Genomic DNA, 110,984 nt, shown 5'->3' with positions numbered 1-110,984 from the left:
GGTGACGCCGGGGTTGGTGAACACCCATCACCATCTGTACCAGACCCTGACCCGGGCGGTGCCCGGCGGGCAGGATGCGCTGCTGTTCGGCTGGCTGCAGACGCTCTACCCGATCTGGGCACGGTTCGGGCCGGAGGAGATGTTCGTATCGGCGCAGGTCGGCTTGGCCGAGCTTGCGCTGACCGGGTGCAGCCTGTCGTCTGACCATCTGTATCTGTACCCTAATGGCGCGCGGCTGGAAGATACGATCGAGGCCGCCGCCACGGTTGGCCTGCGATTCCACCCCACACGCGGCGCGATGAGCATTGGCGAGTCGGATGGCGGCCTGCCGCCCGATGCGCTGGTGGAGCGGGAGGGGGCCATTCTGGAGGATATGATCCGGGTGGTGGATGCGTTTCACGACCCCGCCGAGGGCAGCATGTGCCGGGTGGGGCTGGCACCGTGCTCGCCGTTTTCGGTTTCCCGCGACCTGATGCGCGAGGCGGCGTTGCTCGCGCGCGACAAGGGGGTGATGCTGCACACCCATCTGGCTGAGAATGACGAGGATATCGCCTATTCGCTGGCAAAATTCGGCATGCGGCCCGGGCAATATGCCGAAGATCTGGGCTGGACGGGCCCTGATGTCTGGCATGCGCATTGCGTAAAGCTGGATGCGGGAGAAATTGATCTGTTTGCGCGCACCCGCACGGGTGTGGCGCATTGCCCCTGCTCGAACTGCCGTTTGGGATCGGGGATTGCGCCGGTGCGGGTGATGCGCGATGCCGGGGTGCCGGTGGGGCTTGGCGTGGACGGGTCGGCCAGCAATGATGCGGGCAACCTGATGGGCGAGGTGCGGCAGGCGCTTCTGTTGCAACGTGTCGCAGGCGGGGCCGATGCGATGAGCGCACGTGAGGTGCTGGAAATTGCCACGCTGGGCGGGGCGCAGGTGCTGGGGCGACCCGATTGCGGCTCTTTGCAGCCCGGCAAGCGGGCGGATGTGGTACTCTGGGATGTGAGCGGGATCGGGGCGGCGGGGTCTTGGGACCCGGTGGCGGCGCTGGTGCTGTGCGGGCCGGGGCGGGTGCGCGATCTGTTTGTCGAAGGGCGCAGGGTGGTTGCGGGCGGGCAGGTGGTTACGGTAGACGTGGCAGCAATCGTCGGGCGGCAGAACGCTTTGGCGCGCAAGCTGAGGGACTGACATGTCACATGATTTTGAGGCGCAGAAGCGCGAGACCTTCGACAGTTTCGCCGAGATGAAAAAGGGCGGCTCGACCCTGCCGCAGATGTCGGTGGTGGAGTTCTATCTGCTGGCCGAAAGCGATGAGGCGAACTGGAAGGTCTGCGAAAAAGCCTTGCAGGCCAAAGGCTTTGCCACCGAGCGGGACAAGGAAGGCGAGACGCTGATCGTCACCACCAAGGCCCCCCTGCGGATCACCCCTGACTCGATCTGGGAAGAGGAACGCAAGGTGAGCGAGATCGGCGTGGCCTATGACTTCCTGCCCGATGGCTGGGAATTCGGCTTCGACTGAGCGGTTGCGGGCCCCGGGTTTTCCGGGGCCCGCCCGGTATCAGGCCCCGTGAACACAGACCCCTGCTACCCATGTGGCGCGGATGGCGCGGTCGTCGCCCATCATGATGGTGGGGAACAGCGCCTGCCAGAGATCATCCGCGCGGCGGGTGGCTTGTTCAATGGCCGGGGTCGAGGCGAGGTCTACCACCACCAGATCGGCCTCCATCCCCGGGGCGATGTTGCCGATGAGGTGATCTGCATGCAGCGCGCGGGCAGAGCCTTGCGTGGCCAGCCACCACAGTTCCGCCGGGTGCAGGGCGCGACCGGCGAGCTGGCCCACCTCATACGCCGCGGCCATGGTGCGCAGCATGGAGAAGGATGATCCGCCGCCGGTATCGGTGGCAAGGCCGATGCGCTGGCCTGCGGCCTTCAGTCCGCCCATGTCGAACAGGCCGGAGCCGATGAAGGTGTTCGAGGTCGGGCAATGGATCAGGCTGGCCCCGGCCTCCTTGAGCCGGGATTTCTCGCGGTCTGTCAGGTGGATGGCGTGGCCGTAGATCGCGCCTTCGCGCAGCAGGCCCTGCGCTTCGTAGGTATCAAGATAATCGCGCGACTGGGGGAACAGATCCTGCACCCAGGCGATTTCGTCGGTCTGTTCCGACAGGTGGGTCTGCATCAGGCAATCCGGGTGTTCCTTCCACAGGGTGCCGAGGGCGTGGAGTTGTTCGGGCGTCGAGGTGGGGGAAAAGCGCGGAGTGATGACGTAGGACGCGCGCCCCAGCCCGTGCCATGTGTTGAGCAACGCTTTGCTGTCGTCATAGGCTGATTGCGGGGTATCGCGCAGACCTTCGGGCGCGTTGCGGTCCATGCAGGTCTTGCCGGCCCAGACCCGCTGATTGCGGGTTTGGGCTGCCGTGAAGAAGGCATCAACGCTTTCGGGGTGGATGGTGCAATAGGAACAGACCGAGGTGGTTCCGTTCGAAACTGTCAGGTCGAAGTAGCGGTTCGCCACCTCCTGCGCGTAAGAAAGGTTCGAAAAGCGCATTTCTTCCGGGAAGGTATAGCTGTTGAGCCAGTCGATCAGCCGCTTGCCCCAGGAGGCGATGATGGCAGTTTGCGGGTAATGCACATGGGCATCGACAAAGCCGGCGCTGATCAGGCTGTTGCCGTAATCGGTCACCCGGGCCTGCGGATGCTGGCGGCGCAGGGCGTCGGCGGGGCCCGTGGCGGTGATTTTGCCATGCTCGATCACCAGCGCCTGATCGACGCGGGCGGCGGAAAGGCCCTGGTCAAACGGATCGGCGGTAAAATGCAGCACCTGGCCCAGCAACAGATCGGTCATTGATATCCCCTTGTGATGGCTGCAGCCTATCGTCTTTCTGCCTTTGGGTAAATTTGCGAGGTGCCCCCTGTTTGCCGGAAACAGCTTTCGCTAGTGTTGGGGTAATCGAGTGGGGTGGTTATGGCAGATGACGCGCGCAAGGATGACGAGGATGGGCTGGACACGCGCCGCGTGGCCGCGATTCTGGACGCGGTAGAGGCAGGCAATACGGCAGCGCTGTCGCGCCTGCTGGCCCGGATGCACCCTGCCGATGTGGCCGATTTGCTGGAACAGATCAGCGGTGAGCAGCGCCGGAGACTGCTGGCGATGTGGTCGGGGGAGATTGACGGCGACATTCTGTCGGAAATTTCGGATTCGATCCGCGAAGAGGTGATCGAATCGTTGCCGGCTTCGGTGGTGGCCGAGGCGATGCGCGATCTGGATACCGACGATATGGTCGATATCCTTGAGGATCTGGAAGAGCCCGCGCAAGAGGCCATTCTTTCTACGCTGGACAAGGCCGACAGGCTGGCGGTGGAACAGGCGCTGGCCTACCCGGAATATTCCGCGGGCCGTCTGATGCAGCGCGAGGTGGTGACCGCGCCGGAACACTGGACGGTGGGCGAGATGATTGACCATATGCGGTCGGTCGACTGGCTGCCGGACCAGTTTTACCACATCATTCTGGTCGATCCGCGGATGAAGCCGGTATCTTATGTCACACTGGGGCGGTTGCTGTCGGCGCGGCGCGAGGTGGGACTGAAGGATATTGTCGAAGAGAGTTTCCGCACGATCAAGGCGTCCGATGCCGAGGCGGATGTGGCCTATCTGTTCAACCAGTACCACCTGATTTCCTGCCCGGTGGTGGATGCGCATGGGCGGCTGGTGGGTGTGATCACGATTGATGACGCGATGAACGTGCTGGATGAGGAGCACCAGGAAGACATGCTGCGTCTGGCGGGCGTGAATGACGAATCCAGCGTGTCGGACGGGGCTTTGGAAACCGCGCGGCGGCGTTTGCCCTGGCTGATGGTGAACCTTGTAACAGCCTCATTGTCGGCGCTGGTGATTTCGCGCTTCGAGGCGACGATCGAGGCGATTGTGGTGCTGGCTGCTTTGATGCCGATCGTGGCATCGACCGGCGGCATTGCGGGCACGCAGTCGCTGGCGGTGGCGGTGCGCGCGCTGGCGACCCGCGATCTGACCCAAGCCAACGCCCGCCGGGTGGTGATGCGCGAGCTTGGTGCCGGGTTGCTGAACGGGATCGGGCTGGCGCTGGTGCTGGGTCTGGCCGGCACGTTGCTGTTTGGCGATGTGGGGCTGGGGTTGGTGCTGGCCTGTGCGATGATGGCAAATCAGGTGGTGGCGGCGCTGGGGGGCGTACTGGTGCCGTTGACGCTGAACCGGATGGGGCTGGACCCGGCGCTTGCCTCGGGAACCTTTGTCACGACATTGACCGATGTAATGGGCTTTTTCGCCTTTCTGGGGCTGGCGACATTGGTGTTGCTGTGACCGATCAGGCCAGCGTTAAAGCGGCGGCGCGGCAGGCGGCCTTTGCCGCGCGCAAGGCGGCTTTTGCCGCAGGCCAAGGGCAGGCGGCGGAGCTGCTGGCCGATGTGCTGGCTGCGTATCGCGGCGCTGTGCTGTCGGGCTATATGCCGATGCGGACCGAGATTGACCCGCTGCCCGCGATGGCGGCCCATCAGGGGCCGGTGGGGGTGCCGGTCATTATCGGCCCGGCACAGCCGCTGCGGTTCCGCGAATGGTCGCCGGGCAGTGCCATGTTGGCGGGCGACTTTGGCGCGCTGATCCCGGCGGAGGGCGGCTGGCTGGAGCCTGCGGTGCTGATCGTGCCGCTGCTGGCTTTTGACGCGCGCGGCTACCGGCTGGGCTATGGCGGTGGATTTTACGACCGCACGCTGGAGGGGCTGCGGGCGCGCGGCCCGGTGCTGGCGGTGGGCTTTGCCTTTGCGGCGCAGGAGGTGGCAGCGGTGCCGATTGATGCAACGGATCAGCGGCTGGACATGATCGTGACCGATCAGGGGGTGCGGCGGTTCTAAGCCGCGCCCGCGTTTCTTAGCAAAAACACGATGGGGACGAATTTTCTGCGAAAATTCTGGGGCAAGGGATCTTTCACAGAAAAATTGTTACTTTGCGATCGTCTCGTCGCGCACGAACATGTTGCCCCAGGCGCGGTCAATCAGATCGGGGCGCATCTGGTAGGGGATACCTTCGAAGTCACAAATCGCAATCATCTGGTCGATCAGGAAAGTCGGCTGATAATTGGCGAAATTGTTCTGGATTGTCGGGTACTTGGTTTTCAGCATGTGCAGCAGCGTCGCTTCATCCAGCGGCATCTTTTTCTTGCGCGCCACCATGGCAAAGATCTTGAGGAACATTTCCTGACTGGGGCCATCTATCTTGATCTTGAAGAAGATCCGGCGCAGGGCGGCGCCGTCGAAAATCTCGTTCGGGTGGAAGTTGGTGGAAAAGATCACCAGCGTGTCAAACGGCACGGTGAATTTCTCGCCCGATTGCAGCGACAGGATATCGCGCGCCTCTTCCAGCGGCACGATCCAGCGGTTGACCAGCTTTTGCGGTGGTTCCGCCTGACGGCCAAGGTCGTCGACGATGAAGATGCCACCCGAGGCCTTGAGCTGCAGCGGGGCCTGATAGGTGCGGGCGACGGGGTTGTATTTCAGATCCAGCATGTCGAGCGTCAGCTCGCCCCCGGTGATCACGGTCGGGCGTTCGCAATAGACATAGCGGGTATCGAACCGGCCCGAACTGCGGCGCAGCGCGTTGGGGTCATCGACCGATTCCTCGGCCGCGGAATGCACGATGGGGTCATAAACGGTGATGACCTGACCGGAATATTCAATGGCGCGCGGAATGTAGATCTTGTCGCCCATGGCGGCACGGATGCCGTTGGAGATCGAGGATTTGCCGTTGCCGGGCGGGCCGTACAGCAGGACAGAGCGGCCCGAGGTGATGGCCGGGCCAAGGTTGCTGAGCAGATCGGGCGGCAGGATCAGGTGGCCCATGGCCGCCATCAGCTGATCGCGGGTCAGGCGGATATCGCGCACCGACTGGCGTTTCATCTGTTCGGCATAGGTGGCCAGCGGCACCGGCAAGGCCCCGTAATATTCTGACTGCGACAGCGCATCCAGCGCACGGGCCTTGCCACTGTCGGTCAGCTGATAGCCCATTTCATTGCCCGAGGTGGCGTGCAATGTGCCCGTCGCCTCAAGCAGCTTCTGGGCGCGGGTGATATCAACCAGTTCCTGCGTCAGCGGCGGCGACAGCGCGATGACGCGGCTGATGTCGGACACCAGGTCGATGTTCATCCGAAAGATGGTCTTGAGCAGAATGTCACGCATCATCACCAGCGACAGCCCGGTCTGGGCCAGCGTTTTGGGCGTTGGCGGGGCGGTCACATTCGGCGTGATCGGCATGTTCATGCGCAGGCACTCGGGTTCAAGGGACAGGGAAGGGGCGGTTTGCGTGGCAAGCCGCCCCTGGCCGAAGCCTGTCTTAGAATGCGCCCGGAATTGTGAGCAAAATGTGGAAAATCAGTGTTCCGGCAAGGGCCAGACCCATGGGAAAGTCCCTGCTGGTCCAGCTGATCCAGTCAGGGGTGGCGCGGCGGACAAAGCCGATGCGGCGGATGATCCGGTGCACGATGAAGGCCCCGATCAGGCAACTGGCGGCAAGGATGAACACATAACGCCAGTCGGCCCCGACAAAGAACGGGGCCATGGCGGTGGCGAATTTGGCATCGCCGCCGCCGACAAGCCGCAGGGCATTGGCCAGAAAGCCGATCACCAGCGTGATGGCGGCCAGCACCCAGCCCCAGGCCCAGGATTGCAACGCAAACCCGGTCAGAAACACCGCCGCCAGGCCCACCACCAGCCAGACCGCCAGCAACGCGATCATGGTTTTGTTGGGGATTTTCATCAGCTTCATGTCAGACCAGGCCACCCAGCCGCCGATGAACAGGGCAAAGGGCAGAAAGGCGATGGCGGCACCTGATGTCAGCGGGGCGAGGGTCGGAAGCTCCATCCCTTATGCCTCAAGCGCTGCCAGCGCGCGGGCGGCGGTCTCGAAATGCTGTGGATGGGTTTCGACCGCCTGGCGCAGCAACTGCCGCCCGGTGCTGACATCGCCTTGCTTGATCGCAGTCAGCGCCATGGTGTAGAGCAGTTCGGCTTTTTCGGACTGGCTCATCTTCACCACGGGCAGTTCGTATTTGCGCTGCGCGCCGCGGGCCAGAACCAGATTGTTCTTGGTGGTAAAGGTGTTCGGATCATAGGTCAGCGCCTGCACGAACAGCCGTTCGGCCCCCGGCGCATCGCCCCGGGTCAGCTTGGAAAAGCCCCAGTTGTTCAGCACACCCGACGGCTTGGTCGTCAGTCCGGCGGCGATTTCGTAAAAGCTGTCGGCCTTGGACCAGTTTTTCTTGCTGTCGGCGATCATCGCTTCCAGCCGGTAGCGTTCAAAGGTTTCATGCGTGGGGGGCACCTTGTTCAGCTCTGCCTCGGCGGCGGGCCATTCATTGGCGCGGATCAGGGCGTCGGCCAGCGACACGCGGTCCTCATTGGTGACCTGTGGGTGGGCGGTAACTGTGCGCCAGACGGTGGCAGCCTCGGCCGGGCGCCCAGCACGGACCAGCGATTTGCCAAGGCCGCGCTTCAGGTCGATCCGGTCGGGGTTCTGTTCGGCGGTGCGCTGGAAGTAGGACACCGCTTCTTCGGGGTCGCCCACGGTGAGCATGATATCGGAGAGGTTCGACTCGTCGATGACGTTCACGTCTTTCAACGCGCGCTGGACTTCGGCATCGGGGGATCTCTGGCATGCACTCAGGGCGACCGCGCCCGAAAGGCACAGTGCCACAACGATCGGTCGGCGCATTTATGCGTCCTCTTTGACTGCTCCGGCCCTTGGCCCGCGTTACAGTTCGGACAGCAGCTCATAGGTGCTGTATCCGCGCCGAACGAGGGTGAACCGTGATGTTTCCTCGGGCTCAACATACACGGCATCTTCGCTTTTTGCGATGGCACGCATCAGGTTTTCGCGGATCATGTCCGTTTGGCCACTATCTGCAGCAAAGGCGCGCTGGAAGAACAGACGCGCTTCGCCGAAATTGCCACGCTCCATCAACACGACGCCCAGGTTGTTGAGCGCGGGCACAAAATCCGGGTCTTCGACCACGGCCTTGCGCAGCAGGTCTTCGGATTGGTTCAACCGGCCAAGGTGCAGGTTGGCAGATCCAAGGGCAGACAGAACATCGGCGGTAAAGCCCTGTTCGCCGGCCGCCCGCAGATAGGCCTTGAGCGCCAGATCATATTCGGAAGCCGCCATCAGGCGGTGGCCGACGATCAGCCCGTCGACCGAGTCTTCATTCGGATTGACGCCGTAGCCCCCATCGCGCGCAGCAAAAAGCCCGCCGCCGCCGGTCGTGCCACAGGCGGCGAGAACAAGGGTCAGCGCCAGTACGTTACTGGCAAGAAAGCAGCTGCGCGAAATATCACCCTCCACCCCCCATCTTGCCGGCAAAGCCTGCCAAGGATGGCCCGATCAGGATAACCAGAAGCGGCGGCAGGGTGAAGAGCATTGTTCCAAGCGTCAGCTTGGTGGGGATGGTGTTCGCCTTTTCTTCGGCCCGCATGATGCGTTTGTCACGCATTTCCGACGAATAGACCCGCAGCGCGTCGGCAATCGAGGTGCCGAAGCTGGCGGACTGGATCAGTGTGGTCACGAAAGAGGTGATGTCGGGCAGGCCGACGCGTTCGGACATGTCGCGCAGAACCATCACCCGTTCCTTGCCGGCCTTGACCTCTTGCGCCACGGTCTCAAACTCTTCGGCCAGCGCGGGGTAACCGTTGCGGGCTTCGTTGCCCACGCGGATGATCGACTGGTCCAACGACTGCCCGGCCTCGACGCAGACCAGCATCATATCCAGCGCGTCGGGGAAGCCCTCGGTGATCTGCTGCTGACGTTCCCCGATGCGGCGGGTGACCCAGTAGACCGGGGCGTAATAGCCGATGGCCGCGGGCAGGATGGTATACAGCACCATCGACTGGGTCGACAGATCAGTCTGGGTCGATTTCAGCAGGCTGTACAGCACACCCAGCACCAGAACCCCCAGACCAAGCGCCATCTGGGAAAAGTGGAACAGCCGCACCGCCCCTTTGCCGCGATAGCCGGCCCGCAGCAGTTTCAGGCGGGTGGCGGTCAGTTCTTCGGCGCTTTGCGGTTCAAGATAGGTGGCGAAGCGTTCCAGCTTGTCAGCCTTGGACGGCCCGCCTCGCCGCAGCTTTTCGACCGTCACCACCTTGCCGGTGCGCAGGGCGCGGATGCCGTCCAGCGGGTCTTTCTTCTTTTGCAGCATCGTCGGCAGCGTCACGATGATCAGCAACAGCCCCAGCCCGCCAAGCGCCAGCAGCGGGCCCATTGGGCCCAGAAGATCGGTCAGCAAAGTGTTGATTTGGGTGAAGATCTGCATGGCCTGCCCTTAGACTTTGATCGTTGTCATGATTCTCATGTAGAAAATATTGATGGTCAGCATCACGCCGACAAAGATACCCGCAGGCACAAAGGCCGGGGTATCTTTCACATCGGTGTAGTAATTCGGGTCGAGCATGTTGATCGCCACCAGTGCCACCAGTGGAAAGCCGGACAGGAACATGCCGGACCACTTCGCCTCGGCGGTGATGGCCGCAACGCGGCGGAACAGTTTGTAGCGGGCGCGCACCACCTTGCCCAGACCTTCCAGAATTTCCGCCAGGTTGCCGCCCGATTGCTGCTGGATCGCGACCGCAACCGCCAGAAAGCGCAGATCCTGATTGTCCATGCGTTCGGCAAAGGCCTTGAGGCTGTCGGCGATGTTGCGGCCATAGGCGGCCTCGTCCGCGATCATGCCAAACTCGGTGCCCAGCGGATCGGGGACTTCCTTCGCCACAATGCCGATGGCCGAAGCAAACGGATGGCCGACACGCAGGGATCGGACCATCAGCTCGATCGCCTCAGCCAGTTGCTCCTCCATCTTCTTGACGCGCGTCTTGGCCTTTTTGTTGACCCAGAAATACACGCCGCCCACGCCCATGATCACGGCGATGGCGATGCGGATCGGGGTATCGACGCTGGTGCCGACGGTCAGGCCGACGAAGGCAAAAACCGTGACCAGCGCCATGATGCCGACCAACTGCTTTGGGGAAAAGGCGATATTGGCCTTTTGCGCCTTGTCGGCCAGCAGGGAATACAGCGGAATCCCGCGCGAGGCCATGTGCTGGCTCATCTCCTTGCGGAGCTGTTCCAGAACCTGTTCGCGGTTGCCGTTTTTCTGCATCAGCGCCAGACGGCGGCTGACCCGGCTGTCCATGCTGATGGATTTGCCGAACACGGTCAGATACAGGCCTTCGACCAGAACCACGACCGCGACGAAAATCAGAATGTAGATCAGCGGTGCTGCTGAAATTTCCATGGTGCGGGCCCTTACACGATCGGTTCGTAGATAGCTGCGGGCAGATCATAGCCCCACTGGCGGAAGCGGTCGGAATAGGCCGAGCGGATGCCGGTGGCGTTGAAACGCCCGATGATCTTGCCGTTGGATTCGGTGCCAAGACGTTCGTAGCGGAAGATTTCCTGCATCGAGATCACTTCGCCCTCCATCCCGGTGATTTCGGTGATCGAGGTCATCCGGCGCGAGCCGTCCTGCAACCGGCTGGCCTGCACGATCAGGTTCACAGCCGAAGAGATCTGGCTGCGCATTGCCTTGGTCGGCATCTCGATGCCGGACATGGCGATCATGTTTTCCAACCGGCTGATGCCGTCGCGCGCAGAGTTGGCGTGGATGGTGGTCATCGATCCGTCATGGCCGGTGTTCATGGCCTGCAGCATGTCGATCACCTCTTCACCGCGCGTTTCCCCCACGATGATCCGGTCCGGCCGCATCCGCAGCGCGTTGCGCAGGCAGTCCCGCTGGGTGACGGCACCCTTGCCCTCAACGTTGGGCGGGCGGCTTTCCATGCGGCCGACGTGCACCTGTTGCAGCTGCAATTCGGCGGTGTCTTCGATGGTCAGAATCCGTTCGTCATTGGCAATGAACGATGACAGCGCGTTCAGCGTGGTGGTCTTGCCCGACCCCGTACCGCCCGAGACGATCACATTCAGCCGGGTGGCGACAGCGGCCTGCAGATAGGCGGCCATTTCCTCGGTAAAGGCCCCGAAGCGCACCAGATCGGGGATGCCCAGCTTGTCTTTCTTGAATTTCCGGATCGACACCAGTGAACCGTCGACCGCCACCGGCGGCACCATGCAGTTGAAGCGCGAGCCATCGGCAAGCCGGGCATCGCAATAGGGGTTCGATTCGTCCACCCGGCGACCCACGGCAGACACGATCTTGTCGATGATCCGCAAGAGATGCCGTTCATCCTTGAAGGTGATGTCGGTCAGCGTCAGCTTGCCTGCGCGTTCAACAAAGATGCGCTTGGGGCCGTTGACCAGAATATCGTTGACGGTGTCATCCTTCAGCAGCGCTTCCAGCGGGCCAAGGCCCATCACCTCGTCGTACAACTCCTGATGCAGGATCTGACGGTCCTGCGCGTTCAGGGCAACGCCCATTTCGTCCAGCGCTTCGGCGGCGATCGAGGCAATTTCCAGCTTGAGGCTGGCCTCGGACGCCTTTTCCAGCGCCGACAGATTCAGGTTATCAAGCAGGCGCTTGTGCAGCTCGACCTTGAGCTCCATCAGCTTGTCTTTGCGCTTCTTTTCCTTGTCCACCGCCATGGCTTCGGCGGCGGTCTTTGGCAATGGGGCAGCGGGGGCCGGGCGTGAGCTGACGGCAGTGGGCCTGGGCGCAGCCGCCGGGGCCACCGGGGCGGGGGATGCGACGGGCCGCAACCCGGTGGGTGCCGGGCCGGAGTCGGGCTTTTTGAATCGCGAAAACATCGGTATGCCCCCTTGGCCCGATCAGGCCTTGCCAGACTCCACGCCCTTGTTCAGGTCGTGCAGCGATCTGGCGAGTTTCTGGATTTCCTTGCGCAGCGGATTCTTTGCGGCGGTTTCGGCAAGTGGCAGGCCGTGGTCGTTGGCCTGCGTGACCTGCACACTGCCATCGGGCAATTGCAGCTCGATGGTGATATCAAGGCTTTCGGCCATGCGTTTGACCCGGCTCTTGCCCGACAGATCGGTGAATTTGGGCGCACGGTTCAGCACATAGCGCAGCTTTTCATGCGGCAGGGCTTCGGCCTTCAGCGCGCGGATCAGGCGCAACACGTTCTGGGCCGAGCGCAGGTCCAGTTCCAGCAGCGCAAAATAGACATGCGCGCGGGACAGGATCGCTTCGGTCCAGACCACGATGGTTTTCGGCATGTCGATGATGACATAATCGAAGTTGGCCGCCGCCATATCGACGATCCGGCCAATGTCTTCCGGCCCGATGATGTCGAGCGGCAGCATGTCGGCTGGCGCGGTAAAGACGTGCAGGCGGTCGTTGAAGGTCAGCATGGATTGCAGGAAGGTGTCGCTGTCGATGCTGGCAGTGTCAGACAGCACCTCGAACACGATTTCCTTGCGTGGCAGATCCAGATAGGTCGCTGCCGAGCCATACTGGAAATCAAAGTCCAGCAAGCAGACGCGCGGCGCGTCGGTTTTCGACAGGGTCGCCAGTTCCCACGCCAGATTGACGGCAAAGGTAGAGGCTCCGGTGCCCCCGGCAAGGCCGTGGACCGGCAGGACCACGCCTTCGCGGTCGCCCTTGGCCTTGAATTTCGGTGTCGCGACGACCTCGGGGTCCGGGTCGGGAACCAGCGCGATCGTCGGGGCGGCAGCGGTTGCCACCGGGGCAGGCTGGCGCAGACGTTCGATGGCGTCGTGCAGTGCGCCGTCGGGCAGGGGGTAGGGCACAAAATCATCTGCCCCCAGCCGCAGCAGCTGATGCAGGATGACCGGGCTGAGCTGATCGGCGATCAGCACCACCTTTATGTCCCGCGCCTTGGCGGCGCGCACGACTTCAGAGATCAGGGGCAGGTCCGCCTCGTCTTCGGCATCGACAGCGATGGCAACGAATTCAAGGGTTTCGGCTTCGGGCTGGCCCATGAACTGCACGGCATCCTCAAACGACAGATCGCCCCAGCTTTCGCCAAGGGCAATTTCCATGTCGTCGATCAGCAGCTCGAAATTCTGCACATCCCGCGAAATGGTGCAGGCCTTGATCGGTGCGGGTTCTGGTTGAAGGGTTGCCACGCTCGTCATCTCGCCTCTTGTCCTTCCAGAAGACGGAATCGAAGGCAGGAGGTTTGCGCAGGTGCGACGTTTCCCAGATCTGCCCCGGACCCGTGCGGGGCCTTACCCGCGACTGTTTCCATTGGCCTAAGCAATGGTGGAAAATGGTGGCAGGAATGGGGCCAAAAGATCGTAATTCTTTGGTCATTCGCAGGTTCAGCCGTGCTAAGGGCGGCATGACGTGAGGTTAAGAAAAAGGGGGCACTGTTGGCGCCCCCTTTTTTTGACTGTCTCGCCCTTTGCAACAATGCCGGAGCCGCGTGCCTGCGGCCGTTTAGCCGCCCGGATTGAGCTCTGTCCGCACGCGCGTGGGTTCAGGGATGGGCCGGGTGGCGCTTTCGACATATTCGCGGAAAATCACTTCGGCATATTTGCCGTTCAGCGGCGCGCTCTGGCGTTTGTGGAAGCCGGCCACTTCGGTCACGGTGCGGCGGTTCGCCTCTTCCGGGCCTTGGGTTGCGACCACCGGACGGGTCTTGCCATAAGAGACCAAAGCCTCCAGCCGATGGGTGCTGATGCCCTGGCTGGCGAAGAAGGCCACCACAGCCTGGGCGCGGCGTTTGCCAAGCGTCTGGTTATAGCTGTTGGAGCCGACCAGATCGGTATGGCCATAGACCGAGAACCGCAGTTCGGGGAACTGGCGGATCCAGTCGGCCTGACGGGCAAGCACCTGCCGCGCCTCGGGTGTCAGCTGGGCGCTGTTGAAGGAAAAGGTGACCGTGCTGGGCACTTCCGCCCGGAACCGCACGTTCAGCTGCTGGGTGGCGTTGATTTCACCCGACATGATGGCGGTGTTGTTGCGGGTGACAGAGCCATAGCCGCCTTCGTCAATCTCATGCCCCAGTTGCTTGTCAAACCCGGGCTGGGCGGTACAGGCAGCCAGTGCGGTGGTCAGCAGAATGGTCAGGGCTGTGGAGAGTATGCGCATCGGTCTTACTCCATCACATAGCCGTAGGAGGTGCTGAAATCCTGCCGCGCCACTTCGCCTGCGGCCCCGCGCTGGGACCCGACAACAGACCCGTTCAGGAAGAACTCCCGCTCGGTCGGCAGGCGGACGCGGTCGGTTGGCAGGGCATAGACATCGCCGCGGGTCGGCGTGACCAGATGCGGGGTGATGATGATCACCAGTTCCGACTGGTTGCGCTGATAATCCGAGCTGCGGAACAGCGCCCCCAGAATCGGCACATCGCCGATCCATGGCAGCTGGTTGTTCAGGTTGCGGAAATCGTCCTGCAACAAGCCGGCGATGGCAAAACTTTCGCCATCGCGCATCTCCACCGTGGTCGAAGTTTCGCGCCGCCGGAAGGCGTTGATCGAGAAGCCGCCGGCCTCAATGGTCACAGTGTTGTCAATTGACGAGACGGCGGCGTTGAGCTGCAGGTTGATGATATCGCCATCCACCACCGTGGGGGTAAAGCTCAGCTCGACGCCGAACGGTTTATACTGAATCGTCACGCCATCGGAGCTGGAGACCGGAACCGGGTATTCACCACCGCCCAGAAAACGCGCCTCTTGCCCCGACAGGGCGGTAAGGTTCGGTTCGGCCAGTGTGCGCACGACGCCTTTGGTTTCCAGCGCTTCCAGCAGCACGGCGAACTGCACCGATCCGGCGGTAAACCCAAGGCCGAGCGCGCCGCGGTTGCCGGTGGCCGAATTGATCGGATTGCCAGAGTTTCCAGCCAGCATAGAGCCGGTCTGGGCGCCAATGGTGTTTCTGCCGCCGCCCTGCGCACCAAGCGATACGCCGAGGTTCTTTGAAACCGACCTTTGCATTTCGGCAAAGCGGACCTTGAGCATCACCTGCTGGGTGCCGCCCACGCTCATCAGATTGGACACGCGTTCGGGGGCATAGCGGTTGGCCAGATCCAGCGCGCGGTCGAGTTTGGCGGTGGACGACACCACACCCGACAGCACGATGCCGTCATTGGCGGTGCGCACCTCGATCGGCTCGCCGGGCAGAATCTGCTGCAGGCGTTCCTTGAACTCGGCGATATCGGGGGTGACATGCACATCAACGTTGGAAATCAGCCGCCCGTCCGGGGCCAGCAGCGTCAGCGTGGTACGGCCCGGCGTCTTGCCCAGCACATAGATTGACCGGTCCGACAGGGTGGAGATATCGGCAATCCCGGGGTTGGCGATGGACAGCTCGGCAAAGGGCGTGTCACTTTCGACCACCACCGCGCGGTTCATCGGAACCTGAAGCGGAGCGGAAACAGACCCGCGCATCACCCGCAGCGTTTCGGCCGAAACTGCGCCCGACAGCGCCGTCGTGGCCAGGGCCGCAGCCATCAGGCCGGCCTTCAGAAGGATGTTCATGCTCATGTGACCTGCCCTTTCGATCACGCCTCTTTCCGGGTCTTTTTGCCCGTATTTGAAATGAAGATGCCTGCAAAGCCGTTTTTTTGCAAGAATCAAACGCTTATTCGGCAAAGCTTATGTGGATAAGGTGCAACAACCCGCAACAGATCGGGTAAAATGAAAAGGCGGCTACCAGATAAGGTGCCGCCCTTGCCGTTGGTCCGGGTCAGTTCGTGCAGGGGATCGGCACTTCAACGCGTTCGCTGCCGTTGCGCTGGATGATGGTACAGACCTTTGCGGCCTCGACCTGCACCACTTCCTTCCTCTGAATGTCCAGCAATTCGCGGCTGTTTATCTCGATGGTTTCACTGATGCTGTCATCACCAGACCCGACAAGCGACAGGGCCAGACGGCCCGTGGCTTGCGCCTGCGCCAGGCGGGCGACCTGTGATGGGGTGGCCAATACGGTGACCGTCCGGGCGACGGTGGCACCGGCGTTGGCGTCGGCTTGCTGGTCCACCGCGATGATCCGGGTGGAACTTTCGATCAACCGGGTGATTTCGCCTCCGGTGCCGTCAACGGCACCGGTCCAGTAGACATCGACGCGGTCGCCGGGCTGCACAAAGCCTGACACGCCCGATGCAACGTCGACTTTAATGGCAAAGGCCCGCATGCCCTTGGCAATCTGGCCCGTCAGGCCGGCCCCCTGACCCGGTTCGGTAACCTTGGAGGTCAGGATGGGTTCAAACCTGTCCATCGGGCGCAGGATGTAGCGGCGCTCCTTGACCCCGGCGGGGAAAAGCTTTGCCTCTTCGCTGAACACGCCTTTAGGCAGTGAATTTTGTGGCCAGTAAACCAGTTGCACATCTTCAGCGGTCAGTTCTTCGCCGAAATTCTTGGTCTTGGTGGCGACGTAAACCTGAACAATCGGGCCGACCTTGGCCCGCAAGGCGCGTTCCTGTTCAAGCTGCGTTTGCGTCTGGCCGATATAGCCCTTTGCCAAATAGACTGCACTGCCCGCGAGGGCGACACCGGCCACAAGCACCAGTCCGAACATGCCGCGCATTCAAATACCCTTTCCAGCGAAGAGCGGGGGCGCATGTTGCGCTGCCACTCATTAATTCTTATGCCTTACGGCTGTCCCATAGCCCCATTGATCGCGGCAATTGCCGCCGCGAACACTTCGGGGGTAAAGATGGTGAAGACCATCAGCACCAGGCCAACCACGGCGGCGGTCAGGACCACCCAGTCGACGGTGACGGCACCACAGTCGTCGTTCCAGAATTGGTCGAGTGGCCGGTGGCTGGTCGCGTTTGGGAGTAACGTCATGAAACTGTTCCCGTTTCAAGTGATCAGTGCTGTGTGATCAGCCACTCTAGCCGCCCCGCCTTGCGGTGATGGTTCCTGTGGTGAACGCTCGTCTGCGCCAAATTCCTTGGGTAGCCTCTTGTACATGCGTTTGACGATTGGGCAGCATCACAGATGGGAAAGGGCGCAGACCGGGAGACCGGTCCGCGCCCTGAGGCTTAACCGGACAACAGAAGGTTGTCCTCGCCTGATATCAAGTACCAGGAGTAGGGGTAGGAGCAGGAGTTTCAGTGGTATTGCCCGTGATCGAATTGGCGATTGTTCCGCCGGCGGTCGTGATCGCCCCGCCAACCTGGCTGATCACCAGCAGGGCCAGGCCCACAACAGCGGCGGTCAGGACGACCCAGTCAACGGTCACAGCGCCGGATTCGTCGTTCTTGAAGTTTTTGATCATGTTCAGCATGGTATATCTCTCTTTCACGTGTTGCTTTGGTTGGTTGCACCGCGCGGCGTCTTTGTCGGTCTGGCCTCTGTTCCGTTCCGTCTTCCGTTCGGTATGCAGTTGTTTTCCCCTGTAACGGTGGCAACATCTGGGCGCGGAGCAGGTGTTTTCCGGAATTTTACCGATTTCCGGAAATTCCATGTCAAGCATCTGAAATAGAACAATTTTATTTTTTGATTTTGGCCCGCGACACGCCGCCTGTTTGCCAATTGCGGCAAATTCGCCAGATTTGGCGGTCGATTTTCGCGGATGGATGGTCTGAAAGCGCAGGTCGTGCCAGACTGACATCAAGAAAAACAACAGACAGGCATCGAGCAGCGATGCGATTCATGGCAGGACTTCTGGCCGCAGGACTGGCTGCCGCGCCCCTTGCGGGCGTGGCGCAAGGCCTGAGCGGCGAACGCGACTTCTCGTTCAAGCGGGTGAAGGTCGGCGAAGCGGTGGGCAAGGCCCGGATCGTGCAGATCGACCCGGTCGAACAGGCGCGGCTGCTGGCCCTCGCGCCGAAGGTAAAGCCGCGTGACCCGACGCCAGAGCCGGATGCGGTGACAGCGGTGGCGGGGGCTGCCGCGCTGGCCCCGCCCGGCGCGCTGACGCAGGTGCCGCCGCGTACCGCAAGCTATGACTGGTTCTGGCAGACCGTGCCCACCAGCCGGGGGGCTGTGGCAGACCGGTTCCCGCTGGCGATGGCGACCCTGTCCAAAGGGCCCAGGGGCAGCGGCGTGACGGCCCCGCGCCTGCAGCACATGCAGGGCATTGCCGAGAAATACGGCAAACACATCCTGTTGGCCACCATCGGCACCGATGTATCCCCTGCGCTGGTGCTGGCGGTGATTGGCGTGGAAAGCGCCGGGCGCGCCGATGCGGTGTCATCGGCCGGGGCGCAGGGGCTGATGCAGCTGATCCCCGCCACTGCCACGCGGTTCGGTGTGACGGATTCGACCGATCCGGCGCAGAATATCAAGGGCGGGGTGGCCTATCTTGACTGGCTGCTGAAAGAGTTCAACCGCGACCCGCTGATGGTGCTGGCCGCCTATAACGCAGGCGAGGGGGCGGTGCGGGCCAATGATGGCGTGCCGCCGTACGCTGAGACGCGGGACTATGTGCCAAAGGTGCTTGCGGCCTGGCAGGTCTCACAAGGGCTGTGCCTGACGCCGCCGGAGCTGGTGACGGACCCTTGTGTGTTCAAGGTGATCTCTGCGGGCGGCTGAGGGCGCGTTTGGGGCTGGTGTTGCAAAGGGGGGCTTCCGCCCCCCTCGTCGCTTCGCTCCTCACCCCCGGAGGATATTTTTGAACAGATGAAGGCGGTCAGGTTGCGAAGGCATCGGCCCATTCGGGGTGTTTGCGGCGCTGTGCGTTCACAAAGGGGCAGAGCGGCACGATCTTTATGCCGCGCGTCCGGGCATCGGTCACCATGAATGCGACCAGCGCCACCCCCACGCCGGTGCCGCGCAGGGCATCGGGCACGCTGGTGTGGTCGGCGATGATCAGGGTGGGGGTTGTGACCGAGAAGGTAATCTCGGCCTCTACCCCGTTCCGGGTCAGGACGTATCGGCCTTTGGTGGCGTGATCTTCACGCTGCGGGGGGCGGTCAGTTGACAAGCGTGGCCTCTGTCGCGGCGCGCAGATCGGCCTCGGTCACGCCATCGGCCAGTTCCACCAGTTTCAGCCCGCCGGGGACGACATCGAGCACGCCAAGGTTGGTGATGATACGATCCACCACCGCCTTGCCAGTCAGCGGAAGGGTGCAGGATTTCAACACCTTGGACTCGCCATGTTTGCTGGTGTGGTCCATCACCACCACCACGCGGCCCACCCCGGCCACCAGATCCATCGCGCCGCCCATGCCCTTGACCAGCTTGCCCGGGATCATCCAGTTCGCCAGATCACCGTTTTCAGCCACCTCCATCGCGCCGAGGATCGCCATGGCGATCTTGCCGCCGCGGATCATCGCAAAGCTCTGGGCAGAGTCGAAAAACGCGGTCTGCGGCAGCTCGGTGATGGTCTGCTTGCCGGCGTTGATCAGGTCGGCATCTTCTTCGCCTTCAAACGGGAAGGGGCCCATGCCCAGCATGCCGTTTTCCGATTGCAGGGTGACATTGACGCCCGGCGGAATGTAGTTGGACACCAGCGTCGGGATGCCGATGCCAAGGTTGACGTACCAGCCGTCCTGCAGTTCGCGCGCCGCGCGGGCGGCCATCTGGTTGCGGTCCCACATTACACGGATTCCTTTTTACGAACAGTGCGTTGCTCGATGCGTTTTTCGTGCTGGCCTTGGATGATGCGGTGCACATAGATGCCGGGCAGGTGGATGGTGTCGGGGTCAAGTGCGCCGAGCGGCACGATTTCTTCGACTTCCACGACGCAGATCTTGCCGCAGGTGGCGGCGGGCGGGTTGAAGTTGCGAGCGGTCTTGCGGAAGATCAGGTTGCCCGACGGGTCCGCCTTCCATGCCTTGACGATGGACAGGTCGGCGACGATGCCGCGTTCCATGATGTAGTCCTGACCGTCAAAATTCATCACCGGCTTGCCTTCGGCAATCACCGTGCCAACGCCGGTTTTGGTGTAGAAACCGGGGATGCCGGCCCCGCCTGCGCGCATACGTTCGGCCAGCGTGCCTTGGGGGTTGAACTCCAGCTCCAGCTCGCCGCTCAGATATTGTCGCATGAATTCAGCGTTTTCGCCGACGTAGGACGAGATCATCTTCTTCACCTGACGCGTTTCCAGCAGGACGCCGAGGCCAAAGCCGTCAACGCCTGCGTTGTTCGAGGCGACCGTCAGGTCTTTCGTCCCCGCGTCGCGGATCGCGGCGATCAGCAGTTCGGGAATGCCGCACAGGCCAAAGCCCCCCGCCGCGATAAGCATCCCGTCAAACAGCACCCCGTCGAGTGCCGATCTGGCATCCGGATAGACCTTTTTCATGCTGACCCTTCCCGCAAAATCCTGAGCTTCATAAAGCGGAGGAACCGGGGCGGTGTCAATTGCCGCAGGGCAGCATAAAACCTGAAGCGGTGTGACGACGCGGGTTTCGCGCTGCCCCCCCTTTTCCCCGCCGCCCGCTTCGCTATGCTGGCGCTGCGCTGCCCGCGTGGTGAAATGGTAGACACATGAGACTTAAAATCTCCCGATCGCAAGGTCGTGCCGGTTCGAGTCCGGCCGCGGGCACCAGTTTTTCAGGGCAGCGGAGGCGGGCCGGGGGGCTGAGGGTGGAAATCGTCGCAAGGCGCTGAAATTGCGGGAAATTCCGGGTATGATTTACGTCTGATTCACGTCTGGTTTGCGTATGGTTTACGTCATGACGTTTGTGCGGTGATGCCGGGGCCTTGCGGGTCTGATCCGGGGGTCGCGGGCACTGTCAGATCGGGCCCTCTTTGACCGATTCCATCGCCACATAGGTTGAGGTGTTTGCCACATGCGGCAGGGCCGAGATGCGTTCGGCCAGCACGCGGCGATAGGCCTGAATATCCGCCGTGCGCACTTTGAGCAGATAGTCGAAGCGGCTGGCGATCATGTGGCATTGCTCGACCTCGGGCACGGTCATTACCGCCTTGTTGAAGGCCTGCAGCGCGGCTTCGCGGGTGTCGGACAGCTTGACCTCGACAAAGGCCACATGGGCCTGACCCATTTTGATTGGGTCGAGGCCCGCGCGGTAGCCGGTGATGACGCCCAGCTCCTCCAGCCGTTTCATGCGGGCTTGCGTCGGGCTTTTTGACAGCCCGATGCGGCGCGCGAGTTCGACGGCACTGATCCGGCCTTCGGAGGACAGGATGCGCAGGATGGCGTGGTCAAAGCGGTCCAGATCGGGTGGGGCAGAGTGCATGGCATTTTCCCTGATTTGCGGGCGGAATGGCTGTGAGAGTGATCATAATCGGGACAACAGCCTTTTGATAGCGCGGTATGATGGGACAAAAAGGAGATGCCAGATGCCGCGCGATTCCCACGCCTCCCCCCTTGAGATCATCCGGAATGAGGCGCTGCGCGATGAGGCAGCCCTTGTCGGTGCGCTGATTGCCGAGGCGGATCTGGCCCCGCAGGCGCGGGCCGCGATATCGGCCGATGGGGCCGATCTGGTGACCCGTATCCGCAAGAGCGCCAAGCCGGGGCTGATGGAGGTGTTTCTGGCGGAATACGGCCTGTCTACCGATGAGGGAATCGCGCTGATGTGTCTGGCCGAGGCGCTGTTGCGGGTGCCCGATGCCGACACGATGGATGCGCTGATCGAGGACAAGATCGCGCCGAGCGATTGGGGGCGGCATCTGGGGCGGTCGGCCTCCAGTCTGGTGAATGCGTCGACATGGGCCTTGATGCTGACCGGCAAGGTGCTGGAAGAGCGCGAGCCGGGGGTGGCGGGGCATCTGCGCGCGGCGGTCAAGCGGTTGGGCGAGCCGGTGATCAGGCGCGCGGTGGCGCAGGCGATGAAGGAGATGGGCCGCAACTTCGTGCTGGGCGAGACGATTGATCGGGCGATGGACCGGGCGCGCGAGCTGGAGGGCAAAGGCTATACCTACAGCTATGATATGCTTGGGGAGGCTGCGCGCACCGAAGGTGATGCGCGGCGCTATCATCTGGCCTATTCGCGCGCGATTTCGGCGATTGCCGGGGCGGCCAAGGGCAATGACATCCGCGCCAATCCCGGCATCTCGGTCAAGCTGTCGGCGCTGCATCCTCGGTACGAGGTGGCGAAACGCGCCCGGGTGATGGCGGAACTGGTGCCGCGGGTGCGCGCACTGGCCGGGCTGGCGCGGGCGGCGGGCTTGGGGTTCAACATTGATGCTGAGGAAGCGGACCGGCTGGAGCTGTCTTTGGAGGTGATCGAGGCCGTGCTGGAGGATACGTCCTTGGCCGGATGGGACGGGTTTGGCGTGGTGGTGCAGGCTTATGGGCGGCGGGCTGGCGCGGTGATCGACTGGCTGCACGATCTGGCGCAGCGGCTGGACCGCAAGCTGATGGTGCGGCTGGTCAAGGGCGCCTATTGGGACGCCGAGGTGAAGCGGGGGCAGGTGCTGGGGCTGGAGTCGTTTCCGGTGTTCACCCGGAAAGAGGCGACGGATGTGTCCTATATCGCCAATGCGCGCAAACTGCTGGGGATGACCGGGCGGATTTACCCGCAGTTCGCCACCCACAACGCCCATACGGTTGCGGCGGTACTGCATATGGCAGGGGAAATGGGCGTCGATGCGATGGCGTATGAATTCCAGCGGCTGCATGGCATGGGCGAGCGGCTGCATGACATTGTGCTGACCGGGCGGGGCACGCGCTGCCGGATTTACGCGCCGGTGGGGGCGCATCGGGATTTGCTGGCTTACCTCGTGCGGCGGCTGTTGGAGAACGGGGCGAATTCCAGCTTTGTGAACCAGATCGTCGATGAAGATGTGCCGCCCGCGCGGGTGGTGGCTTGCCCGCTGACGGCGGTTGAGGGGTTGAGCTTGCCCAACAAGGCGCTGCTGACCGGGCCTGAACTGTTCGGCACCCGGCGCAATGCGCGCGGGTTTGATCTGACGGCGGCCCCGGATCTGGCGGCTGTGGAGGCGGCACGGGCACCGTATAAGGATGAGGTGTTCGAGGCGGGGCCGATGCTGGCCGGTCGCGTGGCGGGCGGGTTGCGGCATGAGGTGCGTGACCCGGCGACAGGCGCGCGGGTGGGGTTTGTCACCGATGCGGGGGCACCGGATGTGGATTGCGCGCTGCGGCTGGCCGAGCCTTGGGCGGCAGAGGCCGGGGTGCGCGCCGAGGTGCTGAGGCGCGCGGCGGATCTGTATGAGGCGGAGTTCGGTACGGTCTTTGCGCTGCTGGCGCGGGAGGCGGGGAAGACGCAAGGTGATGCGGTGGCGGAACTGCGTGAGGCGGTGGATTTCCTGCGGTATTATGCCGATGGGGCGGGGGCCCTGGCGCATGGCGCGCGGGGCGTGTTTGCCTGCATCAGCCCGTGGAACTTTCCTTTGGCGATTTTCACCGGGCAGATCGCGGCGGCGCTGGCTGCAGGCAATGCGGTGCTGGCCAAGCCGGCAGAGCAGACGCCGCTGATTGCCGGGTTTGCGGTGGGGCTGATGCACAAGGCGGGGGTGCCCGTGAGTGCGCTGCAGCTGTTGCCGGGGGATGGCGCGGTGGGCGCGATGCTGACGGCGGATGCGCGGGTGGCGGGGGTGGCCTTTACCGGCGGCACCGATACGGCGTTGAAGATCCGCGCCAGCATGGCCGATCATCTGGACCCGGGCGCGCCGCTGATCGCCGAGACGGGGGGCTTGAATGCGATGGTGGTGGACTCGACGGCCCTGCCGGAGCAGGCGGTGCGGGACATTCTGGCGTCGTCGTTTCAGTCGGCGGGGCAGAGGTGTTCGGCGCTGCGGTGCCTGTATGTGCAGGAGGATATCGCCGATACCGTGCTGGAGATGCTGTTTGGCGCGATGGATGATCTGGCGCTGGGCGACCCGTGGGATCTGGCAACCGATGTCGGGCCGGTGATTGATCGGCAGGCGCAGGCGGGGATTGTGGAGTATGTGGCACAGGCGCGGGCCGGGGGGCGGGTGCTGAAGGAGATTGCGGCACCGAAGGCGGGCACCTTCGTCGGGCCGGTGGTGATCAGGGTGCCGGGGATTGCCGCCATGCCGCGCGAGATCTTTGGCCCGGTGCTGCATGTGGCGACCTTCCGCGCGGCGGATCTGGAGCGGGTGACCGGGGCGGTGAATGCCACGGGGTACGGGCTGACCTTCGGCTTGCACACGCGGATCGACGACCGGGTGCAGCAGATTGTCGGCGCGCTGCGGGTGGGCAACATCTATGTCAACCGCAACCAGATCGGCGCGGTGGTGGGCAGCCAGCCCTTTGGCGGCGAAGGGCTGTCGGGCACCGGGCCAAAGGCGGGGGGGCCGCATTACCTGCACCGCTTTACCGCAGAACCTGCGCCGCTGGCGGGGGATGACGGGGCGGCAGTGTCCACAAGTGCCACGCAACTGCGCGCGGCGCTGAGCGCGCCACAGGCCGTGCCCAAGCCTGTGACCATCGACCTGCCGGGGCCGACCGGCGAGTCGAACCGGCTGACGCGCGTGGCGCGGGCGCCGGTGCTGTGCCTTGGACCATCGGCTGCACAGGCGATGGCGCAGGCCACTGCCGTGCGCACCCTGGGCGGTGTGGCGGTCGAGGTGCCGGGGCTGGACCCGGCGGCGCTGACCGGGGCGGAGGGGTTTTCGGCCGTGATCTGGTGGGGCGATGCGGGTGTGGCCCGCGCCTGCGCGCAGGCGCTGGCAGCCCGGCCCGGCCCGATCCTGCCGTTGATCACGGGTATGCCGGACGTGGCCCATGTGGTGCTGGAACGCCATGCCTGTATCGACACCACGGCGTCGGGCGGCAATGCGCAACTGCTGGCCGAAGTCGCGGGCTGAGGCGGCGGATCTGACGGAGCGGCTGCGCCGCATTGTTTTTGCCTCGTCGCGCGCGTGCCGCGCGTCTCCTCAGGCGTGCGCGCTCCGCGCGGGAGTATTTGGGTCAAGATGAAAGCCGGGAGGTCTTTCTTCGTGATTTCATCTTGACTGAAGTACTCCGGGGTTTGCTGCCGGTTTTGCCACCGGTTCAAGAAACCGGCGGCATGGGGGGCTGGCCCCCGGGGGTGACGCTGGTGCGAGGGCCGTAGGGTTGGGCACCTGTGCAGGGCTTGACGGGGGCGGGGTGATGGGAAAAGTTGGCGCCTATGTTTCCCATTCGCGATCATAACCCGTCAGGGCGCTGGCCCTTTGTCACCTATGCGCTGATCGCCGCGAATGTGGCGGTATTTGCGCTGTTCAATCTGAGCTTGGGCGAGCGGGATCTGACGTATTTCTTTTACGACTGGGGATTTGTGTCGCGGTTCGTGACGGAAGGCTTAGGCCTGCACGGCATTGTCACCCATATGTTCCTGCATGGCGGCTGGATGCATCTGCTGGGCAATATGCTGTTTTTGTTCATCTTCGGTGACAATCTGGAAGATGAGATGGGGCATGTGGGTTTTGCGCTGTTCTATCTTCTGTCCGGGCTGGCGGCGGTGGCGCTGCAATACGGATCTGATCCGGTTTCGGATATTCCCATGGTGGGCGCATCGGGGGCGATTGCCGGGGTGATGGGCGGGTATCTGTTGCTGTTTCCCAAGGCGCGGGTGGATGTGCTGATCATCATCGTGATCTTTTTCCGCATCTTCCCGATTCCGGCCTGGCTGGTGCTGGGGATCTGGTTCGGGTTGCAGCTGTTCAACGGCGCGATGACGCCGCTTGCCGGTGGCGGGGTGGCCTATTGGGCGCATGTCGGCGGCTTTGTCGCGGGGGCTTTGATGACGGTTCCTATCTGGCTGCGGCGTGGCGGTTTCGGGTTCTGGAACCGCACGCATGGCGTGCCGCCGCATCCGGAGGCGCGCTATCAGCTGTCGCGGTCGCGGGTGCCACAGGTGCCCCGGCGACCGCGATAGTCGCCGGAGTTTTGCGGTCAGGCGTCGTTGCGGATGATCTTGCGGAACGATTCGAACAGCGCCTCGTTCCCGGCAATCAGGCTGCCGTCTTCGAGCGGGTCCTGGGTTTCGCGGATGCCGGTGACCATGCCGCCGGCCTCTTTCACCAGCAGGATGCCGCCGGCCACGTCCCATGAGTTCAGCTCGCGTTCCCAATAGCCGTCAAAGCGCCCTGCGGCGACATAGGCCAGATCGAGGGCGGCAGAGCCCCAGCGGCGCACGCCGGCGCAGACCGGCATCAGCCGGGCCAGATCCTGCAGGGTCGCGGGCAGGGTTTTCTTGGCCCCGAAGGGCACGCCGGTGGCGAACACCGCCTCGGACATCGTGCGGCGGCCCGAGACGCGGATGCGGCGGCTGTCGTTCAACCAGGCACCCGAGCCTTTTTCGGCCCAGAACATTTCATCCTTGGCGGCGTCGTAAACCACCGAGGACACGATCTCGCCCTTGTGTTCCAGCCCGATGGAGACTGACCAATGCGGCATGCCGTGCAGAAAATTGGTGGTGCCGTCCAGCGGATCGACGATCCAGCGGCGGGTGGGGTCGGCCCCGGCGCTGGCCCCGGTTTCTTCGCCCAGCCAGCCATAGGTCGGGCGGCCGCCCATCAGGTCTTCGCGGATCATCCGCTCGGCCTCGCGGTCGGCCTTGGACACAAAGTCGCCGGGGCCTTTGGTGGAGACCTGAAGGTTTTCAACCTCGCGGAAGTCTTTCACCAGAGAGCGGCCCGCGCGGCGCGCGGCCTTGATCATCAGGTTCAGGTTGGCGCTGCCTTGCATCTTGGACTCCGTTCGGTTCAAGCGCCCGCGTATAGGGCGGACAGGCCCGCAAGGGAAGGGGGGATGGGTGATTGCGCGCCCCGTGGGTGAAACGGCGCGGCGGTGCCGGGGTCAGCCGCGTTGCAGTTTGACCGGCTCTGACCGGCCCAGTTTCAGGAAATGCGCCATGAAGGGTTTGGCGGCATCCTCGTCCCGGGTGGCGGCGAACAGGCGTTTGGTCACGGTTTGCGGCCCGAGCGGGCGGGTGACGTAATCGGCATTGCTTTTGATGTCGCGCAGCACCCAGTCGGGCAGGACCGAGACGCCGCGGTTGGAGCCGACCAGCATCAGGATCACCGCCGTCAGTTCCACCGGGCGCTGGCCGCGCGGTTCGACCTTGGCGGGGGTGAGGAGTTCGGTGAAGACATCGAGTTTGTCGCGGCCGACCGGGTAAGTGATCAGCACCTGATCGCGGAAATCCTCGGCGCTGATGAAGGGTTTGGCGGCGAGGGGGTTCTGGGCCGAGGCCAGAAACACCGGATGATAATCGAACAGCGGGTTGTAGGTGAGGCCGGGCAGCGGTTCGGGGTTGGAGGTGATCACCAGATCGACCTCTTCGCGCAGGAGCGCCGGAAAGCTGTCGAAGGCGAGGCCCGCGCGGATGTCGACATCGACCTCGGGCCAGGCCTGGCGGAACTGTTCGAGCACCGGGAACAGCCAGTCGAAACAGGCGTGGCACTGGATGGCGATGTGCAGCCGCCCGGACTTGCCCGAGCGCAGGGCGCGGAATTCCTCCTCCATCAGCTCGATTTCCGGCAGGATGCGGTCGGCGGCGCGCAGCATGCGGATGCCTGCCGCCGACAGGCGCATGGGTTTGGAGCGGCGCACGAACAGCTCCATCCCCGCCTGGTCTTCAAGGTTGGCGACCTGATGTGACAGCGCCGATTGCGTCATGTTCAGCAGGTCAGCGGCGCGGGCGAGGCCGCCTGCCTGATGGATGGCGCGGATGGTGCGCAGGTGGCGGAGTTCGATATACATGAGGTTCACCACAAGATGATCGTGAAGATTATGAATTTGTCTCACATCGACAAATCTGCGACAAGGGGGCATCACAAGGAGACGATCATGGCCACGCCGCGCATCTCGTTCGAGTTCTTCCCGCCCCAGACGCTGGACGCATCGTTCCGTCTTTGGGAAACCGTACAGGCGCTGGCCCCGATGCAGCCGGAGTTTGTGTCGGTCACCTATGGCGCGGGCGGCACCACCCGCAAGCTGACGCATGAGGCGGTGACGGCGATCGGCAAGAATTACGGGCTGAATGTGGCGGCGCATCTGACCTGCGTGGATGCGACGAAGGCGGAGACGCTGGAGATTGCGGCGGCCTATGCGGATGCGGGGGTGACCGAGATCGTGGCGCTGCGCGGCGATGCGCCCAAGGGGGCGGAGCGGTTCAGCGCGCATCCCGAGGGGTTTGCATCATCGGTGGAGCTGATCGAGGCGCTTGCCGCCACCGGCAAGTTCAAGCTGCGGGTCGGGGCCTATCCGGAGCCGCATCCGGATGCGGCGGACAGCCTCGCCGATGTGCGCTGGCTGAAGCGCAAGATCGATGCGGGGGCGAGCAGTGCGATCACCCAGTTTTTCTTTGATGCCGATACGTTTTTCCGCTTCCGCGACCTGTGCGTGAAAGAGGGCATCACCGCGCCGATCATTCCGGGGATTTTGCCGATCACCAGCTGGGCGGGCGCAAAGAAATTCGCGCTGCGCTGTGGCTCGGATGTGCCGGCGCGGCTGGATGACGCGTTCACCACCGCCGCGCGCGACGGGCGTGAGGAGCTGTATGCCTTGGCCCATTGCACGCAGCTTTGCGACAACCTGCTGCAAGGCGGGGTGGAGGATCTGCATTTCTATACTCTGAACCGCCCGCACCTGACCCGCGAAGTGGTGCGCGCTTTGGGAATTCAGCCCGAGCTGGTGCCCGAGCTGGTTCTGGAAAAGGTTGCCTGATCACAGGCTGACGGCGTCTCCCTGAGGCCCTTGCCACACGTGGCTTGGGCCTCTTTTTTTGGCGTGGAGCGCGCCCTGTTCGCCCATGCTGCCCAAGAGCAGCCTGTGCAAATGCGGGTTTCCTGCCGCGCTTCGCCCCGGTAGCATGATGCGAATTGCAAAGAGGACGCCATGGCAAACCCCATCTATATTCTGAACGGTCCCAACCTGAACCTGCTGGGGATGCGCCAGCCCGAGATTTACGGGCGTGAGACGCTGGAGGATGTGGCGGCGGCCTGCACGGCGCTGGCCGGGGAGATGGGGCTGGAGGTGCGGTTTCACCAGTCGAATCATGAGGGTGTGATCATCGACTGTATCCATGAAGCGCGGGTTGCCGGTTCGGGGGTGATCATCAACCCCGGCGCGTTCACCCATACCTCGGTCGCGATTCTGGATGCACTGAACGCGTTCGAGGGGCCGGTGCTGGAGGTCCATATCTCGAATGTGCACAAGCGCGAGGCGTTCCGGCATCATTCCTATGTGTCGCTGCGGGCAGATGGGGTGATCGCCGGGTTCGGGACCGAGGGGTATCTGCTGGCATTGCGGCGGATGCGGACGCTGGTGCTGTCCTGAGAACGGTCGCTTGGGGAGAGGGCGGATGCCTCCGGCGGGAGTATTTGGGAAAGCTGCAAATCCCCGGTTTGAGTGGCATCCGGCTGCGCGCCTGTTTGGCGCTGACGGGGGGGAGGTGTCGCATGGGGCCGCTTTCGCGCCCGAGGTGGCGGACCGGCCCGGGGGGACGGCGCTTGTGGCGGCTTTGGCGGGGCAGGGGGCCGGGTTTCGGATTGGCGGGGAGGGTGCTGTTGAAGCCGGGTCTGGCTGTTTTGAGACGCTGACCGGCGGGTCTTTGGGCGGGGCGCGGCGGGTGGTGCGGAGCCAAGGGTCGTGGCTGGCCAGTTTTGCGGTGAATGCGCGGCTGTTCGGGATCGGGCCGGGCGTGCGGGTGGCGGTGCCGGGGCGGTTGTCGCAATCGCTGGCGCTGTATGCGGCGCTGGAGGGGCTGGCGCTGGGGGCCTGCGTGCATCTGCTGGACGGGTTGCGGGTGGACCGGATGGCGCGGGCAGTGGCGGAGCGCGGGACCCATGTGATCTATGCGACCCCGGTGCATCTGGCGCAGATGGTGGCTTGCGGGGTGGTGTGGCCCGATCTGCGGTTGGTGCTGGTGGGCGGGGCCAAGCTGGAGGCGGGGCTGCGTGTGGCGCTGATGGCGGTGGCACCGGGGGCGGAGGTGCGCGAGTTTTATGGCGCGGCGGAGGCGAGTTTCATCACGCTTGCCGGACCGGGCGACGGGGCCGAGACGGTGGGGCGGCCCTATCCGGGGGTGGAGTTGCGGATCCGTGATGGTGAAGGCCGTGATCTGCCTGCGGGGGCGGTGGGGCAGGTCTGGCTGCGCAGCCCCTATGTGTTTCAGCGCTATGCTGGCGACGATCCGGGATCGGCGCGGTGGCATGAGGGGTGGTTGTGCGTGGGCGAGATCGGGGCGCTGACGCCGGCGGGGCTGGTGTTGCGCGGGCGGGCCGGGCGGATGGTGACGGTGGCCGGGCAGAATGTGTTTCCCGAGGAGATCGAGCGGTTTCTGGCGGGTTTGCCGGGGGTTGAGCGGGCGGCGGTGCTGGCGCGGGCCGACGGCTTGCGCGGGCATGTGCTGATGGCGGTGCTGACGGGCGACCGGGCGTGTGAGGGTGAGATCATGGCAGCGGCGCGGGCACGGCTGGGCGCGACGCTGGCCCCGCGTCGGGTGATCTGGCGGCAGGACTGGCCGGTGCTGGGGTCGGGCAAGACCGACCTTGGCGTGTTGCAGCGCGAGGTGGATGCATGGCGGTGATTCTGTCGGCGCGGCGGACGGGGGTTGTGCCCAAGGGCGGGGCTTTTGCGCGGTTGTCGCTGGAGGAGCTGGCGGTGCCGGTGCTGCGCGCTTGCCTTGCGGATGCGGGGCGCGTGGCGGTGGATGAGGTGATCTGCGCCAATGCCATCGGACCGGGGGGCAATCCGGCGCGGCGGATCGCGCTGGCGGCGGGATTGCCTGAGCGGGTGGCTGGACTGACGATTGACCGGCAATGCGCGGGAGGCCTTGATGCGCTGCTGCTGGCGGCGGCGCTGGTCGATGGGGGCTGCGCCGATTTTGTGCTGGCGGGCGGGGTGGAGAGCTTTTCGCGCCGGCCGTTGCGGTTTGTGACCGACCCGGAGGGTGGGGTGCCGGTGGAATATGACGAGGCGCCGTTCACGCCATGGCCTGCGCGCAATCCACGCATGGCAGAGGCGGCGGCGGCTTTGGCGGCGGTGTGTGGCTATGATCGCGCGGCGCAGGAAGCGTGGGCGGTGCAAAGCCATGCGAAAGCGTTGGCAGTTCAGGACTGGCCCGAGATTGTGCCGCTGGCGGGGGTGGTGCGTGACGCCTTTGCCCGACTTCTGACCCCGGCGCTGCTGGCGCGGGCGCCGGTGGTGGCGGGGTCGGTCACGCGGACCACGGCGGCGGTGGCGGCGGATGGCGCGGCGTTCTGTCTGGTGGCGGCGGATCGCTTTGCCTCGGCCGGGGCCTTGCGCATCCTGGGCGGGCGCACCTTGGGCGCGGACCCCGAGCAGCCGGGGCTGGCCCCGGTTCCCGCGATTGCGGCGGCGTTGCGGGGGCTGGGGCTGTCTGCGGCGGAGATCACGCGAAGTGAGATGATGGAGGCCTATGCGGCACAGGCGATGGCCTGTGTGGCGCGGGCGGGGCTGGATCCGGCGCGGGTGAATTGCCAAGGCGGCGCGCTGGCGCGGGGGCATCCGATCGGGGCATCGGGGGCGGTGCTGGCGGTGCGGCTGTTTCACAGCCTGCGCGCGGGCACTGGCCTTGCGGCCATTGCCTCGGCCGGGGGGATCGGCACGGCGCTGGTGGTGCAGCGATGATGGTCGTCAGGCTGGACGCGCGGGCCTGAACAGATTCAGGTTCAGGTTCAGGTTCAGGCGCGGGCCAGCAGGGCACCGGGGCGGGCGCGGGCGATGGATTGGGTGACCAGACCGGCCAGAACCGCCTTGATCACATCGCCGGGCAGGAAGGCGAGGCCCAGCAGCGCTGCCTCGGCCCATGTCTTGTTCAGCACGATGGCCATGCCGGTGATGCCGCAGACATACATCACGCCGATGCCGCCGATGACCCCGCCAGCAATTGCAGCCCAGAACGGCGGCAGGGTCGTGCGCTCCATGATCCAGCCCGCGACGAAGGCGGCGAGGGGGAAGCCGACCAGATACCCGGCGGAGGGGCCGACAAAGACGCCCAGACCGCCGCGCCCGCCGGACAGCAGGGGCAGACCAAGCGCGACCAGCAGCAGGAACAGCAGCACCGCAAGCGTGCCGCGCTTTGCCCCCAGCACGGTGCCGCACAGCATGACGCCCAGCGTTTGTGCGGTGACCGGCACGGCACCGGCCAGATAGAGTGGCGGCACCAGACCCAGCACGGCGATCAGGGCGGCGAACAGGGCGATATGGGTCAGGTTGCGTTCCATCGGGTCCTCCGGGGTTTTTCCGGGTCTTACCCTGTGCCGCCACGGGCGCGCAAGGCTTGCGCGACCTGTTCGGCATCATCGAGCGCGGCAAGGGCTGCCGGGGCGGCCAGCCGCCAGCCGGGCTTGCGGGGGGAACGGGCGCTGTAGGCCTGCGACAGCTGGCCCACGCGCTCGGACAGCACCGGAATGAAGCGGATCACCAGTGCTATGGCGAGCGCCAGCCTGCGGGGTGGCAGCAGGGGTGAGAGCGGGCGGGCGAGACGTTCCAGCACGCTGATCATGTCGGACAGGCGGGTGGTCATGGTGACCAGATTGGCCGCCGCCACGGCGGCGGTCATCCGCAGCAGAATGGCCGTGCCCGCCGTCAGGTCATCGCGCCACAGGTGCCACAGGGCGATCAGCGCCACAAAGGGCCAGAGCGGGCGCAGCATGCGCGCGCCGTGCCGGGCGAAGGGCATGCCGCCTGTCAGGTAGACAGCGATGATACCCAGCAGGGCAAGGCTTAGGGTCAGCGGTGTGGTGAGTTGAAAAAGGACAAGGGTGAAAACCGCCAGCGCGCCCAGCTTTACGCCCGCAGCCACGCGGTGCAGCGGCGTGTCAACCGGCGAGGTCAGTGTCAGCATCCATCCCCCCCAGCCGCTGCATCTCGGCGTCAAACTGTGGCAGCACTCTCGCCGGAGGGCCATCGGCAGCGACGGTGCCGCCGTCGAGCCAGACCACCCGGTCACAGCCTGACAGGCTGGCCGGGTCGTGGGTGATGGTGATCAGCCGTTGCGGCAGGGCGGCAAAGCTGCGGGCCAGCCGGGTTTGTGTGGGTTGGTCCAGCCCGGCGAGGGGTTCGTCGAGCAAAATCGTGCGCGGCTGCATCAGCAGCACCGCTTGCAGGCAGAGCCAGTGGCGCTGCCCTTGTGAAAGGGTTGCCACGGACGCGCCCAACCAGTGGCTGCGGCCATGCTGCGCCAGAAGCGCGATGACGCGGGACTGTGCCTCGGCTTTTGGCACCCCCATCTGGATCAGCCCGAAGGCCAGTTCTTCATCGACCGTGGGGAACAGGATCTGGTGATCGGGGTTTTGGAACAGGATGCCCAGATGGGCCAGCATCGCCTTGCGGTCATGGGCGGGGTCGCAGCCTTCGACCCGCACGGTGCCATGGTCAGGCGCGATCAGCCCTGCCATCAGCCGCAGCAGGGTGGATTTGCCCGAGCCGTTGCGCCCGATGATGCCGATGCGCTGCTGGGACAGGTGCAGCGACACCCCGTGCAGGACCGGGCGGCCCGACAGGGTGACAGCGGCATCGGCGAGCAGGATACCATTATGGTCTGTCGGAGAGGGTTGGTGCATCGGGGGGCCCTGGCTGTGCGCGCCCCGGTCTTACCGGCTGTGGGGTGAAGTGGAAAGCCCGCAGCGGGGGGGCGATCGTTCAGGCCAGCATCGAAAAAGGCGGCACCGGGGTTCCGGTGCCGCCCATTCGTGTCCCGCTGCGGGATCAGGCCCGCAGTGTCAGATCAGCAGTGTCAGATCAGCAAGCGGCGATAAAGCGGTTGCCGTTCTGGTCGCGGTAGTAGCACTGGCCGCGCTGGGGGGCCGGGCCGATCAGGGTGGATGCGGCCACGCCGACAGCGGCACCGATCAGCGCGCCACGGGTGCTGTCTGTCGCGGCAGCGCCGACAGCAGCACCACCCAGAGCGCCAAGCGCAGCGTTTTGATCCGTGGTCTGGCAAGCGGTCAGCGACAGAGCGACGGCGGACATAAGGAAGAACTTTTTCATGGGGCAGCCTCGTTGAGTTATGGACGATCTCTAAATGATCTGTGTGCGGTATAACGCGCGGGATCGGGATCGGTTCCACACCAAGCTGTGATCACAGGAAAAGCGGCAAAGAACGGTCATTGTGGGGCTGGCGGGGCAGGGCTGTCAGTTTGTGCCGACCAGGGCGCTGTCGAGTTCCCGGTTCAGCTCATCGAGGGCCGGCAGCAGGTCCTGACGCACGGCGAGCGGCAGAGCCGGGCCGGACAGGGTGCAGATCTGGTTGCAAACCTCTTCCACCCGCTGCGCCTGAGCGCCAAGCCGGGAAAACCCGAAGCTTGCAGCGGTGCCGGCAATCTTGTGTGCGACCTTGCAGATTTCCTGAGCGACCGGCACCGGGTCATCGCCCGCCTCCAGCGCGCCACGCTCGATATCAATCTCGATCCGCCGCGATGCGGTCAGGTCCAGAAATTGCGGCAGCAGCGCCCGCGCCCATGCCTCTGCCGGTTGAGTCATCCTTGCGTGCCTTATCCTGCCAGAAACTGAAGCTGATAGGCCGACTGACCACGGACCGAGGCCCGGGCGCGGCCCAGCATGGTCTTGACCGCCGAGGTCGAGAACAGGCCCGAATGCACCGTGGCACCGACCCGCACTTCAAGCATCGGCAGGCCAAGGCTTTCATAGACCGCGTCATAGACCATCAGCTCGGCCGCCAGCTCATGTTCGATCTCGAAGGTGTCGACAGGTTGCTGGCGGTTCAGGATGCAGACAAATTCGCCACTGCCGGCATAGGCCAGCAGGAAGGACTGGCGCTTCATGCAGGCGGCGATGGCCGATCCGACATCGGCCATGCAGTCCAGAAATTCCATCCGGTTCAGGCGGCGGAACAGGCTGCTGCCGCCGACGACCTGAAAGGCAATCGCGGTATGGCTGTGCAGTTTCAGACGGCTGAGGGTCAGCAAATGGTTTTCCAGCGCAAGGTATTCGATCAGCGATCCACACTTCGGCAGGGCGACCGGCTCTTCGAAAGCAAAGCGCATTCCGGGAACGTCGTCCATCGATTCCATGGCGAATTGCAGCGACCGGGCCAGATTGTGTTCCTGCACCAGCCGATCCAGCATGCCCAGCCGGGCCTGCAGTTCAATGCGGTTGATCGGCTTGGTCAGATAGTCAGTGGCACCGACCGCAAAGGCCTGATCGACATAATCGCGCCCGACCATGGTTGTCACCATCATGATCGGCGTCGTGCTGTGATGGGCCATGGCGCGGATGTGCTGGCAGGCCTCGATCCCGTCCATTTCGGGCATCTGGATGTCCAGCAGGATCGCGTCAAACTGTTCGTGCGGATTGGACAGGCGGTTGAGCGCTTCGGCGGCAGAGGTGACGCAGACCGGGGGCTGGTAGCCAAGCTGGCACATCATTTTTGTCAGGACGAAATGAAACGCCGGATCATCATCAACTGCAATATAGCGCATATTGGCTGACATTCGTACCACCTTCGGTTGCTCCCCTCACCCTAAGCTGGTCTTTGAGGCATAAATTAGGCGGAATTTAAGTATTTGTTAATCATTACATCTTCGTCAGAGCCCGGGCGCAGGCCTACAAGGTCTCGATAGCGCGGCCCAGAAGGCGCAGAACGGTGCTGCGGAACACATCACTCTGGATGGGTTTCGGGATGACCGCATCGGCCTGATCGCCGACACCGGGGGTGCTGGCGTGATCGACGTCGGCGGTAAACTGGATCATCGGGGTCATGGTGTTGATGGTGCTTGCGGCCTTGAGATGGCGGATCACCCGGTCGCCGGAAATCAGCGGCATGTGGCGGTCAAAGATCATCAGATCAAAACGCTGCGAAATGGCAGTTTCCAGCGCCTGCTTGCCATCGGCGGCGATCCCCAGTTCGATGAAGGGAAATTCTGCCAGAAGGTGGCGGACGATCTGCTGATTGATCTCATCATCTTCGGCAAGCAGAACAACCGCAGGCAAAGGCCCGGCATGTGATGTCATCTGTGCAATACTCCCAGAACTCATACTCACACAAATCTCCTGACGAAGCAGTTACAGACTTAATGTCCGGGTAACCTATTCCATCAGATTGTGGCTGCACAATGGAAGTCTCGTGTCTAATCGGGGCAGATTTCACGGCGCGGGGGCTGGTGGGCAGGTCAGGTCAATCTGACGTTGCAGATTGCAAGCTGTGGTTGTGGCGCGTTCAGGCGCAGGTTGTTCTATGCCCGCGTCAACAGAATTGAAATCGCATGGATCAGCTCGGCCTGCCGGAAGGGCTTGGGGACATGCGAATCAAACCCGGCCATGATGTATTCCGACACCTGATGCGACATGGCATTGGCGGTGACCGCGATGGCCGGAACCTGCGATCCCGGCAGGCCGGTTCTGCGGATGGCCTGCAGCGCGCTGGTTCCATCCAGCACCGGCATCGCGATGTCGAGGACCAGCATGTCAAACGGCAAGCCCGAATACGACCGGGTGCGCCAGATTTCGACCGCTTCGGCCCCGTTGTTGGCCAGCACGATCTCGGCCCCGGTGTCTTTCAGCATTTCGGTGATCACGATCCGGTTGGTCGCTGAATCGTCGGCGATCAGCAAGGAAACCCCGGACAGGGACACCAGCCGGGTCTTTGCGGGCGTCTTGATGTCCTGCACCAATGCGGCCTCGACCGTTTCGGCCAGCGGCAGGGTGATCTTTACCCGGGTGCCACCCCCTGTCTCGCTGTCGACCTCGACCACGCCGTGCATCAGCTCGACCAGATTGCGGACGATCGGCATGCCAAGACCAGTGCCGCCAAACCGGCGCGTGGTGCCGCCTTCGGCCTGTTCAAAGTTGTCGAAAATCCGCCTGACCTGATCGGGGGACATGCCGATGCCGGAATCCCGGACCTCGATGGTCAGGGGCTTGCCGGGGCGGGCCGACATGGTCAGTGACACAGAGCCGCTTTCGGTGAATTTGATCGCGTTGCTGAGCAGGTTGTTCAGAATCTGCTGAATCCGGAAGGAATCGCCAAGCCGCGGCTTTTCAGAGCCGGAGTTGGTCAGCACCTGGAATTCCAGGCCCTTTTCCTCTGCCCGAAGCCCATGAAGCGGTTCGACCTGACGCGCGATCTCGGCTGGTATGAACGGGATCTGTTCAATGACCATCTTCCCTGCCTCAATTTTGGACATGTCCAGGACCTCATTCAGGACATTCAGGAGCAACTCACCCGAGCGGCGGATGGTTCCGATCATTTCTTTTTGACGCGGGTCCTTGATCAGCCCGTCCAGCAGCTCTGCCATACCCAGTACGCCGTTCAGCGGGGTGCGGATTTCATGGCTCATATTGGCAAGGAAGGTTGATTTGGACTGGCTGGCCGCCTGTGCCTCCACCAGAGCCTGTTCCAGCCGGGCGGCCTTGTTCAGCTCGTCGGTGATGTCGACAAAGGATGCGATGGTCAGCTTTTCGGAATTGGTCCGGTCAATACCATGATGCGGCACGGCATTGACCGACAGGATGCGCCGGGTGCCATCGGGCAGTTCGATCGCCATGCGCAGATCACGCACGATGGTGCCTTCGTCCTTGGCCCTGCCGCATGGCATGGCTTCGGGGGGCATCGGAAGGCCGTCGGTATCGGTGATGCGCCAGATCGGGTCGGTGAAGGTCATGCCTTCGATGGTGTTGCGGTCCCGGCCCAGAATGCGTTCCGCCTCGGCATTGGCATAGGTGATGCGGTCCTGAGTATCCATCACCACGATGGCGGAAATCGAGGTGTCCATCACCTCGGTCAGGAAGGATTGATTGGACAGCACCAGATCTTCCAGATTTTTACGTTCGGTGATGTCGAGGTGGATGCCGACAACACATTTGTGTCTGCCATCGGGCAAACGCTCGGTGACGGCAGAGCGCGACATGATCCACGCCCAGCCACCATCCTTGCGCCGCATGCGCAGCTGATGTTCGCGCACGATTTCGCGCCCGTCCGGCAATGGGGCAAAATCCTGCGCCTCGGTCCGGTCCAGATGCAGCAGGTCATCGGGGTGCACCAGTGACCGGAACATCTCATCCGACGGCTCACCCAGTTCTTCGGGGGTGTAGCCCAGCATCTGCGCATAGCGCCCGCCGATCCGCAGCGCCCCGGTTTCAACCTGCCAGTCCCAGGTGCCGACATCGGCGCTTTCGATGATCTGCGCCAGCGAATCGCGCGCCTCGGCCAAAGATCTGTGCGCCTCGTCCAGCGCCTGAAGCTGGCGGTGGCGTTCGGTGGTGTCGATCCGCACCGCAATGCGGCCGCCGTCGGGGGTGCGCAGGTCGACGCGCCGGATCCATCGACCCTCGGTTGCCATCACCTCGTCGATGTTGGGGTTCAGGTAGCGTTGCCATTGTTCGGCAACCCACGCGTCGACGCGGCCGACGGCGTCGAGAAAGATCCCCTTTTTGAGGCCAAGATCCAGCACCTCCTGCTGGTGGACACCCGGAAGCAGGATATCGGCCACTGCGGGATGCATCTGCTTGTAGGCCGAGTTGGCAAAGACCAGCCGTTCATCGGCATCCCAGATCAGCACGCCGTCGGGCAGTGTTTCAATGGCGTTGTGCAGCTGGGCCCGCATCCGGTCGGCCTCATCCGCCAGCTGTGCGGCCTGTGCCTCGCTTGTCTTCTGCGCGGTGACATCGGTTTCGATCGTCACATGGCCGGTCACGTTGCCGTCGCGGTCAAACAGCGGCAGGATGTTGAAATCGATCCAATACGCCGTGCCGTGCCGGTCGAAATTGATCGTCTCGCCGTGATAGGGCACGTTGCGCGCAATCGCATCGTCAACCCCTGCCTTGTTTTCCGGATCTTCGTGGGTGCCCCGCACCAGCGTGGCCAGATCCCGTCCCACCACTTCGGACACCGCCCATCCGGTCCGGCGTTCCCAGGCCTGGTTTGCCCAGGTGATCCGCTGTTCGGGGTCGACCACCACCACCAGGTTGGACATGTTTTCCACGACCCGGTTCAGACGGCTGAGGTCGTCGGATTTCTGCATGTCGCGGGTGACGTCGCGCACCACAAAGATCGCCGTCGGAGTTTGGTCGGGGTTTTCACCCATCTTCCGCGCGCCGGTGGTTTCATACCAGCGCATGCCCACGGGCGAATCCAGCCGGAAGCGGGTCGGTTCGCTGCGGCCGGTTTCCAGCGCCTCTGCCAGTGCCGCGCGGCTTTTGGCGGCGACATCGGGCGGCAAAATCTCTTCCAGCGTGCGGCCGGGCAGGCTGTCGCGCGCATCGCCCAGAAGCTCTGCCGGGCCGGCGATGAAATCGGTGTAGCGCCCGTCGGCGGTGATCTCGAACACCAGATTTGGCAAGGCGGCAAGAATGGCGGTCAGCCGGTCATAGGCGGCGATGGCGTTGTGCTCTTCTTCAGACGGCCTGGACCGCTCGGACGTCAGCCCGGTATAGCCCAGAAATGCGCCCGCCGCATCGTGCCGCGGGGTTCCGTTGCTGCGCAGACAGCGCAGGCTGCCGTCAGGCATTTTAAGCGCATGGACATGGTTGCGGATCGGCACCCTTTGCCGCATCCGCGCCTGCAGGCTGGACCAGTCTACCCCCGCCCAGTCGGCTGGTCGCAGAGGTTCTGCCTGCGCCGCTGCCTCTGTGCCATCGGGTGCGGGGGGGCACAGATAGGTCAGCGCGCCCTGCGCATCGGTTTCCCAGATCCACACACCGCACAGTGATGCAAGCTCGGCCAGACGGGTGGCATTGAGGCGCGAACACCAGCGGTCCAGCGCCATACGCAGTGTTGTGCGCAATGTGCCCAAGTCCGCTGTAAATTCGGGGGGCAGCGGCTTTTTGCCAAGCGTCAGGACCAGTGCCGCCGGTTGCCCGCAGATCTCGCCCAAGGCGAGCCTGCGCCGGGGGCCTTTGGTCAGGTCATCCGAGATGTTGCCCGCAGCCACCGCCGCCGACAGGTCCTGCAATGCCTGCGCGGGTTGGGCAAGACGCACGGCAGCTGTGGTGTCGGGCGGGCCGACCAGCAGCAGACCCGTTGACGCACCACTGCGCGCGATCACCCAAGCCAGAACAGTGTCGATCCTGTCCTGATCAGCGAAATCTTCAAGGGTCTCAGGAGGGACAGTAGTGAACGACATCAGGTGTGACAGTCTTCCGGTATCTGGGTTGCAGGCGCGCTGCGCAACCATCTACTACCCATTCGCGAGCAATTGTCACTGCTTTCTCAACCACAAGCGCATATTTGATGTCGTCCCGATGCGCTGTGGTCAGAATGCCGGGAGGGTGTCGCTGTGCTTGCCGTAGCGTCATGCAGGCGCTGCGCTTGTGCTTTGCGGTGTGCCGCCTGCCAGCACAAGGCTGACAGGCGGCACATATGCCCCCAAGGTCAGCCGTTGCGCGCAGCGGCGACCGAAGCTTCCAGAATGTCCAGCCCCTCAGTGAAATGCGCATCGGGAATGGTGATCGGCGCAAGAAAGCGCACGACATTGGCGTAAACGCCGCAGGTCAGCAGGATCAGCCCGCGCTTCTGCGCCTCGGCCCGGACGCGGGCGGTGAAGCCTGCGTCGGGTTCCTTGGTGCCGGGGTTGGCAAATTCCACCGCCACCATGAAACCGGGACCGCGGATATCAATGATTTCGGGCGCGGTGGCGCGGATCGATTCCAGCCGCTGCTTCAACCGGCTGCCCAGCTCATTGGCCCGGGCGCACAGGTCTTCATCCTCGATGACATCCAGCACCGCATTGGCGGCGGCAATGCCCAGCGGGTTGCCGGCATAGGTGCCGCCCAGGCCCCCGGGGTTGGCGGCATCCATCAGCTCGGCCTTGCCGGTGACAGCGGCCAGCGGCAGCCCGCCTGCCAGCCCCTTGGCCATCGTGGTGAGGTCGGCGCTTACGCCGTAAGCCTCCATCGCGAACAGATGGCCGGTGCGGGCAAAGCCGGTCTGCACCTCATCGGCGATCATCACGATGCCATGTTTGTCGCACAGCGCACGGATGGCTTTGACCAGATCGGCGGGGGCCGGGTAGAAGCCACCTTCGCCCTGCACAGGTTCAAAGATGATCGCAGCCACCCGCGCCGGGTCCAGATCGGATTTGAACAGCTTTTCAATCCCGGCCATTGCATCCTTGGTGGAAATGCCATGCGGCTCCATCGGGAAGGGCACGTGGAACACGTCGGGCATCATCGCGCCGAAGCCCTTTTTATAGGGTTCGACCTTGCCGGTCAGCGACATGCCCATGAAGGTGCGGCCATGAAAGCCGCCGCCAAAGGCGATCACCGCATTGCGCCCGGTGGCGATGCGGGCGATTTTCACCGCGTTTTCACAGGCCTCGGCCCCGGTGGTGACAAAGATGGTCTTTTTCTTGAAATCGCCCGGCACCTTTTCGTTCAGCCGTTCGGCCAGACGGATGTAATTCTCGTAAGGCATCACCTGATGGCAGGTGTGGGTAAAGCGGCCCAGCTGTTCGGTCACCGCCGCCATCACGCGCGGGTGGCAATGCCCGGTGTTGACCACGGCGATCCCGGCAGCAAAGTCGATATAGCGGTTGCCCTCGATATCCCAGACCTCGGCGTTCAGCGCGCGGTCGGCATAGATCTGGGTCATCATCCCGACCCCGCGCGAGATGGCATCTTCCCGGCGCAGGGCAACTTCGGCGTTCAACATGGCTTGGCGCTCCCATCTGGCCCGACATGGACCGTTGGTTGATATTTGATCAAACTTTTGCTGCGGCGTCTATCGTCTTCCCGACAGGTGGCGGCCTGTTTTCGTCGAGTTGCCTTAAAAACGCCTGCATGGGTTTTGCGATTCACCTGCTGTTAACCTTACCCGGTGCAGTCTGGCCCTGCGAATGAGGCGAGGCGGACATGGGACTGACATCCAAACCCACACCCCACCCCACACCCCTGGACGATGATCCTGTGGATTGCCTTCGTCTCATTCGTTCCCGACGGGTGGGGCCGGTCACCTGGCACCGGCTGCTGGCCGAACATGGTTCTGCGCGGGCGGCACTGGCCGCCCTGCCGGATGTGGCCCGCGCGGCGGGGGTGGAAAACTACGCCGTCTGCCCGGTCGAAGTGGCCCGCCACGAACTCGCACAGGGCCGCGCCGCCGGGGCGCAGCTGATTGTGTGGGGGGCCGGGGCCTATCCGCTGCCGCTGTGCGACCTGCCCGATGCGCCGCCGGTGCTTTGGATCATGGGCGATGCGGCGCTGCTGCACCGCCCGCTGGTGGCGCTGGTTGGGGCGCGCAACGCCTCTTCTCTGGGGCTGCGCATGGCGCGGCGTCTGGCCGATGGCGTGGCGCAGGCCGGGTTTGTCACCGTGTCCGGTCTGGCGCGCGGCATCGATACGGCGGTGCATGAGGCGACGTTGCTGACCGGCACCGTGGCGGTGCAGGCGGGCGGGGTTGATGTGGCCTACCCGGAAGAAAACGCCCGGCTGATGGCGCAGATCGCCGAACAGGGCTGCCTTGTGTCGGAACAGCCCATGGGCCTGCAACCGCAGGCGCGGCATTTCCCGCAACGCAACCGCATCGTGTCGGGCCTGTCGCGCGCCGTGGTGGTGGTCGAGGCGGCATCCCGCTCCGGCTCTCTCATCACCGCGAAAACTGCGCTGGATCAGGGGCGCGATGTGCTGGTGGTGCCGGGCCATCCGTTTGATGCCCGCGCGGCAGGCTGCAACATGCTGCTGCGCGACGGGGCCACGCTGATCCGCGGGCCTGCCGATGTGCTCGAATCAATCGGCGGCACCGTGGTCGACTTTCCGGCCCCCCCGCCCGAACCTGTGGCCGACCCGGTTCCCGGCCCCAGCCCGGCGCGGCGCCCGTTGCCCGAAATTGCGGCAGTGCACAGCCAGATCCTGTCGCGGCTGGGGCCAAGCCCGCTGGCCGAGGATCAGCTGATCCGCGACCTGTCGATGCCCCCCGCCACGGTGGCCCAGCATCTGCTGACGCTGGAACTCGATGGCCGCGTGCACCGCGCGCCCGGTGGGCTGCTCAGCCGCGTGGACTGACAGGGCGGGCTGACGGGCCGGAACGCCCCGCAGAGTGGTGCGCGGATTGTTGCGCGGATTGTTGCATTGACATTCACACCGCTTCGCCCACATCTTGCCGCGCCTCTCGGGGCTTTCGTGCAAAAAGGGAATTTCATGGCCGTCGTCGTAGTCGAATCTCCTGCCAAGGCCAAGACAATCAACAAATATCTTGGGTCCGACTATACGGTTCTGGCCTCTTACGGCCATGTCCGCGACCTGCCGCCAAAGGACGGGTCGGTCGATACCGAGCATGATTTCGCGATGAAATGGGAAGTGGCGGCGGACAGCAAAAAGCACATCCGCGCCATCACCGAAGCGCTGAAAACCGACGACACCCTGATCCTGGCAACCGACCCTGACCGCGAAGGTGAGGCGATTTCCTGGCACCTGCGTGAGGCGCTGGCGGGCAGCCTGAAGAAGGGCAAAACCGTGTCGCGCGTCACTTTCAACGCCATCACCAAGGATGCGGTGACGCTGGCGATGAAAAACCCGCGTGAGATCGACACGCCGCTGGTCGAGGCGTATCTGGCCCGGCGCGCGCTGGATTATCTGGTGGGCTTTACCCTGTCGCCCGTGCTGTGGCGCAAGCTGCCGGGGTCGAAATCGGCGGGCCGCGTGCAATCGGTCTGCCTGCGCCTGATCGTCGAGCGTGAGATGGAGGTGGAGGCATTCCGTGCCCGCGAATACTGGTCGGTGCGGGCGGTGCTGGTCACCCCGCGCGGGCAGGAGTTTGAGGCGCGGCTGACCGTGCTTGGCGGCAAGAAGTTGGACAAATTCGACATTACCACGTCGGAGGCGGCCGAACTGGCAGTGCAGGCTGTCACTTCCCGAACCTTGACCGTGCAGTCGGTGGAGGCCAAGCCCGCCACCCGCAACCCCTATCCGCCCTTCATGACCTCGACCCTGCAGCAAGAGGCCAGCCGCAAGCTGGGCATGGGGGCCAAGCAGTGCATGAGCACGGCGCAGCGGCTGTATGAGGCCGGGCACATCACCTATATGCGGACCGATGGCATCGACATGGCCCCCGAGGCGGTGACGCAGGCGCGTGAGGCGATCAAGGACCGCTTTGGCGCGGCCTATGTGCCGGACCAGCCACGGATCTACAAGAACAAGGCCAAGAACGCGCAGGAAGCCCACGAGTGTATCCGCCCGACCGAGATGGCGGCGGCACCGGAAAAGCTGCGCCTGTCGGAAAAGGATCAGGCGAACCTGTATGACCTGATCTGGAAGCGCACGATCGCCAGCCAGATGGCAGCGGCGCGGCTCGAACGCACCACGGTGGATGTCGGCAGTGCTGACGCGCAGGTGACGCTGCGCGCCACGGGGCAGGTGGTGCAATTCGACGGTTTCCTCAAGGTCTATGACGAAGGCCGCGATGACGAGGATGAAGAGGGTGGCCGCCTGCCGCAGATCATGCAAGGCGAGCCGGCGGAAAAGCGCGACATTTCGCCCGAACAGCATTTCACCCAGCCCCCCCCGCGCTATACCGAGGCGACGCTGGTCAAGCGCATGGAAGAACTGGGCATCGGGCGGCCATCGACCTATGCCTCGGTCCTGTCCACCATTCAGGACCGGGAATATGTCCGCAAGGACAAGAACCGGCTGATCCCGGAAGACAAGGGGCGGCTGGTCACGGCGTTTCTGACCAATTATTTCCGCCGCTATGTCGAGTATGATTTCACTGCCGATCTGGAAAACCAGCTTGATGACGTGTCTGCGGGCACGCTGGATTACAAGGATGTGCTGGAGCGGTTCTGGCGCGACTTCTCGGCCGCCGTGGCCGAAACCGCCGATCTGCGGATCGGCGAGGTGCTGGAAAAGATTGACGAATTCCTGTCGCCGCATCTGTATCCGCTGCGGGCTGATGGATCAGATCCGCGGATCTGCCCCACTTGTGGCACGGGTCGGCTGCATCTGAAAACCGCGCGCTCGGGGTCGGCGTTTATCGGCTGCGGCAACTATCCCGAATGCCGCTACACCCGCCCGATTTCGGGCGGCGAAGATGCGGGCGGGGCGGATGGCCGGATTCTTGGCAATGATGAAAACGGCCTGCCGATTTCGCTGCGGGCGGGCCGCTTTGGCCCTTACGTCCAGCGTGGCGAGGCGACGGAGGAACAGCCCAAACCCGACCGCGCCAGCCTGCCCAAGGGCTGGGGCGCGGAAAGCCTGACGCTGGAACGCGCGCTGGAATTGCTGTCCTTACCCCGGCTGATCGGGCAGCACCCCGAGGATGGTGAGCCGGTAGAGGCCGCGATCGGGCGCTACGGCCCATATGTCAAGCATGGCAAGGTCTATGCCAACATCCCCGATGTTGAAGAGGTCTTCACCATCGGCATGAACCGCGCGATGGAAGTGCTGGCGCAAAAGGCCAGCCGCGGGCGCGGGGCGAGCGCTCCGGCAGAGCCGATCAAGGCCTTGGGCGACCACCCCGATGGCGGGGCGATCACCGTGATGCCGGGGCGCTATGGTCCTTATATCAAATGGGAAAAGGTCAATGCGACCATTCCGAAAGAGATCGTGCCCGAGGACATCAATCTGGATCAGGCGCTGGAGCTGATTTCGGAAAAGCTGGCCAAATCGCCGGGCAAGAAGAAGGCGGCACCGAAAAAGGCAGCAGCCAAAAAGGCCGCGCCAGCAGCGGAAAAGGCTGCGAAGCCTGCGGCCAAGAAAGCGCCTGTTAAGAAGGTTCCGGCCAAGACTGCGGCGGCAAAACCGGCGGCTAAAAAGCCTGCGGCTAAAAAAGCCACGCCCAAGGCTGCCGAGTGATCACCCCGCCTTGATCACCCAGTTCGCGGGTTGATCAGCCGCCCCATCACGGCCCCGGCGCGCAGCACCCCGATGCGCGCGCCGTGCTCCTCCACCGCCATTTCGGCCACACCGTCGCGCATCGCGGCCATGATCTCGCGCACCGGGGTTTCCGGGCCAACCACATGGCTGGCATCGGTCTGCCCCGCCACCATCACATCGCGCGCGGTCAGCACTGACAGCGGGTTCATATGGGCGACGAAGTCCTGCACATAGGCGTCTACCGGGTTGGCGATGATGTCGCGCGCGGTGCCGGTCTGCACGATCCGCCCGCCCTCCATCAGCGCGATGCGGTTGCCGATCTTGAACGCCTCGTCCAGATCATGGCTGACGAAGATGATGGTGCGTTTCAGCTTGGCCTGCAGGTCCAGCAGCTCGTCCTGCAGTTTCGCCCGGATCAGCGGGTCCAGTGCCGAAAACGGCTCGTCCATCAGCAGGATCGGCGCTTCGGTGACAAAGGCGCGGGCAAGGCCGACGCGTTGCTGCATGCCGCCTGACAGCTCACCCACCTTGCGGTCGGCCCATTGTGTCAGGTTCACCAGCGCCAGCTGCTCATCGACGCGTGCCCGTCGCTGCGCTGCATTCTGCCCCGCAAGCTCCAGCCCCAGCCCGACATTTTCGCGCACCGTGCGCCAGGGCAGCAGGCCAAAAGCCTGAAACACCATGGCAATGCATTCGCGCCGCACCTTCAGCAATTCGGCGGGCGCGGCACTGGCGACATCGCAGCTCCAGTCGCCGTCACGCACCAGCACCCGTCCGCGCACCACAGGGTTCAGCCCGTTGACCGCCCGCAGCAGCGTAGATTTGCCCGATCCGGACAGTCCCATCAGCACCAGAATTTCACCGGTGGCCACGGTCAGGCTGCAATCATGCACGCCCAGCACCTGCCCGGTTTTTGCCTGTACTTCGGCCCGGCTCTGCCCCTGATCCATCAGCGGCAGGGCACGCTCCGGATGATCGCCAAAGACAATCGACACCCGGTCAAATTCAACGGCGTTCATGACCGCACCCTCAGCATCCGGTCCAGAATGATGGCCACCACCACGATGATGAAGCCCGATTCAAACCCCAGCGAGGTGTTGACCGAATTCAGCGCCCGTACCACCGGCACGCCCAACCCGTTGGCCCCAACCAAAGCCGCAATCACCACCATCGACAGCGACAGCATGATGGTCTGGTTCAGCCCCGCCATGATCTGCGGCAGCGCATAGGGCAGTTCCACCTTCCACAACCTCTGGCTGGGGGTGGCCCCAAAGGCGGTTGCCGCCTCCAGCAGCGGCGTGGGGGTGGAGGACACCCCCAGATGCGTCAGCCGGATCGGCGCGGGCAGGACGAAGATCACTGTGGCGATCAGCCCCGGCACCATGCCAAGGCCAAAGAACACGATGGCCGGGATCAGATAGACGAAGGTCGGCAGCGTCTGCATCAGGTCCAGCACCGGCGACATCGCGGCATACAGCCGGGGCCGGTGCGCGGTGGCGATGCCGATCGGCACGCCGATTCCCATGCAGACCACGCAGGCGGACAGAATCAGAGTCAGGCTTTCCATCGTGGCCATCCAATAGCCCTGATTGAGGATGAACAAAAATCCGATCAGCACCCCCAGCGCCACCGTCCAGCGCCGTTGCAGCGCCCATGTCAGGGCAACAAAAACCGCAACAATGATCAGAGGATGTGGCGTCGACAGGGCCCACAGGATGGCGGCAATCATCGCCTCCATCACATCGGAAATGGCGTCGAACACCCCGGCCATATTGTTGTTCAGCCAGTCAAACACCGCTTTCGCGGTCCTGCCGACGGGAATCTTGTGATCAGTCAGCCAATCCATGCAAATCCCGTGCCCATTCATCTTGACGAAAATACTCCGCGGGGGTCCGGGGGCGCGAAGCCCCCGGGATGTTCCGCCAGAGTGACGTTCAGTTCATGGTCACCGTCAGTTCAGCGCGGCAGCCACGGCGGCCTTTGCGTCGCCGCCATCCTTGGTGGTCACGCCGTCCAGCCAGGCCTCCCAGGCCGCCGGATTGGCGGCGAGCCAGGTCTTTGCCGCAGCCGCCGGGTCCTCGCCGTCATTCAGGATCGCCCCCATGATCTCATTCTCCATGGCCAGCGTAAAGGACAGGTTCTGCAACAGCTTGCCGGTATTCGGGCATTCCGCGACATAGCCCGCGCGGGTGTTGGTGGCCACCACGGCTCCGCCCAGATCGGGGCCGAAGTAATCATCGCCGCCGGTCAGATAGGTCAGATCAAAATTGGCGTTCATCGGGTGCGGTTCCCAGCCCAGAAACACGATCGGCTTGCCGTCACGGTCGGCCCGCGTCACCGCCGACAGCATCCCCTGTTCCGAGGATTCGACGATCTTGAACCCGTCCAGCCCGAAAGGCCCGCCCTCGATCATGTCGAGGATCAGCCGGTTGCCGTCATTGCCCGGCTCGATCCCGTAGATCTGGCCGCCGAGCGCGTCTTTATGCGGCGCGATGTCGTTGAAATCGGCGATGCCAAGGGCGGCCCCCGCGGCATTGGTCGCCAGCGTGTATTTCGCGCCTTCCAGATTGGTGCGCACCGTGTCGACCGTGCCTGCCTCACGATATGGGGCGATATCGGCCTCCATCGTCGGCATCCAGTTGCCGAGGAACACGTCGATGTCATTGCCCGCCATGCCGGTATAGGTCACCGGCACCGACAGCAGTTTGATTTCGGTCTGATAGCCCAAGGCGTCAAGAACCACCGTCGCGGCGGCGGTGGTGGCGGTGATGTCGGTCCAGCCGACGTCCGAGAAAATCACCTTGTCGCAACTGGCGGCAAAGGCGCTGCCGGCGAAAGCAAAGGTGACGGTGGTGGCCAGAAGGGTGGAACGGAGGGTCATGTGGCATTCCCTGTTTTTTGTTGATTGACGAGTCAATGAACTTCAAGCTTACTTGGTTTGGCAAGGAATTTCCACAAGGTCACACCAGAATGCCCAAACTCGGGATGGAGCCTATCCGAAAGGACGCGCTGGTCAAAGCCACGATCGCAGAGATCGGGCGGGCCGGCTCTCTGGACGTGACGGTCTCCCAGATCGCGCGGCGGGCGGGCATGTCACCCGCTTTGGCGCATCATTACTTTGGGTCCAAGGAAGAGATGTTTCTGGCCGCCATGCGCCACATCCTGTCTCTGTACGGGGCCGAGGTGCGGGGCGCGCTTGCCGCGACCCAAGGGCCAGAGGCGCGTCTGGGCGCGATTCTGCGCGCCAGTTTCAGTCCCGGCAACTTCCGGCGCGAGGCGGTGGGGGCCTGGCTGAATTTCTGGGTTCTGGCGCAGACCGTGCCACAGGCACGGCGGCTGCTGGCGATCTATCAGCGTCGGTTGCGGTCGAACCTGATGGCCTGCCTGCGCCCGCTGGCCGGGGACAAGGCTGCGGCTCTGGCCGATGGGCTGGGCGCGCTGATCGACGGGCTTTACTTGCGCGAGGTGCTGAAATCCGGCCCGCCCGATGGCGCGGCGGCGGTGGCCACCGCGCTCAACTATCTGAATTCACATCTTACGGGGGATGACGCATGAAAGCGCAACCAACCGCCAGCCATTTCATCGATGGGGCTTACGTCGAAGACACCGCAGGCGCGGCCATCGATGTGATCTATCCCGCCACCGGCGCGGTGATCGCCCGCCTGCATGAGGCGACACCGGCACTGATCGACCGTGCCCTGTCCTCGGCCACCCGCGCGCAGGCCGCATGGGCCGCCACCCGCCCGGTCGACCGTGCCCGCATCCTGCGCCGCGCCGCCGACATGATCCGCGACCGGGGCGAAGAGCTGGCGCAGCTGGAAACGCTTGACACCGGCAAACCCATTCAGGAAACCCGCTTTGCCGACTGGCCCTCGGGGGCCGATGCGCTGGAGTATTTCGCGGGACTTGCACCGACGGTGACGGGTGAGACGATCCCGCTGGGCAGTGATTTCGTCTACACCCTCCGCGAACCTTTGGGGGTTTGCGTCGGCATCGGAGCGTGGAATTACCCCAGCCAGATCGCCTGCTGGAAATCTGCGCCTGCTTTGGCGCTTGGCAATGCGATGGTGTTCAAACCGTCCGAGGTCACCCCGCTTGGCGCGCTGAAACTGGCGGAGATCTATATTGAGGCCGGTCTGCCAGCGGGCCTGTTCAATGTGCTGCAGGGCAGGGGCACCGTGGGGGGGGCGTTGGTAACGGATGGCCGCGTCGCCAAGGTCTCGCTTACCGGGTCGGTGCCCACCGGGCGCAAGGTCTATGCGGCGGCTGCCGGGGGGATGCGCCATGTCACGATGGAACTGGGCGGAAAATCGCCCCTGATCATCTTTGATGATGCCAGCCTTGAAGATGCCGTTGGCGCCGCGATGATGGCCAATTTCTATTCGGCCGGGCAGGTGTGCAGCAACGGCACACGGGTTTTCGTGCAAAAGGGCATCAAGGATGCCTTCCTGTCCCGCCTGAAAGCCCGGTCAGAGGTCATGGTTCTGGGCGATCCGCAGGATGATACGACGCAGATGGGGCCGTTGGTGTCTGACGCGCAGCTGACCAAGGTGATGGGCTATATTGACACCGCCAAAGCCGAAGGCGCGCGGCTGATCACCGGCGGCGGGCGTGCGGCGCTGAACACCGGCTATTATGTGCAGCCCACCGTTTTCGCCGATGTTACCGATGACATGACGATTGCGCGCGAAGAAGTCTTCGGCCCGGTGATGGCCGTGCTTGATTTCGACACCGAGGCAGAGGCGGTCACCCGCGCCAATGCCACCGAATTCGGGCTGGCGGCGGGTGTGTTCACCGCCGATCTGACCCGCGCCCACCGGGTCATCGGCCAGTTGCAGGCAGGTACCTGCTGGATCAACGCCTATAACCTGACGCCCGTGGAGGCACCGTTTGGCGGCATGAAAGCCTCGGGCGTGGGGCGGGAAAACGGCCATGCGGCGGTGCAGCACTATACCCAGATCAAATCGGTCTATGTCGGCATGGGCCCGGTCGATTCCCCTTACTGAAGTAAAGTCAAAGACATGCATGCGGATTACATCATCATCGGGGCAGGCTCTGCCGGTTGCGCCATGGCGTACCGGCTGGCCGAGGCAGGGCGGCGCGTCACGGTGATCGAGGCGGGCGGGTCGGATGCCGGCCCCTTCATCCAAATGCCCGCGGCCCTGTCCTACCCGATGAACATGGGCATCTACGACTGGGGTATGCAATCGGAACCCGAGCCGCATCTGGGCGGGCGGCGGCTGGCCACCCCGCGCGGCAAGGTGATTGGCGGGTCGAGCAGCATCAACGGCATGGTCTATGTGCGCGGCCATGCCCGCGACTATGACACATGGGCCGAGATGGGGGCCGATGGCTGGGGCTATGCCGATGTGCTGCCCTATTTCAAACGGATGGAGCAGTCGCACGGCGGGTCGGGGCCAGAGTATCGCGGCACCGACGGCCCGTTGCACATCACCCGTGGCCCACGCGACAACCCGCTGTTCAACGCTTTTATTACGGCGGGGGAGCAGGCGGGCTATCCGGTCACGCAAGATTACAACGGCCAGCAGCAAGAGGGCTTTGGCCCGATGGAGGCCACGATCTACAAAGGCCGCCGCTGGTCTGCCGCCAATGCCTACCTCAAACCCGCGATGGCGGGCGGCAATGTGCATCTGCTGCGTGCCAACGCGCGGCGGGTGGTGATTGAGAATGGCCGTGCGACGGGGGTGGAGGTCGATCAGGGCGGCGCGCCCTTTGTGGTGAAGGCGGGGCGTGAGGTGATCATCGCCGCCTCATCGCTCAACAGCCCGAAACTGCTGATGCTGTCCGGCATAGGCCCGGCGGCAGAGCTGGCGCGCCATGGCATCCCGCTGATCGCCGACCGCCCCGGCGTGGGGGCGAACCTGCAGGACCATCTGGAGATTTACTTCCAGTTTGCCGCCGCCCTGCCGATCACCCTCTACAAACACTGGAATATCTGGAGCAAAGCACTGATCGGGGCGCAATGGCTGTTCACCGGCAAGGGGCTGGGGGCCAGCAACCAGTTTGAGGCTTGCGCCTTCATCCGCTCCCGCGCGGGGATCGAGTATCCCGATATCCAGTACCACTTCCTGCCCATCGCGGTGCGCTATGACGGAAAGGTCGCGGCGGGGGGGCATGGCTTTCAGGCGCATGTCGGGCCGATGCGATCAAAATCGCGCGGCTCGGTCACATTGCGGTCTGCCAACCCTTCGGACAACCCGGTGATCCGTTTCAACTACATGTCGCATCCCGACGACTGGGCCGAGTTCCGCGCCGCGATCAGGCTGACGCGCGAGGTCTTTGCCCAGCCCGCCATGGCCCCTTTTGTCAAATCCGAGATCCAGCCGGGGCCGCAGGTCCAGAGTGATGACGAGATTGACGCTTTCCTGCGCGAACATGTCGAATCTGCCTACCACCCCTGCGGCACCGCCCGCATGGGGCGGCGCAGTGATCCGATGGCGGTGGTCGACCCTGAATGCCGGGTGATCGGAGTTGATGGCTTGCGTCTGGCCGACAGTTCGGTGTTCCCGCAGGTGACCAATGGCAATCTGAACGCGCCGTCAATCATGGTGGGGGAGAAGGCGGCGGATCACATTCTGGGCCGCACACCGCTGGCCCCGATGAACCTTGGCCCCTGGATGAACCCGGCCTGGCAGGTCGCGCAGCGGTGATGGCTTCGGGCAACAGGCTTAACGCACGTTAACCATTTGTTAACTTTTGCCTTGCGAAGCTGAGCGGATGGCCCGAACTCTGGGCCATGTTAACAATTCGTTCCGTTCTCGTTCTGCTGGCCCTGTCACTGGTCGCTCCCGCCGCCGCTGTCACCCGCGACGGTGCCGCGCGGGTGATCGACGGCGATACGCTTGACCTGCAAGGCCAGCGGGTGCGCCTGTTTGGCATCGACGCGCCGGAACGGGGGCAGAGCTGTGACCGCGCGGGGCAAAGCTGGGACTGTGGTGCATGGTCGGCCCAAATGCTGGCCCGCGCGATCGGCAACCGCAAAGTGACCTGCACGCGCGAAGATACCGACCGCTATGGCCGCATGGTCGCCACCTGCACGGCAGGCGGCAAGGATCTGTCCCGCACGATGGTGCAGACCGGGGCGGCGCAGGCCTACGCCCGCTATTCCAAGCGCTATGTCGCGGATCAGGTTGTCGCCAAAGCCGCCGGTGTGGGTCTCTGGTCCGGCCGCATGATCACCCCCGAAGCCCACCGCCAGACTGCGGCCCCCGCCGCACAGCCCGCCCCCGCAGGCTGTGCCATCAAGGGCAATATCGGCCAGTCAGGCCGCATTTACCACCGCCCCGGCCAGCGCGACTATGCCGCGACCCGGATCGACACCCGGAAGGGCGAGGCATGGTTCTGCACCGAGGCCGAAGCAAAGGCCGCAGGTTTCCGCCCCGCGCGGCGCTGATTTGATCAGGGTCAAGGCGCGCCCTGCGCCGCCTTGCTAAACTTCCCCTGACGCAATCAGCAGGAGGCGCAGATGTCCAACACCCCGCATGAACTGGCCGAAGAATTCCCCGGCCAGGCCGACAAGATCCACGCCCTGAAACTGGCAGACGCGCATTTCGCCGGGCTGTTGACCCAATACACCGAACTCAACCGCGCCGTGCACCGGGCCGAAACCCGCGTCGACACGCTGAGCGAAGAGGCCGAAACCGCCCTGCGCCGCCAGCGCACGCATCTGAAAGACCACATCGCGCATCATCTGGCGCATGGTGCCGACAGTCACGGCTGAGATCACCGGGGGCAGGGGGGGCGGTGCCCCCCCGCGCTTCGCGCCCCTTGAGTATTTCCGTCAAGATGAAAGCCGATCCTTGGCCCTGGATTGCAGCTTTCCCAAATACTCCCCGCGCGGAGCGCGCAGGCCAGCCACCGCGGTTTCCCGCTGGTCAGCCAAGGATTTCATAGGGCAGCACATCGCGGCGATCGGGGTTGACGCGCAACCGGCGTTCCAGCGGCGGGACAGAGCGTTGGTGGCATTCGGGGCGTTCGCAGATCCGGCAGGAAATGCCGATCGGCTCGAACCGGCCCTTCAGGTCCAGCCCGTCGGAATAGACAAGGGCACCCGCATGCTGCACCTCACACCCCAGCCCGATGGCATAGCGCCGGGTGGGGGCGTGGAACGCGCCGCCGGGCTTTGACACATCACGCGACAGGCACAGGTAGCGCACGCCATCGGGCGTCTCCGCCAGTTGGCGCAGAAAACGGCCCGGGGTTTCAAACGCCTGATGCACGTTCCACAGCGGGCAGGCCCCGCCAAAGCGCGCGAATTGCAGCCTTGTGGCCGAATGGCGCTTGGTGATGGTTCCGGCCTGATCGACCCGCACGAAAAAGAACGGAATGCCCTTGGCACCGGGGCGTTGCAGCGTCGACAGCCGGTGCGCCACCTGTTCGATGCTGGCCCCGAACAGATCGGCCAGCCGTTCCAGATCATGCCGGGTGCTGCCCGCCGCATCGAGAAACGCACGGTAGGGCAGCAGGGCCGCCCCGGCGAAGTAATTGGCCAGCCCGATCTTGGCGATTTCGCGCGCCTCTGGCGTGTGAAAGCGGGCCAGATCCAGCGTGGCGTCCAGCAGGTCATTCTGGGTGATCAGCGCCACCTGATGCAGCAGCTGAAACCGTTGTGTCGGCTCGGCGCTGCGGGCCGAGACATCCAGCCGTTTTGCCACCGGATCATAGCGCCGCATAGCACCCGTGTCGCTGAAATGCAGGCTGATGCCACGTTTGTCCAACGCATCGCGGGCGGCGGAAATCACATCGCGGCGGCCCTGCGGGCCGGTGACAAAATGTTCGGCGGCGCGGTCAACGGCATCAAGGTAATTGTCGCAATAATGAAAGAAATCGCGCACTTCTTCCCAAGGCGAGGGCCGTAATGCTGCATCTTCACGCCCCAGCGCCTCATCCAGCGAAGCCAGACGCTCGTGGGTCTGGCGGTAAGCGCGGTGCAGGTCGAGGAAGGTGCGGGCCAGCGCGGGCGCGTTCGAGGCCGCCAGCCGCAGATCGGCCAGCGGCGGGCTGGCACCCCCGAACACCGGATCGGCAAGCGCCTCTTTCATGTCGCTCACCAGCCGTTCGCTTTCGCCCACGGTCAGTTCGGTGACATCCAGCCCGAATTCCTGCGCCAGTGCCAGCACCACCCCGGCAGAGACCGGGCGGTGGTTGTTTTCCATCTGGTTGAGGTAAGGCAGCGAGACCGACAGCCGGTCGGCAAACAGCTTTTGCGTCAACGCAAGCCGCCCACGGATTTCGCGCAGCTTCGCTCCGGCATAGAGCTTCTGAGTGGCCATGCTGTTCCCCCGCTTTGCAAAGCCATTGTCGCCTTTGCAAAGCCCCCGTCAAGCGGTCACAGCGTCAGGCCGACAGCCCCAAGGCCCGCGCCCGCCGCATCACCCACAGGATCGACAACACCGCCCCGACCGATGAGGCCAGCATCAACAGGACAAGCGGCGTCTCGGACGCGCCCGGCCCCAGAAGCGCCCCGGCAGCGGCGGCCAGTGCAGCGCCCCCGCCGATCATGATCGCGCCGCCAAGGCCCGAAGCTGTGCCGGCCAGTTCGGGCTTTATCGAGAGCAGCCCGGCATTGGCATTGGGCAGGGTCATGCCATTGCCAAAGCCGACAAAAGTGGTGAAGCCAAAGAACACGAAAGCCGAATGCAGCCCCGCCAGTGTCAACGCAGCAAGGGTGGCCAGACCGCCCAGCGTGATCAGCGCGCCGATGAACACCATGCGGTTCATCCCGATCCGTACTGAGAACCGCCCGGCCACGAAATTGCCCGCCGCATAGCCCACCGCTGTCAACGCAAACAGCGCGCCCACGCCTGATGCGGACAGGCCGAACACCTCGGTCCCGACGTAAGGCGCGCCGCCCAGATAGGCGAAGAATGACCCCGACGAGAACGCCGCGCACAGCGCGTAGCCCCAGAACCGCTGCGACCGCAGCAGTTGCGGATATTGCCGCAGTTGCGCGCCCAGCGTCACCGGGCGCATTGCCGCCGTTTCCCCCAGATCGGCCCATGTCAGCCACAGCGTGAACAGACCCAGCACCAGCAGCAGCCCGAAATTCGCCTGCCAGCCAATCGCCTCTTCCAGCACGCCACCGATCACCGGGCCGATCATCGGCACGATGCTCATCCCCATGGTGACATAGCCGATCATGCTGGCGGCCTGCGCATCATCGGCCACCATGTCGCGCACCACGGCACGCGACAGGACCATGCCCGCCGCAATCACCGCCTGCGCCATGCGGAACACCAGAAACACGGTCGCATTCGGTGCCAGCAGCGTGCCGAGCGTCGCGATCAGGAACAGCACCAGCGACCACAACAACACGCGGCGGCGCCCGAAACGGTCGGAAACCGGACCGATGACAATCTGCAACACCGCCGACAGCGCCAGATACAGCGCCACCGACAGTTGCATCAGCGCATAGGGCACCCCGAACCACGCCGCCATTCCGGGCAGCGACGGCAGAAAGATGTTCATCGTCAGGGCCGAAAGCCCTGCAAGCAGGATCAGCGTCGCAATATGCGGCGGTGTCTTGCGGTTCAGAAAGGTGCTGTCAGCCATAATGCCCTTGCTAGACGGACGTTTAGGCCCTGTCCACGCCGTTCGGGCAGAGAGGCCTGTGCACCTATGCCCATTTATGAAATATGAAAAATGCCCCCAGCCCGATGAACGCAAAGCCCACAAGATGGTTCCAGCTCAGCGGCTCTTTCAGGTAAAACACCGAAAACACGGCAAATACCGACAGGGTGATCACCTCCTGGATCGTCTTCAGCTCAGCCGCGCTGAAATGGCCGTGGCCGATCCGGTTGGCGGGCACCATCAGCGTGTACTCAAAAAACGCGATCCCCCAGCTGATGAAGATCACCGCGATGATCGAGGTTTCCTTGAACTTGAGGTGGCCATACCAGGCAAAGGTCATGAAAATGTTCGACATCAGCAGCAGGCCGATGGTCAGCACGGGAACGGAAAAGGGCAGGGCCATGGGGCGGGGTTCCTGAGTGGGGGGAGAGGCAACCCGATCTGTAGCTGATCCGTTTTCAGGGCGCCAGATTGCGGCGCGAGTGCAGTTTACGGGGTGTGGGCGCGCCTCCTGCAAGGCCATCTGTCCAGCGGAAAACGTGGTCGCAATCTCTGCCTTGTGAACGCTCGTGCTTTGCGTCTCCCCACTTTGTGCCGCAAACTCCGTCGCGGATGCCAACCCCGCCGCTGCCCGACCCGAGGTGATATGCTTTCACGCCGCACGTTTTCCGCCACTCTGGTCCCGGCAGTGCTGATCGGTGGCGTGGCCGCCCCGTCGCTGCTGCGGGCGCAATCGTCCCTGTCTGACCTGCGCGAAACGGCCACCGGCCTGCCGCAGTTGCACGCCATTCTGGTGCAGCTTGGCGAAGACCGGCTGATGGCCGAGGCCCCGCGTGGCCGGGGCCTGACTGCGGCGGCGAATATCAAATCTTGTTCCAAAAGCGTTCTGGCGCTGATCCTTGGCACGGCCATCGCGCGGGGCGAGATTGCCGGACTGAACGCCCGTCTGCGTGATGTCGCCCCCCGCCTGATCCCCGCTGATGCCACCGACGGCGTGGGCGATCTGACGATGGAAGATCTGGTCACCCTGCGCGCCGGGTTGCAGGGCACGTCGGGCGGCAATTACGGGGCCTGGGTCGGCTCGCGCAACTGGATCGCCTATGCGCTGCGACAGCCCCGGATTGCGCCGAACGGCGGGCGGATGATCTATTCCACCGGCACCACCCATGTTCTGGGGGCCGCGATTGCGGTGGCCACCGGCAAAGACCTGCGCGCCCTTGCGCGGGAACGGTTGGGCGCACCGCTGGACATTGATGTCGCCTCCTGGACCCGCGATCCGCAGGGTTATTACTTTGGCGGCAATGAAATGGCCCTGTCGCCGCAGGCGATGCTGCGGGTGGCGGTGATGATGCGCGATGGCGGCACCTATGATGGCAGGCCGGTGATTGCCCCTGATTGGGTGAAGGCATCGCAGGTGCCGCAGACCGCCTCGCCCTATTCCGGGTTGGGCTATGGTCTGGGCTGGTTCATCAGCACCACCGGCTGGGTCATCGCGCGCGGCTATGGCGGCCAGATCATCGCCAGCCATCCCGAACGCGGCCTTGCCGTGGCCATCACCTCGGACCCAACAAAGGTCGCCCGGTCCGGCGGCTATTTCGGCGATCTGATGCGCCTGCTGGATGGGCCTGTTCTGGCGCTGGCCTGACGGTGCGATCAGGTTCTTCCTGACGTGCCGCCAGCGCGCATTTCAGGACGGCGGTACTACGGACTATTCAAGTTTGCAGTTTGCATACTGGCCTTCGCGAAGACTATGCAAATTTTCCCAATTCCGCTTTGCGCCTGCAGCATTGCACCCTATGTTGCGCGGTATTCCTAGGGGGGACTCGCGATGAAGGATATTCTGGCCCAGCTCGAAAGCCGCCGCGATACGGCCCGCCAAGGTGGAGGGCAGCGCCGGATTGATGCGCAGCATGCCAAGGGCAAGCTGACCGCCCGCGAACGCATCGACCTGCTGCTGGATGAGGGCAGCTTTGAAGAATTCGACATGTTCGTCGCCCATCGCTGCACCGATTTCAACATGCAGGAGGACCGGCCCGCAGGCGATGGCGTGGTCACCGGCTGGGGCACGGTCAATGGCCGCATGGTCTATGTGTTTTCGCAGGATTTCACCGTGATGGGTGGCTCGGTTTCCGAGACCCATGCCGAAAAGATCTGCAAGATCATGGATATGGCGATCCAGAATGGTGCGCCGGTCATCGGCATCAACGATTCGGGCGGCGCGCGGATTCAGGAAGGTGTGGCCAGCCTTGCCGCCTATGGTGAGGTGTTTCAGCGCAACATCATGGCCTCGGGCGTGGTGCCGCAGATCAGCCTGATCATGGGCCCCTGTGCGGGTGGCGCGGTCTATTCGCCCGCGATGACCGATTTCATCTTCATGGTCAAAGATTCCAGCTACATGTTCGTGACCGGCCCCGATGTGGTGAAGACCGTCACCAATGAAGTGGTCACCGCCGAAGAGCTGGGTGGTGCGGCCACCCATACCAAGAAATCCAGCGTCGCCGACGGGGCCTATGAAAACGATGTCGAAGCGCTCGCCGAAACCCGCCGCCTGATCGATTTTCTGCCGCTGAACAACCGCGAAAAGGCACCCGTGCGCCCGTTTTTTGATGATCCGGCACGGGTCGACAAAAGCCTTGATACGCTGATCCCCGACAATCCGAACCAGCCCTATGACATGAAAGAGCTGATCGCCAAGATCGCGGATGAAGGCGATTTCTTTGAAATTCAGGCCGCGTTCGCTCCCAATATCATCACCGGCTTTGTCCGGCTGGAAGGCCAGTCGGTGGGCGTGGTCGCCAACCAGCCCACGGTGCTGGCCGGCTGTCTGGACATCGACTCCAGCCGCAAGGCGGCGCGATTCGTGCGGTTCTGCGATGCGTTCGAAATTCCGATCCTGACGCTGGTTGATGTGCCTGGCTTCATGCCCGGCACCAGCCAGGAACATGGCGGCGTGATCAAACATGGCGCGAAACTGCTGTTCGCCTATGGCGAGGCGACGGTGCCCAAGGTCACTGTCATCACCCGCAAGGCCTATGGCGGGGCCTATGATGTGATGGCGTCCAAGCACCTGCGCGGCGATTTCAACTATGCCTGGCCCACAGCGGAAATCGCTGTGATGGGGGCCAAGGGCGCGGTCGAGATCCTGTATCGCAGCGAGTTGGGCGACAAGGACAAGATCGCCGCCCGCGTCCGCGACTATGAGGACCGTTTTGCCAATCCGTTCGTTGCGGCAGAAAAGGGCTTTATCGACGAGGTGATCATGCCTGCCTCGACCCGCCGCCGCATCTGCCGGGCTTTCGCCGCGCTGCGCACGAAGAAGTTGGCGAACCCGTGGAAAAAGCACGATAACATTCCCCTTTGATCACGACAGGACAAAAGGGGTGGACCAGTGGCAAACATCAATCGGCAAAATCCGGCAGGGCGGGGCAGTCATGACTGACCCGTTCACCCCCCCAACGTCCGGTGAGCCGGAGCTGATCGAGGTGCCCTCGGGCCAGCCGGTGGTGTTGCAGGATGTGATCTGGAACGCCCCCGGCCCGGAAGGGCTGGCCGTGCGCTTCCGCTTCGTCGCGCCGCAGATCGCCCGCGATGGCGGTACCGTGCCCTATGAATCGGCGGCAGAGGACATTGCCCATCTGTGTGAGACCTATGCCCTCCCACGGCTGAGCGAATTTGGCCCGCAGCCGACGCAGATCATCATCTCGCTGGCCGATCAGGCGCTGCCATTTGGCGAAAGCGCCCCCGAGGCGACGCAGTTTTTCGAATCCTTCACCCATCAGGACGGCCACTGCATATGGGAGATCTTCTGATGTATCCCCAAGATGTAGTTGTCGCCCCCCTGTACGCCCTGCCTGCTGATGTAGCAGAGTCACAGGCACCAAACTTGGCGCGGACCCCATGTCAAACATGGCGGCAATCCGCTACAGTTCTCGCAGGCCGGTCCCAAGCGGCCTTTGCCTCAGATGAAGGGTGTGCTATCGGATGTCCCGATGCAACCTTCCAAGAATATAGGAGACGAGGATGTCGAAGAGCACGAAAACTATCCTGGCGCTGTGTGTTGTGGCCTTTGCGGCTGCCTGCGCACCCAAGCAGTCTGAAGTCGTTTATGTTGACCAGCCGGTTTCGTCCGAGCCAGTCTACACCGGCAAATACAAATAATCCGGTCGGGCGGGCTGCCGGGGACTCTCTGGTCAGACCCGCCCAATCCACCACCCGACCCATCGGCCCGCGCCACGGCGCATCCCGGTCCGGTCTGCCGCGCCCCGTCGCAGCCGCCGTTTTTCCCCAACATTCGCTGACCGACCCCCGGCTGTTTCCGGCAGCGCCCCTTGGCGTTCTGCCCGCATGCGCCTATGGCTGTGCCCATCCATCCACAGGGGGCACATCATGCTGAAACATCGCGGCTTTCCCGGCCGCCTTCCGGGCACCGATTTTCAATTCACCATCCGCCGCGCCAACAAAAAGGACGGCCCGGCCAAAATCATCAAGCGCGAACGCTACCGCGACCGCAAGCAGGCCGACCGCAAGGCCGACGAGGGCTTTCTGGCTGCCCTCTGGCAGTGCTTTGGCGAAGAGCCGTTCGAGCGGGGCAATCTGGATGCCGGCCGTCTGTCATGGCTGTTCGGGCGCGAGGTCATTCCCGCCGAAGATCCGTTCGATCCCGAAAGCTATGACGCGCTGCTGCGCGTCAACGTGAAGATCGCGCAGGTGTCGTTTCCGGCGGTCTTCGCGGCGGATGCCGAAGAAGTGATCTGGGACGACACCGATGACGGGGATGACGATTGATGCGCGCCGTTCCGCCGATCCTTTCGCCGCTGTGGCAAAGGCCCGCGCATCACAGCGCAGGCGGCGGAATTGCGTTTGATTTCAACGCGCACAATCCTCATCCTCTCCCTTATCCGGCGCGGACTCCTCATCCCCACGCCGGTCTCCACATGACGACCCTTTCTTTCCCCTTGCGGTCCGGTCTCTTCAGGGCCGGGCCGTCCTTTTGTGGGCGGCAAAGCCTCGCCTATGGCGCGGGTCACAAAAAATTCCCCTTTTCCATGGCCATGGATGGAGTAGAGTCAGCGTTAATAAAAACCCTGACACGAGGCAGTCAAAAATGGTCACGAAACACACAATCATCGCATCTCTTCTTGCCCTCTCGCTTGCTGGCTGCGTCCAGCAGGGTGGCGGCTATGGCAATTCATCGCCGCTCAACAGCGCGGCTGTGCGCACCGTTGGCGGAGCCGCAACCGGCGCGCTCGTCGCAGGCGCAACCGGCGGCTCACGCACGCAAGGTGCGCTTATCGGCGCTGTTGCGGGCGGCGGCTCGTGCATCATCCCGGGCACCAACAACTGCTACTGACCTGCCCGCCGCATCGCGGCGCGGGTTGAATACAGATCATTCGAAAACGGGGTCTTCCAGCCATATCGGCTGGAGGGCCCTTTTCATTTGCGGCGCAAGGTCCGGCCCGGCCCTGCCCGAGGGGAGAGAGAGCCGATGTTCAAGAAAATCCTGATTGCCAACCGGGGCGAAATCGCCTGCCGGGTGATCAAATCCGCCCGCAAAATGGGAATCAAGACGGTTGCCGTCTATTCCGACGCCGACCGCAACGCGCTGCACGTCCGCATGGCGGATGAAGCGGTGCACATTGGCCCGTCACCCGCCAACCAGTCCTATATCGTGATCGACAAGATCCTCGACGCCGTGCGCCAGACCGGGGCCGAGGCTGTGCATCCGGGTTACGGATTCCTGTCGGAAAACAAGGCCTTTGCCGCCGCCCTTGAACAGATCGGCGTGGTCTTCATCGGCCCGCCATCCCCGGCGATTGAGGCCATGGGCGACAAGATCACCTCGAAGAAACTGGCAATGGAGGCAGGGGTTTCCACCGTTCCCGGCTACATGGGCCTGATCGCGGATGGGGATGAAGCGATCAGGATCAGCGGCGAAATCGGCTATCCGGTGATGATCAAGGCGTCAGCGGGCGGCGGCGGCAAGGGCATGCGCATCGCATGGTCCGAGTCGGAAGTGCGCGAAGGCTTCCAGTCCTCGAAGAACGAGGCCGCCAGCAGCTTTGGCGATGACCGGATTTTCATCGAAAAATTCGTGACCCAGCCGCGCCACATCGAAATTCAGGTGCTCGCTGACCAGCATGGCAATACTGTCTATCTGCACGAACGCGAATGCAGCATTCAGCGCCGCAACCAGAAAGTCATCGAAGAGGCCCCGTCGCCGTTTCTTGACGCCGCCACCCGGAAGGCCATGGGCGAACAGGCCTGTGCGCTTGCCCGCGCCGTCGGCTACACCTCGGCGGGCACCGTTGAGTTCATCGTTGATGGGGAGCGCAACTTCTTTTTCCTTGAAATGAACACCCGCCTGCAGGTCGAGCATCCGGTGACGGAACTGATCACAGGCGTCGATCTGGTTGAACAGATGATCCGCGTCGCAGCGGGCGAGCCACTGCCGTTCAGGCAGGAAGACCTGAAAATCAACGGCTGGGCGATGGAATCGCGGCTTTATGCCGAAGATCCCTACCGCAACTTCCTGCCCTCCATCGGTCGGCTGACCCGCTATCGCCCCCCGGTCGAGGGGCCGACCGCCACCGGCATCGTGCGCAATGACACCGGCGTGTTTGAAGGCGGCGAGATCAGCATGTTCTACGACCCGATGATCGCCAAGCTCTGCACCTGGGGCCCGACCCGCGCCGACGCCATCAACGAAATGCGGCTGGCGCTCGACACATTCGAGGTGGAAGGCATCGGCCACAACCTGCCGTTCTGCTCGGCGGTGATGGACCACCCGCGCTTTGCCTCTGGCAACATCACCACCGCCTTCATCGCCGAAGAATTCCCCGACGGCTTCCACGGCACCACGCTTGATGCGCAGACCCTGCGCCGTGTCGCCGCCGCCAGTGCCGCGATGAACCGCGTCGCCGAAATACGGCGCACCCGCATTTCCGGCACGATGGACAATCACCAGCGCCGTGTCGGCGATGCCTGGGTGGTCAGCCTGCAAGGCAGCCAGCACCGCGTCACCATCGCCGCCGACAAGACCGGATCGACCGTCACCTTTGAGGATGGCGAACAGATGCGCGTTCAGTCCGACTGGACCCCGGGCGAAAGCCTTGCGCGACTGACGGTCGACGGAACGCTGATGGTGCTGAAATCCACCAAAATCCCGATGGGCTTCCGCATCCGGCTGCGCGGGGCCGATCTCAAGGTGCTGGTGCAATCGCCGCGTCAGGCCGAGCTTTATGCCCTGATGCCGGAGAAACTGCCGCCCGACACCTCAAAATTCCTGCTCTGCCCGATGCCCGGCCTGATCGTTTCGATCACCGTGGCCGAAGGCGATGAGGTGCAGGAAGGCCAGCCTCTCGCCACGGTCGAGGCGATGAAGATGGAAAACATCCTCAAAGCCGAACGCAAGGGTGTGGTCAAGAAGATCACCGCCAGCACAGGGGCCAGCCTGAAGGTGGACGAGATCATCATGGAGTTTGAATGATGCCCGCCGCCCGACAGCGACAGCCGGATCTATCGACCGGCCGGGCTGCGCTCCAGCATTTCCTGCCGGCGCAGCGGGAACTTGTCAATCGCCGCGACGATTTCGCGCACCTCCCAAGGCAGGGGTTTGCGGATCACCGGGCGCAGATCCTTGTCCATCAGCACCAAGGAAAACCCGCGCGGGCGCAGGCGCATCCGCCAGTCGCCCCGCGCCTCGGGGTCGGTGTCGATGATCAGCGCCACGTCGCGCTGTTCCAGCGCCGGCAGATCGCGCATCAACAGCTCCATCTGGCGCAGGAAATTCGGGTCCTCGGGGCTGTCGCCGAACACCACCACCGGGCGTTGTTCGTACAAAAGATCGGCAAAAACCACATCCGCAGCGTTGCGCGGGCCATAGGGCACCGGCTCCGCCACCACCTCAGCCTCGACGACCACCTCAACCTGAACTGACGGATCAAGCGCCCCCGCCTCCTGTGCAAAGGCGACCAGTGGCAGCAGTGCTGCAAGACCAAGAGTATAAAGCGGTTTCATGCATTTCCCCATATGTCTGAACATAGGGCGGCGCGACCGGAAACCCAAGAGCAGAAGCCACAAGCAGATGCCAAGATCGGACGGAGAACACAGATGACCGACGCGCTGAACCACTGGGCTGCCCTCGCCACCAAAGAGCTCAAGGGCAAAGACCCCGAAAGCCTGATCTGGAACACGCTGGAAGGCATTCCGGTCAAGCCGCTGTATACCGCCGAAGACACGGCCAACCTGCCGCATATGGGTGGTGTGCCGGGGGCTGCACCGTTCACCCGCGGGGTGAAGGCCACGATGTACGCGGGCCGCCCCTGGACCATCCGGCAATACGCAGGCTTTTCCACGGCGGAAGAGTCGAACAACTTCTACCGCAAGGCGCTTGCTGCCGGGCAGCAGGGCGTTTCGGTCGCCTTCGACCTGGCCACGCACCGGGGCTACGATTCCGACCACCCGCGTGTGGTGGGCGATGTCGGCAAGGCGGGCGTGGCGATTGACAGCGTAGAGGACATGAAGATCCTGTTCGACGGCATCCCGCTGGAAAAGGTCAGCGTTTCCATGACGATGAACGGTGCAGTGATCCCTATTCTGGCCAGCTTCATCGTGACCGGGGAAGAGCAGGGTGTGGACCGCAGCCTGCTGTCGGGCACCATTCAGAATGATATTCTGAAGGAATTCATGGTCCGCAACACCTATGTCTACCCGCCGGAACCCTCGATGCGGATCATCGCGGACATCATCGAATACACGTCCGCGCAGATGCCGAAGTTCAACTCGATCTCGATTTCCGGCTACCATATGCAGGAAGCCGGGGCCAATCTGATGCAGGAACTGGCTTTCACGCTGGCGGATGGGCGTGAATACGTGCGCACCGCGATTGCGCGCGGCATGGATGTGGATGCCTTTGCCGGAAGGCTGTCGTTCTTTTTCGCCATCGGCATGAACTTCTTTATGGAGGCCGCCAAACTGCGCGCCGCCCGGTTGCTGTGGCACCGGATCATGTCGGAATTTGCGCCAAAGAACCCGGTTTCGCTCATGCTGCGCACCCATTGCCAGACCTCGGGCGTGTCTTTGCAAGAGGCCGACCCCTACAACAATGTGATCCGCACGGCGTATGAGGCGATGTCGGCGGTGCTGGGCGGCACTCAAAGCCTGCACACCAATGCGCTGGATGAGGCGATTGCTTTGCCCACCGAATTTTCGGCCCGCATTGCCCGTAACACCCAGCTGATCTTGCAGGAAGAAACCGGCATCACCCATGTCGTCGATCCGCTGGCTGGCAGCTATTATGTCGAAACCCTGACGCATCAGCTGGCGGAAGAGGCGTGGAAGCTGATCGAAGAGGTCGAGGCCATGGGCGGCATGACCAAAGCGGTCGCCACCGGCATGCCCAAGCTGCGGATCGAGGAATCCGCCGCCCGCCGTCAGGCCGCGATTGACCGGGCCGAGGATGTGATCGTCGGCGTCAACAAATACCGCAAGGCCACCGAAGACGCGATTGATATCCTCGATATCGACAACGTCGCTGTGCGCGAAAGCCAGATCGCCCGGCTGAAAGCCACCCGCGCCGCCCGGGATGAAGCCGCCTGTCAGGCGGCCCTTGCCGAGCTGACCCGCCGCGCCGGCGAAGGCGGCAACCTGCTCGACGCTGCCGTCACCGCGGCCCGCGCCCGGGCCACCGTAGGGGAGATTTCGGACGCCATGGAAAAGATCTTCGGCCGCCACCGGGCAGAGGTCAAAACCCTCGCCGGGGTTTACGGTGCCGCCTATGAGGGCGACGCGGGGTTTGAGGCCATTCAGGCCGATGTCGAGGCCTTTGCCGCCGAGGAAGGCCGCCGCCCGCGCATGCTGGTGGTGAAGATGGGGCAGGATGGCCATGACCGGGGGGCGAAAGTCATCGCCACCGCCTTTGCCGATATCGGCTTTGACGTCGACGTCGGCCCCCTGTTCCAGACCCCGGAAGAGGCGGCGCAGGATGCCGTCGACAATGACGTGCATGTCATCGGCATCTCGTCACAGGCCGCCGGTCACAAGACGCTTGCGCCCAAGCTGGTGCAGGCACTGAACGCGGCCGGGGCGGGTGATATTCTGGTGATCTGCGGCGGCGTGATCCCGCAGCAGGATTACCAGTTCCTGTATGACAACGGCGTCAAGGCGATCTTCGGCCCGGGGACCAATATTCCCAGTGCCGCCAAGGATATCCTGAACCTGATCCGCCAGACCCGGCGCTGATGCGGCACGCGCGCGCGCCGGTCGGGCCGGGGGAGCGCTCCGCGCGGGAGTATTTCAGAAAGGTGCAATCAACGGGTCGGTCCCCTGATTTGCATCTTTCAGAAATACTCCGGGGGGAGGCGAAGCCGGGGGGCTGGCCCCCCTCTTACAGCTCGATTTCCCCCTGCGGGTCCGGCAACAGGGTTGGCGGCAGGGGTTTGGGCGCATCCTTGCGGCGCGGGATCAGGATATCGCCGTTGTCGAGCACACGCGGCGCGTCGTAATTGCGGATGTCGTCGATCAGCGCCATCAGGTTTTGCAGCGCCGGTTCCATCTCGGACAGCGCTTTGCCCATTTCGTTCAGCGCCGGTTCCATCTCGCGCATCAACCCGCGGAACAGCAGTTTTGCGCCTTCCTGCATCAGATCAAAGCCCTTTTCATCCTCAACCTGCGGTGCGGGCAAGGTTTCAGCGGGCAGCGTTTGCGCAGGCAGGGGCAGGGCCGCGAACAGCGCAAGGGGCAAGGCGAGGGTCAGGACCAGCTGTTTCATGTGCAGATCATGCCAACGGACGCCGGGATTGGCAAATCACGTCTGAGGGCCAGCCGCCTCCGGCCTCCGGGTCGGGTTGACGCTTCACGGCAGGGTCAGGTCAATCGTCACCGGGAAATGGTCTGACGCCTGCAGCAGCGCCTCGTGCAACTCGGGCGTGTTCAGGCAGGCGGGATCGTTCCATGGGTGCCAGATCCGCCAGGCGGGGTGGGTGGCGGCCAGCCGGGGCGAGACCATGATGAAATCCAGCAGTGCCTCGAAATAGCGTTTTTGCGGGTTCAGCCAGAACCGGGCGGTGGTTGGGGTCAGGTTCATCCGCCCCGCCCGCGCCATGGCGGCATGCGGGTCATACATCCGCGCCTCGGGCGGCACATCGACCCCCAGCACGATTTCCACCCCGGAATGACCGAACAGCTTTTCAAACTCGTCCAGACCCGGCCCGTCGTTGAAATCGCCCATCACCAGCAGGTCATCGCCACGCGCCAGATGCTGCTCGACCCGGGCGCGCAGCCAGATGCATTCGGCCAGTTGCTTGCGGCGGTTCTCGATCGACAGGCGGGTGATCTCTTCTGGCGTGCGCGCGCCATGCGGGGCTTTGGATTTCGCGTGCACCCCGATCAGCCGCAGCGCCCGCCCACCCGCCGTTTCCACCGCCAGTTCCAGCGGCGGTTTGGAAAATCGGATCAGATCGGGGGCGGCGTCGGCGTTCAGGTCATAGCGGAAGGTGCCGTCAAAGCGCGGTGCATCCCGGCTGCCCTTCCTGCCCACCGGATCATGCCGGGGGGTCAGCCGGGCGGGATCATAAAGCAGCGTGATCTCCTGCTCGGTGTCCGACATGAAGCCCATGATGGCGCGGCTGGTGCGCAGGCCGTAAGCGCGGGCAAAACTTTCCAGCGCGCGGGCAGAACTGCGTTTTGACCCGGTATCGGGGGCCTCGATCACCATCACCGCATCGGCGTCCATCGCGGTGAACACGATCCCCAGCGCACCGGCCTGCACGGCGCGGCTGATCTGGTGGCGGGCGGACGGGGCGGCATCGGCCAGCAGCCGCCCGTCATCATCAAACAGGGCGTTGAACCATTCGACATTGTAGGTGGCGATGCGCAGCCGTTCCGGCGGGGCCATCAGGCGGCCCGCTGCCCGGAAATCTCATCCCAGGCGGCGTTGATCGCGATCAGGCGGCGTTCGGCCAGCTTCACCGCCTCGGCCGGTACGCCGCGCGCGATCATCGCGTCGGGATGGCTGTCCTTGACCGCCTGCCGCCACGCCGCGCGCACCGCAGGCATCGGCGCATCGGGCGTCACGCCCAGCACGTCATAGGGATCACGCGGCGCGCCTTCGACAAAGCGCGCCCGCATGGTGGCGTAGCAGCGGTCGTCGAGGCCAAAGATGCGGGCCACCTCGCGCAGGAACGCATCCTCCGCCGGGTGAAAATCGCCATCCGCCATCGCAATGTGGAACAGCCCTTCCAGCAGGTCGATCAGCACGTTGCGGTCATCGGCGCACAGGGCCTGCCCCTCGGGGCGGAACATCGCTGCCACCTTGCGGGCATAGGCATCAAAGCCCGCCACATCCTGCCGCGCCAGATTGAACACGCGGGCGGCATTGGCGGCCTCTTCATCGGGGATCGCAAAGATCCGGCGGAAGGTTGCAACCTCATGGCGCGACACCTCGCCATCGGCCTTGGCCATCTTGGCCCCCAGAGCGATGACGGCAATGGTGAAGGCGACCGACTTTTCCGGGGTGGACTGCACGCCGCGCAGCCGGTCGAACACCACCGACAACCCTTCGCCAGCGGCAAGGGCAGACAGCGCGTCGGCAATGCGGATCCAGATCGACATGGCGGCAGGATAGCGCGGCCTGCGCGGGTTGTCAGGAGAGGATTTTCTGCATCAGCACAAGATCCATCCAAGCCCCGAATTTGCGGCCCACCTGCGGCATCAGCCCGACCTGAACATAGCCCATTTTGGCATGAAACGCCCGGCCCGCCGCATTTTCCGCCGTGACCCCGGCCACCATCACATGTGCGCCAGCTTTTGTTGCATGGGCTTCCACCGCCGCCATCAGCGCCCGGCCAAGGCCCTGTCCTGCGGCGTGCGGGGCCAGCAGCACGGTATGCTCCATGCTGTGGGCATAGCCGATGCCACCGCGAAACTGGTCATAGGTGACAAAACCCTGCACCCGGCCCTGACCCTCGGCCAGCAGAAAGCAGCGCTGGACCTGTCGCGCGGAAATCAGCGCCGCCACCTCATCGACTGGCTTCTCGGCTGCGTTGAAGGTGGCCACGGTCTCACGGATGTAGTGGTTCCAGATCGCGGCCACCGCTTCGGCGTCGCCCGGCACGGCATCGCGGATCATGCCAGCACGCGCCGCCCGTGCGGCGTGTCGATCTCGGCCCGCAGGGCCAGCGGCCCGGCCTCGACCACCACACGCGGGTCCGCCAGCCCGGCCAGCGCCACGCGCAGGCCCGCGGCGTCGGGATGCGTGATCACCAGCCGCGCCAGCCGTGCCCCGCTGTCAGGCAAACGCGGGGCCGGATGCGGCCCCTGCCACTGGATCAGCGCCGGGAACGCGCCGCCGAACGGCAACTGCCCGTCGCCGGGCACCCCCATCCGCCAGCGCAGATCGCCGCGCGCCAGATCCACCGCCACGCCCGCCCCGTCCGGGGCCTGCGCCAGGGCTGCGTCCAGATCATCGCAGGCCACGACCCAGTTGGTCAGTCGTGGCACCCCCGCAAAGCCGTCCAGCCCGAACCAGCGCGGCCATCCCGGGGCGGGGGCCGCCGGATCAATCGCAATGACCTCCAGATAGGCATCCCCCAGCCGCAGCAGCCGGTTGTGCGTGCCCATATGCGGGTGCTGACCGCCCGCCACCAGCGGCAGGCCCAGTGCGTCCTCTGCCCACGCCGCACCTTCGTCCAGCGCCGTACAGCTTACCGCCAGATGGTCAAACCTCAGCATTTTCCTCACCCGGTTGCAGCACCCGCCCCTTGGCCCGCAGTGCCTGCGTCAGCGAAGAAAACCGCGCCTTGGCCACCTCGCCATACAGTCCGACCCCCAGTTCGGTCAGTTGCAGGTCCAGCGTGCGTTTTTTGGGCTTCCACACCAGTGCGCCTGCCTCGGCCGGGTCGCCCGCCGCAAACATCGCGCCAAAGCGCATGGCCTTGCCCAGCACCTCGGCCTCCTGGATCTCATCTTCCGACAGCAGCCGGAACAGCGGTTCAAGGCGAGAGCCGGAGCGGTTGTTCTTGTAGCGGTGCAGCAGGGACAACCCCAGAAACACCCGGCCCGGATGGTCCAAGCCCCCAAGGTTGGCCCGTGTCGCATTGTCGAAACACACATCTGCCCGGTAATCGGGGTGCGCCCGCCAGGTGGTGTCATGCAGCAGACACGCCGCCTTGATCAGCCGCAGCCGTTCTTTGGACAGGTCCTTGAACAGCGGCATCAGAAAGGTGAACAGCGTCTTGCCGGTGCCGGGCAGTCGCGCGCCGGTCTGTTCCGCCGCCCGTGCCGCCTCGATCAGCGGGTCGCGTGCGCGCAGTTTGTCGGGCATCTGCTCATACAGCAGCCCCTCGCGGATGCCATAGGACGAGATGTCGATTTCCGACGGTTTGAAAACCCGGATCAGCTCGCGCAGCACCTCACAGGCCAGCGGCACCAGCTCCATCCGTTCCTGCGATGTGCCGGTGCGGCCCCGCAGCATGGTCAGATCGGCCGTCTCCAGCCAGTCCAGTGTGTCCAGCGCCGATTTGGTCGGCATCCGGTATTCGTGCAACACGGTCAGCGGATAATTCCGCCGTTCCATATCCAGCCGCGCGATCACCCGCCACGACCCGCCCACCATATAGAACCGCTCGCCCTCGGACTTCATCTTGCCCTGCACGCTGGTCAGCACCCGCTGAATCAGCGCGCGGCGTTTTTCGACGCCGCCTTCCACCTGTTGCAGGCGGAACGGCCCCAGCTGGGTGGATACCCGCTTGCCGACCTTGCCGTCGCCGACCCGCGCCAGCTCCATCGAGTTGCCGCCAATGTCGCAGACCACGCCCTTGGCCTCGGGCCAGCCCAGCAGCACGCCCTGGGCCGACAGCCGCGCCTCTTCATCGCCGTCAATCACATGCATCCGCAGGCCGGTCTCAGTCAGCACCTGGGCGCTGAATTCGGGTCCGTCGCTGGCCTCGCGCATGGCAGCCGTCGCCACCACCGTCAGCGGGGCCGCCCCCATGCCTTCCGCCAGCAGAGAAAACCGCTTCAGCGCTGCCAGTGCGCGCAGCTTGCCCGCTGGATTCAGCATTCCGGTTTCGCCCAGACCCTTGCCCAGACCGCACAGGATTTTCTCGTTGTAGAAATAGGCAGGTGAACGTGCCGCGCCGTCAAACACCACCATCCGGACCGAGTTCGACCCCACATCCACCACTCCCACGCGCGACAGGGCGCGTACTGACGGGTCTTCAAACAAGGACCGCCCGAACGGGCCGAAATCTTCATCCTCCGCATCTGCTGCGGTTGGGTTGTGCGTGCTGTTCATCTGGTCCCCGGTGCAATGCAAGCGGACCTTGGCGCAAGGTCCGGTGTGACGTCAATCAACCTGCCGACTGTGGCCGGGCAGGGGCAAAACTGGCTTTGCCAGGTCACTCTTTCAACGCCGCCAGCTTCGGCACATCCTTGGCCCCCGCCGTACCCCGGCCCGACAAAGACGGGTTTTCCATGAAGAACGTATGACAGGCGAACAGCTTGCCATCCCGTGGCTGCAACTCCCGCACGGTGGTGCCATCGGGGTTCAGCACCCACGACTGCGCCTCATCCGCCAGGTTGGCCGCCATGATCTGGCTGACGATCTGGGCTTTCACCGTGTCATTATGCACTTCGACCAGCGTCTCCACCCGCCGGGTCAGGTTGCGCCCCATCCAGTCGGCACTGGAGAAGAACACCCGCGCCTGTTTGCTGGGCAACCCATGGCCCGACCCGAAGCACACAATCCGGCTGTGTTCCAGAAACCGCCCGACGATGGACTTGACGCGGATGTTCTCGCTCAACCCCTTGATGCCCGGGCGCAATCCGCAGATGCCGCGCACAACAAGGCTGATCTTCACCCCGGCTTGAGACGCCGCATAAAGCGCGTCGATCACCTCGGGGTCGATCACGCTGTTCATCTTGGCCCAGATCTCGGCCGGCCGTCCGGCGCGGGCGTGATCCGCCTCGGCCGCGATCAGGCCCAGCAGGCGCGGTTTCAGGCTGATCGGGGAAATCGCCAGATTTTCCAGCCCCTCGGGCTGCACATAGCCGGACAGATAATTGAACACCTTGGTCGCATCGCGCCCCAGCGCCGGGTCGCAGGTAAAGAACGACAGGTCCGTGTAGATCCGCGCGGTGATCGGGTGGTAATTCCCGGTGCCGTAATGGGTGTAAGTCACCAGATTGTCACCCTCACGCCGCACAACCGTGCTGATCTTGGCGTGGGTTTTGTAGTGGATGAACCCGTAAACCACATGCGCGCCTGCCCGTTCCAGCCGCCGCGACTGGCGGATGTTCGCGGCCTCATCAAACCGGGCCTTCAGCTCCACCAGTGCTGTCACCGATTTGCCCGCCTCGGCCGCCTCGCACAATGCACTCACAATCGGGCTGTCCCAGCTGGTGCGGTACAGCGTCTGCTTGATCGCCAGCACATTGGGGTCACGCGCCGCCTGTTCCAGAAACCGGATCACCAGATCAAACGTTTCATACGGGTGGTGCAGCAGGATATCCTTCTGCCTTATCGCGGCAAACAGATCGCCCTCATGGTCCTGCACCCGTTCGGGCACGCGCGGCGAAAACGGCGGCCACAACAGGTCAGGTCGGCTGGACAGCACCAGTTCTTTCAGATCGGCAATGCCCATCAGGCCCTTGACCTCCACCACCTCAGACTCGGTGACGGACAGTTCCTCCATGATCAGCGCGCGCAGATCGGCCGGTGCCCCCGCCGTCATCTTCAGCCGGATCACCTCACCCCGGCGCCGCCGCTTCAGTGCCGTTTCAAACTCGCGCACCAGATCCTCGGCCTCATCCTCGACCTCCAGATCGCTGTCGCGCAACACCCGGAACGCGCAATGCCCCCGGTCGGTATAGCCGGGGAACAGCATGTTCAGATGCAGCAGCAGCAGTTCTTCCAGTGGCAGGAAGCGGTTTACCCCCGGCTTGCCCGGCAAGGGCACAAAGCGCGCAATCTGCTGCGGGATCGGCAGCAGCGCTTTCAGCGTACGGTGATCGGTCAGCCGCTCCAGCTCCAGCGCCAGGGAAAACCCGGTGTTGGGAATGAACGGAAACGGATGCGCCGGGTCGATCGCCAGCGGCGACAGCACCGGAAATACCTTGTGCAGGAAATGCGCTTCCAGATGCCGCAGATCCGCCGCCGTCAGCTTGGACCGCGTGACAATGCTGATCCCCTGGGCCTCCATCTCACGCTTGAGGCAGTTCAGCACGGTCTGCTGGCGCTGCATCAGCTTGCGGGCATCGGCCTGTATCAACACCAGCTGTTCGGCCGGTTTGCGCCCGTCTTCCGACAGTCCGGCATTCGCCGTACGCACCAGCGCGCGCAGCCCTGCCACCCGCACGGTAAAGAACTCATCCAGATTGGTGGCCGAGATCGACAGGAACCGCAGCCGTTCGAGCAGGGGCACATTGGGGTTCGCCGCCTCATCCAGCACGCGCCAGTTGAAGGCCAGCCAGCTCAGCTCACGGTTGAAGAACCGCCCCGGCCCGGTGATCTCGGCCTCGGGCAGCGAAATGGGGTCGGGGAAGGGGGCCTTGAGGAAATCTGCCTGTGTCATGACCGGGGCTTATGCTGCAAATTGCTTACAGTTTTGTGACAGTGTTTTGTGTGACAGTCTTTTGTGTGGCAGTGTTTCATTCCGCATCATCCCTGTCCAGCAAGCCCTGCGCTGTCGCCCGCGTAATGGGCTTTCCCTGCGCCAGTGCGCGTGCATCCATCGCCGCCACCAGCGCGCGCGCCGCATCGATAGACCGTTCCATCCGCGCCACCAGCCAGGGGATCAGCGCCGGTGCCACCACAGTCTGCCGGTCGGCGAACAGCTTGACCAGCACCGCCGACAGCAGCGCATCATCCGGGGCCTCCAGCCGTGCGACCGGCGCTGCCTCCATCCGGCTTTTCAGGTCTGGCAGGGCCAGCCCCCAGTCGCGCACCGGCCCCCGCGCGGTCAGCAGCAAAGACCCGCGCGGCACCACCAGATTGTGCAGGTGGAACAGGGCGACCTCGGCCTCTGCAACCCCTGCCACCGCGTCGGCATCCTCGACCACCACCGCGCCCGCCTGCGCCAGTTCCGGCAGTTCTGCGGCCTCCAGCCCGGCCCCGCACACCATCACCGCCCCCGCCAGACCGGCCCACAGATGGGCCAGATGGGTCTTGCCCGCGCCGGGCGGCCCCACCAGCAGCATCTTGCCACCCGGCCAGCCGCGCCAGCCTTCTACCGCCGCCAGCGCATGCGCATTGGCGACCGAGGCAAAGAAATCCTCGCGCCGGAACGCCTCACGCGCAGGCAGGTCAAAGGCCAGCTGACGGTTCACACCGCATCCTCATCCCGCCGCGCGGGCAGGATCACCGCCCCCGGCACCGGCGCATCCACCCCGCGATAGAGCACGCTGGCCTGATACTGCCCGATGGCAAAGCGCATCAGCACCCCCAGCGCCGCCGCCACCGGCACCGCAATCAGCATCCCCGCAAACCCCAGCAACGACCCGAATGCCGACAGCGCCAGCAGCAGCCACACCGGATGCAGCCCCACCGAACTGCCCACCAGTTTCGGCGTCAGGATATTGCCCTCGATGAACTGGCCAAGCGCGAAGATCGCCACCACAATTCCGATGGCAAACCAGTCGCCCCAGAACTGAAACAGCGCCAGACCAATCGCCAGAATCCCGCCGATGATCGCGCCGACATAGGGGATGAAACTCACCGCCCCGGCAATCGCGCCGACCACAAGGCCGAACTGCAGCCCGGCCAGCATCAGCGTTGCCGAATAATACACCCCGACGATCAGGCACACGGTCAGTTGCCCGCGCACAAACCCGGCCAGCACCTTGTCCATCTCCCGCGCCAGCCGCCGCACCGTGGCGACATGATCGCGCGGGATCATCGCATCGACCTTCGCCACCATCTTGTCCCAGTCCAGCAGCAGGTAAAACGCCACCACCGGCACCACGACGATAAAGATCAGCGCCGACAGCACCGACATGGCCGAGGTCAGCACGCCCTGTGCCAGATCTGCCCCCTTGGACTGGATGAACGCCCCGATATCATCCAGCGTCGTGCGCATGATGCTGGTCTCATCCGTCAGATCGGGAAACCGATCGGTCAGAAAGCTTTGCAGATTGCGCGAAATCTCGGGGGCTGCATTCACCAGCGCGGTGGTCTGCTGGATCAGCGACGGAATGACCGCAAGCACCAGCAGCACCACCACCAGAATCATCACCAGCGTGATCACCGCCGTCGCCGCCGCCCGGCTCAGCCCCAGCCGTTCCAGCCGGTCGGCCACCGGGTCAAGGAAATAGGCCATCGCGCCGCCAACAAGAAACGGCACCAGCACATTCCCCATCAGGAACATCAGGATCAGGAACAAAAGCCCCGCAATTCCCCAGTATTTCGCCTGCTGTGTGATCGGAAGTGCCATCGCGCGCCCCTTGATGTGCCAAGGCCAGATATTGCCGCTGGGGCGGCACAGCGCAAGGGGAGACAGGGGGAAGGGCTCAGCAGCGGTAGGGCGGGGTTCACCCCGCCTTTGCGACCGAAGGCGGGGTGAACCCCGCCCTACCGCAAAATCCATATCGTCTGGTCATTCCAAGGGCAGGGTGGGTCGTTCCGCCCGGCACGGGCGGGTTGACCCACCAATGCGCATCGCCGGCCAGTCAATTGCAGCCCTAAATCTTAACAAATCATGAATTCCAGAAACCTAACTTCTTGAAATCATGAAGCCCAACAGCTTGTAACACCGGGGGAAACCCTCACCGCCCTTGCCTGACCCCGGTGAAGCCGTTAGGAACCTTGCGACCCCCTTTTAGCGATAGGCCGCCCCAAATGCGTCTCTCCCGATACTTCCTCCCCGTCCTCAAGGAAAACCCGTCCGAGGCGCAGATCGTCAGCCACCGCTACATGCTGCGGGCCGGCATGATCAAGCAGCAGGCGGCGGGCATCTATTCCTGGCTGCCGCTGGGGTACCGGGTGCTGAAGCGGATCGAGCAGATCGTGCACGAAGAACAGGCCCGCGCGGGGCACATCCCGCTGCTGATGCCGACGCTGCAACCGGCGGATCTGTGGCGTGAAAGCGGGCGCTATGATGACTACGGGCAGGAAATGCTGCGCATCAAGGACCGCCACGACCGCGACATGCTGTTCGGCCCGACCAACGAAGAGATGATCACCGACATCTTCCGCGCCCATGTCGGCAGCTACAAAGACCTGCCGATGACCCTCTATCACATCCAGTGGAAGTTCCGCGACGAGATGCGGCCAAGGTTCGGCGTGATGCGGGGCCGAGAGTTCCTGATGAAGGACGGCTACAACTTCGACATCGACAAGGATGCGGCCCTGCACGCCTATAACCGCCATATGGTCAGCTATCTGCGGACCTATGAGCGCATGGGCCTGACAGCCATTCCGATGCGTGCGGATTCCGGCCCGATTGGTGGCGATGACACGCATGAATTCCTTGTGCTGGCCAGCACCGGTGAGTCCGAGGTGTTCTATGATGCCGCTGTGACCGACCTGAAGCTCGGCGCGCGCGAGGTCGATTTCGACAATCGCGACGAGGTGGCGGGCATCTGCAAAGAGTTCACCACCCTCTACGCCCGCACGGACGAGACGCACGATGCCGCCCTGTTCGACCAGATCCCCGAAGACCGCCGCAAGGTCGGTCGCGGGATCGAGGTGGGCCAGATCTTCTACTTCGGCACCAAGTATTCCGAAGCCATGGGCGCCACCGTGGTCACGCCCGACGGGTCCAAGGTCCCGGTCGAGATGGGCTCGCACGGCATCGGCGTCAGCCGCCTGCTGGGCGCGATCATCGAGGCGAGCCATGACGACAAGGGCATCATCTGGCCCGAAGGTGTCACGCCGTTCCCGGTCGGGATCGTGAACCTGAAACAGGGCGACGCCAGCACGGATCTGGCCTGCGAGGGGCTGTACAAGGCGCTGAAGGCCAAGGGACTTGAAGCGCTGTATGACGACCGTGAAGAACGTGCAGGCGCGAAATTCGCCACCATGGACCTGATCGGTCTGCCCTGGCGCATCACCGTCGGCCCGCGCGGGCTGGCAAACGGCGTGATCGAACTGACCAGCCGCCGCACGGGCGAGTCCGAGGAGATGTCGGCAGAGGCTGCGGTCGACCGCGTTGTGCAGATCTACGAAGGACATCGCTGAGGGGCAGACGCCGGGGGGCTGTCTGCCCCCCGGACCCCCCGAGAGTATTTGGATCAAGATGAAGGGGATGTCATGGCACGCGCATTGATCACCTGGGGCGGATGGGACGGGCACCAGCCCGATGTTGTCGCAGCCCTCGTTGCCGGATGGCTGCGCGAGGCGGGGATGGAGGTGCAGGTCACCGACAGCCTGTCGTGTTTTGACGATCCAAGCGCCTTGACGGACCTGAGCCTGATTGTCCCGGTCTGGACCATGTCTGAGATCGGCAAGGAACAGGCAGATCATGCGGCGGCAGCGGTCGCGGCGGGCGTGGGTCTGGCGGGCTGTCATGGCGGGATGGGCGATGCGTTCCGTACCTCGGTGACGTGGCAGTTCATGACCGGCGCGCAATGGGTGGCGCATCCGGGCGATGACGGGGTGCGCTACGGCGTGCGGATGGTCAGCGATGACCCGCTGGTGCAGGGCATCGCGGATTTCGAGGTTGAGACCGAGCAATACTATCTGCACATCGACCCGGCGGTGAAGGTGCATGCGGTCTGTGATTTCCCTGTGGTTGAGGGGCCGCATTCCCCGAACGGGCCGGTGGCGATGCCAGTGGTCTATACCAAACGCTGGGGGCAGGGGCGGGTGTATTACAACGCGCTGGGGCATCAGGCCAATGTCATCGACCATGGCCCGGCGGCAGAGCTGATGAAGCGCGGCCTGCTGTGGGCCGCGCGCTGACGCAACGTCAGACCCGGGACTGATTGACCTTTGGCGCTGCAACGCGATCTTTGGTCATTGCCGCTTGATCCGGAGCCATGATGACCCTGCCGACCGAACATCCCCGACTGATGAAGCGCCCGTTCAGCTTGGGCGAGTTGCTGGCCGACGGGGTGGTGCATACGCTGGCGCTGCTGGTCGGGGTCATGGGGTTTTCGGCGCTGCTGTATCACGTGCTGGTGCGGGCGGATTTCGGCCTTTTTGCTGCCCTGTCCGTCTATGCCGCGGGATTTTTCCTCATGTTCGGCTTTTCGCTCGCCTATAACATGGCCCCGCCCTCGGCGTTGAAATGGATGCTGCGGCGGTTCGACCATTCGGCGATTTATGTCATGATCGCAGGCACATATACGGCCATTCTGGCGCAGTTCGAGCCCGGGATGACTGTGTGGCTGCTGGGGGCGGTGGTCTGGGCCGGAGCCGTGCTGGGGGTCGTGGTCAAGCTGGCCCTGCCGGGGCGGTATGACGGGCTGGCGGTGATCGCCTATATCGCGCTTGGCGGTGTGGGGGTTCTGGCCGCAGGCCCTGCCAGCGCGGCGCTGCCGGAGGTGTCGCTGTGGCTGATCGTGCTGGGCGGGATCACTTACGTCGGCGGTGTGGCGTTTTACAAATGGCACCGGCTGCGGTTTCACAACGCGATCTGGCATCTGTGCGTGGCGATTGCTGCCGGGCTGCACTTTACCGCCATTGCTTTTGCTGTCGGCCACGGCTGATCCCGCCGAAGTGACGCCCGCTTGCCCGGCTTGTCTTGACGCGGCACGCCGCAACCGACACTGTCCGCGCAAAACATAAAGCAGAGCAGACATGCCCCAGACCGCCCCCTTTTCCCGCTTTGAACGGATGATCGCCTGGCGCTATCTGCGCGCCAAACGCGCCGAAGGCGGGGTCAGCGTGATGACCTGGATCAGCCTGATCGGCATCACGCTGGCGGTCTTTGCGCTGATCGCCACGCTGGCGGTTCGGGCAGGCTTCCGCGCGGAATTTGTCGATACGATCTTGGGTGCCAACGCCCATGTGACCGTTTATTCCGCCGGGCGCGCGGATGAGAATGGCAATCTGGTCAAAGGGTTCACCGAGTACGAGGCGCTGTCGCAGGCCCTTGCCGCCGTGCCGGGTGTGACCCGTGCCGCCCCGATGATCCGCGGGCAGGTCATGGTGTCAAGTCAGGGTGCGACCAATGGGGCCGAGGTATACGGCCTGTCGGAAGAGGATCTGAAATCCATCCCCCGGGTCGGCCTTGGGGCTGACGCCTATGGCGATATCGAGCGGTTTGACGAAGGCGTCGCCATCGGTTCGGTGCTGGCGCGCGAGTTGGGGGTGACGGTGGGCGAGCGGGTGCGGGTCATCTCGCCCGATGGGGTCAGGACCGCCTTTGGCACCAGCCCGCGCGTCAATGCCTATGAGGTGGTCTATATCTTCACCGCCGGGCGTTATGACATCGACAAGACCCGGCTCTATATGCCGTTTGCCGAGGCGCAGAGCTATTTCAACCGCGAAGGCATTGCCGATGAGTTCGAGGTGATGGTCGATCAGCCCGACAATGTCGACCGCTACGCCGCCCCCCTGCTGCAGGCCGGGGGCGATGATGCGATCCTGTGGACATGGCGGGATTCGTCGGGGGCCTTTCTGCGGGCGCTGGATGTCGAGGACAACATCATGTTCGTGATCCTGTCGATCCTGGTACTGATCGCCACAATGAACATCATTTCCGGCCTGATCATGCTGGTGAAGAACAAGGGCCGCGATATCGGCATCCTGCGCACCATTGGCCTCACCGAAGGATCGGTCCTGCGGATTTTCTTTATGTGCGGGGCTTTTACCGGGATTGTCGGCACGGTTCTGGGCGTGGTTCTGGGCTGTCTGTTCGCGCTGTATATCGACCCGCTGTTTTCGGCGGTGAACTACCTTGCCGGGGGCGGGGTCTGGGACCCGTCGATCCGGGGGATCTATGCGCTGCCGGCCAAGCTGCAATGGGCTGACGTTCTGTCAGCGGTGTCGCTGTCGCTGGGGCTGTCGTTCATCGTCACAATCTTTCCGGCCCGCCGCGCCGCCCGGATGAACCCGGTGGAGGCGTTGCGCTATGAATGATCACGCAACAGAGCTGGCGCTTGATCTGTCGGGGATCGAGAAGACCTATAACAAGGGCAAACCATCGGAGGTGATGGTGTTGCGCGGGGCGACATTGTCGGTCAAGCCCGGTGAGGTGGTCGCCTTGGTGGCCCCGTCCGGCGCGGGGAAATCGACGCTGCTGCACATTGCCGGGCTGCTGGACACACCAGATGTGGGGCAGGTCCGCCTGAACGGACGCGACATGAACGGGCTGCCCGACCGCGCGCGCACCGAGGTGCGGCGCGCAGATGTCGGCTTCATCTACCAGTTCCACCACCTGCTGCCGGAGTTTTCTGCCTTGGAAAACATCGTGATACCACAGCTGGCCAATGGGGTGGACGAAGCGGTGGCGCAGGCCCGCGCGATGGATCTGCTGGTCCGCGTCGGTGTGGGGCCGCGCGCCGGGCACCGCCCCGCCGCCCTTTCGGGGGGCGAGCAGCAGCGGGTGGCGTTCTGCCGGGCGATGGCCAATGCGCCGCGTCTGCTGCTGGCGGATGAGCCGACCGGGAACCTTGACCCTGCCACCTCGGATCAGGTGTTCGGCGCGCTGATGGATCTGGTGCGCGCGACCGGGCTGGCGGCGCTGATCGCCACCCATAACATGGAACTGGCGGCGCGGATGGACCGGATTGTGCGGCTGGATCAGGGACGCGTTGCCTGAGGGCTTGTGCCGGGGCGGTGGTCCTGTCACCCTATGGCTCAAATCCAGAAGGAGGCCGCCATGGCGCAGCCGTTGCCCATCATCTCGCTGTTTGCGGCCCTTGCTCTGGGGGCCTGCGTCTTTGCCACAGCGCCCGATCCGGTGCCGACCGGGGCGCAGGACTTTACCGATTTTTGCGCGGGGTGTCATGGGCTTAGCGGCAAAGGGACGGGTGAGCTGGCGGGCACGCTGGCACGTCGCCCGGCCGATCTGACCCTGCTGGCGCGGCGCAGTGGCGGCACCTTTCCGACCACGGCGGTGATGGCCAAGATCTGGGGCTACACGGGGGGCAAGGGCAGCGATGTGATGCCGAACTTCGGCCCGCTGCTGGAAAGTGAGCTGGTGGCTTACGATGGTGGCGACGGGATCATGACGCCGACGCCGGTGCGGCTGGTGCAGATTGCCCAGCATCTGCAGTCGATTCAGGTAAAATAATCAGTCACTTGCGGCTGGCCTGCGCGGTTTGTGTGCGCCCAAACCCGCCTGCAATTTCCAGCACCAGCTTGCGGCGCACCGCTTCGGCAAAGGTGTCGCGGCTGGTGGCGGCGACGACAAAGGCACCGGGGCCGCCGATGATCTGGTTCTCGTAGGCCTGCGCCAGATCCTGCGCGCGGCCGTCGCGCAGGATGGGCAGGCCGTTGATGGTGATGCCTGCCGCCAGCACCTCGGCCCGGGCATCGCTGATGCGGGGGCCAGAGAAGTTTCCGACGGAATCTCCTGAAAAATCAATGACCTGCCGCAGGCTGGTGATCTGGTTGTCCTCAATCAGCCGCTTGCCTTCCAGCAGTGCAGCGCCGATGGCATTGCGGCCATAGGCCATGCGGGGCGGGTCCAGCAGGCGGGTGGCGAAGGCCTGCGCCGCAGCCTCGCCGTCGATCACCGTCCAGTCGACCACCACCCCCTGATTGGCCGCCCATTCCACATATGTCACCGCAATGGTGCCGGTCAGGGTGGAAGAAATGGCATATAAAACATCAGGATGCGTGAGGGCACTGGCATAGCCCTGCCGCTGGAAGTCTATCTCTTCCTGATCAATCGAGCCGGAGGCATCGGCCAGCAGCACCAGTTCCAGATCCACCTCTTGCGCGAGGGCGGGCAGGGGCAGGAACAGCAGGGGGAGGAACCAACGCATGGCAAAGCGTAACGCGGATGGCGGACGGGTGCGATCACGTTGGCGTGGGTGAAAGACGCGCCAAACGCGGGGCGGGGCGCGGAAAATACGGCTGATTTACGTATGGCGCGCGTATGGCGCGCGTATGGCTTACGTCATGACGCTGGCGCCGGGGGCGGCGAGGCCCCCCGCCGGGGTTGCGCGACGGGCGGGGAGACCCCCCGCCGGGGCGCGAGCGCTATTGCTTGACCCGTTTTCCGGCAATTGTGGTGCCATCCTTGGACAGCCCGGCATTGGCGGTGGCCAGAACCTTGACGACCTCTTTCTTCGGCTTCTTGGTTTCCTTGTTGCCCTTGTTCTTTTCCTTGCCCATGGCGCGGTTCCTTTTTGGGAGGGTTCCCGCCAGCCCATGCCGGGGGGATCGCTGCCTGCCGGGGGCTTTGGGGCCACAGGGCGGAAGGCATCAGGGGCGGTCCCCTATGGGGCGGAGCCTGTGAGGGGAAGATGGGCGCTTGGCGGGGGGAAGGCAAGGGGGAGTGGGGGGATCAGAAAATAGTCAAGCGACTGTTTTCTATGCGTACGCCTAGGCACGCGTGCGAGGGCTAGCGGGGTGGTTTGCAGAGCGACGAAATCTATGGATTATCACAAGTCTCTGCCAACAGATTAATTATCTCAATTCTTTCCGGCTTTGGAAAAAAAGCGTTACTTATGAGCCATTTGATAGCTGCTGTGTTTCCAGATTCTATGCACATGAAAATTTCCGAATTCACGCTTCGAAATCCAGAGCTTACTCTTTTATTTAGGTGCGCTTGTTCGGTAAAAAAAGAGAAATTCATTAGCTTGAAGTTATCATTGATAAAGTTTTCAGTCCCCTTCCTTTCGAAGGACATATTTGGATGAATTTGCAGGTTAGGGCTCTTCTCCAATACTTCACGATAATTTGGGGGCGAATCAAGAAAGTTCTTCGCCAAAGGGAAAACTAGACGTCTAAGTCGAAATGCCACCTCGTCAAGTCTATGTAGATCTGTCAAATAAAGATCAATTGAATGATGTCTATAGCGAACGCTAGGGCTGCCATATTCTGCAATTCTCTCTACAAAATTGCTGAACGGTTCGAATCGTCTGCCGATATGCCCCCAATAATTTGGAAAGCCTCGGGGCGGACAGATTACCTCAGGAATCAAGTCACCACAAATTTCCTTTGCAGCTTTAAATAATCTAATAGTGTCATGCCCGTAACTCTGCGTCGATTCTCCATTCATGAGCAGAATGCCCTTGAGGTATTTTTCGAAGGATTGTGCGGCGCTCCAAAAGAATTGATAGTCTAGCTTATGCAAAATCGCCACACGAGCCATTAAATAATCTTCATCGGCTGCGTCTCGGTACATTCGCCAAACCAAGGACCTTGTTCTAACGCAAGTTGCTGGCGATGTTTCACACATTTAACTCATCCACAAACCGCGTGTTTTCCTGATTCTGCTGGAACTGCAGCACCAATTTGTCGCCCATCTGACCTTTAAGCAACTTGCCTCCTAAACCAACACCCGCTGCACAATCCCCGGCTCTTTCTCGATCAGCGCGAGCAGCACCCGCGCCGGGCCGTCGGGTTTGCGGCGGTTGTGTTCCCAGTTCAGCAGGGTGGCTTTCTTGACGCCGATGGAGCGGGCGAAGTCGGCCTGGCTGAGGCCGGTTTGGGCGCGGATGGCACGGACGTCGGGAATGGGCACCTCAATTTCGTGGGTCACCGCGCCGGTTTTGTCACCTTTGAGATAGGCTTCAACCTCGGTCAGACCTTGCAGGATGCTGTCATAGGCTTTGGTCACGATGTTCTCCCGTAGCTTGCAACGATCCGCTCGCCGATGCTGATCAAGGCGGCCTCTTCGTCTGGTTTCAGGTTTGACTTTGCGTTTTTGGCAAAGACCGTCATCAGAAACACCGGCTGCCCGCGTCCGGGCGCGTAGAAGTGGATGGAGCGGAAGCCGCCACTTTTGCCACCACCGTCGCGGGCAAAGCGCAGCTTTCGGATGCCGCCGCCAAGCGGAACCCCCGCTTCGGGATTGGCTGCGAGGAAGTTGATCAGATCAGTGCGTTCAGTATCCGTCATGATGGCTTTGGCCCGCCGCAGGAATTCGGGCATTTCGACAACTGTCGTCAACATTTATACGCCACTGACCTATATGTCAATGGCATACTTCCGTCACACATCCAGCTCCTCCACAAACCGCGCGTTTTCCTGAATGTACTGGAACCGCAGTTCCGGTTTCTTGCCCATCAGGCGTTCTACCAGATCGCCGGTCATCCCCGGTTCGTCCTCGTCGATCGTGACGCGGATCAGTTTGCGCGACTCGGGGTTCATGGTGGTTTCTTTCAGGTCCTTGGCGTCCATCTCGCCCAGACCCTTGAACCGCTGCACGTCGATTTTGCCTTTGCCGCCAAGGCCTTTGGCGAGCCAGAGGTCTTTTTCGGCGTCGTCGGCCACATACATGCGGCGGGCACCTTGCGTCAGGCGGTAGAGCGGCGGGCAGGCGAGGTAGAGGTGGCCCTTGTCGATCAGCGGGCGCATCTGGGTGAAGAAGAAGGTCATCAGCAGGCTGGCGATATGGGCGCCGTCGACATCGGCGTCGGTCATGATGATGATCTTGTCATAGCGCAGGTCATCGACGTTGAAGCGGGTGCCCATCGAGACGCCGAGCGCCTCGCAGATGTCGCGGATCTCGGAATTGTCGTTCAGCTTGTTGCTGGCGGCCCCCAGCACGTTGAGGATCTTGCCCTTGAGCGGCAGCAGCGCCTGCGTCTCGCGCGAGCGGGCGCCCTTGGCGGAGCCGCCGGCGGAGTCGCCCTCAACGATGAACAGCTCGGTCCCTTCGCGGTTTTTCGCGGTGCAGTCGGTGAGTTTGCCGGGCAGGCGCAGTTTCTTGGTGGCGGATTTGCGCTGCGTTTCCTTTTCCATCCGGCGGCGCAGGCGTTCATCGGCGCGCAGGATCAGGAAATCGAGGATGGCACCTGCGGATTTGGGGTCGGCGGCGAGCCAGGTGTCGAAGTGGTCGCGCACGGCCAGTTCGACATAGCGGGCGGCTTCTTCGGTGGCGAGGCGGTCCTTGGTCTGGCCGACGAATTGCGGCTCGCGGATGAAGCAGGAGACAAGGGCGCAGCCCCCGGTGAGCAGGTCGTCGCGGGTGATCTGCTCGGCCTTGCGGTTCTTGACCCGCTCGCCATAGGCGCGGATGCCCTTGAGGATGGCGGCCCAGAAGCCGCTTTCGTGGGTGCCGCCTTCGGGGGTGGGGACGGTGTTGCAGTAGGACTGGATGAAGCCGTCGCGCGCGGGCGTCCAGTTGATGGCCCATTCGACCGAGCCGGGGACGCTGAATTTCTCGGTGAAGCCGACTTTTCCGGCGAAGGGGCGGTCGGCGTAGGTGGTGGATTTCGCCAGCGTGTCGGTGAGGTAGTCGGCGAGGCCGCCGGGGAAGTGGAAGATGGCTTCCAGCGGGGTTTCACCATCATCGACGGCGGTTTTCCAGCGAATTTCGACGCCCGAGAACAGGTAGGCCTTGGAGCGCGCGGCCTTCAGCATGCGGGCGGGTTTGAGGGTGAGGGAGCCGAAGATCTCGGGGTCGGGGTGGAAGGTGACGGAGGTGCCGCGCCGGTTGGGGGCGGGGCCGACCTTTGCGACCGGGCCCTGCGGGATGCCGCGCGAGAATTCCTGCACGTAAAGCTCACGGTTGCGGGCGACTTCGACCCGCATGTGGTCGGACAGGGCGTTGACCACGCTCGCGCCCACGCCGTGCAGACCGCCGGAGGTGGCATAGGCGTCGCCGCCGAACTTGCCGCCGGCGTGCAGGGTGCAGAGGATGACCTCCAGCGCGGATTTGCCGGGGAATTTCGGGTGCGGGTCGATGGGGATGCCACGGCCATTGTCGCGGATGGTGACGGTGTTGCCGGCGTGGAGCTCGATCTCGATGCGGGTGGCATGACCCGCCACCGCCTCATCCATCGCGTTGTCGAGGATTTCGGCGACCAGATGGTGCAGCGCGCGCTCATCCGTGCCGCCGATATACATGCCGGGGCGCTTGCGGACGGGTTCCAGCCCTTCGAGCACCTCGATGGAAGAGGCGTCGTAGACCGGGGTCGCGCCGGAAAGAAGGTCATTGGCCATGGCATGCTCGATTCTTGTTCTGGGTCAGGGCTGGCGCGCATTAGATCACCCAAGGGACCGGGGACGCAAGACGGGGGAACGCAAGATGTGGGGGCGCAGGAGGGGGAGGCATTGCCGTTGTGCCCGCCGCGCCCTAGGTTCGGCAGGCAATATGGAGGATATGCGATGCGGGTGTTTTTCACGGGCGGATCGGGCAAGGCGGGCAAACATGTGATCCCTTATCTGGTGGGGCAGGGGCACAGGGTGCTGAACTTTGACCGGGTGCCGCTTGGGAATTCGGCGGGCGGCGCGGGCGTGCACGACCTGCTGGGCGATATCACCGATGCGGGGCAGGTCTATTCGGCGATGCATTCCCATGCGGGCTATGACGAGCTGGAAACCGGGCAGGGGGCGCGCGCCTTTGACGCGGTGGTGCATTTCGCCGCTGTCCCCCGGATGATGATGTGCCCGGACACCGAGACCTGGCGGGTGAATGTGGTGGGCACCTATAACGTGATCGAGGCGGCGGTGAAGCTGGGGGTCCGCAAGGTGATCGTGGCGTCCAGTGAGACCACCTATGGCATCTGCTTTGCCGACGGGGTGACCGACCCGCACAGCCTGCCGCTGACGGAGGCGTATGACATCGACCCGATGGACACTTACGGCACGTCGAAAAAGGTCAATGAGGTGACGGCGCGCAGCTTTGCGCAGCGCTCGGGCGCGGATATCTACGCGCTGCGGATCGGCAATGTGGTGGAGCCGCAGGAGTATGAAACCCTGTTCCCGCAGTATTTTGCCAACCCCGAAGTGCGGCGCAGGAATGCGTTCAACTATGTCGATGCGCGCGATCTGGGGCAGATCGTCGATCTGTGCCTGAAAAAGGACGGGCTGGGGTTTCAGGTGTTCAACGCCTGCAATTCGACCAATGGCATGAACATCCCCAATGCCGATCTGCTGGCCCGGTTCTTCCCCAACGTGCCAGTCACTGAAGAGCTTGGTCCATGGGACAGCCTGATGTCGAACCGCAAGATCCGCGATGTGCTGGGGTTTGAAGATGCCCATGACTGGCGGGACATCCTGCCCGGCCACGGCTGATCTGCCCGGGCCAGGGTTGATCTGAAGGAGCGGCTGCGCCGCGCGGTTTTTCCCTCGTCGCGCGGCTGCGCCGCGTCTCCTCAGGTTTGCGCTCCGCGCGGGAGTATTTGGATCAAGATGAAAGCACCGTCTTTGTTCGGGCCATTCATCTTGACAAAAATACTCCGGGGGGAGGCGAAGCCGGGGGGCTGGCCCCCCTACTCGGGTTCCGCGGCGCGCCGGGCCCAGACAGTGTTGAACGCAGGGCGGCTTTGGGCCGCAGCGAGCCAGCGGGCGGTTTTCGGGTGATCGCTGAGCAGGGGCGCGTAGGACTGGCCGTAGCGCAGGCATTCGGCGACCATGATATCGGCGACGGTGAAGCGGTTCAGCAGCCAGTCCTGGCTTGTCAGATGCTGTTCCAGCCGTGCCAGCGGGCGTTTGAGCTTTTCGGCGGCGAGGCGGATGATGCCCTGGCCGGTGGGGGTGTCGGCGTTGCCGTCGCGGGTGGTGTAGAGGATCTCGATCGCGGCGGGTTCTACGGCTGTGGCGGCAAACAGCGCCCATTGTTCCATCAGGGAAGCTTCGTCATCCGAGGCCGGGCCGAGGGCAGCACCGTATTTGCGGGCGATGTGCAGGCAGATGGCGAGCGATTCGGTGAGCAGCAGGGCACCGTCGCGCATGGCGGGGACCTGACCGAGCGGGTTGATGGCGAGGTATTCGGGCATCGCGGTGTTCAGGGCCACGCTGGCGGCGGTGGTTTCGGTGAGGCGGTAGGCTTGAATCACCGGGACATGGGTGAAGGGAGCCTGGCACTCTTCGAGCACCCAGAGGGGCCTGATCGCGCGGGATCGGTAAACGCCATAGATGGTCAGCATCGGGATCTGTCCTTTTGTGGATGCGGCGATAGCATCATGGCGGCGCGGGGCAGGCAAGGGGGGATTGGCCCGGTGTTTGCCAGACCGGGTGTTTGCCAGACCCGGTGTTTGCCAGACCCGGAGTTTGCCAGACAGGGGGCCGGCAATTCTGCGCCGGGGGGTGGCTGGCGGGCATGGCGGCGGGGTTGGCTTTGGGCTAATCTGGCATGATGCGAACCCTGTGGGCGGTCTGTGTTGCTGGTCTTGTGACTGCCCCTGCCGGGGCGGGGGCGCATCCGCATGTGTTCATTGATGCGACGATTGAGGTGATCTTTGACGCTGAGGGCCGGGCCGAGGCGTTGCGGATCGGCTGGGCCTATGATTCGCTGTTTTCCATGACCTATCTGGCAGAGAACGGGTTTGACCCGGATTTTGACGGGGTGTTGACCCCCGAAGAAGAGGCGGCTTTGGCGGGGTTCGATATGGGTTGGGATGCGGAATTTGCGGGCGACACCTATGTGCTGGTGGGCGATGCGCCCGTGGGGCTGTCGCGCCCGCTGGAGCCGACGGCGGGCTATCGCGACGGGTCTCTGGTGTCTACCCATTTGCGGCGGCTGTCCGCGCCGGTGGCCCCGGGGGACGCCGGGCTGGTGGTGCAGGTCTATGATCCGTCGTTCTACACATCCTATCTGATTGCGGCGACGCCGGTGCTGACCGGGGGCGCGGGCTGCCGGGTGCAGGTGTATGAGCCGGACCGGGAGACGGCGGATGCGCGGTTGCAGGCGGCGCTGGAAGAGCTTTCCGGCAGCGCCGATGTTGAGGGTGAGTTTCCGGCGATTGGAGCCGCCTATGCCGAGGAGGCGCGGATTTCATGCGCGCCGTGACCGGGGTTTGGCGGGGGCTGGCGCTGGCGGGGCTGGGGATCGCGCTGGGGCTGGCGGTGCTTTGGGCGTCGGGGGCGACCGAGCCTGTGGCGCGCTGGGCGGCGACGCAGCAGCGCGCGGTGCAGGATGCCTTGGCGGTGGCGGTGCGGGCCTTGCGCGCCGGGGAGCCGGGGGCGTGGTCGGCGCTTCTGGCGGTGTGCTTTGCCTACGGGTTTTTCCATGCGGTCGGGCCGGGGCATGGCAAGGCGGTGATCGGTGGCTATGGCATGGCGCGGCGGGTGCGGCTGCGGGCGCTGGCCGGGCTGGCGCTGGCCTCATCGCTGGCGCAGGCGGCTGTCGCGGTGGTGCTGGTGGCGGGCGGGGCGTTTGTGCTGGGCTGGAGCCGGGTGCGGATGGAGGGATTTGCCGAAACGGCGATGCTGCCGCTGTCGCATGGGCTGATCGCCGGGCTGGGGTTGTGGCTGGTGTGGCGGGGGCTGCGCGGGTTGGCGGCGGGGCAGCGTGGGACCGGGGTGGCGCAGGAGCATGAGCATCACCATCACGGCCATGATGCCTGTGGGTGCGGGCACGCGCATGGGCCGAGCGTGGAGCAGGTCGCGCAGGTCACCGGCTTGCGTGATGCGGCGCTGCTGATCGGGGCGGTTGCGCTGCGGCCCTGTTCGGGGGCGTTGTTTCTGCTGATCCTGACCTTTGCGATGGGCATTGGCTGGGCCGGGGTGGCGGGCGCATTCGCCATGGGGCTTGGCACCGCGAGTGTGACCGTGATGGTTGCGGGGCTGGCGGTCTGGGCGCGCGAGGGGGCCTTTGCCGCCCTGCCGGGCGCGGGGCTGGCGCGGGTGCTGCCGGGGGTGGAACTGGTGGCGGGCGCGGTGATTGCGGCGGTCTCGCTGAGCGTGCTGGCGGGGTCGCTCTGACGCTTGCCTAAGGGCAAGCGGCGTCGTATCGGTTTGCCTATGAATTCAGCACCTCTCTCTCCGCCTTCGTCGCCCTTGTCAGCGGCGGATCATGTCCGCGCCACGTTGGCGCTGGGCCTGCCGCTGATTGGCAGCCATGTCGCGCAATTTGGTCTGCATGTGACCGATACCATCATGCTGGGCTGGTATGGCGTGGTGCCGCTGGCGGCGGGCGTGCTGGGGGCGTCGAGCTTTTTTGTGATTTTCATCATGGGGTCGGGCTTTGCCAAGGCCGTGATGCCGATGGTGGCCAATGCGCAGTCACAGGGCGATGAGGTGCAGGTGCGCCGGGTGGCGCGGATGGGGTTGTGGCTGTCGATCCTGTTCGGAGTGCTGATCTATCCGGTGTTCTGGTGGTCGGAGGCGATTCTGCTGGCGCTGGGGCAGGCGACGGATGTGTCGGCGCTGGCGCAGGACTATCTGCGGGTTGTGGGTCTCGGGATGATTCCGGCACTGCTGGTGATGGTGCTGAAAAGCTACCTTTCGGCGCTGGAGCGGACGCAGGTGGTGTTGTGGATCACGGTGGCGGCGGTGCCGCTGAACGTGGCGATCAACTGGGCGCTGATCTTTGGCAACTGGGGGGCGCCCGAGCTTGGGGTGATGGGGGCGGCGGTTGCGACGGTGGTGATTCAGGTGGGGTCGCTGCTGTTCCTGTGCCTTTACGCAGGGTTGCTGCCCAGCCTGCGGCGCTATCAGCTTTTCATCCGGTTCTGGCGGCCCGACTGGGGCGCGTTCGCATCCGTGTTCCGCCTGGGCTGGCCGATGGGGCTGACCGGGCTGGCGGAAAGCGGGTTGTTTCAGGCGAGCGCCTTGATGATGGGCTGGATCGGCACGGTTGAACTGGCCGCGCACGGCATTGCGCTGGAGATCACGGCACTGACCTTCATGGTGCATGTGGGCCTGTCGAATGCGGTGACGGTGCGCACCGGCGGCTTTGCCGGATCGGGCAATTATGCGGCGATGCGGCTGGGGGCCAAGGTGGCGATTGTGCTGTCGGTGGTGGTGGCGGGGCTGACGATGGTGGTGTTCCTGACCCTGCCCGAGCCGCTGATTTCGGTGTTCATCGACCCGGCAGAACCGGCGCGGGGGATTATTCTGGCGGTCGGGGCCTCGCTTCTGGCCTGCGCGGCGCTGTTCCAGATGGCGGATTCGATGCAGGTGATGGCGCTGGGCCTGCTGGCGGGCGTGCAGGATACACGGGTGCCGATGATCTATGCCGCAATCAGCTATTGGCTGATCGGGATTCCGGCCAGCTATATTCTGGCGTTCCCGATGGGCTTTGGCGCGGTCGGGCTGTGGATCGGGCTGGTCATCGGCCTTGCCTGTGCAGCGGTGAGCCTGATGGCGCGGTTCTGGTCGCGGCTGCCTGCGGCGGCACCGCGGGGCTGAGGGCGGAGGGGGGCGCTGCCCCCCGCGCGTGCCGCGCCCCCCGGAGTATTTTTATCAAGATGAAGGCCATGCGCGGGATTGGGTTCATCTTGACAAAAATACTCATTCACCCGCGCCGCAAGAGCTGCGCTGGCACGGGCAGCGGCAGGCTGTGGCAAAGCATCCATCGCAATTGCCGGGTTGAGGGGGGGGCGGGGGCGCGCTATCTGGGGCGGGACCGAGGAAAGGGTGCTGCCATGCCTGTGTTTCTGAACTTTGCTGAGGCGGATTTCGAGGCGCGCTTTGCGCAACTTCTAGGGATGAAGCGCGAAGAGGCCGAAGATGTCGATCAGGCGGTGGCCGCGATCATCGCCGATGTGCGCCTGCGCGGCGACGCGGCGGTGCTGGAGCTGACGGCGCGGTTTGACCGGCTGGCGCTGGAGGCGGCGGGGATGGCGTTTTCGCCTGCCGAGATTGCGGCGGAGATTGCGAAGGTTTCCGCCGGGGACCGGGCGGCGCTGGAACTGGCGGCGGAGCGGATCCGGGCCTATCACGACCGGCAGCGGCCCGAGGATGCAAGCTGGACCGATGCGGCGGGGGCGAGCTTGGGCTGGCGCTGGACGCCGGTGTCGGCGGCGGGGCTGTATGTGCCGGGGGGGCTGGCATCGTACCCGTCCAGCGTGTTGATGAACGCGATTCCGGCCAAGGTGGCGGGGGTCGGGCGGCTGGTGGTGACGTGTCCCACGCCGGGCGGCGTCGTGAACCCGCTGGTGCTGCTGGCCGCACAGATCGCCGGGGTGGATGAGGTGTACCGCATCGGTGGCGCGCAGGCGATAGCGGCGCTGGCCTATGGCACCGCGACGATTGCGCCGGTGGACAAGATTACCGGGCCGGGCAATGCCTTTGTGGCGGCGGCCAAGCGGCGGGTCTTTGGCCGGGTGGGCATCGACATGATTGCCGGGCCGTCGGAGATTCTGGTGATTGCCGATGCCGGGAATGACCCGGACTGGATCGCGCTGGACCTGCTGAGCCAGGCCGAGCATGACCAGAGTGCGCAGGCGATATTGATCACGACTGATGCGGCTTTGGGCATTGCGGTGGCGGCGGCGGTTGAGGCGCGGCTGGAAACGCTGGCGCGGCGCGAGATCGCCGGGGCCAGCTGGCGCGACAATGGCGCGGTGATCGTGGTGCAGGATCTGGCGCAGGCGGCGGCGCTGGCCAACCGGATTGCGCCCGAGCATCTGGAGATCATGGTGGAGGATTGCGAGGCTTTGGCCGCGCAGATCCCGCACGCGGGGGCGATCTTTCTGGGGCCATGGACGCCGGAAGCCATCGGCGATTATGTCGGCGGGCCGAACCATGTGCTGCCGACGGCGCGGTCGGCGCGGTTCTCCAGCGGGCTGAATGTGCTCGATTTCATGAAGCGCACCACGATGGCGCGGATGAGCCCGGGGGCGCTCATGGCCATCGGCCCCAGCGCCGAGCGGCTGGCGATCAGCGAGAGCCTTGAGGCGCATGGCTTGAGTGTGCGGGCGCGGCTGGACCGGCTGAACGGGTAACGCCGCCCTTGCGCCGCGCGCGAGGCTCGGGCATCACCTGTGTATCACCGCGCAAGGCCTGCCCCAATGATCACTCCTGCGACCAACCGCATCTGCCATATCGAGATTGACGACAAGGGCCTTGCCCGCCCCACGGCGGAGATCGAGCAGGAGCGCCGAGTGGCGATCTTTGATCTGCTGGAAGAAAACTCCTTTGCCCTGCCGCCGCGCGACGGGCGGCCGGTGCCTGCGGGGCCCTACCGGCTGGCGCTGGCGATCCGCGAGGGGCGGCTGGTGTTTGATCTGGCCAGCGAGGCGGGCGAGGCGGTCGGGGCGTTCCACCTGTCGCTGGGGCCGTTCCGGCAGGTGGTGAAGGACTACTTCCAGATCTGCGAGAGTTATTTCGAGGCGGTCAAGCGCCTGCCCCCGAGCCAGATCGAGGCGATCGACATGGCCCGGCGCGGCATCCACAACGAAGGTGCCCGGGTGTTGCAGGAACGGCTGGAGGGCAAGGCCGGGGTCGACAATGACACGGCCCGGCGGTTGTTCACGCTGATCTGCGTGTTGCACTGGGGGTAGGTTTTGGCTGATTTCCCCCAGTCGGTGTTGTTTTGTTGCGACCATAATGCGGTGCGTTCGCCCATGGCCGAGGGGCTGATGAAGCAGTTCTACGGCCAGCGCGCCTATGTGCAGTCTGCGGGGGTGCGCAATGACATGGAGGTCGACGGGTTTTCGGTCGCCGTCTGTCAGGAGCTGGGGATCGAGCTGTCGCGGCACCGCAGCCGCAGCTTTGACGAGATGAAGGAATGGGGCGATGATCTGTCGCAGTTCGACCTGATCGTCGCCCTGTCGCCCGCCAGCCAGCGCATGGCGCTGGAGCTGACCCGGCATTTTCATCTGGATGTGGAGTATTGGCCGATCCTTGACCCTACCGGATTGGGCGAATCGCGCGACCACAAGCTGTCGGCCTACCGTCAGGCGCGCGACCAGATCCGCGACCGGATGATCGCGCGCTTTGGCCCGCCAAGGGATGCGGGGGCGGAGTAGGGCGGGCCGGGTGGTGCGGGCGGGGTCAGACCGGCTCTGCGATGACGGGCGGTGCCGTGGTCGCAAGGATTTTCGGCAGGTTGCCTTCGATCCAGCCGGTCAGGGCCATGACATGCACCGCCGCCTCGGCCCCCAGCGGGGTCAGGCTGTAGCTGACGTGCGGCGGCACCACGTCGCGCGCGACGCGCAGGACAAAACCATCCGCCTCCAGCTGTTGCAGGGTCTGGGCCAGCATCCGTTCGCTGACCCCGGTGATGCGGCGGCGCAATTGGGCAAAGCGGTGCGGGCCGGTGGCCAGCGTGACCATCACCAGCGTGCCCCATTTGCTGGTCAGATGCTGCAGAATGGCGCGCGACGGGCAGGTGGCGGCAAGAACATTGCCCCGGTCCCAGTGGTCGATCAGGCTTTGTGCGGTGGGGAATGGGGTCATGTGCGCCTCTGCATTACACTAACATAAATGTAGGTACTTACGATTCGGAAGTACAGGCGATATCTACTGTCGCATCGCATATACAGGAGACCGCCATGACCACCATCGCTATCACCGGCGCCACCGGCCAGCTGGGCCGCCTTGCCATCGCTGCCCTTGTCGCGCGCGGGGAAACCCCCATCGCCCTTGCCCGCAGTCCGGAAAAGGCCGCGGACCTTGGCACCGAGGTGCGGGCCTTTGACTATGCCGCCCCGGATGCGGCGGCGCTTGCGGGCGTGGATGTGCTGGTGCTGATTTCGTCGAGTGATTTCACCGACCGCGCCGGGCAGCATGCCAATGTGATCGCGGCGGCCGTCGCGGCGGGGGTGGGCCGGGTGGTCTATACCTCGATCCTCAAAGGCGATGCCTCGCCGATGCTGCTGGCGCAGGATCATATTGCGACTGAGGCGGCGCTGAAAGCCTCGGGGCTGAGCTACACGCTGCTGCGCAACGGCTGGTATCTGGAGAACCTGACCGGATCGCTTGGCGCGGCACTGGCGCATGGGGCGGTGATCGGGTCGGCGGAAGGCGGTCTGTTCTCTGCCGCCGCGCGCGTGGATTTTGCCGAGGCAATTGCGGTGACCGCCGCCACCCCGGGCCATGACAATGCGGTCTATGAACTGGCGGGCGACAGCGCCTTTACCATGGCCGATTTCGCCGCCGAACTGGGCCGCCAGACCGGCAAGGCCATGCGCTATGACAGCCTGCCCGAGGCGACCTATGCCGGTATCCTCACCGGCTTTGGCCTGCCCGAAGGGTTTGCCCGCATTCTGGCCGACAGCGATGCCAAGGCGGCCAAGGGGGCGTTGCATGATGACAGCCGCACCCTGTCGCGCCTGATCGGCCGGCCAACCACGCCGATGGCAGAGGCAATTGCGCAGGCGCTTGCAACTCTCTGATATTTGCAGCTTTCCCAAATACTTCGGGGGTGTGGGGGCTGGCCCCCACTCCACCACCGGCCAAAAGGGACTGGCCATCCGGAGGATTGCCGCTATCGTGCGGTCAAAACCCCGGAGTTGCCCGATGTCCCAAGCCGAAGCCACAATTGCCGCCTATTACGCCGCCTTCAACGCAGGCGACACCCAGGGCATGCTGGAACTGGTCACCGATGAGGTCGAACACCGCGTGAATGAGGGCGGCATCCGGCGCGGGCGGGACAAGTTTGCCGCGTTCTGCGCGCATATGGGTGTCAGCTACCGCGAGCAGTTGCAGGATCTGATGATCTTTACCTCGCCCGACGGCACGCGCGGCGCGGCGGAATTTACCGTGCATGGTGAATATCTGCAGACCGACCCCGGCCTGCCAGAGGCGCGGGGGCAGCGTTATGTGCTGCCAGCGGGGGCGTTCTTTGATCTGGCGGACGGCAAGATCACGCGGATCACCACGTTTTACAATCTGTCGGACTGGGTGGCGATGGTCTCGGCATGACGGATCACCCCCCGCAGCGGCCCGATCTGCCGGATGGCATCCATCTGCGCGCCCTGCAGGGGGCCGAGCTGGAGCAGCATCTGGATGCGGTGGCGGGGTTGCGGATCGCGGTGTTCCGCGACTGGCCTTACCTGTACGACGGCGCGCTGGAATATGAGCGGGATTATCTGCAGACCTATCGCGATTCTGCGCAGGCCCTGCTGGTGGGCGCGTTTGACGGTGACCGGCTGATCGGCGCGTCAACCTCGACCCCGATGGAGGATCATGCGGCGGAATTTGCAGCCCCCTTTGCCGGGCTGGGGTTGGCCCTGACCTCTATTCTTTACGGTGCGGAATCGGTGGTGCTGCCTGAATATCGTGGCTTTGGACTGGGCCACCGCTTCTTTGACCTGCGTGAAGACCACGCCCGCAAGCTGGGGCGCAGCCATGTGGCCTATTGCTCGGTCCAGCGGCCTGAGGATCACCCGTTGCGGCCTGCCCAGTACCGCAGCAATGATGCGTTCTGGCTGGGGCGTGGCTATACGCCGCTGCCGGGGGTGATTGCGGAATTTTCCTGGCGCGATGTGGGCGATGATGCCGAGACCAAGAAACCCCTGCAATTCTGGATGCGAGACATATGACCTCCTTTACCCTTGCCGCTGCCGCCTATGATCTGACCTGGTTTGATCATTTCGACGATCACGCCGCCAAGCTGGGCACCTGGGTGTCAGGTGCGGCAGACAAGGGCGCGAAACTGCTGGTGTTTCCGGAATACGGCGCGATGGAGCTGTCCAGTCTGGGCGGGCGCGATGTGGCGGCGGATCTGGAGGCGGGGCTGCATGAGGTGGCGCGGCACGGCGCCGCCACCGATGCGCTGCATCTGGACCTGGCGCGGGCGCATGATTGCCTGATCCTCGGGGCCTCGCGGCCGTTCTTTATCGGCGCGCGTCCGGTGAACCGCGCCACGCTGTATGGGCCGGACGGGATCATCGGGCATCAGGACAAGCAGATCATGACCCGGTTTGAGCGGGAGGAATGGGACGTGGTGGCGGGACAGGGGCTGACGCCATTTGACACCGATCTGGGCAGGATCGGGGTGATCATCTGCTATGACAGTGAATTCCCGCTGCTGGGGCGGCATCTGGTGGATCAGGGGGCCGAGATTTTGCTGGCCCCGTCCTGCACCGAAACCTATGCTGGGTTCAGCCGGGTGCGGATCGGGTCGATGGCGCGGGCGCTGGAAAACCAGTGTGTCGTGGCCCATGCGCCCACCGTGGGGCCTTGCGATTTCTGCCCGGCGGTGGATCAGAACACCGGGTCGGCGTCAATTTACGGCCCGCCCGACACCGGGTTTCCGCCCAACGGCATTCTGGCCGAAACCGTGCTGAACGCGCGTGGCTGGGCGGTGGCAGAGGTCGATCTGGAGGCGATCCGCCATGTGCGGCGCGATGGACGGGTGCTGAACCATCTGCACTGGGATGAGCAGGCGGCGCGCACCGCCGGGTGATTTTCCTGCCGGGGCCGCTCTGCGTGCCGGACAGCGCATATCGCTGTGGCCGGGCGGATCGATGGGTTCGTCAGGCGCGAACAGCGGCGCGCGGCAGAGAAAGCTCTTGAAAACCCCGGGAATCGGGCGCATATGCGCCGCACATGGCCTGCGGTTCCCGCGGGCTTATACTTATTGGAGTGACCATGGCCAAGGAAGACATTCTCGAATTCCCCGGTGTCGTCAAGGAACTCCTGCCGAACGCGACATTCAAGGTTGAACTCGACAATGGCCATGAATTGATTGCGGTGATGGCAGGCAAGATGCGCAAGAACCGCATCCGCGTTCTGGCAGGCGACAAGGTACAGGTGGAAATGACCCCGTATGACCTGTCGAAGGGCCGTATCAACTATCGCTTCAAGTAAATTGCGGCTGATCCTTGGTTCCGCCAGCCCGCGCCGGAAAGAGCTTCTGGCGCAGATCGGGCTGACGCCTGATGCTGTGCTTCCCCCCGACATCAATGAAGATCCGCGCCCGCGTGAATTGCCGCGCCCCTATTGCGCGCGGATTGCACGGGAAAAGGTGCTGGCGGTCGACGCCGGGCCCGATGATGTGGTGATCTGCGCCGATACCACGGTGGCGCTGGGGCGCCGCATTCTGGGCAAACCCGCCAATGCGGGTGAGGCGGCTGCGTTCCTGACCCTGCTGGCCGGGCGTCGGCATGAGGTGATCACCGCCGTGGCCGTGCGCCGGGGCGACCGGATTCTGACGCGTGAGAGCGTCAGTGCCGTCAAGATGAAGCGGCTGTCGGATGCCGAGCTGAACGGATACCTTGCGTCGGGCGACTGGCAGGGCAAGGCGGGCGGCTATGGCATTCAGGGCCTTGCCGGCGCGCTGATCCCATGGATTCAGGGCAGTTTTACCGGCATCATGGGCTTGCCCGTGGCAGAAACCGCAGTTTTGCTGGAGGCCATCGGCTATCCGGTCTGGAGGCAGGCATGATTGGTCGCGTGGTGATTCTGGACGAGGCGGGCGAGCGGCAGATGGCGGCGCTGGTGGTGGACGGGCGGCTGGAAGAGCTGTCGGTGGACCCCGACGGCGATACGGTGCTGCCCGGTGCGATCTACCGCGCCATCGCCGACCGGCCTGTGAAAGGGCAGGGCGGGATTTTCGTGAAACTGCCGGGTGGGTCAGGCTTTTTGCGCCAGATCAGCGGCATTGCCCCCGGTCAGCGCATTCTCGTGCAGGTGACGGGCCCGGCAGAGGCTGGCAAAGCCATTCCGGTCACCGCGCGGCTGCTGTTCAAATCGCGCTTTGCCATCATGACTCCGGGTGCGCCGGGGCTGAACATCAGCCGCCGCATCCGCGAAGAGGACGCGCGGGCCGAGTTGGATGTGCTGGCCAGGGCCGGCATGGCGGGAGCGTCGGAAACGCTGGGGCTGATCCTGCGGTCATCCTGCGATGGGGCAGAGCCGGAGGCAATTGCCGAAGACATCGCCGCGATGCGCGGTCTGGCCGAAGCGGTGCTGGCGGACGTCAGGGGCGACGCCGAACTGCTGGTCGATGGCCCGGGCGCGCATGACATTGCGTTGCGCGACTGGCTGGACCCGGTGCCCGATGACGTGGTGACGGAACCCGGCGGCTTTGCCGCGCATGGGGTCGATGCCATGGTGGCGGCGCTGATGACCGCGCGCGTTGATCTGGTGGGCGGCGGGCATATGATGGTGGAACCGACGCGGGCACTGGTGGCGGTGGATGTGAACACCGGGCCGGATACCAGCCCGGCGGCCAGCCTGAAGGTCAATATCGCCGCCGCGCGCGATCTGCCGCGCCAGCTGCGGCTGCGCGGGCTTGGCGGGCAGGTGGTGGTGGATTTCGCGCCGATGTCGAAGAAAGACCGCGCTATCCTGGATCAGGTGATCAAGGCCGCGTTCAAGGGCGACGGTGAGGCCAATCTGGCCGGTTGGACCACGCTGGGCCTGTACGAGCTGACCCGCAAACGCGACCGGCTGCCGCTGGCCGAGGTGGCACGGGGGCTGTTCGCATGACCTGCCCGATCTGCAAAAAAGAGACCGATCCGAAGTACCGCCCGTTTTGTTCACGCCGTTGCGCCGATGTGGATCTGGGGCGCTGGCTGACGGAAAGCTATGCGATTCCCGCGCCCGAGGGTGAGGAAGAGACCCCGCCAGAGCCGGATGACCAAGACCGCGAGTCGCGCCACTGAAGGCGGACCGGGCGGGCGGGCAAAAAGGCGAAAAAGCCTCTGGACAGCCCCGCCGCCCTGACGTATCACCCGCCAACCGAAGGCAGCGGTGCTGCAAGGTCCGGTGCCCGGATAGCTCAGTTGGTAGAGCAGCGGATTGAAAATCCGCGTGTCGGCGGTTCAAATCCGTCTCCGGGCACCATTTAATTTCATTGAAATCATTGTGCGTTTCTGTCCGTTTGATGGCGATTGCGGCTTTGGTCTGCTGTTTGCGGAAGCAGGTCAGACACCGCGCCCTGCCACGCGGTTTTGAGCGGTGCCATCGTCTTGCGGCTCAGCGCGGCAAGGGGACGGACCACGATGGGGGCGCAGGCTCTCTCACGGAGTCAGGGCCGGATACGTCGTTTGCGGCGATAAACGTGTTTTTCATTCCTCTCTGACTATCCTGCCCAATGGGTGCTCGGATAAAGGACATGTCTGGATGTTTAAAAGGTTTCGGCGCCGAAATGGGGGCAATCCCCCGGCAGCACTGCTGCAAAGTGCTGTCGCACAGGCGATCGATGCCGTGGTGCTGATCGATGTGTCGAATGCGGTCACGTATTTCAACGCGTCGGCTGAACGATTGTGGGGCTACCGCCGCGATGAGGTGCTCGGCAAAAACGTGTCGATGCTGGTTCCCGAGGCCCACCGGCACAATCATGATGCCCTGATCGACGCCAATCGCACGACCGGCATCAACAAGATTGTCGGGACCAGCCGCGAGGTCATCATTCACCGCAAGGACGGCTCGACCGTGTCTGCAAGTCTGGCCTTGTCGAAGATGCAAGTCGGCGGGTCCTGGGCTTATGCCGCATTCATACGGGACAGGTCGACGGAGATCGCGACGCGCAACGACATTCTGGATCGTGCCGGTGCCAGCGTCGATCTGGTTGCCATGGATTGCGAAAAGGTCGCCGGTCTTTCGACCCAGATCAGCCAGGGTGCGGCGCGTCAGGCCTCGTCTGCCCAGCACGCGTCGGCCGCGATGGAACAGATCACCGCCTCGATGCGGAATTCGGCAGAGAACGCCGCGACAACCGAGAAGATCGCGACAAGCTGTTCGCGGGATGCGCAACGCGCTGGTGAGTCTGTGTCCCGCGCTGTTCAGGCGATGGCGGAAATTACCGAGAAGATCAGAATCGTGCAGGAAATCTCGCGCCAGACAGATCTGCTGGCGCTGAACGCGGCCATCGAGGCGGCGCGGGCCGGGGTTCATGGCAAGGGATTTGCAGTCGTGGCCTCGGAGGTGCGCAAGCTGGCCGAGCGCAGCCGCGTGGCCGCCCTTGAAATCAGCCGTCTGTCTTCCGAGACTCACGAAGCCTCGCAGGAAGCGGGCCGGGAGATTGCGGCCCTTGTCCCCGAAATCGCCCGGACGGCGGACCTTGTGCGCGAGATTTCGGCGGCAACCCGGGAGCAACAGGTGGGTGGCGAGCAAATCAATCAGGCGATCCGCGACCTGGACCGGGTGATCCAGGACAGTGCCGCCACGGCACATTCCGCAACCGAGACCGGCGCTTCGCTCAAAACCCGATCCAGCGATCTCAGCACGCTGATTGCGTCGATGCGCAGCGGCAAAGAATGAGATGCCTGCCGGTTTTTGGGCTGGTCTGGGGCTGATTTCCACCCATTTCGGATTTCAAAGCGGGTGATGGTGCTGGGTGCGCAGGTCTCACCCGCAGGATGGCGGGCCTTTGACCGCAAGGTCCGGCCCGCCAATGCTGCGATGCCAGCCTTTGCTGGCCTAAACGCCGGATTGGCGGCGCAGTTCGCGCAGCTGGTCGGCTGTGATGTAGCCGGTGGCGCGCAGGCCTTCGTCGCGCTGCCAGGCCGACAGGGCGTTGCGGGTGTTGGCCCCGAAGACGCCATCGACGCCGCCGGTCCGGTAGCCCAGCGTGGTCAGCCGGCGCTGCACCTCGCGCCGTTCGGCGACGGTCAGGCTGAGCAGACGCTCTTCGGTGCGGTCATCCACGGCGTCCGGGTCGGGTGTTGTCGGTGCAGGGCCTGCGACCGGACCGGACTGGCGGTCGATCAGGGTGACCTGCGCTGCAGTGACATAGCCGGTGGAGGTCAGCTTGTTGGCGGTCTGCCAGCGGCCGATGGCGGCGCGGGTGTTTGACCCCCACAGCCCGTCAGCCACGCCGGTGGGATAGCCCAGTTTGCTGAGCTGGGTCTGAATACGCACCCGCTGGGCGCGGGTCAGGCCAATGTCCGCCTCGGCTGCGGCGGCGCGGGCCGGGCCGCTGAGCGGCGGGGCGGGTTCCGCCGGGGCGGGCGCCGTGACCGAGGCCCCCAGCCTGCGCAGCGCGCGTTCGGCATTGGCGCGGTAGGCCCCTTGCGGATGTTGCGAGAGATAGCCGCGATAGGCGGCGACGGTGTTCTGGCTTTGCGCCTGGGTGAAGGCGGTTTTGTCCAGTTCCTGAGTGACCAGCGATTTTGCGACACCCGAGAGGATGTCGCCGAAATCCTGCGCGCTCGCGGGGGCGGCAACGCCGAGGCCGGCAATCAGCAGAAGCGGAAAAGTCAGGGTGCGCATGGCGTGTTTCCTTTCGGACGATGCGGCCCCGGCGACACAGGTCTGTCGTCGGGCCTGTCCACGCGTTAAACGCCTGAAACGCAAAGTGGTTCCGTCCCGGCTGCGCGGGCGGCCTGACGGGTCAGAACCATTGCCCCGGTTCCATCAGCCCCAGATCCATCAGCTGCTGGCTGTGCCATTCAAAGGCGGTCGAGTTGCGCCAGCGGAAATCATGGATGTCAAAGCGCGAGCCGGGGTTGGTGCGCAGGGCCTTGGCGGTGCGGAACGACACCAGCGCCGTGGTGATGTTGTTGTGCCACGGGCAGGCATAGGTGTTCATCTCTTCATCCGACAGGGTGAAATCGGGGCGCAGGGTCAGGCCGGGGCGCGTCTTGAACAGGCAGATCCGGTCGATCTTGCGGCGTTGGGGCGAGACGTGTTCCTCAAACCGCCAGCGGAGGCCGCCAAAAAAATCGAGCTGTCGTTCCTTGGGGTGATTGTGGTTCAGCGGGTCGGCGCGGCCAAGGGCGTAATAGCCCGACCTGTCCAGATGTGCATCCGACAGCGACACGGCGTTGGGCGACAGGTTCAGATCGCCGGCATAAAGGTCGATGGTGTAGGTCAGGATCGCATCACGCCGTTCTTCGGTGTGAAAGGCCAGCAGTTCCAGCACATTGCGGGTCTCGCAGAACGGGTAGAACAGGTATTCGGCGTTGTAGCCGTAGAACAGCCAGACACCCGGCACCGCCTCGATGATGCGGTTGACGGCGCTGACCAGCGCACCTTCGGCATGGACGTCATGATCGACGCGGTGGATCTTGTCCGCAACGCTGGCGGGCAGGGTAATCTCGGCCGGGGCCAGCAGCACAATCGTCGGGAAGCCGGCGGTCTGGAGGTGGCGCAGGGTGGTGTCCACCTCGACCGCGTCTTCGGCCATGATCACCGCGACCGGGCCCTTGCCGATGATGGCGCGGGCGGTGGTCAGAAAGGGGGTCAGTCCGCTGTGGCGCATGTATCCTCCGCTGCGGATGGCTGGCCCGCTGATCTTGGGCAGAATCGGCGAAGGGCGCGCGCATTGCAAGGGGCTGGTCGCCGATCTGCGGCCTGCGTTGCGCCCGGGGCCGCTTCGCGGTAGAAGGCGCGCTGATCCACGGCGGGGTAGCCCATGTCTGATGCCAAGAAGCTGTTCATCAAGACCTATGGCTGTCAGATGAACGTCTATGACAGCGAGCGTATGGCCGAGGCCATGGGCGCGGATGGCTATACGCTGACCGACGTGGTGGAAGACGCGGATATGGTGCTGCTGAACACCTGCCACATCCGCGAAAAGGCCAGTGAAAAGCTGTTTTCCGATCTGGGGCGGTTGCGGCCCTTGAAGGACGCCAAGCCCGATCTGAAGATCGGGGTGGCGGGCTGCGTGGCACAGGCCGAAGGGGCCGAGATTCAGCGGCGGATGCCGTTGGTCGATATCGTTGTGGGGCCGCAGGCCTATCACCGGCTGCCCGCTCTGGCGCGGGCTACGGGGCCGCAGGTGGATACCGAGTTTCCAGCCGAGGACAAGTTTGACCATCTGCCGGAGCGCAAGGCCCTGCGTGGGCCGACCGCGTTTCTGACGGTGCAGGAAGGCTGCGACAAGTTCTGCGCGTTTTGCGTCGTGCCCTATACGCGCGGTGCCGAAGTCAGCCGCCCGGTGGACCGGATCTTGCGCGAAACCCGCGATCTGGTGTCGCGCGGCGTGCGTGAGGTCACGCTTTTGGGTCAGAACGTGAACGGCTATCACGGCGCGGGCGAGGACGGCGCCTGGACTTTGGGCCGGCTGATCCGGGCCTTGGCGGCAATTGAGGGGTTGGAGCGTGTGCGCTATATGACCAGCCATCCCAATGACATGGATGATGACCTGATCGCGGCGCATGGTGATGTGCCGCAGCTGATGCCCTATCTGCACCTGCCGGTGCAGTCCGGGTCGGACCGGATCTTGAAGGCGATGAACCGCAAGCACACGCGGGATGACTATTTCCGGGTGATCGACCGTATCCGCGCGGTGCGGCCCGATACGCTGTTTTCGTCCGATTTCATCGTGGGCTTTCCCGGCGAGACCGATGCCGATTTTGCCGACACGCTGGATCTGGTGCGGCGGGTGGGGTACGGCCAGTCTTATTCGTTCAAGTACTCGGCCCGGCCCGGCACCCCGGCGGCGGAAAAACCGCCGGTCGAGGCGGCGGTGGCCGACCGGCGTCTGCAGGAATTGCAGGCGCTGATCTTGGACCAGCAGCGCGCGGGGCAGGAAGCGATGGTCGGGCGTGAGGTGACGGTGCTGTATGAAAAGCCCGGGCGTCAGCCGGGGCAGATGGTGGGCAAGTCCGACCACCTGCATGCGGTGCATGTCCATGATGAGGCCGGGCGTGTGGGCGAACTGGCGCGGGTGCGGGTGTTAGCTTCGTCAGCCAACTCGTTGTCGGCGGTCAGAATTTCCTGAACCTGATCAATCTGGCCGCAGGCCGGGGTTTGTCTTTGTCGCGGCGACAATGACACAAGATGCTGCGGCAGATGCGGGGGGCTTGCCCAAACTCTGCCGTATAAATGCCCTGAATTGTTCAGATTTCGCTTTACTTCACTTTTTCTCGACGTCAATTCTTGTACCATAATTCTGCTTGTGAATTGGTATGAACGGGGGTTGCGGCTGTGGAACGGTTTTCCAAAGCGGTGCGGATGATCCTTGGGGGCGCGGCGCTGGCTGTCGGCATGTCGGGCGTGACATCCGCATATGCGCAGGGTGCCCCCGAAGTTGTCGGCAAGATCGAATGGGGCGTGTGGATCGACGATGACGGTTGCATGCACTGGTGGGCCGATGGCGGCCTTGAGGGCTATATGGTGCCGCGCCGCAATCCCAAGGACGGCAAGCCGGTCTGCCTGAAGCGCAACACCTGTCTGGTGGAAAACACCGACCAGCTGTTTGCGACTGACAGTGCAAAGCTGACGGCGCAGGGCCGGTCGCGGTTGCAGTCGTTCTTCCAGAACGCCGGGGCGTTTGGCTATGCCGTTTATGGCCATACCGACAGCCGGGCATCGGATGAATACAACATGGGCCTGTCCAAGCGCCGTGCCGCCGCCGTCGCCAATGTGGCCCGGTCGGTCGGGGCGCATGTGGAACGCGAAATCGGCTATGGCGAGCGTCAGCCCGTCGCCTCGAACAGCTCTGCTGCCGGAATGCAGAAGAACCGTCGGGTCGAAGTCGTCTGCTACCGGTGGTGATCAGCATGAACAACACATTCAAAATCAGCGCAGCACTGGCGGCCTTGGCCCTGAGCGGTTGCGTGAGCGACGGCCTGACGCCCTATAGCGGCCCGGATTCGGTTATTGCGACCGGAGTCGATAAAGGGCGCGATTCGGGCGTTCTGCGCCATGGGCATGCGGCGATCGCCTATGACCCTGACGGCTGCCAGAACTGGATCATGGACGACGGTGTCGAAGGCTATTCCAGCCCGCGTTTTGACCCGGTGTCGGGTCTGCCGGTCTGCAACAACCACTTCCCGCCGGGAACGGTCATCAGAAACTATCAGACCAATTCGCCGGGGATTCGCGATTATGTGCCCGGCCCGGGCATCCGCACCGTGGTGCGCCGCACCAACTGACGCATTGCTGCGGCACGTTATTTGGGGGTCACGGGGAACCGTGGCCCCTTTTACTGGTTTGTGGGTCAGATCCGGCGGTGCCTGCGTTTTGGGCGGTTGTCACAATTCCGTGCGCTGGCTGGATATAAACTCTGCTCGATACGAAATCGATGCTTGCCAGATCATGTGACGCGGCGCACGATACATACAGGCCCTAGCTGTAAGGAGACCTCATTGGGCATCAGCGCGCTGACCCCCCCGACCAAACCCGAGGACATGATCGAATCTGTTCTCGAATTTCCGGACAATCGTTTGCTGATTGACCTGTGCGGCGAGTTTGATCGCAATCTTGCACAGGTGGAACACCAGATGGGCGTTCACATTCTGCGGCGGGGCAACCGCCTTGCGGTGATCGGGGACAAGTCCGCGCGGGATCAGGCGGCAGCCGTGCTGCGCAGCCTTTATGCCCGGCTTGAATCCGGTCGCACGGTCGCCGCCGGCGATATTGACGGCGCGATGCGTCTGGGTCAGGCCACTCTGAGCCCTGAGGGCGAACAGATTGAATTGTTCAACCCCGGCATGGAAATCCGCACCCGTAAAAAGCCGGTCGAGCCGCGGACCGAAGCGCAGAAAGCCTATGTCGCCAATCTGTTCAGTCACGAACTGGGCTTTGGCATCGGGCCTGCGGGCACCGGCAAGACCTATCTGGCAGTGGCGGTCGGCGTGACCATGCTGGTGTCGGGCGCGGTCGAAAAGATCATCCTGTCGCGTCCTGCTGTGGAAGCGGGGGAGCGGTTGGGGTTCTTGCCCGGCGACATGAAAGAGAAGGTCGATCCCTACATGCAGCCGCTCTATGATGCGCTGAACGATTTTCTGCCCGCCAAGCAGGTTCAGAAGCTGCTGGAGGAAAAGCGGATCGAGATCGCACCGCTGGCCTTTATGCGCGGGCGGACCTTGGCCAATGCCTTTGTGGTGCTGGATGAGGCGCAGAACGCCACCACCATGCAGATGAAGATGTTCCTGACCCGGTTGGGGCAAGGCAGCCGCATGGTGATCACCGGCGACCGTACACAGGTTGACCTGCCGCGCGGGATGCCGTCCGGGCTGGCCGATGCCGAGCGGATTCTGGCCGGTGTGCGCGGGGTGACGTTCAACTACTTCACCTCGAAAGACGTGGTGCGCCACCCGCTGGTGGCGCGGATCATCGAGGCCTATGAGGCCGATGAGGCACCACAGGCCTGAGACAGGGGCCTGCTGAAAGCGCCGGGGGGCTGTCTGCCCCCCGGACCCCCCGAGGATATTTACGAACAGATGATGAGGCCGGCCGCCGATTGGCTTGCCCGACGCTGTCGCTTGGGGTAGGGCGCGGGCATGGAACCGCTGGTCGATTGTGTGATTGAGGATGCCCGATGGGAGGCGTTGGGGCTGGAGCCCTTGTCCGTGCGTGCGGCGTCGGCGGTGCTGGCGGGGCTGGGCCTGCCGCAGCAGGGATTCTCGCTGTGCGTGATGGGCTGCGATGACGCGCGGATTGCGGTGCTGAACGCAGAGTTTCGAGGTAAGCCGGTGCCGACGAATGTCCTGAGCTGGCCATCGGAGGATTTGGCCGAGGGGGCAGGCATTGAGCCGGCGCGGCCTTTGGCGGGTGAGGCGGCGGAGCCGTGGTCGCTGGGCGATATCGCGATTTCCTATGACACCTGCGCGCGTGAGGCGGGGGCGGCGGGCAAGCCGCTGGCGGATCATGTGACGCATCTGGTTGTTCATGGGGTGTTACATTTGCTGGGGTATGATCACATTGATGATGCCGATGCGGCACTGATGGAAAAACATGAGGTGGCGATACTTGCCACCCTTGGGGTTGATGACCCATATTGATGGCGCACCCGGTTTTTGGGTGCTTTTCTGGATAAGGACCGATGGGCAGTAGTAACGACGGGTCTACGGCGGCGCAGGGCGCGCCGTCTGATTTACAGACCGAAGAAGATCAACCTCCGAGTAGAAGTCTGTTCGGACGGTTGATGGGTGTGTTTTCCGGGGCTGACAGTCCGGCGGGTGGCCGGTCGGATGACCCGGCACCGACGGTGCCAAACGGGGGCGCGTCTGTGCCGGGGCTGAACAACCTGCGCCGGCTGCGGGTGGATGATGTGGCAATCCCCAAGGTTGATATCGCCGCCGTGCCCATCGACATCGGTCGCGATGATCTGGTCGAAGTGTTCCGCGAACAGGGGTTTTCCCGGCTGCCGGTCTACAAGGGCACGCTTGACCATCCGCAGGGCCTTGTTTTGCTGAAAGATCTGGCGCTGCAGCACGGGTTCGGGTCCTCGGGCCGGTTTTCGCTGCGCAAGCTGTTGCGGCCCCTGTTATTTGCACCGCCGTCGATGCCGATCGGCGTGCTGCTGCAGAAGATGCAGCGTGAACGGGTGCATATGGCGCTGGTGATTGACGAATATGGCGGGGTGGACGGGCTGGTGACCATCGAAGACCTGATCGAAACCGTGATCGGTGAGATCGAGGATGAGCATGACGAGGACGAAAGCCTGCTGTGGAAAGAGGAAAAGCCGGGCGTGTTTCTGGCGCAATCCACCGCACCGCTGGAGGAGTTTGAGGCCGTTATCGGCATGAAGCTGCGCAACGGCGAAGATGATGACGAGATCGACACGCTGGGCGGGCTGGTCTTTGTGCGCATCGGGCGGGTGCCGGTGCGGGGCGAGATTGTGCCGCACGAATCGGGGGCGGAGTTCGAGGTGGTTGACGCCGATCCGCGCCGGATCAAGCGGTTGCGGGTGCGTCTGCCGGGAAGTCAGCGTGATCCGGTTGTGGCCGAGGTACCCGGAGCGGCGGTCGCCGCATCTTCGATGCCTGTGTCTTCCCTGATGGAGAAGGTCGCATCTTGACTCTGCGACGCAGGCTGTTTGCGTTCGCTCCGGTCCGGCGGGAGGCGGGGCTTGATCTGCTGGCGGGGGTGGCGGTTGCTTTGGGGCAGGCGCCGCTTTCGGCCTGGTATCTGGCGTTTCCGGCGCTGGTCTGGGCGCTGGTCCGCATGGCGCGGCCTGCGTCGGCGGCGGGTGCCGCATGGGCCGGGCTGCTGGTGGGGGCGGGGTATTTCGGGGCGTCGCTCAACTGGATCGTGTCGCCGTTTCTGATTGACCCGGTGGTTTATGGCTGGATGGCCCCGTTTGCGGTGGTCTTGATGGCCTTTGGCTTCGGGCTGTTCTGGGCGGCGGCGGCGGCGCTTGCCAGCCGCTTTCCGATCCGGCCCCTGGCGCTTGCCGCCACGCTTGGCGTGGTGGAGCTGTTGCGCGGCTATATCCTGACCGGCTTTCCCTGGGCACTGGTCGGGCATATGTGGCACGACTGGCCGGTGGTGCAGACGGTTTCGCTGTGGGGGGCGACGGGGCTGACGGTGGTGACGCTGGCACTGGCCGCGCTGCCACTGCTGCACCGTTGGTGGGGGGCGGGGGTTGCCGCCGCGATGGTGCTGGTGGGTACGGGTTTTGGCCTGTGGCACCTGAACCAGCCGGAGCCTGCGGTGCGGGCAGCATCGTTGCGGCTGGTGCAGCCCAATGCCGAGCAGCATCTGAAATGGGACCCGGATCAGGCGCGAATGCTGTTCCAGCGCCAGCTGGAGTTTACCCGCGCCGCCACGCCCGCCGATCTGACGATCTGGCCGGAAACCGCGGTGCCCTATCTGCTGGAATATTCGCCCGAAGTGGCCCCGATCATCACCGACGCCTCGGGCGGCAACCGGGTGGCGATTGGCATTCAGCGGGTGGAGGGTGACCGGGGCTGGAATTCCTTGCGCGTGCTGGAAGGCGACGGGCAGGTCAGCGCCACCTATGACAAGTTCCATCTGGTGCCGTTTGGCGAATACATGCCGATGGGTGATCTGATGCAGGACTGGTTCGGCATCGGGGCCTTTGCGGCGCAGGTCGGCAATGGCTATTCGGCGGGGACCGGGCCGCAGGTGATTGATCTGGGGGGGGCGCTTGGCAAGGTCTTGCCGCTGATCTGCTACGAGGCGGTGTTCCCGCAGATTGCGCGGAGCGCGCCTGAGCGTCCGGACTGGATGCTGCAGATCACCAATGACGCGTGGTTCGGCACGCTGACCGGGCCGTTTCAGCACTTTGAGCAGGCGCGGCTGCGGGCGATTGAACAGGGGCTGCCGCTGATCCGCGTGGCCAATACCGGGGTGACGGCGGTGATCGATGCGCGCGGGCGCGTGGTGCAGTCGCTGCCGTTTGGCACGGCGGGCTATCTGGATGTGCCCTTGGTTCCGGGCGCGCTGGCGATGACGCCTTATGCACGATGGGGGGACGCCTTCGCGATTCTGGGGCTGATCGCTCTAATTGGAGTTTCATTCCTGCGCCGCGGCCCCCGCGTTGCTTGACGCACCCGGCCATTGGCCTTAGGCACCTGACTGAACTGCCACAACGGCTTCCTGGCGTGGCAGGGATCATTCAAATGGAGCACGACCCCAATGAGCCGTAAGAATTACGTATTTACCTCGGAATCCGTTTCCGAGGGGCACCCTGATAAGGTCTGTGACCGTGTGTCGGATGCCATTCTCGATGCCTTTCTGACCGAAGACCCCAATGCGCGCGTCGCCTGCGAGACTTTCGCAACGACCAACCGCGTGGTGGTTGGTGGCGAGGTGGGGTTGTCAAGCAAGCAAGCCACCGACGCCATGCTGGAGCGTGTCGAGTGCATCGTGCGCGACTGTGTCCGCGACATCGGCTACGAGCAGGAGGCGTTTCACTGGAAGACGCTGAAAGTGCAGAACTATCTGCACGGGCAGTCGGCCCATATCGCGCAGGGCGTGGATAAGGACGGGGCCGGCGATCAGGGCATCATGTTCGGCTATGCCTGCCGCGAGACGCCGGAACTGATGCCGGCCCCGCTGCAGTATGCCCAAGCCATCCTGCGCCGTCTGGCCGAAGTGCGCAAATCGGGCGAACAGCCGACGCTGGGCCCGGATGCCAAATCGCAGCTTTCCTTGCGCTATGAAGATGGCAAGCCGGTTGAGGTGACATCCATCGTGCTGTCGACACAACATGCGCTGGAAACCCAGACCTCTGCCGATATCCGCGCGATTGTAGAGCCTTATATTCGTGAGGTTTTGCCGGATGGCTGGCTGACCGAGGCGACGAAGTGGCACGTGAACCCGACGGGCATTTTCGTGATCGGCGGGCCGGATGGGGATGCCGGGCTGACCGGGCGCAAGATCATTGTGGACACGTACGGGGGGGCTGCCCCGCATGGCGGTGGCGCATTTTCCGGCAAGGACCCGACCAAGGTGGATCGCTCGGCCGCCTATGCCGCGCGCTATCTGGCCAAGAATGTGGTCGCCGCCGGGTTGGCCGACCGCTGCACCTTGCAGGTGTCTTATGCCATCGGCGTGGCGGAACCGCTGTCGATCTATGTTGATACCCACGGCACCGGGCAGGTGGAGGCGGCGGCGATCGAGCGCGCCGTTGCCG

General features: G+C 64.0%; 110 protein-coding genes, 2 tRNA genes and 1 riboswitch (2 of these 113 cut by a window edge). Of the genes, 57 read left to right on the top strand and 55 right to left on the bottom strand.

The genetic code is table 11. The features are described from left to right. Both Q7J44_RS16540 and Q7J44_RS16535 read left to right on the top strand, forming a co-directional pair. A protein-coding gene (locus Q7J44_RS16540; protein WP_304881743.1) for an 8-oxoguanine deaminase crosses the window boundary here: on the top strand, window positions 1-1,177 show its 3' portion. Its footprint begins 164 nt before the window's first position; only the last 1,177 of its 1,341 coding nucleotides appear in the window; the start codon falls outside the window, past its left edge; its stop codon occupies window positions 1,175-1,177. Window position 1,178: 1 nt separating this feature from the next. Then, window positions 1,179-1,508, top strand: coding sequence for a ribonuclease E inhibitor RraB (locus Q7J44_RS16535; RefSeq protein WP_304881741.1), 330 nt, complete (start codon window positions 1,179-1,181; stop codon window positions 1,506-1,508). 39 nt (window positions 1,509-1,547) lie between these two features. On the opposite strand, the gene guaD is transcribed toward Q7J44_RS16535, so the two are convergent. Continuing rightward, window positions 1,548-2,831, bottom strand: coding sequence for a guanine deaminase (gene guaD, locus Q7J44_RS16530; protein WP_304881739.1), 1,284 nt, complete (start codon window positions 2,829-2,831; stop codon window positions 1,548-1,550). Between the two features lie 120 nt (window positions 2,832-2,951). Between guaD and mgtE the strand changes: the two genes are divergently transcribed. Further along, window positions 2,952-4,322, top strand: coding sequence for a magnesium transporter (mgtE, locus tag Q7J44_RS16525; protein ID WP_304881737.1), 1,371 nt, complete (start codon window positions 2,952-2,954; stop codon window positions 4,320-4,322). Further along, window positions 4,319-4,870 (top strand): 5-formyltetrahydrofolate cyclo-ligase, encoded by a 552-nt coding sequence (locus Q7J44_RS16520; protein WP_304881735.1) that lies wholly within the window; start codon window positions 4,319-4,321, stop codon window positions 4,868-4,870. The genes mgtE and Q7J44_RS16520 overlap by 4 nt, the downstream gene beginning before the upstream one ends. An 87-nt stretch (window positions 4,871-4,957) precedes the next feature. On the opposite strand, the gene Q7J44_RS16515 is transcribed toward Q7J44_RS16520, so the two are convergent. The 13 genes from Q7J44_RS16515 to Q7J44_RS16455 all read right to left on the bottom strand — a co-directional run bounded on the left by Q7J44_RS16515 (window position 4,958) and on the right by Q7J44_RS16455 (window position 17,163). Then, complete coding sequence (locus tag Q7J44_RS16515) at window positions 4,958-6,271, bottom strand: ATPase (RefSeq protein ID WP_370693023.1); 1,314 nt, start codon at window positions 6,269-6,271, stop codon at window positions 4,958-4,960. Window positions 6,272-6,344: 73 nt separating this feature from the next. After that, on the bottom strand, window positions 6,345-6,872 hold the full coding sequence (locus Q7J44_RS16510; RefSeq protein ID WP_304881733.1) for a prepilin peptidase: 528 nt from the start codon (window positions 6,870-6,872) through the stop codon (window positions 6,345-6,347). Window positions 6,873-6,875: 3 nt separating this feature from the next. Next, on the bottom strand, window positions 6,876-7,721 hold the full coding sequence (locus Q7J44_RS16505) for a lipopolysaccharide assembly protein LapB (RefSeq protein WP_304881731.1): 846 nt from the start codon (window positions 7,719-7,721) through the stop codon (window positions 6,876-6,878). A gap of 39 nt (window positions 7,722-7,760) precedes the next feature. Further along, window positions 7,761-8,348, bottom strand: a complete 588-nt coding sequence (locus Q7J44_RS16500) for a tetratricopeptide repeat protein (protein WP_370693022.1) — start codon at window positions 8,346-8,348, stop codon at window positions 7,761-7,763. Further along, complete coding sequence (locus tag Q7J44_RS16495; protein WP_304881729.1) at window positions 8,338-9,315, bottom strand: type II secretion system F family protein; 978 nt, start codon at window positions 9,313-9,315, stop codon at window positions 8,338-8,340. The genes Q7J44_RS16500 and Q7J44_RS16495 overlap by 11 nt, the downstream gene beginning before the upstream one ends. Before the next feature lie 9 nt (window positions 9,316-9,324). Further along, entirely contained in the window at window positions 9,325-10,293 is a 969-nt protein-coding gene (locus Q7J44_RS16490) for a type II secretion system F family protein (RefSeq protein ID WP_304881727.1), read from the bottom strand. Window positions 10,294-10,304: 11 nt separating this feature from the next. Next, window positions 10,305-11,759 carry a CpaF family protein gene (locus Q7J44_RS16485; RefSeq protein WP_304881725.1) on the bottom strand — a complete coding sequence of 485 codons (1,455 nt, stop codon included), beginning with the start codon at window positions 11,757-11,759 and terminating at the stop codon, window positions 10,305-10,307. A gap of 21 nt (window positions 11,760-11,780) precedes the next feature. Beyond that, window positions 11,781-13,064 (bottom strand): AAA family ATPase, encoded by a 1,284-nt coding sequence (locus Q7J44_RS16480; protein ID WP_304881721.1) that lies wholly within the window; start codon window positions 13,062-13,064, stop codon window positions 11,781-11,783. Window positions 13,065-13,368: 304 nt separating this feature from the next. After that, window positions 13,369-14,022, bottom strand: coding sequence for an OmpA family protein (locus Q7J44_RS16475; protein WP_304881720.1), 654 nt, complete (start codon window positions 14,020-14,022; stop codon window positions 13,369-13,371). A gap of 5 nt (window positions 14,023-14,027) precedes the next feature. Continuing rightward, window positions 14,028-15,416, bottom strand: coding sequence for a type II and III secretion system protein family protein (locus Q7J44_RS16470; protein ID WP_304881718.1), 1,389 nt, complete (start codon window positions 15,414-15,416; stop codon window positions 14,028-14,030). A 202-nt stretch (window positions 15,417-15,618) separates the two neighbouring features. Beyond that, window positions 15,619-16,458, bottom strand: a complete 840-nt coding sequence (cpaB, locus tag Q7J44_RS16465) for a Flp pilus assembly protein CpaB (RefSeq protein WP_304881716.1) — start codon at window positions 16,456-16,458, stop codon at window positions 15,619-15,621. Between the two features lie 65 nt (window positions 16,459-16,523). Beyond that, window positions 16,524-16,721 (bottom strand): hypothetical protein, encoded by a 198-nt coding sequence (locus tag Q7J44_RS16460; RefSeq protein ID WP_304881714.1) that lies wholly within the window; start codon window positions 16,719-16,721, stop codon window positions 16,524-16,526. Window positions 16,722-16,953: 232 nt separating this feature from the next. Further along, entirely contained in the window at window positions 16,954-17,163 is a 210-nt protein-coding gene (locus Q7J44_RS16455) for a Flp family type IVb pilin (RefSeq protein WP_304882018.1), read from the bottom strand. 359 nt (window positions 17,164-17,522) lie between these two features. Between Q7J44_RS16455 and Q7J44_RS16450 the strand changes: the two genes are divergently transcribed. Next, complete coding sequence (locus Q7J44_RS16450) at window positions 17,523-18,413, top strand: lytic transglycosylase domain-containing protein (RefSeq protein WP_304881712.1); 891 nt, start codon at window positions 17,523-17,525, stop codon at window positions 18,411-18,413. 97 nt (window positions 18,414-18,510) lie between these two features. On the opposite strand, the gene Q7J44_RS16445 is transcribed toward Q7J44_RS16450, so the two are convergent. Genes Q7J44_RS16445 through Q7J44_RS16435 form a run of 3 tightly spaced genes read right to left on the bottom strand, consistent with a single transcriptional unit; the run spans window position 18,511 to window position 20,124 of the window. After that, window positions 18,511-18,804 carry a GNAT family N-acetyltransferase gene (locus tag Q7J44_RS16445; protein ID WP_304881710.1) on the bottom strand — a complete coding sequence of 98 codons (294 nt, stop codon included), beginning with the start codon at window positions 18,802-18,804 and terminating at the stop codon, window positions 18,511-18,513. After that, window positions 18,794-19,420: a 3-oxoacid CoA-transferase subunit B gene (locus Q7J44_RS16440; protein WP_304881708.1), complete on the bottom strand. Its 627-nt coding sequence runs from the start codon at window positions 19,418-19,420 to the stop codon at window positions 18,794-18,796. Before Q7J44_RS16440 ends, Q7J44_RS16445 begins: the two co-directional genes overlap by 11 nt. Next, on the bottom strand, window positions 19,420-20,124 hold the full coding sequence (locus Q7J44_RS16435) for a CoA transferase subunit A (protein ID WP_304881706.1): 705 nt from the start codon (window positions 20,122-20,124) through the stop codon (window positions 19,420-19,422). The genes Q7J44_RS16440 and Q7J44_RS16435 overlap by 1 nt, the downstream gene beginning before the upstream one ends. 160 nt (window positions 20,125-20,284) lie before the next feature. Here Q7J44_RS16435 and Q7J44_RS16430 point away from each other — a divergent pair. Beyond that, window positions 20,285-20,370: transfer RNA gene (locus Q7J44_RS16430), tRNA-Leu, on the top strand. Between the two features lie 187 nt (window positions 20,371-20,557). On the opposite strand, the gene Q7J44_RS16425 is transcribed toward Q7J44_RS16430, so the two are convergent. Further along, window positions 20,558-21,022, bottom strand: a complete 465-nt coding sequence (locus Q7J44_RS16425; protein ID WP_304881704.1) for an Lrp/AsnC family transcriptional regulator — start codon at window positions 21,020-21,022, stop codon at window positions 20,558-20,560. A 103-nt stretch (window positions 21,023-21,125) separates the two neighbouring features. Between Q7J44_RS16425 and putA the strand changes: the two genes are divergently transcribed. Together putA and Q7J44_RS16415 are read left to right on the top strand one after the other, a co-directional pair. Then, window positions 21,126-24,581, top strand: coding sequence for a bifunctional proline dehydrogenase/L-glutamate gamma-semialdehyde dehydrogenase PutA (putA, locus tag Q7J44_RS16420; protein WP_304881702.1), 3,456 nt, complete (start codon window positions 21,126-21,128; stop codon window positions 24,579-24,581). Window positions 24,582-24,886: 305 nt separating this feature from the next. After that, window positions 24,887-25,633, top strand: coding sequence for a rhomboid family intramembrane serine protease (locus tag Q7J44_RS16415; RefSeq protein ID WP_304881700.1), 747 nt, complete (start codon window positions 24,887-24,889; stop codon window positions 25,631-25,633). A gap of 17 nt (window positions 25,634-25,650) precedes the next feature. Here the strand turns inward: Q7J44_RS16415 and Q7J44_RS16410 are convergent, their stop codons facing one another. Beyond that, complete coding sequence (locus Q7J44_RS16410; protein WP_304881698.1) at window positions 25,651-26,445, bottom strand: inositol monophosphatase family protein; 795 nt, start codon at window positions 26,443-26,445, stop codon at window positions 25,651-25,653. 111 nt (window positions 26,446-26,556) lie between these two features. Next, on the bottom strand, window positions 26,557-27,462 hold the full coding sequence (locus Q7J44_RS16405; protein WP_304881696.1) for a LysR family transcriptional regulator: 906 nt from the start codon (window positions 27,460-27,462) through the stop codon (window positions 26,557-26,559). Between the two features lie 87 nt (window positions 27,463-27,549). Here Q7J44_RS16405 and metF point away from each other — a divergent pair, with 87 nt between their 5' ends. From metF to Q7J44_RS16385, 4 genes are all read left to right on the top strand, one after another. After that, window positions 27,550-28,428, top strand: a complete 879-nt coding sequence (metF, locus tag Q7J44_RS16400) for a methylenetetrahydrofolate reductase [NAD(P)H] (protein WP_304881694.1) — start codon at window positions 27,550-27,552, stop codon at window positions 28,426-28,428. A gap of 171 nt (window positions 28,429-28,599) precedes the next feature. Beyond that, complete coding sequence (aroQ, locus tag Q7J44_RS16395; protein WP_304881692.1) at window positions 28,600-29,040, top strand: type II 3-dehydroquinate dehydratase; 441 nt, start codon at window positions 28,600-28,602, stop codon at window positions 29,038-29,040. Window positions 29,041-29,155: 115 nt separating this feature from the next. Further along, a complete protein-coding gene (locus tag Q7J44_RS16390) occupies window positions 29,156-30,292 on the top strand; it encodes a class I adenylate-forming enzyme family protein (RefSeq protein ID WP_304881690.1) in 1,137 nt (378 codons plus the stop codon). Continuing rightward, a complete protein-coding gene (locus Q7J44_RS16385) occupies window positions 30,283-31,356 on the top strand; it encodes a thiolase family protein (protein ID WP_304881689.1) in 1,074 nt (357 codons plus the stop codon). Before Q7J44_RS16390 ends, Q7J44_RS16385 begins: the two co-directional genes overlap by 10 nt. A gap of 53 nt (window positions 31,357-31,409) precedes the next feature. Here Q7J44_RS16385 and Q7J44_RS16380 read toward each other — a convergent pair whose 3' ends face one another. From Q7J44_RS16380 to Q7J44_RS16340, 9 genes are all read right to left on the bottom strand, one after another. Then, complete coding sequence (locus tag Q7J44_RS16380; RefSeq protein ID WP_304881687.1) at window positions 31,410-31,952, bottom strand: biotin transporter BioY; 543 nt, start codon at window positions 31,950-31,952, stop codon at window positions 31,410-31,412. A 26-nt stretch (window positions 31,953-31,978) separates the two neighbouring features. Next, entirely contained in the window at window positions 31,979-32,575 is a 597-nt protein-coding gene (locus tag Q7J44_RS16375; RefSeq protein WP_304881685.1) for an energy-coupling factor transporter transmembrane protein EcfT, read from the bottom strand. Next, window positions 32,550-33,293 (bottom strand): energy-coupling factor ABC transporter ATP-binding protein, encoded by a 744-nt coding sequence (locus Q7J44_RS16370; protein WP_304881683.1) that lies wholly within the window; start codon window positions 33,291-33,293, stop codon window positions 32,550-32,552. The genes Q7J44_RS16375 and Q7J44_RS16370 overlap by 26 nt, the downstream gene beginning before the upstream one ends. 178 nt (window positions 33,294-33,471) lie before the next feature. After that, window positions 33,472-33,720 (bottom strand): YMGG-like glycine zipper-containing protein, encoded by a 249-nt coding sequence (locus Q7J44_RS16365; protein WP_304881682.1) that lies wholly within the window; start codon window positions 33,718-33,720, stop codon window positions 33,472-33,474. 144 nt (window positions 33,721-33,864) lie between these two features. After that, on the bottom strand, window positions 33,865-34,212 hold the full coding sequence (locus Q7J44_RS16360) for an Hpt domain-containing protein (protein WP_304881680.1): 348 nt from the start codon (window positions 34,210-34,212) through the stop codon (window positions 33,865-33,867). An 11-nt stretch (window positions 34,213-34,223) separates the two neighbouring features. Beyond that, window positions 34,224-35,183, bottom strand: a complete 960-nt coding sequence (locus Q7J44_RS16355; RefSeq protein WP_304881678.1) for a PleD family two-component system response regulator — start codon at window positions 35,181-35,183, stop codon at window positions 34,224-34,226. Between the two features lie 112 nt (window positions 35,184-35,295). Beyond that, window positions 35,296-35,703, bottom strand: coding sequence for a response regulator (locus Q7J44_RS16350; protein ID WP_304881677.1), 408 nt, complete (start codon window positions 35,701-35,703; stop codon window positions 35,296-35,298). A 221-nt stretch (window positions 35,704-35,924) separates the two neighbouring features. Continuing rightward, the gene (locus Q7J44_RS16345) at window positions 35,925-39,812 is read right to left on the bottom strand and encodes a PAS domain S-box protein (protein ID WP_304881675.1); all 3,888 of its coding nucleotides are present in this window, start codon (window positions 39,810-39,812) and stop codon (window positions 35,925-35,927) included. A gap of 248 nt (window positions 39,813-40,060) precedes the next feature. Beyond that, window positions 40,061-41,338, bottom strand: a complete 1,278-nt coding sequence (locus Q7J44_RS16340) for a 4-aminobutyrate--2-oxoglutarate transaminase (RefSeq protein ID WP_304881673.1) — start codon at window positions 41,336-41,338, stop codon at window positions 40,061-40,063. Window positions 41,339-41,538: 200 nt separating this feature from the next. Between Q7J44_RS16340 and dprA the strand changes: the two genes are divergently transcribed. Both dprA and topA read left to right on the top strand, forming a co-directional pair. After that, window positions 41,539-42,684: a DNA-processing protein DprA gene (gene dprA / locus Q7J44_RS16335; RefSeq protein ID WP_304881671.1), complete on the top strand. Its 1,146-nt coding sequence runs from the start codon at window positions 41,539-41,541 to the stop codon at window positions 42,682-42,684. Between the two features lie 135 nt (window positions 42,685-42,819). After that, window positions 42,820-45,471, top strand: a complete 2,652-nt coding sequence (gene topA, locus Q7J44_RS16330; protein WP_304881669.1) for a type I DNA topoisomerase — start codon at window positions 42,820-42,822, stop codon at window positions 45,469-45,471. A gap of 14 nt (window positions 45,472-45,485) precedes the next feature. Here topA and choV read toward each other — a convergent pair whose 3' ends face one another. From choV to choX, 3 genes are all read right to left on the bottom strand, one after another. Beyond that, window positions 45,486-46,511, bottom strand: coding sequence for a choline ABC transporter ATP-binding protein (gene choV / locus Q7J44_RS16325; protein WP_304881667.1), 1,026 nt, complete (start codon window positions 46,509-46,511; stop codon window positions 45,486-45,488). Then, window positions 46,508-47,338, bottom strand: coding sequence for a choline ABC transporter permease subunit (gene choW / locus Q7J44_RS16320; RefSeq protein WP_304881665.1), 831 nt, complete (start codon window positions 47,336-47,338; stop codon window positions 46,508-46,510). Before choW ends, choV begins: the two co-directional genes overlap by 4 nt. 105 nt (window positions 47,339-47,443) lie before the next feature. Beyond that, a complete protein-coding gene (choX, locus tag Q7J44_RS16315) occupies window positions 47,444-48,373 on the bottom strand; it encodes a choline ABC transporter substrate-binding protein (RefSeq protein ID WP_304881663.1) in 930 nt (309 codons plus the stop codon). Window positions 48,374-48,462: 89 nt separating this feature from the next. Between choX and betI the strand changes: the two genes are divergently transcribed. The 5 genes from betI to Q7J44_RS16290 all read left to right on the top strand — a co-directional run bounded on the left by betI (window position 48,463) and on the right by Q7J44_RS16290 (window position 53,233). After that, the gene (betI, locus tag Q7J44_RS16310; RefSeq protein WP_304881661.1) at window positions 48,463-49,047 is read left to right on the top strand and encodes a transcriptional regulator BetI; all 585 of its coding nucleotides are present in this window, start codon (window positions 48,463-48,465) and stop codon (window positions 49,045-49,047) included. Then, window positions 49,044-50,498: a betaine-aldehyde dehydrogenase gene (gene betB, locus Q7J44_RS16305; RefSeq protein ID WP_304881659.1), complete on the top strand. Its 1,455-nt coding sequence runs from the start codon at window positions 49,044-49,046 to the stop codon at window positions 50,496-50,498. The genes betI and betB overlap by 4 nt, the downstream gene beginning before the upstream one ends. 15 nt (window positions 50,499-50,513) lie before the next feature. Next, a complete protein-coding gene (betA, locus tag Q7J44_RS16300; protein ID WP_304881657.1) occupies window positions 50,514-52,163 on the top strand; it encodes a choline dehydrogenase in 1,650 nt (549 codons plus the stop codon). Between the two features lie 86 nt (window positions 52,164-52,249). Beyond that, on the top strand, window positions 52,250-52,906 hold the full coding sequence (locus Q7J44_RS16295; protein ID WP_304881655.1) for a thermonuclease family protein: 657 nt from the start codon (window positions 52,250-52,252) through the stop codon (window positions 52,904-52,906). Window positions 52,907-52,978: 72 nt separating this feature from the next. Beyond that, window positions 52,979-53,233 carry a YdcH family protein gene (locus Q7J44_RS16290; RefSeq protein WP_304881653.1) on the top strand — a complete coding sequence of 85 codons (255 nt, stop codon included), beginning with the start codon at window positions 52,979-52,981 and terminating at the stop codon, window positions 53,231-53,233. Between the two features lie 154 nt (window positions 53,234-53,387). On the opposite strand, the gene Q7J44_RS16285 is transcribed toward Q7J44_RS16290, so the two are convergent. The 3 genes from Q7J44_RS16285 to Q7J44_RS16275 all read right to left on the bottom strand — a co-directional run bounded on the left by Q7J44_RS16285 (window position 53,388) and on the right by Q7J44_RS16275 (window position 56,485). After that, window positions 53,388-54,785 carry a short-chain fatty acyl-CoA regulator family protein gene (locus tag Q7J44_RS16285; RefSeq protein ID WP_304881652.1) on the bottom strand — a complete coding sequence of 466 codons (1,398 nt, stop codon included), beginning with the start codon at window positions 54,783-54,785 and terminating at the stop codon, window positions 53,388-53,390. 64 nt (window positions 54,786-54,849) lie between these two features. Beyond that, window positions 54,850-56,064, bottom strand: coding sequence for a Bcr/CflA family efflux MFS transporter (locus tag Q7J44_RS16280; protein WP_304881650.1), 1,215 nt, complete (start codon window positions 56,062-56,064; stop codon window positions 54,850-54,852). Between the two features lie 64 nt (window positions 56,065-56,128). Beyond that, window positions 56,129-56,485, bottom strand: a complete 357-nt coding sequence (locus Q7J44_RS16275) for a DMT family protein (RefSeq protein WP_304881648.1) — start codon at window positions 56,483-56,485, stop codon at window positions 56,129-56,131. Between the two features lie 243 nt (window positions 56,486-56,728). Here Q7J44_RS16275 and Q7J44_RS16270 point away from each other — a divergent pair, with 243 nt between their 5' ends. From Q7J44_RS16270 to Q7J44_RS16245, 6 genes are all read left to right on the top strand, one after another. Next, on the top strand, window positions 56,729-57,727 hold the full coding sequence (locus Q7J44_RS16270; RefSeq protein WP_304881646.1) for a serine hydrolase: 999 nt from the start codon (window positions 56,729-56,731) through the stop codon (window positions 57,725-57,727). Between the two features lie 183 nt (window positions 57,728-57,910). Beyond that, window positions 57,911-59,443 carry an acyl-CoA carboxylase subunit beta gene (locus Q7J44_RS16265; protein WP_304881644.1) on the top strand — a complete coding sequence of 511 codons (1,533 nt, stop codon included), beginning with the start codon at window positions 57,911-57,913 and terminating at the stop codon, window positions 59,441-59,443. A 70-nt stretch (window positions 59,444-59,513) separates the two neighbouring features. Then, the gene (locus Q7J44_RS16260; protein ID WP_304881642.1) at window positions 59,514-59,891 is read left to right on the top strand and encodes a DUF6497 family protein; all 378 of its coding nucleotides are present in this window, start codon (window positions 59,514-59,516) and stop codon (window positions 59,889-59,891) included. 577 nt (window positions 59,892-60,468) lie between these two features. After that, window positions 60,469-60,867 (top strand): hypothetical protein, encoded by a 399-nt coding sequence (locus Q7J44_RS16255; RefSeq protein ID WP_304881640.1) that lies wholly within the window; start codon window positions 60,469-60,471, stop codon window positions 60,865-60,867. Window positions 60,868-61,186: 319 nt separating this feature from the next. Continuing rightward, a complete protein-coding gene (locus Q7J44_RS16250) occupies window positions 61,187-61,432 on the top strand; it encodes a hypothetical protein (RefSeq protein ID WP_304881639.1) in 246 nt (81 codons plus the stop codon). A gap of 135 nt (window positions 61,433-61,567) precedes the next feature. Beyond that, a complete protein-coding gene (locus Q7J44_RS16245; protein ID WP_304881637.1) occupies window positions 61,568-63,568 on the top strand; it encodes an acetyl/propionyl/methylcrotonyl-CoA carboxylase subunit alpha in 2,001 nt (666 codons plus the stop codon). Between the two features lie 29 nt (window positions 63,569-63,597). Here the strand turns inward: Q7J44_RS16245 and Q7J44_RS16240 are convergent, their stop codons facing one another. Continuing rightward, the gene (locus Q7J44_RS16240) at window positions 63,598-64,098 is read right to left on the bottom strand and encodes a DUF4174 domain-containing protein (RefSeq protein ID WP_304881635.1); all 501 of its coding nucleotides are present in this window, start codon (window positions 64,096-64,098) and stop codon (window positions 63,598-63,600) included. A gap of 93 nt (window positions 64,099-64,191) precedes the next feature. On the opposite strand from Q7J44_RS16240, the gene scpA reads away from it, so the two are divergent. Beyond that, window positions 64,192-66,321 (top strand): methylmalonyl-CoA mutase, encoded by a 2,130-nt coding sequence (gene scpA / locus Q7J44_RS16235; RefSeq protein ID WP_304881633.1) that lies wholly within the window; start codon window positions 64,192-64,194, stop codon window positions 66,319-66,321. Window positions 66,322-66,466: 145 nt separating this feature from the next. Here scpA and Q7J44_RS16230 read toward each other — a convergent pair whose 3' ends face one another. The 9 genes from Q7J44_RS16230 to Q7J44_RS16190 form a co-directional block, all read right to left on the bottom strand. Next, complete coding sequence (locus Q7J44_RS16230) at window positions 66,467-66,850, bottom strand: AAA+ family ATPase (RefSeq protein WP_304881631.1); 384 nt, start codon at window positions 66,848-66,850, stop codon at window positions 66,467-66,469. Between the two features lie 84 nt (window positions 66,851-66,934). After that, window positions 66,935-67,975, bottom strand: coding sequence for an endonuclease/exonuclease/phosphatase family protein (locus tag Q7J44_RS16225; protein WP_304881629.1), 1,041 nt, complete (start codon window positions 67,973-67,975; stop codon window positions 66,935-66,937). Then, complete coding sequence (locus Q7J44_RS16220) at window positions 67,975-68,691, bottom strand: molecular chaperone DjiA (protein ID WP_304881628.1); 717 nt, start codon at window positions 68,689-68,691, stop codon at window positions 67,975-67,977. Before Q7J44_RS16220 ends, Q7J44_RS16225 begins: the two co-directional genes overlap by 1 nt. A gap of 31 nt (window positions 68,692-68,722) precedes the next feature. After that, window positions 68,723-69,208, bottom strand: a complete 486-nt coding sequence (locus Q7J44_RS16215; RefSeq protein WP_304881627.1) for a GNAT family N-acetyltransferase — start codon at window positions 69,206-69,208, stop codon at window positions 68,723-68,725. After that, the gene (locus Q7J44_RS16210) at window positions 69,205-69,810 is read right to left on the bottom strand and encodes a VOC family protein (RefSeq protein WP_304881626.1); all 606 of its coding nucleotides are present in this window, start codon (window positions 69,808-69,810) and stop codon (window positions 69,205-69,207) included. Before Q7J44_RS16210 ends, Q7J44_RS16215 begins: the two co-directional genes overlap by 4 nt. Then, window positions 69,797-71,374 carry a Ppx/GppA family phosphatase gene (locus Q7J44_RS16205; RefSeq protein WP_304881625.1) on the bottom strand — a complete coding sequence of 526 codons (1,578 nt, stop codon included), beginning with the start codon at window positions 71,372-71,374 and terminating at the stop codon, window positions 69,797-69,799. The genes Q7J44_RS16210 and Q7J44_RS16205 overlap by 14 nt, the downstream gene beginning before the upstream one ends. Window positions 71,375-71,477: 103 nt before the next feature. Beyond that, window positions 71,478-73,652, bottom strand: coding sequence for an RNA degradosome polyphosphate kinase (locus Q7J44_RS16200; RefSeq protein ID WP_304881623.1), 2,175 nt, complete (start codon window positions 73,650-73,652; stop codon window positions 71,478-71,480). 76 nt (window positions 73,653-73,728) lie between these two features. Further along, complete coding sequence (locus Q7J44_RS16195; RefSeq protein ID WP_304881621.1) at window positions 73,729-74,406, bottom strand: chromosomal replication initiator DnaA; 678 nt, start codon at window positions 74,404-74,406, stop codon at window positions 73,729-73,731. Further along, window positions 74,403-75,509, bottom strand: coding sequence for an AI-2E family transporter (locus Q7J44_RS16190; RefSeq protein ID WP_304881620.1), 1,107 nt, complete (start codon window positions 75,507-75,509; stop codon window positions 74,403-74,405). The genes Q7J44_RS16195 and Q7J44_RS16190 overlap by 4 nt, the downstream gene beginning before the upstream one ends. 404 nt (window positions 75,510-75,913) lie before the next feature. Here Q7J44_RS16190 and proS point away from each other — a divergent pair, with 404 nt between their 5' ends. From proS to Q7J44_RS16160, 6 genes are all read left to right on the top strand, one after another. Then, a complete protein-coding gene (proS, locus tag Q7J44_RS16185) occupies window positions 75,914-77,254 on the top strand; it encodes a proline--tRNA ligase (RefSeq protein ID WP_304881619.1) in 1,341 nt (446 codons plus the stop codon). Window positions 77,255-77,326: 72 nt separating this feature from the next. After that, entirely contained in the window at window positions 77,327-77,977 is a 651-nt protein-coding gene (locus Q7J44_RS16180; RefSeq protein WP_304881617.1) for a ThuA domain-containing protein, read from the top strand. Between the two features lie 80 nt (window positions 77,978-78,057). Next, window positions 78,058-78,726 carry a hemolysin III family protein gene (locus tag Q7J44_RS16175; RefSeq protein WP_304881615.1) on the top strand — a complete coding sequence of 223 codons (669 nt, stop codon included), beginning with the start codon at window positions 78,058-78,060 and terminating at the stop codon, window positions 78,724-78,726. Window positions 78,727-78,817: 91 nt separating this feature from the next. Beyond that, a complete protein-coding gene (locus Q7J44_RS16170; protein ID WP_304881613.1) occupies window positions 78,818-80,101 on the top strand; it encodes a lipoprotein-releasing ABC transporter permease subunit in 1,284 nt (427 codons plus the stop codon). Beyond that, on the top strand, window positions 80,094-80,783 hold the full coding sequence (locus Q7J44_RS16165) for an ABC transporter ATP-binding protein (RefSeq protein WP_304881611.1): 690 nt from the start codon (window positions 80,094-80,096) through the stop codon (window positions 80,781-80,783). Before Q7J44_RS16170 ends, Q7J44_RS16165 begins: the two co-directional genes overlap by 8 nt. A gap of 60 nt (window positions 80,784-80,843) precedes the next feature. Further along, window positions 80,844-81,257, top strand: coding sequence for a c-type cytochrome (locus Q7J44_RS16160; protein WP_304881609.1), 414 nt, complete (start codon window positions 80,844-80,846; stop codon window positions 81,255-81,257). Window positions 81,258-81,261: 4 nt separating this feature from the next. Here Q7J44_RS16160 and Q7J44_RS16155 read toward each other — a convergent pair whose 3' ends face one another. From Q7J44_RS16155 to parE, 6 genes are all read right to left on the bottom strand, one after another. Next, the gene (locus Q7J44_RS16155; protein WP_304881607.1) at window positions 81,262-81,954 is read right to left on the bottom strand and encodes a DUF1194 domain-containing protein; all 693 of its coding nucleotides are present in this window, start codon (window positions 81,952-81,954) and stop codon (window positions 81,262-81,264) included. Window positions 81,955-82,171: 217 nt separating this feature from the next. Next, entirely contained in the window at window positions 82,172-82,306 is a 135-nt protein-coding gene (locus Q7J44_RS16150) for a hypothetical protein (RefSeq protein ID WP_267134628.1), read from the bottom strand. 259 nt (window positions 82,307-82,565) lie between these two features. Next, window positions 82,566-83,321 (bottom strand): hypothetical protein, encoded by a 756-nt coding sequence (locus Q7J44_RS16145; protein WP_304881603.1) that lies wholly within the window; start codon window positions 83,319-83,321, stop codon window positions 82,566-82,568. A gap of 144 nt (window positions 83,322-83,465) precedes the next feature. Then, the gene (locus tag Q7J44_RS16140; protein ID WP_304881601.1) at window positions 83,466-83,756 is read right to left on the bottom strand and encodes a DNA-binding transcriptional regulator; all 291 of its coding nucleotides are present in this window, start codon (window positions 83,754-83,756) and stop codon (window positions 83,466-83,468) included. Then, window positions 83,753-84,091 carry a type II toxin-antitoxin system RelE/ParE family toxin gene (locus Q7J44_RS16135; protein WP_304881600.1) on the bottom strand — a complete coding sequence of 113 codons (339 nt, stop codon included), beginning with the start codon at window positions 84,089-84,091 and terminating at the stop codon, window positions 83,753-83,755. The genes Q7J44_RS16140 and Q7J44_RS16135 overlap by 4 nt, the downstream gene beginning before the upstream one ends. A 39-nt stretch (window positions 84,092-84,130) precedes the next feature. Continuing rightward, window positions 84,131-86,086: a DNA topoisomerase IV subunit B gene (parE, locus tag Q7J44_RS16130; protein WP_304881598.1), complete on the bottom strand. Its 1,956-nt coding sequence runs from the start codon at window positions 86,084-86,086 to the stop codon at window positions 84,131-84,133. A gap of 165 nt (window positions 86,087-86,251) precedes the next feature. Here parE and Q7J44_RS16125 point away from each other — a divergent pair, with 165 nt between their 5' ends. Next, the gene (locus tag Q7J44_RS16125) at window positions 86,252-87,160 is read left to right on the top strand and encodes an NAD(P)-dependent oxidoreductase (protein WP_304881596.1); all 909 of its coding nucleotides are present in this window, start codon (window positions 86,252-86,254) and stop codon (window positions 87,158-87,160) included. 197 nt (window positions 87,161-87,357) lie between these two features. On the opposite strand, the gene Q7J44_RS16120 is transcribed toward Q7J44_RS16125, so the two are convergent. Continuing rightward, window positions 87,358-88,014: a glutathione S-transferase family protein gene (locus Q7J44_RS16120; protein ID WP_304881595.1), complete on the bottom strand. Its 657-nt coding sequence runs from the start codon at window positions 88,012-88,014 to the stop codon at window positions 87,358-87,360. Between the two features lie 206 nt (window positions 88,015-88,220). Here Q7J44_RS16120 and Q7J44_RS16115 point away from each other — a divergent pair, with 206 nt between their 5' ends. The 6 genes from Q7J44_RS16115 to Q7J44_RS16090 all read left to right on the top strand — a co-directional run bounded on the left by Q7J44_RS16115 (window position 88,221) and on the right by Q7J44_RS16090 (window position 93,783). Next, a complete protein-coding gene (locus tag Q7J44_RS16115) occupies window positions 88,221-88,877 on the top strand; it encodes a DUF1007 family protein (RefSeq protein WP_304881593.1) in 657 nt (218 codons plus the stop codon). After that, window positions 88,865-89,791 carry a nickel/cobalt transporter gene (locus tag Q7J44_RS16110; protein ID WP_304881591.1) on the top strand — a complete coding sequence of 309 codons (927 nt, stop codon included), beginning with the start codon at window positions 88,865-88,867 and terminating at the stop codon, window positions 89,789-89,791. The genes Q7J44_RS16115 and Q7J44_RS16110 overlap by 13 nt, the downstream gene beginning before the upstream one ends. Before the next feature lie 39 nt (window positions 89,792-89,830). After that, entirely contained in the window at window positions 89,831-91,219 is a 1,389-nt protein-coding gene (locus tag Q7J44_RS16105) for an MATE family efflux transporter (RefSeq protein ID WP_304881589.1), read from the top strand. Between the two features lie 236 nt (window positions 91,220-91,455). After that, complete coding sequence (gene hisD / locus Q7J44_RS16100) at window positions 91,456-92,757, top strand: histidinol dehydrogenase (RefSeq protein ID WP_304881587.1); 1,302 nt, start codon at window positions 91,456-91,458, stop codon at window positions 92,755-92,757. 66 nt (window positions 92,758-92,823) lie between these two features. Further along, on the top strand, window positions 92,824-93,315 hold the full coding sequence (locus tag Q7J44_RS16095) for a UPF0262 family protein (RefSeq protein ID WP_304881585.1): 492 nt from the start codon (window positions 92,824-92,826) through the stop codon (window positions 93,313-93,315). Window positions 93,316-93,318: 3 nt separating this feature from the next. Continuing rightward, window positions 93,319-93,783, top strand: a complete 465-nt coding sequence (locus tag Q7J44_RS16090) for a low molecular weight phosphatase family protein (RefSeq protein ID WP_304881584.1) — start codon at window positions 93,319-93,321, stop codon at window positions 93,781-93,783. 25 nt (window positions 93,784-93,808) lie between these two features. On the opposite strand, the gene Q7J44_RS16085 is transcribed toward Q7J44_RS16090, so the two are convergent. Beyond that, window positions 93,809-94,213 (bottom strand): helix-turn-helix domain-containing protein, encoded by a 405-nt coding sequence (locus Q7J44_RS16085; RefSeq protein ID WP_304881582.1) that lies wholly within the window; start codon window positions 94,211-94,213, stop codon window positions 93,809-93,811. A gap of 95 nt (window positions 94,214-94,308) precedes the next feature. Between Q7J44_RS16085 and Q7J44_RS16080 the strand changes: the two genes are divergently transcribed. From Q7J44_RS16080 to Q7J44_RS16035, 10 genes are all read left to right on the top strand, one after another. Then, the gene (locus Q7J44_RS16080; protein ID WP_304881580.1) at window positions 94,309-95,151 is read left to right on the top strand and encodes an NAD(P)H-binding protein; all 843 of its coding nucleotides are present in this window, start codon (window positions 94,309-94,311) and stop codon (window positions 95,149-95,151) included. Window positions 95,152-95,275: 124 nt separating this feature from the next. Beyond that, entirely contained in the window at window positions 95,276-95,680 is a 405-nt protein-coding gene (locus Q7J44_RS16075) for a ketosteroid isomerase-related protein (RefSeq protein ID WP_304881579.1), read from the top strand. Further along, window positions 95,677-96,300, top strand: a complete 624-nt coding sequence (locus tag Q7J44_RS16070; protein WP_304881576.1) for a GNAT family N-acetyltransferase — start codon at window positions 95,677-95,679, stop codon at window positions 96,298-96,300. Before Q7J44_RS16075 ends, Q7J44_RS16070 begins: the two co-directional genes overlap by 4 nt. Continuing rightward, window positions 96,297-97,166 carry a carbon-nitrogen hydrolase family protein gene (locus tag Q7J44_RS16065; protein ID WP_304881574.1) on the top strand — a complete coding sequence of 290 codons (870 nt, stop codon included), beginning with the start codon at window positions 96,297-96,299 and terminating at the stop codon, window positions 97,164-97,166. The genes Q7J44_RS16070 and Q7J44_RS16065 overlap by 4 nt, the downstream gene beginning before the upstream one ends. Before the next feature lie 185 nt (window positions 97,167-97,351). Then, a complete protein-coding gene (infA, locus tag Q7J44_RS16060; protein WP_054005112.1) occupies window positions 97,352-97,570 on the top strand; it encodes a translation initiation factor IF-1 in 219 nt (72 codons plus the stop codon). Window position 97,571: 1 nt separating this feature from the next. Continuing rightward, window positions 97,572-98,147 carry a nucleoside triphosphate pyrophosphatase gene (locus tag Q7J44_RS16055; protein WP_304881572.1) on the top strand — a complete coding sequence of 192 codons (576 nt, stop codon included), beginning with the start codon at window positions 97,572-97,574 and terminating at the stop codon, window positions 98,145-98,147. Next, window positions 98,144-99,193: a ribonuclease E/G gene (locus Q7J44_RS16050; protein WP_304881570.1), complete on the top strand. Its 1,050-nt coding sequence runs from the start codon at window positions 98,144-98,146 to the stop codon at window positions 99,191-99,193. Before Q7J44_RS16055 ends, Q7J44_RS16050 begins: the two co-directional genes overlap by 4 nt. Then, window positions 99,190-99,369 (top strand): DNA gyrase inhibitor YacG, encoded by a 180-nt coding sequence (locus Q7J44_RS16045; protein WP_304881568.1) that lies wholly within the window; start codon window positions 99,190-99,192, stop codon window positions 99,367-99,369. Before Q7J44_RS16050 ends, Q7J44_RS16045 begins: the two co-directional genes overlap by 4 nt. A 105-nt stretch (window positions 99,370-99,474) precedes the next feature. Continuing rightward, window positions 99,475-99,550, top strand: a tRNA-Phe gene (locus Q7J44_RS16040). A gap of 279 nt (window positions 99,551-99,829) precedes the next feature. Next, complete coding sequence (locus tag Q7J44_RS16035) at window positions 99,830-100,969, top strand: methyl-accepting chemotaxis protein (RefSeq protein WP_304881566.1); 1,140 nt, start codon at window positions 99,830-99,832, stop codon at window positions 100,967-100,969. A 159-nt stretch (window positions 100,970-101,128) separates the two neighbouring features. On the opposite strand, the gene Q7J44_RS16030 is transcribed toward Q7J44_RS16035, so the two are convergent. Together Q7J44_RS16030 and Q7J44_RS16025 are read right to left on the bottom strand one after the other, a co-directional pair. Beyond that, entirely contained in the window at window positions 101,129-101,920 is a 792-nt protein-coding gene (locus Q7J44_RS16030) for a peptidoglycan-binding protein (RefSeq protein WP_304881564.1), read from the bottom strand. A 121-nt stretch (window positions 101,921-102,041) separates the two neighbouring features. Further along, window positions 102,042-102,911: a hypothetical protein gene (locus tag Q7J44_RS16025; RefSeq protein ID WP_304881563.1), complete on the bottom strand. Its 870-nt coding sequence runs from the start codon at window positions 102,909-102,911 to the stop codon at window positions 102,042-102,044. Window positions 102,912-103,064: 153 nt separating this feature from the next. Between Q7J44_RS16025 and miaB the strand changes: the two genes are divergently transcribed. The 8 genes from miaB to metK form a co-directional block, all read left to right on the top strand. After that, complete coding sequence (miaB, locus tag Q7J44_RS16020) at window positions 103,065-104,375, top strand: tRNA (N6-isopentenyl adenosine(37)-C2)-methylthiotransferase MiaB (protein WP_304881561.1); 1,311 nt, start codon at window positions 103,065-103,067, stop codon at window positions 104,373-104,375. Window positions 104,376-104,581: 206 nt separating this feature from the next. Beyond that, window positions 104,582-105,151, top strand: coding sequence for an OmpA family protein (locus Q7J44_RS16015; RefSeq protein WP_370693021.1), 570 nt, complete (start codon window positions 104,582-104,584; stop codon window positions 105,149-105,151). A 5-nt stretch (window positions 105,152-105,156) separates the two neighbouring features. Continuing rightward, window positions 105,157-105,531, top strand: coding sequence for a hypothetical protein (locus Q7J44_RS16010; RefSeq protein ID WP_304881559.1), 375 nt, complete (start codon window positions 105,157-105,159; stop codon window positions 105,529-105,531). A gap of 213 nt (window positions 105,532-105,744) precedes the next feature. After that, window positions 105,745-106,752, top strand: a complete 1,008-nt coding sequence (locus tag Q7J44_RS16005) for a PhoH family protein (RefSeq protein ID WP_370693020.1) — start codon at window positions 105,745-105,747, stop codon at window positions 106,750-106,752. 129 nt (window positions 106,753-106,881) lie between these two features. Beyond that, window positions 106,882-107,382 (top strand): rRNA maturation RNase YbeY, encoded by a 501-nt coding sequence (gene ybeY, locus Q7J44_RS16000; protein WP_304881557.1) that lies wholly within the window; start codon window positions 106,882-106,884, stop codon window positions 107,380-107,382. Between the two features lie 41 nt (window positions 107,383-107,423). Continuing rightward, window positions 107,424-108,401 carry a transporter associated domain-containing protein gene (locus Q7J44_RS15995; RefSeq protein ID WP_304881556.1) on the top strand — a complete coding sequence of 326 codons (978 nt, stop codon included), beginning with the start codon at window positions 107,424-107,426 and terminating at the stop codon, window positions 108,399-108,401. Beyond that, window positions 108,398-109,894 (top strand): apolipoprotein N-acyltransferase, encoded by a 1,497-nt coding sequence (gene lnt, locus Q7J44_RS15990; protein WP_370693019.1) that lies wholly within the window; start codon window positions 108,398-108,400, stop codon window positions 109,892-109,894. Before Q7J44_RS15995 ends, lnt begins: the two co-directional genes overlap by 4 nt. A gap of 32 nt (window positions 109,895-109,926) precedes the next feature. Next, window positions 109,927-109,976: riboswitch (SAM-SAH riboswitch) on the top strand. A gap of 8 nt (window positions 109,977-109,984) precedes the next feature. Further along, window positions 109,985-110,984: the 5' portion of a methionine adenosyltransferase gene (gene metK / locus Q7J44_RS15985; RefSeq protein ID WP_304881555.1), read on the top strand. It continues 167 nt past the right edge of the window; 1,000 of the gene's 1,167 nt are visible here — the first part of the coding sequence; it begins with the start codon at window positions 109,985-109,987; its stop codon lies off the right edge, out of view.

The sequence above is a fragment of the Pseudotabrizicola sp. genome (genome assembly GCF_030656345.1).
Classification (GTDB): Bacteria; Pseudomonadota; Alphaproteobacteria; order Rhodobacterales; family Rhodobacteraceae; genus Pseudotabrizicola.
Note: the sequence above shows the minus strand (reverse complement) of the source record. Positions and strands in the feature narration are given on the sequence as shown.

What these genes read in the sequence shown, in the direction of transcription:
- Q7J44_RS16495 (WP_304881729.1), bottom strand. Translation starts at nt 9,315, where the DNA reads ATGCAGATCTTCACCCAAATCAACACTTTGCTGACCGATCTTCTGGGC.
- Q7J44_RS16105 (WP_304881589.1), top strand. Translation starts at nt 89,831, where the DNA reads ATGAATTCAGCACCTCTCTCTCCGCCTTCGTCGCCCTTGTCAGCGGCG.
- Q7J44_RS16045 (WP_304881568.1), top strand. Translation starts at nt 99,190, where the DNA reads ATGACCTGCCCGATCTGCAAAAAAGAGACCGATCCGAAGTACCGCCCG.
- Q7J44_RS16065 (WP_304881574.1), top strand. Translation starts at nt 96,297, where the DNA reads ATGACCTCCTTTACCCTTGCCGCTGCCGCCTATGATCTGACCTGGTTT.
- Q7J44_RS16245 (WP_304881637.1), top strand. Translation starts at nt 61,568, where the DNA reads ATGTTCAAGAAAATCCTGATTGCCAACCGGGGCGAAATCGCCTGCCGG.
- Q7J44_RS16135 (WP_304881600.1), bottom strand. Translation starts at nt 84,091, where the DNA reads ATGTTGACGACAGTTGTCGAAATGCCCGAATTCCTGCGGCGGGCCAAA.
- proS (WP_304881619.1), top strand. Translation starts at nt 75,914, where the DNA reads ATGCGTCTCTCCCGATACTTCCTCCCCGTCCTCAAGGAAAACCCGTCC.
- putA (WP_304881702.1), top strand. Translation starts at nt 21,126, where the DNA reads ATGCCGCGCGATTCCCACGCCTCCCCCCTTGAGATCATCCGGAATGAG.
- Q7J44_RS16030 (WP_304881564.1), bottom strand. Translation starts at nt 101,920, where the DNA reads ATGCGCACCCTGACTTTTCCGCTTCTGCTGATTGCCGGCCTCGGCGTT.
- Q7J44_RS16120 (WP_304881595.1), bottom strand. Translation starts at nt 88,014, where the DNA reads ATGCTGACCATCTATGGCGTTTACCGATCCCGCGCGATCAGGCCCCTC.
- Q7J44_RS16425 (WP_304881704.1), bottom strand. Translation starts at nt 21,022, where the DNA reads ATGCACTCTGCCCCACCCGATCTGGACCGCTTTGACCACGCCATCCTG.
- Q7J44_RS16255 (WP_304881640.1), top strand. Translation starts at nt 60,469, where the DNA reads ATGCTGAAACATCGCGGCTTTCCCGGCCGCCTTCCGGGCACCGATTTT.
- Q7J44_RS16510 (WP_304881733.1), bottom strand. Translation starts at nt 6,872, where the DNA reads ATGGAGCTTCCGACCCTCGCCCCGCTGACATCAGGTGCCGCCATCGCC.
- Q7J44_RS16220 (WP_304881628.1), bottom strand. Translation starts at nt 68,691, where the DNA reads ATGTCGATCTGGATCCGCATTGCCGACGCGCTGTCTGCCCTTGCCGCT.
- Q7J44_RS16505 (WP_304881731.1), bottom strand. Translation starts at nt 7,721, where the DNA reads ATGCGCCGACCGATCGTTGTGGCACTGTGCCTTTCGGGCGCGGTCGCC.
- Q7J44_RS16405 (WP_304881696.1), bottom strand. Translation starts at nt 27,462, where the DNA reads ATGTATATCGAACTCCGCCACCTGCGCACCATCCGCGCCATCCATCAG.
- Q7J44_RS16145 (WP_304881603.1), bottom strand. Translation starts at nt 83,321, where the DNA reads ATGTACCGAGACGCAGCCGATGAAGATTATTTAATGGCTCGTGTGGCG.
- Q7J44_RS16175 (WP_304881615.1), top strand. Translation starts at nt 78,058, where the DNA reads ATGACCCTGCCGACCGAACATCCCCGACTGATGAAGCGCCCGTTCAGC.
- Q7J44_RS16365 (WP_304881682.1), bottom strand. Translation starts at nt 33,720, where the DNA reads ATGAAAAAGTTCTTCCTTATGTCCGCCGTCGCTCTGTCGCTGACCGCT.
- Q7J44_RS16485 (WP_304881725.1), bottom strand. Translation starts at nt 11,759, where the DNA reads ATGTTTTCGCGATTCAAAAAGCCCGACTCCGGCCCGGCACCCACCGGG.
- Q7J44_RS16155 (WP_304881607.1), bottom strand. Translation starts at nt 81,954, where the DNA reads ATGCGTTGGTTCCTCCCCCTGCTGTTCCTGCCCCTGCCCGCCCTCGCG.
- topA (WP_304881669.1), top strand. Translation starts at nt 42,820, where the DNA reads ATGGCCGTCGTCGTAGTCGAATCTCCTGCCAAGGCCAAGACAATCAAC.
- Q7J44_RS16035 (WP_304881566.1), top strand. Translation starts at nt 99,830, where the DNA reads ATGTTTAAAAGGTTTCGGCGCCGAAATGGGGGCAATCCCCCGGCAGCA.
- Q7J44_RS16410 (WP_304881698.1), bottom strand. Translation starts at nt 26,445, where the DNA reads ATGCAAGGCAGCGCCAACCTGAACCTGATGATCAAGGCCGCGCGCCGC.
- Q7J44_RS16125 (WP_304881596.1), top strand. Translation starts at nt 86,252, where the DNA reads ATGCGGGTGTTTTTCACGGGCGGATCGGGCAAGGCGGGCAAACATGTG.
- Q7J44_RS16170 (WP_304881613.1), top strand. Translation starts at nt 78,818, where the DNA reads ATGCCCCAGACCGCCCCCTTTTCCCGCTTTGAACGGATGATCGCCTGG.
- Q7J44_RS16290 (WP_304881653.1), top strand. Translation starts at nt 52,979, where the DNA reads ATGTCCAACACCCCGCATGAACTGGCCGAAGAATTCCCCGGCCAGGCC.
- Q7J44_RS16475 (WP_304881720.1), bottom strand. Translation starts at nt 14,022, where the DNA reads ATGCGCATACTCTCCACAGCCCTGACCATTCTGCTGACCACCGCACTG.
- miaB (WP_304881561.1), top strand. Translation starts at nt 103,065, where the DNA reads ATGTCTGATGCCAAGAAGCTGTTCATCAAGACCTATGGCTGTCAGATG.
- Q7J44_RS16210 (WP_304881626.1), bottom strand. Translation starts at nt 69,810, where the DNA reads ATGCTGAGGTTTGACCATCTGGCGGTAAGCTGTACGGCGCTGGACGAA.
- Q7J44_RS16275 (WP_304881648.1), bottom strand. Translation starts at nt 56,485, where the DNA reads ATGGCCCTGCCCTTTTCCGTTCCCGTGCTGACCATCGGCCTGCTGCTG.
- parE (WP_304881598.1), bottom strand. Translation starts at nt 86,086, where the DNA reads ATGGCCAATGACCTTCTTTCCGGCGCGACCCCGGTCTACGACGCCTCT.
- dprA (WP_304881671.1), top strand. Translation starts at nt 41,539, where the DNA reads ATGGGACTGACATCCAAACCCACACCCCACCCCACACCCCTGGACGAT.
- Q7J44_RS16240 (WP_304881635.1), bottom strand. Translation starts at nt 64,098, where the DNA reads ATGAAACCGCTTTATACTCTTGGTCTTGCAGCACTGCTGCCACTGGTC.
- Q7J44_RS16470 (WP_304881718.1), bottom strand. Translation starts at nt 15,416, where the DNA reads ATGAGCATGAACATCCTTCTGAAGGCCGGCCTGATGGCTGCGGCCCTG.
- Q7J44_RS16215 (WP_304881627.1), bottom strand. Translation starts at nt 69,208, where the DNA reads ATGATCCGCGATGCCGTGCCGGGCGACGCCGAAGCGGTGGCCGCGATC.
- Q7J44_RS16455 (WP_304882018.1), bottom strand. Translation starts at nt 17,163, where the DNA reads ATGCTGAACATGATCAAAAACTTCAAGAACGACGAATCCGGCGCTGTG.
- Q7J44_RS16230 (WP_304881631.1), bottom strand. Translation starts at nt 66,850, where the DNA reads ATGAAACAGCTGGTCCTGACCCTCGCCTTGCCCCTTGCGCTGTTCGCG.
- aroQ (WP_304881692.1), top strand. Translation starts at nt 28,600, where the DNA reads ATGGCAAACCCCATCTATATTCTGAACGGTCCCAACCTGAACCTGCTG.
- Q7J44_RS16080 (WP_304881580.1), top strand. Translation starts at nt 94,309, where the DNA reads ATGACCACCATCGCTATCACCGGCGCCACCGGCCAGCTGGGCCGCCTT.
- infA (WP_054005112.1), top strand. Translation starts at nt 97,352, where the DNA reads ATGGCCAAGGAAGACATTCTCGAATTCCCCGGTGTCGTCAAGGAACTC.
- Q7J44_RS16450 (WP_304881712.1), top strand. Translation starts at nt 17,523, where the DNA reads ATGCGATTCATGGCAGGACTTCTGGCCGCAGGACTGGCTGCCGCGCCC.
- Q7J44_RS16075 (WP_304881579.1), top strand. Translation starts at nt 95,276, where the DNA reads ATGTCCCAAGCCGAAGCCACAATTGCCGCCTATTACGCCGCCTTCAAC.
- Q7J44_RS16165 (WP_304881611.1), top strand. Translation starts at nt 80,094, where the DNA reads ATGAATGATCACGCAACAGAGCTGGCGCTTGATCTGTCGGGGATCGAG.
- Q7J44_RS16250 (WP_304881639.1), top strand. Translation starts at nt 61,187, where the DNA reads ATGGTCACGAAACACACAATCATCGCATCTCTTCTTGCCCTCTCGCTT.
- metF (WP_304881694.1), top strand. Translation starts at nt 27,550, where the DNA reads ATGGCCACGCCGCGCATCTCGTTCGAGTTCTTCCCGCCCCAGACGCTG.
- choV (WP_304881667.1), bottom strand. Translation starts at nt 46,511, where the DNA reads ATGAACGCCGTTGAATTTGACCGGGTGTCGATTGTCTTTGGCGATCAT.
- Q7J44_RS16095 (WP_304881585.1), top strand. Translation starts at nt 92,824, where the DNA reads ATGATCACTCCTGCGACCAACCGCATCTGCCATATCGAGATTGACGAC.
- choW (WP_304881665.1), bottom strand. Translation starts at nt 47,338, where the DNA reads ATGGATTGGCTGACTGATCACAAGATTCCCGTCGGCAGGACCGCGAAA.
- Q7J44_RS16265 (WP_304881644.1), top strand. Translation starts at nt 57,911, where the DNA reads ATGAAGGATATTCTGGCCCAGCTCGAAAGCCGCCGCGATACGGCCCGC.
- Q7J44_RS16515 (WP_370693023.1), bottom strand. Translation starts at nt 6,271, where the DNA reads ATGAACATGCCGATCACGCCGAATGTGACCGCCCCGCCAACGCCCAAA.
- mgtE (WP_304881737.1), top strand. Translation starts at nt 2,952, where the DNA reads ATGGCAGATGACGCGCGCAAGGATGACGAGGATGGGCTGGACACGCGC.
- Q7J44_RS16345 (WP_304881675.1), bottom strand. Translation starts at nt 39,812, where the DNA reads ATGTCGTTCACTACTGTCCCTCCTGAGACCCTTGAAGATTTCGCTGAT.
- Q7J44_RS16110 (WP_304881591.1), top strand. Translation starts at nt 88,865, where the DNA reads ATGCGCGCCGTGACCGGGGTTTGGCGGGGGCTGGCGCTGGCGGGGCTG.
- Q7J44_RS16200 (WP_304881623.1), bottom strand. Translation starts at nt 73,652, where the DNA reads ATGACACAGGCAGATTTCCTCAAGGCCCCCTTCCCCGACCCCATTTCG.
- scpA (WP_304881633.1), top strand. Translation starts at nt 64,192, where the DNA reads ATGACCGACGCGCTGAACCACTGGGCTGCCCTCGCCACCAAAGAGCTC.
- Q7J44_RS16460 (WP_304881714.1), bottom strand. Translation starts at nt 16,721, where the DNA reads ATGACGTTACTCCCAAACGCGACCAGCCACCGGCCACTCGACCAATTC.
- Q7J44_RS16350 (WP_304881677.1), bottom strand. Translation starts at nt 35,703, where the DNA reads ATGACATCACATGCCGGGCCTTTGCCTGCGGTTGTTCTGCTTGCCGAA.
- cpaB (WP_304881716.1), bottom strand. Translation starts at nt 16,458, where the DNA reads ATGCGCGGCATGTTCGGACTGGTGCTTGTGGCCGGTGTCGCCCTCGCG.
- Q7J44_RS16435 (WP_304881706.1), bottom strand. Translation starts at nt 20,124, where the DNA reads ATGAAAAAGGTCTATCCGGATGCCAGATCGGCACTCGACGGGGTGCTG.
- guaD (WP_304881739.1), bottom strand. Translation starts at nt 2,831, where the DNA reads ATGACCGATCTGTTGCTGGGCCAGGTGCTGCATTTTACCGCCGATCCG.
- Q7J44_RS16440 (WP_304881708.1), bottom strand. Translation starts at nt 19,420, where the DNA reads ATGTGGGACCGCAACCAGATGGCCGCCCGCGCGGCGCGCGAACTGCAG.
- Q7J44_RS16190 (WP_304881620.1), bottom strand. Translation starts at nt 75,509, where the DNA reads ATGGCACTTCCGATCACACAGCAGGCGAAATACTGGGGAATTGCGGGG.
- Q7J44_RS16115 (WP_304881593.1), top strand. Translation starts at nt 88,221, where the DNA reads ATGATGCGAACCCTGTGGGCGGTCTGTGTTGCTGGTCTTGTGACTGCC.
- Q7J44_RS16375 (WP_304881685.1), bottom strand. Translation starts at nt 32,575, where the DNA reads ATGCTGACACTGACCTCGCCGGTTGACACGCCGCTGCACCGCGTGGCT.
- hisD (WP_304881587.1), top strand. Translation starts at nt 91,456, where the DNA reads ATGCCTGTGTTTCTGAACTTTGCTGAGGCGGATTTCGAGGCGCGCTTT.
- Q7J44_RS16280 (WP_304881650.1), bottom strand. Translation starts at nt 56,064, where the DNA reads ATGGCTGACAGCACCTTTCTGAACCGCAAGACACCGCCGCATATTGCG.
- Q7J44_RS16270 (WP_304881646.1), top strand. Translation starts at nt 56,729, where the DNA reads ATGCTTTCACGCCGCACGTTTTCCGCCACTCTGGTCCCGGCAGTGCTG.
- Q7J44_RS16070 (WP_304881576.1), top strand. Translation starts at nt 95,677, where the DNA reads ATGACGGATCACCCCCCGCAGCGGCCCGATCTGCCGGATGGCATCCAT.
- Q7J44_RS16225 (WP_304881629.1), bottom strand. Translation starts at nt 67,975, where the DNA reads ATGGCCCCGCCGGAACGGCTGCGCATCGCCACCTACAATGTCGAATGG.
- Q7J44_RS16380 (WP_304881687.1), bottom strand. Translation starts at nt 31,952, where the DNA reads ATGGAACGCAACCTGACCCATATCGCCCTGTTCGCCGCCCTGATCGCC.
- Q7J44_RS16160 (WP_304881609.1), top strand. Translation starts at nt 80,844, where the DNA reads ATGGCGCAGCCGTTGCCCATCATCTCGCTGTTTGCGGCCCTTGCTCTG.
- Q7J44_RS16340 (WP_304881673.1), bottom strand. Translation starts at nt 41,338, where the DNA reads ATGTTGAACGCCGAAGTTGCCCTGCGCCGGGAAGATGCCATCTCGCGC.
- Q7J44_RS16295 (WP_304881655.1), top strand. Translation starts at nt 52,250, where the DNA reads ATGTTAACAATTCGTTCCGTTCTCGTTCTGCTGGCCCTGTCACTGGTC.
- Q7J44_RS16360 (WP_304881680.1), bottom strand. Translation starts at nt 34,212, where the DNA reads ATGACTCAACCGGCAGAGGCATGGGCGCGGGCGCTGCTGCCGCAATTT.
- Q7J44_RS16480 (WP_304881721.1), bottom strand. Translation starts at nt 13,064, where the DNA reads ATGACGAGCGTGGCAACCCTTCAACCAGAACCCGCACCGATCAAGGCC.
- choX (WP_304881663.1), bottom strand. Translation starts at nt 48,373, where the DNA reads ATGACCCTCCGTTCCACCCTTCTGGCCACCACCGTCACCTTTGCTTTC.
- Q7J44_RS16490 (WP_304881727.1), bottom strand. Translation starts at nt 10,293, where the DNA reads ATGGAAATTTCAGCAGCACCGCTGATCTACATTCTGATTTTCGTCGCG.
- betB (WP_304881659.1), top strand. Translation starts at nt 49,044, where the DNA reads ATGAAAGCGCAACCAACCGCCAGCCATTTCATCGATGGGGCTTACGTC.
- Q7J44_RS16085 (WP_304881582.1), bottom strand. Translation starts at nt 94,213, where the DNA reads ATGACCCCATTCCCCACCGCACAAAGCCTGATCGACCACTGGGACCGG.
- Q7J44_RS16285 (WP_304881652.1), bottom strand. Translation starts at nt 54,785, where the DNA reads ATGGCCACTCAGAAGCTCTATGCCGGAGCGAAGCTGCGCGAAATCCGT.
- Q7J44_RS16355 (WP_304881678.1), bottom strand. Translation starts at nt 35,183, where the DNA reads ATGTCAGCCAATATGCGCTATATTGCAGTTGATGATGATCCGGCGTTT.
- Q7J44_RS16010 (WP_304881559.1), top strand. Translation starts at nt 105,157, where the DNA reads ATGAACAACACATTCAAAATCAGCGCAGCACTGGCGGCCTTGGCCCTG.
- Q7J44_RS16535 (WP_304881741.1), top strand. Translation starts at nt 1,179, where the DNA reads ATGTCACATGATTTTGAGGCGCAGAAGCGCGAGACCTTCGACAGTTTC.
- Q7J44_RS15995 (WP_304881556.1), top strand. Translation starts at nt 107,424, where the DNA reads ATGGGCAGTAGTAACGACGGGTCTACGGCGGCGCAGGGCGCGCCGTCT.
- Q7J44_RS16025 (WP_304881563.1), bottom strand. Translation starts at nt 102,911, where the DNA reads ATGCGCCACAGCGGACTGACCCCCTTTCTGACCACCGCCCGCGCCATC.
- betA (WP_304881657.1), top strand. Translation starts at nt 50,514, where the DNA reads ATGCATGCGGATTACATCATCATCGGGGCAGGCTCTGCCGGTTGCGCC.
- Q7J44_RS16205 (WP_304881625.1), bottom strand. Translation starts at nt 71,374, where the DNA reads ATGAACAGCACGCACAACCCAACCGCAGCAGATGCGGAGGATGAAGAT.
- Q7J44_RS16180 (WP_304881617.1), top strand. Translation starts at nt 77,327, where the DNA reads ATGGCACGCGCATTGATCACCTGGGGCGGATGGGACGGGCACCAGCCC.
- Q7J44_RS16260 (WP_304881642.1), top strand. Translation starts at nt 59,514, where the DNA reads ATGACTGACCCGTTCACCCCCCCAACGTCCGGTGAGCCGGAGCTGATC.
- betI (WP_304881661.1), top strand. Translation starts at nt 48,463, where the DNA reads ATGCCCAAACTCGGGATGGAGCCTATCCGAAAGGACGCGCTGGTCAAA.
- ybeY (WP_304881557.1), top strand. Translation starts at nt 106,882, where the DNA reads ATGGAACCGCTGGTCGATTGTGTGATTGAGGATGCCCGATGGGAGGCG.
- Q7J44_RS16415 (WP_304881700.1), top strand. Translation starts at nt 24,887, where the DNA reads ATGTTTCCCATTCGCGATCATAACCCGTCAGGGCGCTGGCCCTTTGTC.
- Q7J44_RS16370 (WP_304881683.1), bottom strand. Translation starts at nt 33,293, where the DNA reads ATGCACCAACCCTCTCCGACAGACCATAATGGTATCCTGCTCGCCGAT.
- Q7J44_RS16385 (WP_304881689.1), top strand. Translation starts at nt 30,283, where the DNA reads ATGGCGGTGATTCTGTCGGCGCGGCGGACGGGGGTTGTGCCCAAGGGC.
- Q7J44_RS16050 (WP_304881570.1), top strand. Translation starts at nt 98,144, where the DNA reads ATGATTGGTCGCGTGGTGATTCTGGACGAGGCGGGCGAGCGGCAGATG.
- Q7J44_RS16150 (WP_267134628.1), bottom strand. Translation starts at nt 82,306, where the DNA reads ATGGGCAAGGAAAAGAACAAGGGCAACAAGGAAACCAAGAAGCCGAAG.